At 39.5% G+C, this 115,343-nt stretch carries 105 protein-coding genes and 6 tRNA genes; 97 read left to right on the top strand and 14 right to left on the bottom strand.

The window, feature by feature from the left end:
* Positions 1-256 precede the first annotated feature (256 nt).
* The 6 genes from BM102_RS04120 to BM102_RS04145 are packed head-to-tail and all read left to right on the top strand — an operon-like array spanning position 257 to position 6,840.
* Positions 257-1,408 (top strand): THUMP domain-containing class I SAM-dependent RNA methyltransferase, encoded by a 1,152-nt coding sequence (locus BM102_RS04120; protein WP_242942899.1) that lies wholly within the window; start codon positions 257-259, stop codon positions 1,406-1,408.
* A gap of 4 nt (positions 1,409-1,412) precedes the next feature.
* Positions 1,413-3,152, top strand: a complete 1,740-nt coding sequence (locus BM102_RS04125) for a lectin like domain-containing protein (protein ID WP_090479181.1) — start codon at positions 1,413-1,415, stop codon at positions 3,150-3,152.
* Position 3,153: 1 nt separating this feature from the next.
* Positions 3,154-4,215, top strand: coding sequence for an N-acetylmuramoyl-L-alanine amidase family protein (locus BM102_RS04130; RefSeq protein WP_090479183.1), 1,062 nt, complete (start codon positions 3,154-3,156; stop codon positions 4,213-4,215).
* Positions 4,216-4,237: 22 nt separating this feature from the next.
* Positions 4,238-4,849 (top strand): RdgB/HAM1 family non-canonical purine NTP pyrophosphatase, encoded by a 612-nt coding sequence (gene rdgB / locus BM102_RS04135; RefSeq protein ID WP_033153331.1) that lies wholly within the window; start codon positions 4,238-4,240, stop codon positions 4,847-4,849.
* Positions 4,830-5,333, top strand: coding sequence for a metallophosphoesterase family protein (locus tag BM102_RS04140; RefSeq protein ID WP_044937016.1), 504 nt, complete (start codon positions 4,830-4,832; stop codon positions 5,331-5,333). Before rdgB ends, BM102_RS04140 begins: the two co-directional genes overlap by 20 nt.
* Positions 5,323-6,840 (top strand): ASKHA domain-containing protein, encoded by a 1,518-nt coding sequence (locus tag BM102_RS04145; RefSeq protein ID WP_090479186.1) that lies wholly within the window; start codon positions 5,323-5,325, stop codon positions 6,838-6,840. The genes BM102_RS04140 and BM102_RS04145 overlap by 11 nt, the downstream gene beginning before the upstream one ends.
* On the opposite strand, the gene BM102_RS04150 is transcribed toward BM102_RS04145, so the two are convergent.
* Positions 6,837-8,060: a DUF4317 domain-containing protein gene (locus BM102_RS04150; protein ID WP_044937024.1), complete on the bottom strand. Its 1,224-nt coding sequence runs from the start codon at positions 8,058-8,060 to the stop codon at positions 6,837-6,839. The genes BM102_RS04145 and BM102_RS04150 overlap by 4 nt on opposite strands.
* Positions 8,061-8,418: 358 nt before the next feature.
* Between BM102_RS04150 and asnS the strand changes: the two genes are divergently transcribed.
* The 6 genes from asnS (at position 8,419) to rlmD (ending at position 16,192) form a co-directional block, all read left to right on the top strand.
* Complete coding sequence (asnS, locus tag BM102_RS04155) at positions 8,419-9,819, top strand: asparagine--tRNA ligase (protein ID WP_033153339.1); 1,401 nt, start codon at positions 8,419-8,421, stop codon at positions 9,817-9,819.
* A 24-nt stretch (positions 9,820-9,843) separates the two neighbouring features.
* On the top strand, positions 9,844-10,854 hold the full coding sequence (asnA, locus tag BM102_RS04160) for an aspartate--ammonia ligase (protein WP_090479188.1): 1,011 nt from the start codon (positions 9,844-9,846) through the stop codon (positions 10,852-10,854).
* A gap of 221 nt (positions 10,855-11,075) precedes the next feature.
* Entirely contained in the window at positions 11,076-11,363 is a 288-nt protein-coding gene (locus BM102_RS04165; protein ID WP_033153343.1) for a YerC/YecD family TrpR-related protein, read from the top strand.
* Between the two features lie 117 nt (positions 11,364-11,480).
* Entirely contained in the window at positions 11,481-12,107 is a 627-nt protein-coding gene (locus BM102_RS04170) for a DUF1836 domain-containing protein (protein WP_074788633.1), read from the top strand.
* A gap of 96 nt (positions 12,108-12,203) precedes the next feature.
* Positions 12,204-14,525: an ATP-dependent helicase gene (locus tag BM102_RS04175; RefSeq protein WP_090479191.1), complete on the top strand. Its 2,322-nt coding sequence runs from the start codon at positions 12,204-12,206 to the stop codon at positions 14,523-14,525.
* Positions 14,522-16,192 (top strand): 23S rRNA (uracil(1939)-C(5))-methyltransferase RlmD, encoded by a 1,671-nt coding sequence (gene rlmD, locus BM102_RS04180; protein ID WP_090479194.1) that lies wholly within the window; start codon positions 14,522-14,524, stop codon positions 16,190-16,192. The genes BM102_RS04175 and rlmD overlap by 4 nt, the downstream gene beginning before the upstream one ends.
* Positions 16,193-16,229: 37 nt before the next feature.
* Here rlmD and BM102_RS04185 read toward each other — a convergent pair whose 3' ends face one another.
* On the bottom strand, positions 16,230-16,556 hold the full coding sequence (locus tag BM102_RS04185; protein ID WP_177194898.1) for a helix-turn-helix domain-containing protein: 327 nt from the start codon (positions 16,554-16,556) through the stop codon (positions 16,230-16,232).
* A 135-nt stretch (positions 16,557-16,691) separates the two neighbouring features.
* On the opposite strand from BM102_RS04185, the gene BM102_RS04190 reads away from it, so the two are divergent.
* The 3 genes from BM102_RS04190 to BM102_RS04200 are packed head-to-tail and all read left to right on the top strand — an operon-like array spanning position 16,692 to position 18,629.
* Positions 16,692-17,495, top strand: coding sequence for a hypothetical protein (locus BM102_RS04190; RefSeq protein WP_090479199.1), 804 nt, complete (start codon positions 16,692-16,694; stop codon positions 17,493-17,495).
* Positions 17,495-18,310, top strand: coding sequence for a DUF5780 domain-containing protein (locus tag BM102_RS04195; protein WP_090479200.1), 816 nt, complete (start codon positions 17,495-17,497; stop codon positions 18,308-18,310). The genes BM102_RS04190 and BM102_RS04195 overlap by 1 nt, the downstream gene beginning before the upstream one ends.
* Positions 18,311-18,335: 25 nt before the next feature.
* Complete coding sequence (locus BM102_RS04200) at positions 18,336-18,629, top strand: hypothetical protein (protein ID WP_090479204.1); 294 nt, start codon at positions 18,336-18,338, stop codon at positions 18,627-18,629.
* Positions 18,630-18,671: 42 nt separating this feature from the next.
* Here the strand turns inward: BM102_RS04200 and BM102_RS04205 are convergent, their stop codons facing one another.
* A complete protein-coding gene (locus BM102_RS04205; protein ID WP_090479207.1) occupies positions 18,672-19,538 on the bottom strand; it encodes a helix-turn-helix domain-containing protein in 867 nt (288 codons plus the stop codon).
* A 233-nt stretch (positions 19,539-19,771) separates the two neighbouring features.
* Between BM102_RS04205 and BM102_RS14250 the strand changes: the two genes are divergently transcribed.
* From BM102_RS14250 to BM102_RS04265, 13 genes are all read left to right on the top strand, one after another.
* Positions 19,772-19,948, top strand: coding sequence for a hypothetical protein (locus BM102_RS14250; protein ID WP_177194899.1), 177 nt, complete (start codon positions 19,772-19,774; stop codon positions 19,946-19,948).
* 236 nt (positions 19,949-20,184) lie between these two features.
* A complete protein-coding gene (locus BM102_RS04215; protein WP_090479214.1) occupies positions 20,185-21,477 on the top strand; it encodes a hypothetical protein in 1,293 nt (430 codons plus the stop codon).
* Positions 21,474-22,106, top strand: coding sequence for a CHC2 zinc finger domain-containing protein (locus BM102_RS04220; protein WP_090479217.1), 633 nt, complete (start codon positions 21,474-21,476; stop codon positions 22,104-22,106). Before BM102_RS04215 ends, BM102_RS04220 begins: the two co-directional genes overlap by 4 nt.
* Positions 22,027-23,349, top strand: coding sequence for a virulence-associated E family protein (locus tag BM102_RS04225; RefSeq protein WP_242942900.1), 1,323 nt, complete (start codon positions 22,027-22,029; stop codon positions 23,347-23,349). Before BM102_RS04220 ends, BM102_RS04225 begins: the two co-directional genes overlap by 80 nt.
* 123 nt (positions 23,350-23,472) lie before the next feature.
* Positions 23,473-23,691 (top strand): hypothetical protein, encoded by a 219-nt coding sequence (locus tag BM102_RS04230; protein WP_090479222.1) that lies wholly within the window; start codon positions 23,473-23,475, stop codon positions 23,689-23,691.
* A gap of 53 nt (positions 23,692-23,744) precedes the next feature.
* A complete protein-coding gene (locus tag BM102_RS04235) occupies positions 23,745-24,104 on the top strand; it encodes a helix-turn-helix domain-containing protein (protein WP_090479225.1) in 360 nt (119 codons plus the stop codon).
* Positions 24,092-24,952: a KilA-N domain-containing protein gene (locus BM102_RS04240; RefSeq protein ID WP_090479228.1), complete on the top strand. Its 861-nt coding sequence runs from the start codon at positions 24,092-24,094 to the stop codon at positions 24,950-24,952. The genes BM102_RS04235 and BM102_RS04240 overlap by 13 nt, the downstream gene beginning before the upstream one ends.
* A gap of 13 nt (positions 24,953-24,965) precedes the next feature.
* The gene (locus tag BM102_RS04245; RefSeq protein ID WP_090479643.1) at positions 24,966-26,639 is read left to right on the top strand and encodes a recombinase family protein; all 1,674 of its coding nucleotides are present in this window, start codon (positions 24,966-24,968) and stop codon (positions 26,637-26,639) included.
* Between the two features lie 147 nt (positions 26,640-26,786).
* Entirely contained in the window at positions 26,787-27,863 is a 1,077-nt protein-coding gene (locus BM102_RS04250) for an acyltransferase family protein (RefSeq protein WP_090479231.1), read from the top strand.
* A 38-nt stretch (positions 27,864-27,901) separates the two neighbouring features.
* On the top strand, positions 27,902-28,693 hold the full coding sequence (locus BM102_RS04255; protein ID WP_090479234.1) for a class I SAM-dependent methyltransferase: 792 nt from the start codon (positions 27,902-27,904) through the stop codon (positions 28,691-28,693).
* Between the two features lie 325 nt (positions 28,694-29,018).
* Positions 29,019-29,366, top strand: coding sequence for a helix-turn-helix domain-containing protein (locus tag BM102_RS14475; RefSeq protein WP_242942901.1), 348 nt, complete (start codon positions 29,019-29,021; stop codon positions 29,364-29,366).
* A 57-nt stretch (positions 29,367-29,423) separates the two neighbouring features.
* Entirely contained in the window at positions 29,424-29,954 is a 531-nt protein-coding gene (locus tag BM102_RS14480; protein WP_242942902.1) for a hypothetical protein, read from the top strand.
* A 260-nt stretch (positions 29,955-30,214) separates the two neighbouring features.
* Positions 30,215-31,159, top strand: coding sequence for a hypothetical protein (locus BM102_RS04265; protein WP_090479236.1), 945 nt, complete (start codon positions 30,215-30,217; stop codon positions 31,157-31,159).
* 40 nt (positions 31,160-31,199) lie between these two features.
* Here the strand turns inward: BM102_RS04265 and BM102_RS04270 are convergent, their stop codons facing one another.
* Positions 31,200-31,892, bottom strand: coding sequence for an LrgB family protein (locus tag BM102_RS04270; RefSeq protein WP_090479238.1), 693 nt, complete (start codon positions 31,890-31,892; stop codon positions 31,200-31,202).
* The gene (locus BM102_RS04275) at positions 31,892-32,251 is read right to left on the bottom strand and encodes a CidA/LrgA family protein (RefSeq protein WP_090479241.1); all 360 of its coding nucleotides are present in this window, start codon (positions 32,249-32,251) and stop codon (positions 31,892-31,894) included. Before BM102_RS04275 ends, BM102_RS04270 begins: the two co-directional genes overlap by 1 nt.
* 202 nt (positions 32,252-32,453) lie before the next feature.
* Between BM102_RS04275 and BM102_RS04280 the strand changes: the two genes are divergently transcribed.
* Complete coding sequence (locus tag BM102_RS04280; protein WP_090479244.1) at positions 32,454-34,181, top strand: GGDEF and EAL domain-containing protein; 1,728 nt, start codon at positions 32,454-32,456, stop codon at positions 34,179-34,181.
* 25 nt (positions 34,182-34,206) lie between these two features.
* Here the strand turns inward: BM102_RS04280 and mscL are convergent, their stop codons facing one another.
* Positions 34,207-34,653 carry a large conductance mechanosensitive channel protein MscL gene (gene mscL / locus BM102_RS04285; RefSeq protein WP_090479246.1) on the bottom strand — a complete coding sequence of 149 codons (447 nt, stop codon included), beginning with the start codon at positions 34,651-34,653 and terminating at the stop codon, positions 34,207-34,209.
* A gap of 234 nt (positions 34,654-34,887) precedes the next feature.
* On the opposite strand from mscL, the gene BM102_RS04290 reads away from it, so the two are divergent.
* From BM102_RS04290 to BM102_RS04345, 12 genes are all read left to right on the top strand, one after another.
* Complete coding sequence (locus tag BM102_RS04290) at positions 34,888-36,417, top strand: zinc ribbon domain-containing protein (protein WP_090479248.1); 1,530 nt, start codon at positions 34,888-34,890, stop codon at positions 36,415-36,417.
* A 112-nt stretch (positions 36,418-36,529) separates the two neighbouring features.
* Positions 36,530-37,819: an SseB family protein gene (locus BM102_RS04295; protein ID WP_090394250.1), complete on the top strand. Its 1,290-nt coding sequence runs from the start codon at positions 36,530-36,532 to the stop codon at positions 37,817-37,819.
* A gap of 45 nt (positions 37,820-37,864) precedes the next feature.
* Positions 37,865-39,196 carry an MFS transporter gene (locus BM102_RS04300; RefSeq protein WP_090479250.1) on the top strand — a complete coding sequence of 444 codons (1,332 nt, stop codon included), beginning with the start codon at positions 37,865-37,867 and terminating at the stop codon, positions 39,194-39,196.
* Between the two features lie 34 nt (positions 39,197-39,230).
* Positions 39,231-39,971 carry a glycerophosphodiester phosphodiesterase gene (locus BM102_RS04305; protein WP_090479645.1) on the top strand — a complete coding sequence of 247 codons (741 nt, stop codon included), beginning with the start codon at positions 39,231-39,233 and terminating at the stop codon, positions 39,969-39,971.
* Position 39,972: 1 nt separating this feature from the next.
* A complete protein-coding gene (locus tag BM102_RS04310) occupies positions 39,973-40,944 on the top strand; it encodes an alpha/beta hydrolase (RefSeq protein ID WP_090479253.1) in 972 nt (323 codons plus the stop codon).
* Positions 40,945-40,953: 9 nt separating this feature from the next.
* A complete protein-coding gene (gene clpX, locus BM102_RS04315) occupies positions 40,954-42,456 on the top strand; it encodes an ATP-dependent Clp protease ATP-binding subunit ClpX (protein WP_090479256.1) in 1,503 nt (500 codons plus the stop codon).
* 171 nt (positions 42,457-42,627) lie between these two features.
* Positions 42,628-42,831 (top strand): cold-shock protein, encoded by a 204-nt coding sequence (locus BM102_RS04320; RefSeq protein WP_028235478.1) that lies wholly within the window; start codon positions 42,628-42,630, stop codon positions 42,829-42,831.
* A 138-nt stretch (positions 42,832-42,969) separates the two neighbouring features.
* Entirely contained in the window at positions 42,970-44,175 is a 1,206-nt protein-coding gene (locus tag BM102_RS04325) for a transglutaminase domain-containing protein (protein ID WP_090479259.1), read from the top strand.
* Between the two features lie 99 nt (positions 44,176-44,274).
* Complete coding sequence (locus tag BM102_RS04330; RefSeq protein ID WP_090479261.1) at positions 44,275-45,111, top strand: DegV family protein; 837 nt, start codon at positions 44,275-44,277, stop codon at positions 45,109-45,111.
* Positions 45,112-45,116: 5 nt separating this feature from the next.
* On the top strand, positions 45,117-46,322 hold the full coding sequence (locus tag BM102_RS04335; protein ID WP_090479264.1) for a bifunctional folylpolyglutamate synthase/dihydrofolate synthase: 1,206 nt from the start codon (positions 45,117-45,119) through the stop codon (positions 46,320-46,322).
* Between the two features lie 4 nt (positions 46,323-46,326).
* On the top strand, positions 46,327-46,797 hold the full coding sequence (locus tag BM102_RS04340; protein WP_090479267.1) for a J domain-containing protein: 471 nt from the start codon (positions 46,327-46,329) through the stop codon (positions 46,795-46,797).
* Positions 46,775-48,115 (top strand): MATE family efflux transporter, encoded by a 1,341-nt coding sequence (locus BM102_RS04345; protein ID WP_090479270.1) that lies wholly within the window; start codon positions 46,775-46,777, stop codon positions 48,113-48,115. Before BM102_RS04340 ends, BM102_RS04345 begins: the two co-directional genes overlap by 23 nt.
* On the opposite strand, the gene BM102_RS04350 is transcribed toward BM102_RS04345, so the two are convergent.
* Positions 48,063-49,883, bottom strand: coding sequence for a methyl-accepting chemotaxis protein (locus tag BM102_RS04350; protein WP_090479273.1), 1,821 nt, complete (start codon positions 49,881-49,883; stop codon positions 48,063-48,065). The two genes, BM102_RS04345 and BM102_RS04350, sit on opposite strands and share 53 nt — an antisense overlap.
* A 226-nt stretch (positions 49,884-50,109) precedes the next feature.
* Here BM102_RS04350 and BM102_RS04355 point away from each other — a divergent pair, with 226 nt between their 5' ends.
* Positions 50,110-50,472, top strand: a complete 363-nt coding sequence (locus tag BM102_RS04355; protein ID WP_090479276.1) for a hypothetical protein — start codon at positions 50,110-50,112, stop codon at positions 50,470-50,472.
* Between the two features lie 158 nt (positions 50,473-50,630).
* Here the strand turns inward: BM102_RS04355 and BM102_RS04360 are convergent, their stop codons facing one another.
* From BM102_RS04360 to BM102_RS04375, 4 genes are all read right to left on the bottom strand, one after another.
* Positions 50,631-51,218: an NADH peroxidase gene (locus BM102_RS04360; protein ID WP_033153398.1), complete on the bottom strand. Its 588-nt coding sequence runs from the start codon at positions 51,216-51,218 to the stop codon at positions 50,631-50,633.
* A gap of 18 nt (positions 51,219-51,236) precedes the next feature.
* A complete protein-coding gene (locus tag BM102_RS04365) occupies positions 51,237-51,635 on the bottom strand; it encodes a Fur family transcriptional regulator (protein ID WP_044937094.1) in 399 nt (132 codons plus the stop codon).
* 197 nt (positions 51,636-51,832) lie between these two features.
* The gene (locus BM102_RS04370) at positions 51,833-52,177 is read right to left on the bottom strand and encodes a PqqD family protein (RefSeq protein ID WP_090479281.1); all 345 of its coding nucleotides are present in this window, start codon (positions 52,175-52,177) and stop codon (positions 51,833-51,835) included.
* Positions 52,167-54,044 (bottom strand): OPT family oligopeptide transporter, encoded by a 1,878-nt coding sequence (locus BM102_RS04375; RefSeq protein WP_090479284.1) that lies wholly within the window; start codon positions 54,042-54,044, stop codon positions 52,167-52,169. The genes BM102_RS04370 and BM102_RS04375 overlap by 11 nt, the downstream gene beginning before the upstream one ends.
* Positions 54,045-54,290: 246 nt before the next feature.
* Between BM102_RS04375 and BM102_RS14255 the strand changes: the two genes are divergently transcribed.
* The 12 genes from BM102_RS14255 to BM102_RS04430 all read left to right on the top strand — a co-directional run bounded on the left by BM102_RS14255 (position 54,291) and on the right by BM102_RS04430 (position 69,574).
* A complete protein-coding gene (locus BM102_RS14255; RefSeq protein WP_167541216.1) occupies positions 54,291-54,428 on the top strand; it encodes a hypothetical protein in 138 nt (45 codons plus the stop codon).
* A gap of 134 nt (positions 54,429-54,562) precedes the next feature.
* The gene (locus BM102_RS04380; RefSeq protein WP_090479290.1) at positions 54,563-55,624 is read left to right on the top strand and encodes an ABC transporter substrate-binding protein; all 1,062 of its coding nucleotides are present in this window, start codon (positions 54,563-54,565) and stop codon (positions 55,622-55,624) included.
* Positions 55,624-56,565: an ABC transporter permease gene (locus tag BM102_RS04385; RefSeq protein ID WP_090479294.1), complete on the top strand. Its 942-nt coding sequence runs from the start codon at positions 55,624-55,626 to the stop codon at positions 56,563-56,565. The genes BM102_RS04380 and BM102_RS04385 overlap by 1 nt, the downstream gene beginning before the upstream one ends.
* A gap of 3 nt (positions 56,566-56,568) precedes the next feature.
* Positions 56,569-57,369: an ABC transporter ATP-binding protein gene (locus tag BM102_RS04390; protein WP_090479297.1), complete on the top strand. Its 801-nt coding sequence runs from the start codon at positions 56,569-56,571 to the stop codon at positions 57,367-57,369.
* Positions 57,370-57,452: 83 nt separating this feature from the next.
* Positions 57,453-58,775: an aspartate kinase gene (locus BM102_RS04395; RefSeq protein ID WP_033153416.1), complete on the top strand. Its 1,323-nt coding sequence runs from the start codon at positions 57,453-57,455 to the stop codon at positions 58,773-58,775.
* Between the two features lie 225 nt (positions 58,776-59,000).
* Entirely contained in the window at positions 59,001-62,981 is a 3,981-nt protein-coding gene (locus tag BM102_RS04400) for a starch-binding protein (protein ID WP_177194900.1), read from the top strand.
* A gap of 90 nt (positions 62,982-63,071) precedes the next feature.
* Positions 63,072-64,358 (top strand): dihydroorotase, encoded by a 1,287-nt coding sequence (locus BM102_RS04405; protein ID WP_044937113.1) that lies wholly within the window; start codon positions 63,072-63,074, stop codon positions 64,356-64,358.
* Entirely contained in the window at positions 64,339-65,259 is a 921-nt protein-coding gene (gene pyrF / locus BM102_RS04410; protein ID WP_090479302.1) for an orotidine-5'-phosphate decarboxylase, read from the top strand. Before BM102_RS04405 ends, pyrF begins: the two co-directional genes overlap by 20 nt.
* 24 nt (positions 65,260-65,283) lie before the next feature.
* Entirely contained in the window at positions 65,284-66,048 is a 765-nt protein-coding gene (locus tag BM102_RS04415; RefSeq protein WP_090479303.1) for a dihydroorotate dehydrogenase electron transfer subunit, read from the top strand.
* A complete protein-coding gene (locus BM102_RS04420; protein WP_090479306.1) occupies positions 66,048-66,956 on the top strand; it encodes a dihydroorotate dehydrogenase in 909 nt (302 codons plus the stop codon). The genes BM102_RS04415 and BM102_RS04420 overlap by 1 nt, the downstream gene beginning before the upstream one ends.
* Before the next feature lie 137 nt (positions 66,957-67,093).
* Positions 67,094-67,798: an adaptor protein MecA gene (locus BM102_RS04425; RefSeq protein WP_044937127.1), complete on the top strand. Its 705-nt coding sequence runs from the start codon at positions 67,094-67,096 to the stop codon at positions 67,796-67,798.
* Positions 67,799-67,951: 153 nt separating this feature from the next.
* Positions 67,952-69,574 carry a glycoside hydrolase family 13 protein gene (locus BM102_RS04430; protein WP_090479308.1) on the top strand — a complete coding sequence of 541 codons (1,623 nt, stop codon included), beginning with the start codon at positions 67,952-67,954 and terminating at the stop codon, positions 69,572-69,574.
* A 13-nt stretch (positions 69,575-69,587) separates the two neighbouring features.
* Here the strand turns inward: BM102_RS04430 and pflA are convergent, their stop codons facing one another.
* Together pflA and pflB are read right to left on the bottom strand one after the other, a co-directional pair.
* On the bottom strand, positions 69,588-70,322 hold the full coding sequence (gene pflA, locus BM102_RS04435) for a pyruvate formate-lyase-activating protein (protein ID WP_090479311.1): 735 nt from the start codon (positions 70,320-70,322) through the stop codon (positions 69,588-69,590).
* The gene (gene pflB, locus BM102_RS04440) at positions 70,322-72,580 is read right to left on the bottom strand and encodes a formate C-acetyltransferase (protein WP_090479314.1); all 2,259 of its coding nucleotides are present in this window, start codon (positions 72,578-72,580) and stop codon (positions 70,322-70,324) included. Before pflB ends, pflA begins: the two co-directional genes overlap by 1 nt.
* A 315-nt stretch (positions 72,581-72,895) precedes the next feature.
* Between pflB and BM102_RS04445 the strand changes: the two genes are divergently transcribed.
* From BM102_RS04445 to BM102_RS04470, 6 genes are read left to right on the top strand one after another with little or no spacing between them, the layout of a single operon-like run.
* A complete protein-coding gene (locus BM102_RS04445; protein WP_177194901.1) occupies positions 72,896-73,792 on the top strand; it encodes an exonuclease domain-containing protein in 897 nt (298 codons plus the stop codon).
* Between the two features lies 1 nt (position 73,793).
* The gene (locus tag BM102_RS04450) at positions 73,794-74,372 is read left to right on the top strand and encodes a flavin reductase family protein (RefSeq protein WP_044937144.1); all 579 of its coding nucleotides are present in this window, start codon (positions 73,794-73,796) and stop codon (positions 74,370-74,372) included.
* Complete coding sequence (locus BM102_RS04455; RefSeq protein ID WP_090479319.1) at positions 74,369-75,673, top strand: M18 family aminopeptidase; 1,305 nt, start codon at positions 74,369-74,371, stop codon at positions 75,671-75,673. Before BM102_RS04450 ends, BM102_RS04455 begins: the two co-directional genes overlap by 4 nt.
* Positions 75,674-75,720: 47 nt before the next feature.
* Positions 75,721-76,509, top strand: a complete 789-nt coding sequence (gene hisA, locus BM102_RS04460; protein WP_090394272.1) for a phosphoribosylformimino-5-aminoimidazole carboxamide ribotide isomerase — start codon at positions 75,721-75,723, stop codon at positions 76,507-76,509.
* A gap of 23 nt (positions 76,510-76,532) precedes the next feature.
* Positions 76,533-77,747 (top strand): LL-diaminopimelate aminotransferase, encoded by a 1,215-nt coding sequence (locus BM102_RS04465; protein WP_090394273.1) that lies wholly within the window; start codon positions 76,533-76,535, stop codon positions 77,745-77,747.
* A gap of 2 nt (positions 77,748-77,749) precedes the next feature.
* Positions 77,750-78,817: a GntR family transcriptional regulator gene (locus tag BM102_RS04470; protein WP_090394274.1), complete on the top strand. Its 1,068-nt coding sequence runs from the start codon at positions 77,750-77,752 to the stop codon at positions 78,815-78,817.
* Between the two features lie 291 nt (positions 78,818-79,108).
* On the opposite strand, the gene BM102_RS04475 is transcribed toward BM102_RS04470, so the two are convergent.
* The gene (locus tag BM102_RS04475; RefSeq protein WP_090479322.1) at positions 79,109-79,300 is read right to left on the bottom strand and encodes a YjfB family protein; all 192 of its coding nucleotides are present in this window, start codon (positions 79,298-79,300) and stop codon (positions 79,109-79,111) included.
* 210 nt (positions 79,301-79,510) lie between these two features.
* Here BM102_RS04475 and BM102_RS04480 point away from each other — a divergent pair, with 210 nt between their 5' ends.
* The 37 genes from BM102_RS04480 (at position 79,511) to BM102_RS04660 (ending at position 115,215) form a co-directional block, all read left to right on the top strand.
* Positions 79,511-80,428, top strand: coding sequence for an alpha/beta hydrolase (locus BM102_RS04480; RefSeq protein WP_242942903.1), 918 nt, complete (start codon positions 79,511-79,513; stop codon positions 80,426-80,428).
* 12 nt (positions 80,429-80,440) lie between these two features.
* Entirely contained in the window at positions 80,441-81,688 is a 1,248-nt protein-coding gene (locus tag BM102_RS04485; RefSeq protein ID WP_044937160.1) for a condensation domain-containing protein, read from the top strand.
* Positions 81,688-82,359: a DUF6320 domain-containing protein gene (locus BM102_RS04490; RefSeq protein WP_044937162.1), complete on the top strand. Its 672-nt coding sequence runs from the start codon at positions 81,688-81,690 to the stop codon at positions 82,357-82,359. The genes BM102_RS04485 and BM102_RS04490 overlap by 1 nt, the downstream gene beginning before the upstream one ends.
* The gene (locus BM102_RS04495) at positions 82,359-84,941 is read left to right on the top strand and encodes a bifunctional diguanylate cyclase/phosphodiesterase (RefSeq protein WP_090479325.1); all 2,583 of its coding nucleotides are present in this window, start codon (positions 82,359-82,361) and stop codon (positions 84,939-84,941) included. The genes BM102_RS04490 and BM102_RS04495 overlap by 1 nt, the downstream gene beginning before the upstream one ends.
* A gap of 79 nt (positions 84,942-85,020) precedes the next feature.
* On the top strand, positions 85,021-85,824 hold the full coding sequence (locus tag BM102_RS04500) for an enoyl-CoA hydratase-related protein (RefSeq protein ID WP_044937166.1): 804 nt from the start codon (positions 85,021-85,023) through the stop codon (positions 85,822-85,824).
* A gap of 123 nt (positions 85,825-85,947) precedes the next feature.
* Positions 85,948-86,523, top strand: a complete 576-nt coding sequence (locus BM102_RS04505; protein ID WP_090479328.1) for a DUF4190 domain-containing protein — start codon at positions 85,948-85,950, stop codon at positions 86,521-86,523.
* Between the two features lie 98 nt (positions 86,524-86,621).
* On the top strand, positions 86,622-89,777 hold the full coding sequence (ileS, locus tag BM102_RS04510; RefSeq protein ID WP_090479331.1) for an isoleucine--tRNA ligase: 3,156 nt from the start codon (positions 86,622-86,624) through the stop codon (positions 89,775-89,777).
* Between the two features lie 117 nt (positions 89,778-89,894).
* On the top strand, positions 89,895-92,351 hold the full coding sequence (locus BM102_RS04515; RefSeq protein WP_090479332.1) for a glycogen/starch/alpha-glucan phosphorylase: 2,457 nt from the start codon (positions 89,895-89,897) through the stop codon (positions 92,349-92,351).
* Between the two features lie 26 nt (positions 92,352-92,377).
* Positions 92,378-93,247: a CPBP family intramembrane glutamic endopeptidase gene (locus BM102_RS04520; protein ID WP_049960355.1), complete on the top strand. Its 870-nt coding sequence runs from the start codon at positions 92,378-92,380 to the stop codon at positions 93,245-93,247.
* Positions 93,248-93,377: 130 nt separating this feature from the next.
* Positions 93,378-94,388 (top strand): hypothetical protein, encoded by a 1,011-nt coding sequence (locus BM102_RS04525; protein WP_090479335.1) that lies wholly within the window; start codon positions 93,378-93,380, stop codon positions 94,386-94,388.
* A 42-nt stretch (positions 94,389-94,430) separates the two neighbouring features.
* Entirely contained in the window at positions 94,431-95,477 is a 1,047-nt protein-coding gene (locus BM102_RS04530; protein WP_090479339.1) for a sugar ABC transporter substrate-binding protein, read from the top strand.
* Positions 95,470-96,960, top strand: coding sequence for a sensor histidine kinase (locus BM102_RS04535; protein ID WP_242942904.1), 1,491 nt, complete (start codon positions 95,470-95,472; stop codon positions 96,958-96,960). Before BM102_RS04530 ends, BM102_RS04535 begins: the two co-directional genes overlap by 8 nt.
* A gap of 5 nt (positions 96,961-96,965) precedes the next feature.
* Positions 96,966-98,558, top strand: coding sequence for a response regulator (locus BM102_RS04540; RefSeq protein WP_090479342.1), 1,593 nt, complete (start codon positions 96,966-96,968; stop codon positions 98,556-98,558).
* A gap of 22 nt (positions 98,559-98,580) precedes the next feature.
* Positions 98,581-99,630, top strand: a complete 1,050-nt coding sequence (locus tag BM102_RS04545) for a sugar ABC transporter substrate-binding protein (RefSeq protein WP_090479345.1) — start codon at positions 98,581-98,583, stop codon at positions 99,628-99,630.
* Between the two features lie 171 nt (positions 99,631-99,801).
* A complete protein-coding gene (gene chvE / locus BM102_RS04550) occupies positions 99,802-100,932 on the top strand; it encodes a multiple monosaccharide ABC transporter substrate-binding protein (protein WP_090479347.1) in 1,131 nt (376 codons plus the stop codon).
* 119 nt (positions 100,933-101,051) lie between these two features.
* Positions 101,052-102,557 (top strand): multiple monosaccharide ABC transporter ATP-binding protein, encoded by a 1,506-nt coding sequence (mmsA, locus tag BM102_RS04555; protein ID WP_442960192.1) that lies wholly within the window; start codon positions 101,052-101,054, stop codon positions 102,555-102,557.
* 14 nt (positions 102,558-102,571) lie between these two features.
* The gene (gene mmsB, locus BM102_RS04560) at positions 102,572-103,741 is read left to right on the top strand and encodes a multiple monosaccharide ABC transporter permease (RefSeq protein WP_090394287.1); all 1,170 of its coding nucleotides are present in this window, start codon (positions 102,572-102,574) and stop codon (positions 103,739-103,741) included.
* An 18-nt stretch (positions 103,742-103,759) separates the two neighbouring features.
* Complete coding sequence (locus BM102_RS04565; RefSeq protein ID WP_272867639.1) at positions 103,760-104,941, top strand: ABC transporter permease subunit; 1,182 nt, start codon at positions 103,760-103,762, stop codon at positions 104,939-104,941.
* 157 nt (positions 104,942-105,098) lie between these two features.
* Complete coding sequence (locus BM102_RS04570) at positions 105,099-105,767, top strand: GDSL-type esterase/lipase family protein (protein WP_177194902.1); 669 nt, start codon at positions 105,099-105,101, stop codon at positions 105,765-105,767.
* A gap of 119 nt (positions 105,768-105,886) precedes the next feature.
* Positions 105,887-106,105, top strand: coding sequence for a cation transporter (locus BM102_RS04575; protein ID WP_044937188.1), 219 nt, complete (start codon positions 105,887-105,889; stop codon positions 106,103-106,105).
* A 9-nt stretch (positions 106,106-106,114) separates the two neighbouring features.
* A complete protein-coding gene (locus BM102_RS04580; RefSeq protein ID WP_090479357.1) occupies positions 106,115-107,986 on the top strand; it encodes a heavy metal translocating P-type ATPase in 1,872 nt (623 codons plus the stop codon).
* Positions 107,987-107,997: 11 nt separating this feature from the next.
* Complete coding sequence (locus BM102_RS04585; RefSeq protein WP_074788695.1) at positions 107,998-108,354, top strand: ArsR/SmtB family transcription factor; 357 nt, start codon at positions 107,998-108,000, stop codon at positions 108,352-108,354.
* Between the two features lie 193 nt (positions 108,355-108,547).
* Positions 108,548-109,162: a DUF3793 family protein gene (locus BM102_RS04590; protein ID WP_090479360.1), complete on the top strand. Its 615-nt coding sequence runs from the start codon at positions 108,548-108,550 to the stop codon at positions 109,160-109,162.
* 35 nt (positions 109,163-109,197) lie between these two features.
* Entirely contained in the window at positions 109,198-109,629 is a 432-nt protein-coding gene (locus tag BM102_RS04595; RefSeq protein WP_044937196.1) for a flavodoxin, read from the top strand.
* 302 nt (positions 109,630-109,931) lie between these two features.
* Positions 109,932-110,006, top strand: a tRNA-Pro gene (locus BM102_RS04600).
* A 21-nt stretch (positions 110,007-110,027) separates the two neighbouring features.
* Positions 110,028-110,098 (top strand) — tRNA-Gly (locus BM102_RS04605).
* A 25-nt stretch (positions 110,099-110,123) separates the two neighbouring features.
* Positions 110,124-110,197 (top strand) — tRNA-Arg (locus tag BM102_RS04610).
* 28 nt (positions 110,198-110,225) lie between these two features.
* Positions 110,226-110,299: transfer RNA gene (locus BM102_RS04615), tRNA-His, on the top strand.
* 46 nt (positions 110,300-110,345) lie between these two features.
* Positions 110,346-110,417, top strand: a tRNA-Gln gene (locus BM102_RS04620).
* Positions 110,418-110,469: 52 nt separating this feature from the next.
* A tRNA-Lys gene (locus tag BM102_RS04625) sits at positions 110,470-110,542 on the top strand.
* A 186-nt stretch (positions 110,543-110,728) separates the two neighbouring features.
* Positions 110,729-110,992, top strand: a complete 264-nt coding sequence (locus BM102_RS04630) for a type II toxin-antitoxin system prevent-host-death family antitoxin (protein WP_090394441.1) — start codon at positions 110,729-110,731, stop codon at positions 110,990-110,992.
* A complete protein-coding gene (locus tag BM102_RS04635) occupies positions 110,985-111,287 on the top strand; it encodes a type II toxin-antitoxin system RelE/ParE family toxin (RefSeq protein WP_090479363.1) in 303 nt (100 codons plus the stop codon). The genes BM102_RS04630 and BM102_RS04635 overlap by 8 nt, the downstream gene beginning before the upstream one ends.
* Before the next feature lie 216 nt (positions 111,288-111,503).
* A complete protein-coding gene (locus BM102_RS04640; protein WP_090479366.1) occupies positions 111,504-111,965 on the top strand; it encodes a GNAT family N-acetyltransferase in 462 nt (153 codons plus the stop codon).
* Between the two features lie 179 nt (positions 111,966-112,144).
* Positions 112,145-113,380: a glycerate kinase type-2 family protein gene (locus BM102_RS04645; protein WP_090479369.1), complete on the top strand. Its 1,236-nt coding sequence runs from the start codon at positions 112,145-112,147 to the stop codon at positions 113,378-113,380.
* A gap of 284 nt (positions 113,381-113,664) precedes the next feature.
* The gene (locus BM102_RS04650; RefSeq protein ID WP_090479372.1) at positions 113,665-114,171 is read left to right on the top strand and encodes a nitroreductase family protein; all 507 of its coding nucleotides are present in this window, start codon (positions 113,665-113,667) and stop codon (positions 114,169-114,171) included.
* A gap of 219 nt (positions 114,172-114,390) precedes the next feature.
* Positions 114,391-114,981 carry an HD domain-containing protein gene (locus BM102_RS04655; RefSeq protein ID WP_090479375.1) on the top strand — a complete coding sequence of 197 codons (591 nt, stop codon included), beginning with the start codon at positions 114,391-114,393 and terminating at the stop codon, positions 114,979-114,981.
* A 24-nt stretch (positions 114,982-115,005) separates the two neighbouring features.
* Positions 115,006-115,215, top strand: a complete 210-nt coding sequence (locus tag BM102_RS04660) for a hypothetical protein (protein WP_090479378.1) — start codon at positions 115,006-115,008, stop codon at positions 115,213-115,215.
* Positions 115,216-115,343 lie beyond the last annotated feature (128 nt).

Raw genomic sequence — 115,343 nt, forward strand, 5'->3', positions numbered from 1 at the left:
CTTGATTTTGTTATATAAAATAATGGATAAGTAAAAAGACCGAGAACTCGGTCTTTTTGAGGGGAGTATAAATAATTAATAAGGGTGCAACTAGGAAACTCCTAGTTACGCTTCAGATTATAATATAACAGGTGTACCAATGCAATAGAATATTTAAAAAATTTTTATTGCATTGACTTGTTATGGGCTGTAGCTTAAGATATTTTTATCTAGGTTTTCCTTGAAAAATCAATTAAGAAAGAGTGTTATAAATTATTTGAAAACGAAGATTTTTACAATTAGTTGCCCATGTCATTTTGGACTTGAGACACCACTTAAAAGAGAAATATACGATTTAGGATACGACATCACAGAAGTTACCGACGGAAGAGTGACCTTCACAGGCGATGCGGAGGCTATTTGCCGTGCAAATATTCACTTGCGCTGTGCTGAGCGTGTGCTAGTTGAAGTTGGCCGTTTTCATGCCACCACATTTGAGGAGCTTTTCCAGGGAATTAAATCTCTTCCATGGGAAGAATATATTCCAAAGGACGGCAAATTCTGGGTTACAAAAGCTACTTCAGTTAAAAGTAAGCTTTTCTCTTTGACAGACATTCAGTCCATTGCTAAAAAGGCCATGGTTGAGCGTATGAAATCATATTACGATATCAACTGGTTTGATGAGGATGGCGCTGAATATCCAGTAAGAATCTTCTTATTAAAGGACGATGTTGTAGTTACTTTGGATTCTACTGGTGTTCCTCTTCACAAGAGAGGCTACAGAACATATACTAGCAAGGCTCCACTTTCGGAGACTATGGCGGCAGCTTTAATTGAGCTTACACCATGGCGTGCAGACCGAATCCTTGTGGATCCATTCTGCGGCTCAGGTACATTTTTGATAGAAGCGGCTATGATGGCTGCAAATATTGCACCTGGTCTCAACAGAGACTTCACTTCTATGGACTGGACAAATCTTATTGATTCACAGATTTGGAAGGATTGCTTTGATGAAGCCAGAGCAGAGGTAAATACAGATATCGAATGCGACCTACAAGGTTTTGATATAGATCCTGAAATGGTAAAGATAGCCCGCTTGAATGCAAAGCAAGCAGGAGTTGATCACTTGATTCATTTCCAGGCCAGAGATGTTGCAAATCTTCGCCATCCTAAAAAGTATGGCTTTATTCTTACAAATCCACCATACGGTGAGCGTTTGGAAGACAAAAAGGATTTGCCTGAAATCTACGGCAAGCTTGGAGATGCATTTAAGGCACTTGATAGCTGGTCTATGTACGTTATCACCAGCTATGAGGATGCACCAAAGTCCATTGGCAAGAAGGCAGATAAGAACCGTAAAATCTACAACGGAATGATCAAGACATACTTCTACCAGTTTTTAGGACCTAAGCCAAAGAAGAAGGACTAAATAAATGAAACTTTCCAAGAGATTTTTAGCGTTTGCCTTGATATTGGCAATCACTTTATTTTGGAAATTAAATAATTGGAATGACAGATACGCAGCAGTAGAAACTTTCCGTGGAGCAGCACTGAATGAGGATGTGCTGTATCCTCTTATGTCCAAAAATCTTAACGATTCAAATCAGCTTAAGATTTTCATCAACGGACAGGAATACTCTAACACACAGAGCTATGCCATTTTGGATGACTCTTTGAATCCAGTTGGATCCTTAGAGTTTATTCGTTCTGTGCTGAAAGGCTCAGCCTTCATGGAGGATGAGTCTGCTGCTTTAGTTCAGATAACAGATAATGTATACGAATACATTTTAGACAATACAACCGCCACAGAAAATGGCGATGAAATAGACCTTTCTATTGCTCCTTCCATGCATTTAGGGGAGCTCTATATTGGCATTGAGGACTTGTGCAAGGCATTTGGCTACGCATATGAATACGATAAGGCTACATACACTGTCAGCATTCAGTATGACAAAGTTCCATCATTGCCTAGAGATTACGATCTTAGAGATGTTAATCGCGTCAGCACAATCAGAAATCAAGGCTCGACTTCTACATGTTGGGCATGTGCTTCATTGGAGGCATTGGAGTCTTCATTGCTACCAGTTCATCAGCATCTTTTCTCAGTAGATTCAATGATAAATGAAAACAGTTTTGACCTTGATCAGTCGGCAGGCGGCAAATACACTATGGCCCTTGCATACTTGCTTTCATGGCAGGGACCAGTGGAGGAGCAGACAGAGGAGAGTGATACTACACCTGCAATTATTTCCAGCTTGACTGGTGAGACTCAGGAAAACCAGATTCACCTTCAGGAGGCTCATTTTTATGATGCAGAAAATCTGGACGAGATAAAGTGGGCAGTATATCAGTACGGTGGCGTTTCTACATCCATTTATGCCAGTGTATCTACATCAAATCTGACAGGTTCTAGCAGCTACAATCGCAGAACCAATTCATACTGCTACACAGGAAATGCAAAGCCAAATCACGATGTGGTTATAATTGGCTGGGACGACGATTATCCAGCATCAAATTTCAGTGAGGATGTTCCTGCAAACGGCGCGTTTATTTGCCAAAACAGCTGGGGCACAGGCTTCGGTGATGATGGTGTTTTCTATATTTCTTACTATGATTCAAATATTGGTAACCAGGCGGTATCTTATGTCAAAATAGATACCAACAATACATACAACTATATTTACCAAAGTGATTTGTGTGGTTGGGTTGGACAGATTGGCTATAGCAAGCAGTGGGCTTATGGTGCCAACACATTCGTGGCTGACGCAGATCAGCAGATTGAGGCAGCAGGCTTTTATGCCCTTGGAACTGACACTAGCTATCAGGTTTATTTTGTTACCAACTACGAAAACACAAGCTCGCTTTCGGAGAAGGAGCTGGTTGCATCAGGCACAGTTTCACAGAAGGGATATTATACTATCAAGTTTAATTCCCCAAAGACTGTAGCAGAGGGGGAAAGCTTTGCAGTAGTTTTATATGTGAATACACCTGATACTGTTCGTCCTTTGGCAGTTGAGTACGTAACTGATTCTATGACTCAGGCAGTGGATATTACTGATGGCAAGGGATTTATCAGTAACAATGGTTTAGATTGGGAGAACGTGGAGGACGTGGTGCAGGCAAATCTTTGCATCAAGGCCTACGCAAATAATGTTGTGGAAGTGTTCGAATAATATGGAACAAAAAGTGATGGGAGCCTTTACGGCTGTTATTTTGGCAATCACCATTTTGATGAGTTGCCTGCTGATTTATGTGCCGAACATGCACATAATCGCTTTACAAGTGGAGGATGAGAAGCTTTCAGGGGGAAGAATATCTGTTATGGATATGCTGCGCTCCAGCGAGGAAGCTTTGCAAGAGGAAAGTGCGGCTACAAGAGATTCTGTTTTGAAGGGGCACCAAATCAGATTAACTTTGCCACAAAACGTTACCAGTGCCAGTGTGAGCATTGATAACATCCACGTAGATAAAACTATCGCAATTACGATAGATGGTATTGGAAAAGATTATTTCAGCAATTATCCTATGCGAGGTGCGTCAAATAACATCGTTGATGTAACCTACGACAGTGAAAATCTGGTAGGTGTAATTGAAATAACTATGGATGATGTTTTGGAAGTTCAGATGACTTCCGAGGATGAATATATTTACTTTGATTTTGTAGATCCACATGAGATTTACGATTATGTAGTGGTAGTGGATGCCGGTCATGGTGGAAATGTTCCAGGTGCCACAAAGCAGGGCGTATATGAAAAGGATTTGAATCTGGACATAGTGCTGGAGCTAAAGAAATTATTTGATAGAACTGATAAAAATATAGGCGTTTATTACACACGTACTGACGACTCCAATCCTTCCTTTGAAAACAGAGTTGGATTGGCCAACGATTCAGAGGCAGATTTATTCCTGTCTGTACATAACAATTCAACTGCATCTGGTAGAATGTCTTCTATCAACGGTACAGAAGTTATGTACGAGGGTGGAGATACCACCGGGGAATCAAAATCATTTTCAACACTTTGCCTTGTGCACCTTTTAAATGAGCTGGGCTCAAAGTCAAAGGGCACGGTAGTGGGCGATGAGGTATATATTATTAGAATGTCAGAGCCACCAGTTGCACTTGTAGAGGTAGGCTTTATGACAAATCAAAAGGAGTTGGATTTGCTGCAGGATTCTGAATATCAGGCAAAGGCTGCAAAGGCTTTGTACGATGCAGTAATTGAATATTTATATTAATTAGTAGAAGGGAATAATTGTAGTGAAAAGAAAAGTGATTTTTGCAACTGGCAATGCCAACAAAATGCGAGAGATTCGCGAGATTCTTGGAGAGGAGGATTTCGAGATTCTTTCAATGAAGGAAGCTGGCATTGATATTGATATCGTGGAGGACGGTGCCACATTTGAGGAAAATTCCTTAATCAAATCTAGAGCAATTGCAGCAGTAGCAAAGGATGCAATTGTGCTTGCTGATGATAGCGGGCTGGAAATCGATGCGCTTAACAAGGAGCCAGGTATTTATTCTGCTAGATATATGGGCGAGGATACATCTTACGATATTAAGAATGCAAATCTTATAGAGCGCCTGGACGGAGTTGAAAAACAGGATAGAAGCGCTAGATTCGTGTGCGCAGTTTCAGCAGTTTTCCCTGATGGAGAGGATGCAGTTGTTCGTGGCACAATCGAGGGCTACATCGGTTGGGAGCCAATGGGCACAAACGGCTTTGGCTACGATCCTATTTTTTATCTGTGGGACAAGGATGTTAGTACAGCAAGCCTTTCACCAGAGGATAAAAATGCTATAAGCCACAGAGGCCAGGCTCTTAGAATGATAAAGGAAGTTATTTATAAGCATGAAAATATTAGTTGTTAGTGATACACATGGCAGATCGGAAAATCTTCGTGATGCCATTCACATAGAAAATCCAGACAGAATCTATCACCTGGGTGATGGGCAGGGGGTGGAGGATAATCTTTGGATGATGTCGGAAGCTCCTGCAGAATGTGTCTGTGGAAATTGTGATTGGGGGACAAATCTCCCAAATGAAGTTGTACTTGAGGTAGGAAAGCATGTGATTATGCTTACTCATGGACATTATTACGGTGTAAATTATGGCTACGAAAGAATAGCTGAGGCTGCCAGAAATAAGGGCTGTGATGTAGTACTTTATGGCCATACCCATGTACCAACAATCGACCATTACGAGGATTTGATTATAGCAAATCCTGGCAGTATTGCATTCCCAAGACAAAATAGTCGTGAACACACTTATATGACAATTATGGTGGATAATGATGGTGAGTTTACTATGAACTTACATTCATTAGAGGAATACGATAGAACACATGGAAATTAAGATTATCATTGATGGAGAAACTCCACAAAAAGAGCATATCTTGATGTCAGACGAACCAATCAAGTTCGTAGACGCAATGGAGCAGCTTGGACTGAGCTTTTATCGCCCATGCGGTGGAATAGGCAAATGTCTGAGTTGCAACATTCAATTTCTTTATGGCGCACCACAGATGACCTCTGCAGATGAAAAGGCTCTAGATTTTTCAGATATGAGAGCCGGCTGGAGAGTTGGCTGTAAGTGCGTTATCACAAAGGACTGCAAAATTCAGGTCCCAGCATCATTGGCAGGTGAAATTACATCAGTTCTTGCAGACGAAGTTGCAGAAGATGAAGCTATTGATAAGAACAATATTGGTATTGCAGTGGATGTAGGCACAACTACTCTTGCTACAGCTATCATTGACTTATCCACAGGTAAAATTCTGCGTCAGCGTAACTGTACTAATTCTCAGGCTAAATTTGGTGCTGATGTTATGAGCAGAGTAAAGGCGGCCATGGAAGGTCATGGAGAAGATTTAAAGAATTGTATTCGCAAGGATTTGACCGATTTAGGAAACAAAATCCTTGGCGAAGATTTCCTTATGCACAAGGTTGTTTTCTGTGGAAATACCGTTATGACACATTTGCTCCTGGGATACACTGTTGATGGCCTGGCCCAGTATCCATTTATTCCATACACACTTGATAGTGTTAGTTTTGTGGAAAAAGGTCGCAATATTTTCTTTATGCCGTCGATAAGTGCCTTCGTTGGTGGAGATATTGTTTCAGGATTGTTTTATTTGGCAATGCAAGCAAAGAAGAATAATAAAGCACAGGATAAATTCCTACTTGTAGATTTGGGAACAAATGCTGAGCTTGTATTGTTTGATGGAGAAAACTATTGGTGCTCATCCGCGTCCGCCGGTCCTGCTTTAGAAGGTGCATCCCTTAGCTGTGGAGTGGCTTCTGTTCGAGGAGCAATTAATCATTTGAGTATCAATAAAGGTAAATGCACATACACGACCATAGGCGGAGAGCAGCCTATAGGAATTTGCGGAAGCGGTATTATCGACCTTGTTCACGAGCTTCATCGAAATAAGATAATAGACGATGGTGGTTTACTGTTGGATGAGTACTGCGAAAGCGGATATCCGGTGGCTGATGGTGTGTCAATTACTGGAGAGGATATTCAGCAGGTGCTGCTTGCCAAATCAGCAGTTCATTCAGCTATTCAACTTTTAGTGCAGGAGGCTGGTTTGACCATGGAGGATATCGACCATTTATATGTGGCAGGAGGCCTTGGTGCATCTGCAAGTGTATGGTCGGCTGCAGATATTGGATTGATTCCAAGGGAATTGGCATCCAAATATGAATCTGTGGGAAATACTGCATTGCTTGGTGGAATAGAATATATCCTTAACGGGGATGAAGATATTCTTAACGAGATAAAAGAAAAATCCAAGGTAGTCATATTAAATGACAACCCTGGATTCGAAAAACTTTTTTTAGAAAATCTAATGCTTAATTAAAGCTGTTCGCCATTGAGCATTAAAAGGTCTTCAGGATCAATAGGTACGCAAAGACATTTTTTGCCATCTACATAGGCTGTTGTAACATCAGCAGCCTTTGTTTCTGAAACCTTAACAACGATATCAGCTTCTTTACCATCTGCTGTTACGCCGCTAACTTCTTTAAGCTGCTTTGTAAGATCTACAACTCTTTCCTTAAGAACATTTTTTTCTACACGAAGCTCGTTATTCTTAAGAGCTTTTTCATCAAGGATTTCTTCTGCAAGTGGAAGAGCCTCCTCAAAATAGTTCTCGAAATTAGCCTGAACCTTTTCAACCTTCATATCTGAAAGACCAGAATCTGTGAGGATGTTTGCAACGTCCTGTGCCTCAAGAATGATTGGCTCTTCAGGGCCGAGACGCTCTGTTTCAACAGTGATGAAATCAGAAAGATTCTGCTGAATATCAAGCTTTGTCTCGATTGTATCTTCTGTTTCCTCACCAAGAACCTGGTTAAGCATATTGTCGAATGCGTTCTTCTTCTGAGTAGAAGTTTTTTTGGTGCCACAGCCGATGCAGTTTTCCCAGAACTCTACGTGAGGCTCCTTTGTGTTCTTTGTGTATGCTAAGCATGCATGTAAGTCAGTAGTACGCTCTGTAAAGCATGGGAATGTAAATGCTGTATCAACAGGACCAACAACCCAGTCTCGGTCTCTTGCACCGATGCGGTTTTCCTGCTCACGATATCCAAGGCCTGGCTTAGAAAGCTGAACAGGACAGATAGCGCAGATGATATAGTCATAAACTTCCTCTGATTCATCAAGCTTTAAATCGTCTGATGTCTTTACAGGAATATCGTACGTGTCGTGATATAAAAGGATTAAGAAGTTTCCAACAAAATCGTATGATTCAATGATGCGATTGTAGTATTCAATGAGAAGCTTCTCATCCTGAAGACGTGATTCACGAAGTCTCATAAGTAAATCGTGACCGCTTCCTTCGATTTCTGATTCTGGATCAAATGGAAGCTCTAAAAGATTGTTTCCGATTGTACCAGACATTGCTTTGTTGGCAATTTCAAGGTACTTATGAAACTCCTCATCCTCAAGATTAAGGAATGTCTCCTTGAAGGTAAGAACCATTTCTTTGTTTGCATCTACATAGCAACCAACCATTTTATCGAAGTTACATGCATCCTTCTTAAAACGGCGCTTTATTTCATTTACTTCTTTTTTATTCATTTAACTCTAACTCCTGTCTTTAATGTAACGACTCTATTATATGTTTCAAAAAATTAGATAGCAAGACTTGACGTTTTTGATTTGAAGTACCTTTTGCCATATAGGGGTTGACATTGAATTGTCAAATAACTATACTTTAACACAATAAAGGGGAACAATTATGTCACGTTCATTTGTAATCAACAACAATAATAATAACAATAATAATTCCGTGAATAATAATCAGGGGATTTAATTTTATTGTGTTGATGAGATTTGAAGATTGTTTCAATAAGTAAGAATTAGACAGCCTCATCAAGCGCAAGTTTGATGGGGCTTATTTAATGCCAAAAAGTATTAAGTTTTAAGGAGAAAGAATATGAGCGTTAAAACAACAGACGTAAGAACACTTTCAAGAAATTTTAAAGACTACGATGGCAAGGAAGTTACAGTAGCTGGATGGGTACGCAACATGCGTGACTCAAAGACATTCGGTTTCTTAGTACTTGCTGATGGTACATTCTTCAACCCAGTACAGGTTGTATTTAATCAGGACAAAATCGACAACTTCGATGAGGTTTGTCATTTAAATGTTGGTGCAGCAGTATACGTTACAGGTACTGTAGTTGTTACACCAGAGGCAAAGCAGCCATTTGAGATTCAGGCAACAAAGGTTGATATCGAAGGAAAGTCTACACCAGATTATCCAATTCAGCCAAAGAGACACACAATGGAATACCTTCGTACACAGACACATCTTCGTCCACGTACAAACACATTCCAGGCTGTATTCAGAGTTCGTTCTCTTTGCGCATATGCTATTCACAAGTTCTTCCAGGAGCGTGATTTCGTATATGTACACACACCACTTATCACAGGTTCTGACTGCGAGGGCGCTGGTGAGATGTTCCAGGTTACAACAATGGACCTTAACAACATCCCTAAGACAGAGGATGGCAAGGTAGATTTCTCACAGGATTTCTTTGGCCACGCTACAAACCTTACAGTTTCAGGTCAGTTAAATGGTGAGACATATGCTCAGGCATTCAAGAACATCTACACATTTGGACCTACATTCCGTGCAGAGAACTCAAACACAACTCGTCATGCAGCAGAGTTTTGGATGATTGAGCCAGAGATTTCATTTGCAGATCTTGAGGATGACATGATCCTTGCAGAGGATATGTTAAAGTACGTTATCAACTACGTTCTTGAGCATGCTCCAGAGGAGATGGAGTTCTTCAACAACTTCATCGACAAGGGACTTCTTGATAGACTTCATCACGTTGCCAATTCTGATTTCGGCCGCATCACATACACAGATGCAGTTGCAGAGCTTGAGAAGCACAACGATGAATTCGATTACAAGGTATCTTGGGGCTGTGACTTACAGACAGAGCACGAGAGATACCTCACAGAAAAGATTTTTGGCAAGCCAGTATTCGTTACAGATTATCCAAAGGAAATCAAGGCTTTCTATATGAAGCTCAACGAAGACGGCAAGACAGTTGCAGCTATGGATTGCCTCGTTCCAGGTATCGGAGAAATCATCGGTGGTTCTCAGCGTGAGGACGACTACGATGTACTTCTTAAGAGAATGCAGGAATGTGGCCTCAAGGAAGAAGATTACCAGTTCTACCTTGACCTTCGTAAATACGGTAGCTCTCGCCACGCCGGCTTCGGACTCGGCTTCGAGCGCTGCGTAATGTATCTCACAGGCATGGGTAACATCCGCGACGTTATCCCATTCCCACGTACCGTAGGTAATTGTGACCTTTAATTTTCACTAGACTAGGAGGAGAATATGAGCAAGATTTACATCCCAGATGGGTATGCTTCGGCACTTGATTTAAAAGAGACACAGATAGCTATTAAGAAGGTGAAGGATTTTTTCCAGGCACAGCTTACAGCAGAGCTTAATTTACATCGTGTAACAGCTCCACTTTTTGTTGAGCCTGAGTCAGGACTTAACGATAATCTTAATGGCGTTGAGCGCCCGGTTGCTTTCGGCGTAAAGGAGCAGGGAGACAAAGAAGTTGAAGTTGTTCATTCACTTGCTAAATGGAAGAGAATGGCACTTGGTAGATACGGCTTTAATGTCGGTGAAGGCCTTTACACTGATATGAATGCTATCCGCAGGGATGAAGATACTGACAACATTCACTCTATTTATGTAGACCAGTGGGATTGGGAGTGCATCATAGAGAAATCTGCTCGTACTGAAGAGACTCTTAAGAAATATGTTAAGAGCGTATATGCAGCTCTTCGTGTGACTGAGAAATACATTGCTAATTCTTATGATTATGTTCAGTGCATCTTGCCTGAGGAGATTCATTTTATCACTACTCAGGAGCTAGAGGATAGATGGCCAAATCTTACTCCTAGCCAGCGTGAGTACGAAGCAGCCAAGGAATACGGTGCAATCTTCCTTATGAAGATTGGTGATTTACTTAAGTCGGGGGAGAAGCACGACGGTCGTGCTCCTGATTACGATGATTGGCAGCTTAACGGAGATATTATCGTTTACTATCCAGTTGATGACATTTCACTTGAGCTTTCATCAATGGGAATCAGAGTAGATGAAGATAGTCTTAAGAGTCAGCTTGAAAAGTCTGGTTGCACAGACAGAGCAAGTCTTCCATTCCAGAAGGCAATTTTAGAGAAGAAGCTTCCATATACAATCGGTGGTGGTATCGGCCAGAGCCGTATCTGTATGTTCTTCTTACGCAAGTGTCACATCGGCGAGGTACAGTGTTCATTCTGGCCTGAAGAGGACGTAAAATATGCTAGTGACAAGGGTGTTGTTATTCTGTAGACGGAAATTTTCTCAAGAGTGTCTTTCCGTGGCAAACAAAATCCTTTACATTTACAAAAAAATATCGTAGAATATACTTCGGCTCTCAGGTAATGGGGGCCGATTTTTTGCGAAAATAATATTTTTTATGTAACCCTTTACTTTAAGACTTTAGTGTGCTACAGTAATAGTGTAATAATTTTAGTTTTATAGGCGGGGATTTTACAGGAGTAGTTATAAAAATGAATAAAAAACTTGAAACAGCAGAAATGGATGAGCTTCTTCGTGCTATACTTAGCCTAGAGACAGTTGAAGAAGCATACGAATTTTTTGAAGATTTATGTACTGTAAATGAGATGGTAGCAATGAAGCAGCGCTTCGAGGTTGCTAAGATGCTCAGAGAGGAAAGAACATATCAGGATATCGCTGACGAAACGGGTGCTAGTTCTGCAACTATCAGCCGTGTTAATCGTGCGCTTAATTATGGTAATGACGGATATGATTTAGTACTTAAAAGAATTGGTCAGTAGAGTTATTTATTAGATGAGCTAGGATTTATTCCTAGCTCATTTTTTTTGTGTTGCAACTATGGTATTATATTATGTAGTTTTTGAAACTATGTGATGAAAAATATAGGAGTATTGGAAATGGACAATTCTAGAAAAAGACTTAACGAAATATTACATCAGCTGGCAGAAATCGATTATGTTCATCCAGAGGATATACCTAATATAGATTTATACATGGATCAGGTGCTTACTTTCCTGGATCAGGAGCTTGGTACTGTTCGCGAGGCAACAGAAGACAAGGCTATGACTAAAACCATGATTAACAACTATACCAAGAATCAGATTTTGCCTTCCCCGGAGAAAAAGAAGTATTCAAGGGATCACATGCTGAATCTGATTTTCATTTATTATCTTAAAAACTTTCTATCTATGAAGGAGATTAAGAACATCCTGGACCCTATCAACACTCGCTATTTTGGCTCAAAGGAAGGGCTTGGTTTCTACGATATTTATTCAGCTATGGTAGGCTACGAAAGCAAGGTTGCTTCCGATGTTACAAAGGATATTATCCGCAAATACAACATCAGTAAACAGGCCTTTGCTGATCAGGACGAAGAATCTCGTGCAGAATTACAGGAGTTCACTTTCATTTGTGAGCTTGCTTTCGATGTGTTTGTCAAGAAGATGATGATAGAGCAGTACTTGGCTCAAAGAGAGGACAAGCCACAGACAAAGGAAGAAAGTTCTCAAGAAAATCCAATGTAATCTTTGGGATTTTATAGCTAGAATAGTTCTGATGTGATAGAATAAATCAGAACAAATTTTCGAAAATATATCATGCAATAAAGGATATTTTATGTTATGGATTTAAGTATGTTAAACGACAAGCAGCGTGAGGGCGTTGAGACTATCAATGGTCCCGTTCTTATCTTGGCTGGCGCTGGTTCAGGCAAGACAAGAGTGCTTACACACCGCGTTGCTTATTTAATAGAGCAGGGTGTGATGCCATACAATATCATGGCTATCACCTTCACTAACAAAGCTGCAAGGGAGATGAGGGAGCGTATTGATAATATCGTTGGCTTCGGTTCAGACGGTGTGTGGGTTGCCACTTTCCATGCCAGCTGTGTTCGTATCCTCCGCAGGTTCTGCGAGAATCTTGGCCAGGGATACACTAGCAATTTCACAATTTACGATACAGACGATTGCAAGACTTTGATGAAGGAAGTTTGCAAGTATCTTCAGATTGATACAAAGCAGTTTAAGGAACGCACATTTTTAAATGTAATTTCCGATGCTAAAAACAAGCTTATCACTCCAGAAGAATTCACTAACCGCGCCATGGGAGATTTCAATATGTCCCGTCAGGCCACAGTATATCGTGAGTATCAGGCTCGTCTTCGTCAAAACAATGCATTCGATTTCGACGATTTGATTATGAAGACAGTAGAGCTTCTCCGTTTGGATGGGGATGTTCGTGCATATTATAATGACAAATTCAAATACATCATGGTAGACGAGTATCAGGATACCAACGCAGCCCAATTCGAGTTGGTCCGTCTTCTTATCGGCGGCCAGCAGAATCTTTGTGTAGTTGGTGATGACGACCAGTCTATCTACAAGTTCCGTGGTGCAGATATTTACAATATTTTGAACTTTGAGCAGCACTTCCCAAGCGCTCATGTTATCAAGCTTGAGCAAAACTATCGAAGCACTGGAAATATTCTAAACGCTGCCAATGCCGTCATTGCTAATAATGAAGGCCGAAAGGAAAAGGCCCTTTGGACAGAGGCTGAGGATGGAGACAAAATCCAGTTTCAGCAGTTTGACAGTGCATACGAGGAAGCCAGCTATATCGCTAGCAATATTGGCTCAGTTGTACGCAGAGGTGAGGCTGATTATCGTGATTGTGCCGTGCTTTATCGTACCAATGCCCAGTCACGTCTTATAGAAGAAAAAATGATTTACGAGGGCATCCCATACAAAATCGTTGGTGGTGTAAACTTCTACAGCCGTAAGGAAATCAAGGATGTTCTCGCTTACTTAAAGACAGTTGATAATGGTAATGACGATATTGCAGTTCAGCGTATTATCAATATTCCAAAACGTGGAATCGGCGCTACCACTATTACAAAGGTTTCAGATTATGCTAGGGAGCATGGTTTGAATTTCTACGAAGCACTTTTACATGCAAACGATATTCCATCTATTGGAAAGGCTGCCAGCAAAATAATGGGCTTCACAGACCTTATTGAAAAGCTTAAAAGAATCGCTGTTGAGGAATCAGTATCTGCATTGGTAGAGGAAATCCTTGATCAGACAGACTATGTTGCAGAGCTTAAGGCAGAGGGTACAGACGAGGCAAAGGCTCGTATTGAAAATATCGACGAGTTACTTACAAAGGCAGTTGCTTACGAAAAGGATGCCAGGGATGATGGCGAGGAGCCTTCACTTTCTGGATTCTTGGAGGATGTTGCACTTGTTGCAGATATAGATAGCTACGAGGAGAGCGACAACTACGTTGTACTTATGACTCTTCATGGTGCAAAGGGATTGGAGTTCCCATACGTATACATGGCCGGCATGGAGGATGGTTTATTCCCAGGGCAGGCAGCTATTTTTGACGGTGGCGGAGCCGATTCTGAGCTTGAGGAAGAGCGCCGTTTGGCATACGTAGGTATCACACGTGCTAAGCAGCACCTCACTATGACAAGCGCTCGCATGCGTATGATTCGTGGCGAGACCCAGTTCCATAAGATTTCCAGATTTGTTAAGGAAATCCCTGATGAACTTGTTAAGGGCAATCTGTGGGAGCCAAAGCCAATGGATGACTACTCTAGCACTCCAATCGGAGAGTATTCAGTATATCAGCGTCCTACAGGCAAGGGACCTACTATAGCCACAAGCTACGGCTCTAGAAACGAATCAGTTAGAAATACATACAGTTCTAACGTATATACGGTAGGAAGCTCTACCACAGCTGTTGCCAATAAAAATGGCACTAAAATCGAAAAGACTACATTGGATTATGGCATAGGCGATAGAGTAAGCCATATCAAATTTAAGGAAGGTACAGTAAAGGATATCATCGATGAAGGCCGTGACTACGAGGTTACAGTGGACTTCGATGGCGTAGGCATCAAGAAAATGTTTGCATCCTTTGCAAAATTAAAGAAAGTATGAAACGTGGAGAAATAGTACAGGGAAAAGTTGTAAAAGTATCTTTTCCAAACAAAGGAATAATGGAGACCGCAGAAGGCGACAAGCTCAGAGTGAAGGGCGTGTTGCCTGGCCAGACTGTGTCAGTTCGTGTAAAGAAATCTTCAAAGGAAAAGGCACAGGGAAATCTTCTTTCAGTGGATGCACCATCACCACTTGAAATGGACACACCAGCATGTGTTCACTTTGGAAAGTGTGGCGGCTGTACCTATCAGTCACTTTCATATGAAAATCAGCTTTCAATTAAAGAGGGCATGATTCACGATTTGATGGCACCAGTTATTGGTGAGGATGTTTGGACAGCCACTTACGAAGGCATCAAATCCAGCCCAAAGCAGTTTGAATACCGCAACAAAATGGAGTTCTCATTTGGAGACGAGGTAAAGGATGGTCCACTTACCCTTGGTATGCATAAAAAGGGCAGCTTCTATGATGTTGTCACTGTAGATGGATGTCAGATTATCGATGCTGATATGCGTCGCGTCCTTACAATGACTCTTGAGTATTTTACAAAGGCAGGACAGCCATACTACCGCAAGAATACACATGAGGGTTATCTTCGTCATTTGCTTGTCCGTAAGGCAGCCAAAACAGGCGAAATCCTCATAGACTTAGTTACAAGCACACAGATATCATCTCTCTACGAGATTGCTCTTTTAGCAGGCTGGAAGGACGCTCTTGTAAGTTGCACTGAGTGGGACGGCAAAATTGCTGGAATCCTTCACACAAAGAATGATAGAGAAGCAGATGTAGTTGCAGATGAAGGCACGGAAATCCTTTATGGCCAGAGCTGGTTCAAGGAGGAGTTACTTGGACTTTCATTTACCATCACACCATTTTCATTCTTCCAGACAAATTCACTGGGAGCAGAGGTGCTTTACAGCACAGCTCGTGATTTTATATCTACAGGCGCTGATGGAGCAGAGGTTTATGATCTTTATTCAGGTACAGGCACCATCGCTCAGGTTATCGCACCTGCAGCTAAGCATGTAACTGGTGTAGAAATTATCGCAGAGGCAGTTGAGGCAGCAAAGGAAAACGCCAAGCTCAATGGCCTTGAAAACTGTGATTTCATCGCAGGCGATGTACTTAAGGTCCTTGATGACATCACAGAAAAGCCAGACTACATCATCCTGGATCCACCTCGTGATGGTATCCATCCAAAGGCTCTCGATAAAATCATCGACTACGGTGTAGATTCACTAGTCTACATCTCATGCAAGCCTACAAGCCTTGCCCGTGACCTTGAGGTATTCTTGGCCCGCGGCTACAAAGTAACACGTCTTGCATGTGTAGATATGTTCCCTGGAACTTATCATGTGGAGACGTGCGTACTTTTGTCCAAACTTTCTGGTGCAGAAAACCACGTAGAATTCAACGTTTCAGGTGATGAGTTGGAGACTACAACAGCAGAAAGTAAAGCGACATATCAACAGATAAAAGATTGGGTTCAAAAAGAGTGTGGCTTAACTGTTTCATCTCTGAACATAGCCCAAGTAAAGCGCGCTAATGGAATAATAGAGCGCGAATGCTATAATGAACCAAAATCTGAAGACAGTAGACAGCCAGGCTGCCCAGAAGAAAAGTGGAAGGCCATTGAAGAGGCTCTGAAGTATTTTCAGATGATATAAAAAATAAGAGGAAGTGATATTATTTCATCACTTCCTTTTATTGTGCAAAGATATCTATAATCTGGATTATTTTCTCTTTGTCACTATCATTACATTTACTTAGTTTGTTTATTATTTCTTGACTTATTATAGTAGAGGTTGAGTTTAGTTGGTCAGCAAGTAGATAGTCTACTGATACGTTGAGTGCATTTGCAATAGCTAATAATACATTCAATGAAAGTTTGGTATAGGAATTCTCTATGTTACTGATGTGCGAAGTATTACAGCCTACGTAATCGGCTAGGTTTTCTTGTGTTAAGCCTTTTTCTATGCGCAAGTTCTTTATTTTTTTTCCTAATTCTTCATAGTTTATTTCTGTTAACAATATAACACCTCTTGCCTATATAAGTATTTTATATAGTGATTGTAAAGACATCTTTTTGATGATAGAATCACTTGTATAAGTAAAATATACTTATATAGACAATTATGAGGGGATAAGTAAAGAGAAAATTAACAAATGAAAAAGAAAGTCATAATACCGGTATTAGCAATTCTTGTGTTAATTTTGGTACTTCACAATTTGATACTATATTCTGTGGGAATAATAGCAATTGAAAATGAGAACTATGGCCTAAGTGAAAAGTTATTACAGATTGTATATAACCAAGATTCTTCTTATCGGAATGTAAATGTTTTATTAAAATATAGTTCCGCCAAAATGAAATATGGTGATGGCGATATAAGCAGTTCTGAGTTAGAAAAAGTATATGATATTGTTTCTGCCATTGATGGAAATTATAAGGGCGATAATCATGAAGATGTTGTTTCATTTAGGAATCGTATTATAGATACTCGAACTCAAATCCGAGAAAAAACTCTTAAAGAAGAGGATGAAAAATATAGAACTACGGTTAGAGAAGCAATTAATGATTGCCCTCTAGTAATAAATAAAGTAATTCTTTCAGAAAATATGATTGGAAGAACACAAGTATCATTAAGCTGCTCTAACAAGGCTGCCAAAACTATAGATGAATTTGATGCAGAAATATACTGTTATGATAAGTTTGGGGAACCAGTAAAGAAAAGTATTAATAAAGATAATGTACTTCATGTTAGTTGTCAAAACACAATTTCTGAAAATGGTTTTTTAGATGGTAACGATTATTATTGGGATACTTATGGGTATGAAAATGCAAGTATTTTTATACCGTATATTATAAAAATTCATTATACAGATGGTGAGGAATGGAGGTTAGATGAGGACTTAAAAGACGGGATTCAAGAACATGCAGATTTAAAAGCGAAAGGAGAAAGATATTAATGAAAAAGAATATTTCAATTATTCTAATAATGATGATATGTATATTGTCATTTGTTGCATGTGGTGGGCAGAACACAAAGGTATATAATGCCGTAAAAGAAGAAATTAAGGGAAATTTAAAAGATGAAAAATCTGCTAAATTTGCATCGATTAACGATGTTTTAATTATTGACGAAAATGGTACATATTATGTGCTGGGTTCTGTCGAAGGAAAAAATTCATTTGGAGTTATGGTAAGTAACTATTACGAGGCCTATGTTACCCCAAATGATGGTAAGTATACGGTAGATGAAGTGAATTATTTAGATGATTCTCAATATGAATCATTGTATGAAATGTATTCATCAAAAGCTGAGAGAACCAAAAATGGTGAATCGATGCTGTCTAACGATGAATTGGAGCAAGAACTTAAGAATCAGGATTTATATGTGACAAGTACTTCTATAACTAAAAAAGAAGATTTATATTTAGCTTCAGGCGATATGATATCTGCAGTTATTAAGAATAATTCAAATTTAAATATTTCTGAGGCTGTTATTGCTTTTGCGGCATGGGATAGTAACAATCTTCCATTAAAACTAAAAGGTAGTGTTGATATTAACGATGCTACTTATATAAAAGAAGTTAATTACTCTAACATAAATATGACACCAGGAAGTACATACGGAGAGGATTCCGGATTTGAGTTAGATTCTGACATACATCCAGCTAAAGCTAGAGCTATAGTCGTATCTTACGAAACAACAGATGGTACAAAATGGACAAACCCATATTATCTAGATTTTATTGAGGCAAATAAGGGAAAAGAGTATTAAAAAAAATAGAGGAGGATGTATTGTTATGATAAATCATAATCAAGCTATAGAATTAGAGCAAATAGTTAGAAAGTTATACAAATGTGACCGTGGCGGGGTGTCACGTTTAGTGAATGCTGATATTTTTGAATCTAGCCCAATTGATGCTGCCAAGTTAGTGATTTCGTATATATATGCAAAAGACTTAAATGAAACTGATGATCAATATGCTTCCTTTATTGATCAATATGCAGTTAAATTTGCGGTAGCAGATGAAATAGTTGATGCAGAGCAGTATATTGATGAGTTGTTAGAAATTGTTAATAGGTATTGTAAGTAAAAATACCAATAAGGAATTATAGAAAAAGAATGGCGAGGGCATTTAGCTCTCGCTATTTTTCTCTTTACGCTCCTTTAGTCGCTTAACTTTGCGGTTGTTCTTTTTTGATTTGAGCATATCTTTATATTTCTTTGATCTGTGCATAAGCTTTTTGAAAATGTTGTATTCTTCTGGAGTAACAGCATTTGGATTAATTCCGCTAGTAGAACAGAAGGAGTTGAAGAAAATTTTAGCAACATCCTCGTCAGGGTCTTCCTCTGTGATTTGTGGCACAGGGATATTTCCAAGAATCAAATCTTTCAAAGTAGTGTCGGTGGCAGTTTCAGAATCTTTTTTATGAGCTTCTCTAAGGTCGTCCAAGATAGGAGAAAGCTCAGTGTTGATTCTGTTTATAAAGTAGTTTTTTTCTTCTACATGGTTTGCTTCTAACAATGCAGCAAAAATATCATCTCTGTCAGGTTTTAGCTTTTTAACTATCTTTTCATGATGGGCATTCATTACAGCCTGAATAGCCTGAAAATCCTGTCCAGCTATTCCATCAATATAGATTTCTATGTCAGCAAGCACATCCTTAAACCCAGGATGAGAAATAAGTTCACACAGAAGTCTGTTATTCAATTCCTTATTCTTTAGAATTTCAAGAGTCCTGTCATCTAAGTCTAATTCAGATACATCTTTTGTAGCGTTGGTTCTGGAACTACTTCTATCAAATAAATAATCCAGAGAAACATTGTAGAAATCAGCAAGTTGGACTAAGGCTAAATGTGGAATTCCTTTAGTATCATCATTTTCATATTCACTGAGAGTGGAGTGTGGAATTCCAGTTGCTTTTTCTACGTCAACTAAATATAGATTTCTTTCTTCTCTTAAATCTTTCAATCTTTCTTGAAGAGTCACATGTGTTTTCAATTTGTATTCCCCCTTAAGAACATCTTAATCAAAGTATAGCAGTTTGAAGCCATAGTTAAAACTATAGTAGAAACGTTGAGTCCGAAATCTCGGAATAAATATTAATATGAAAAATAATCCTACATTTCGGATATACGGGAGAGGGCTTTCTAAAATGGCATACTCACATCATGAAAACTGAATGAGCATTCCAAATAGATACTATTTCGGGGAAGTCAAGCGATGAAAAGATGATGAGCGGACCAAGGATAGAATACGACACAGCGCCAGCGGAGGTTGCCTGTCAGGAACTGGTTTGGGGAGATGACGAGAGAAAAGATTTTAAGGTTTTTGCTTTTTGTAATGAGCAAATGATTGGCCGTCAGAATGAACTGGCGGCTTTTGATTTGCCCATTACTTCCAAAATCTGAGCGCGAGATTTTGGAACATAAAGAAATTTCAAAGACTCCATTCAGGGCAAAGATGGAGAATTTGAGATTTCTTTGCGGGGTCTGGGGCGGTTAACCCCAGCCCAGTTATATGTACGCTAGCGACATATAGTACTGGGTATTCTTTGTCGCACATAGCCACTACTGGCTTTGAACGGGATGGACCCTCGCAGCAGCAAATTAAAAAAATGGTTTTTAAACAAAGGAGGAAAAACGTTATGAGAGCTTCAAGGCATAATGGTCGAGCTGGAAAGAATGGTTCTTATAATCCTAAGCATAATGATAGAGAGTTCAATGTAGATTTGTCAGAAGATATCAATGAAGAAATGACTCCTTACAATGTATATTGGAATTGTATTGATAGAATTCCTATTCAGCACAAAGACAGAGATGAGCATTGGCATTCATTTACTGAAGTTGAAAAAGGCTTCTACGCTTTACTTTATAAGGATTACCTGGAAGGTCAAAATGCTAGACATATAGCAAGCCGACATAAGGAAAGATGTAGAATAATGGATGATCTTAGAACAAATAAAATGACATGTCCAGAAGAAACGGTTTATCAAATTGGTAACATCGATGGCACTGTAGAGTATGGAGTTTTATTGGAAGTTGCAGCAGAGTTTTTTAACACTATTCAAGAACGTTACGGAGATCATGTTCATATTTTGAACTGGTCGCTTCATCTTGATGAGTCCACTCCACACATTCATGAGCGTCATGTTTTTGATGTTATAAACAAGTATGGTGAGAGACAGCCTAAGCAGGAACAGGCATTAAAGGAAATGGGATTTGAACTACCCGACCCAAGCAAAAAGCAGGGAAAGTTTAATAATAGAAAGATGTCCTATGATGCAGAATGTCGAAAGCTGTTTCTTGAAATCTGCCATAAACATGGGCTTCAGATAGAGGAAGAACCTATTTATGGTGGTAAGCAGTATCTTGAAAAGAAAGAATTCATTATTGAGAAGCTTAACGCAAATTATAAAGAACTTCAGGAAAAGTTCCAGAAAATGGATGCTATGTACAATGATGTTATTGCAGAGAATGAGAAGCTTACAGCAATCAATGAAAAGCTTGAAATTAAAATTGAAGATATGGAGAGCCTTGTAAAGGAAGTGTCTGATATTGCATACGATAAGGCATGTGAGACTATCGTAGATGAAATTGTAGATAGAGTTCGAACTGAGGAAAATGATGAAATCGAGAAATACAAACGCTGGATATCTTCGGAAAAATGCAAAGTGCCAAGTAAAGCTAAGCCATTAATCATAAAGCATCTTGAGGGAGTAAATAATTTGCTTATAAGGATGAGGGATAAGGTTGTTGATAGGATTAAGACATCTCTTAAATCAATAGAAAAGAAAAAAGAGTTGGCTAATCAGGTTGTTAATGCAGCTCGACCTAGCATAGTTGAGAAGCTCAAAAAGAGACAGGCTGAGATTGATTCTATTGAAAGAAAAACAATTAATCCCAAAGAAAGATCAGTAAAAAGGGAGGAAAGTCGATGAGTGTATTTGAATTAGTAAAAGCAAATGTAACTGTTTATGATGTGGCAGTTGCTGAAGGATTAAATCCATCTAGAAACAAGCTGATTTGTTGTCCTTTCCATAATGATAGGCATCCAAGTATGAAGGTCGATAAAAGGTTTTATTGTTTTTCCTGTGGTGAAAAAGGAGATGTGATTGATTTTGTTGGAAAGCTTTATGGTCTGGGACCTAAGGATGCAGCTGAAAAGATTGCGGCGGATTTTGGATTATCTATGGAAGAGGATTCTTCTAAAGTAAAGGAGTATAGAAGACAGAAATCTGAGCAACAGCTTTATTCAGAAAAAAAGAGAAAGCTTATGCAATCACTTTCGCATTTGATGGAGCAGCTTCAGATTTTAAAAACTTCATATCGTCCCAGAGAGGAACAGGATTCTACATGGAGTCCTGTTTTTTCTTTTGCAGTAAATAAATATGAATACGTTTCTTATCTATATGATTATGCAATGTTCGAGGTTATGGACTCACAACTAAAAGATGAAATAGATAGCTTACTTCAGGAGGTAGAAAAGATTGAACGAGATTATGACAACCAAATTAACGGAAGAGATACAAGAAATGCTGGAAAAAACGGAGAAGGGATGGCCAGTTAGCACTATTGATAATGCAGCAATCATTTTGCGAGAGGATTCACTATTCAAAGACAATATTCGTGAGAATATGTTCCGAGAGAGAATAGAGCTTAAAGGGGATATGCCATGGAACAGAACTGGCATAGATGTAACGGACAAGGATGAGATTCACATCAGATACTACATTGAAATGTTCTATCATTACAATAGTGAGAAAAGGATTAGAGAGGCATTACAGATTGTGGCCACTGAGAATCAGTATCATCCAGTAAGAGATTACTTAAATAATCTGTACTGGGATGGTACGCCAAGAATTCGTTATGCATTGAATCATTTCTTAGGTGCCGAGATTTCTGATTATCATTATGAATGCTTAAAGTTGTTCTTACTTGGTGCTATAAATAGAGTCTTTAGACCAGGCTGCAAGTTCGAATACATGCTTTGTCTTGTTGGAGGACAGGGGGCTGGTAAATCTACTTTTGCTAGATTTCTTGCATCAAAAGATATGTGGTTTTCAGATGATTTAAAGAGGCTAGATGATGAAAAGGTTTATGAGCATTTGGTAGGGCATTGGATTTGTGAGATGGCGGAGATGATTCCTATTTTAAATACTCGTTTTATTGAGTCCACCAAAGCATTCCTAAGTAAGCAGTTTGACAACTATCGTGTGCCTTATGGAGTAAGAGCCGAGGATAGACCAAGGCAGTGTGTGTTTGTAGGAACATCAAATGTAATCAACTTCTTACCATTAGATAGAAGTGGTAACAGACGTTTCCTGCCTGTTATGTGTGATGCAGCGAAAGCTGAGGTTCATATCTTAGAGGATGAGAAAGAATCGCGTCATTACATTGAACAAATGTGGGCTGAGGCGATGGTGCTCTATAGGGAAGGAAAAGATAAGCTGAAGCTTCCTAAGGAAATTGAAAAGGATTTGGCAGAGTACCAGCGCCCATTTATGCAAGAGGACACATGGACAGGCTTGATTCAGGAATGGCTTGAACATACCAATAATGACTTGGTTTGCGTGCAGCAGATATACAACGAGGCCTTGAATGAATTTGGAAAGCCTAGAAATAGTGTGGCACGTGAGATAGGCCTGATAATGAATGGAACAATCACCGGATGGAAGCCTTATCCAAATCCGCGAAACATTCCTAAATATGGAAAACAACGTGGATGGATGCGAGTGGAAACAAACTCTGGAAACAAAGAGGAAACTTTTATTCCAGTGGATGGCACTCAGATGGAAATACCTTTTGATTAGCCTATTTACTGGGCTTTTGAGGGTTTGATTTTTTGTAACTTAATGAGAATAGAAAAGTTTTTAATCTGTTTCCAGACTTTGTTTCCATGGTTTGAAAGCAGTTTTTTTATTGGAGGATTAACGATGGTAACTGAGATTGAAATTAAGGATGATATGCAGATACTTGCAGATTTTATGTATTCAATGATTTTAAAGTATAGCGATAAGGTTGATTTGGACAGCTTGCCTGATCCAGAAGTTCTTTTTCTTATGCAGGACATAAGAAAGTTTATTAAGCTTTCGGCAGAGAAACGTAACGAAGAAAAAGATTTGTTTGATATTGAATACGTTTTGTTTACATGATAATATGTTCGTGTAAACGAAAATGATAGAATTCGGAAAGGCGGACAGTTGTTGTGACAATAACTGAAAGAATTTTTTTTCTTATAAAAGAGCGTGGTTTAAGTCAGAATGCATTTGGCAAAGCTGCGGGAATAGCACCTAGCACAATCAGTGATTGGAAGAGAAAAGGGCATAATCCTTCCGCTGATAAGATTATGGATATATGCAGAGTATTAGAAGTATCACCGGAGGCTCTTCTTACTGGTAAAGGTATAGATGAGACTGAGGTTAAGGAGACTAAGGTGGATTATAAGGAAAAGCAGCTTTTAATGGAATATGAAGGTTTAAATGAGGATGCCCAGAAGAGACTGTTGACCTATGCGAAGAAGCTGGGTGAACTGACGAAAATGGAGGATTTAACATGGGAAAAATGATGAAAGATACAATACATGCAAATGGTAAGGAAATTCGCATGTACACAATGGATTTTGAGAATGATTTTATTTCACTTACTGATATAGCTAAATATAAAAGTGATGATGCAAATGCTACGATATGTAATTGGATGAGAACTCGAGAAACAATTGAATTCTTGGGATTGTGGGAGCGGTTGCATAATACTGATTTTAAACCCCTCGAATTCGAGGGGTTTAGAGGTGAGGCAGGACTGCATGCTTTTACAATGTCACCAACAAAGTGGATACAAGGTGTAAATGCTATAGGTATAGTTTCAAAGGCTGGTCGATATGGTGGAACATACGCACATTCAGACATTGCGCTTGAATTTGCATCATGGATTTCCGCTGAATTTAAACTGTATATTATAAAAGATTACAAACGTATAAAGAAAGATGAAAATAGCAAATTATCTCTTAACTGGAATTTAAATCGTGAAATTGCAAGGATTAACTATCGCATACATACAGACGCAATAAAAGATAACCTAATCCCACCAGAACTTACACCGGAGCAGATTTCATTTAAATATGCTAGTGAAGCAGATCTTCTTAATGTTGCATTATTTGGTATGACAGCGAAACAATGGAGAGATTCCAATAAAGATAAAAAGGGCAACATGCGAGATTTTGCAAGCCTTAATCAATTGCTCGTACTTGCAAATATGGAAAGCTATAACGCTATTTTAATTGAGCAGGGGAAGCCTCAATCAGAAAGACTGGTTCTCCTTAGACAGCTTGTAGTTAAACAAATGCAAACATTGGAATATGTAAATAACGAGGGGCTTAAGCGTTTACCTGGAGCTTCGGTTAATGAAGACAAATAGCTTGGGAGGTATTATGACAAAAGAAAAGACAAAAGTTTATATTTACACTCGTGTTTCAACAGCAATGCAGATAGATGGCTATTCATTAGAGGCACAGAAGACCAGAATGAAAGGCTTCTGTGCTTACAATGAGTACGAGATTGCTGGGGAATATGAGGATGCAGGAAAGTCAGGCAAATCCACTGTGGATCGCCTGGCTTTTAATAAAATGATTGAAGATATAAAAGCAGGAAAGGATGATGTGAGGTTTGTTCTTGTATTTAAACTTTCAAGATTTGGTAGAAATGCTGCGGATGTTCTGTCTACACTTCAAGTAATGCAAGACTTTGGCGTTGACCTTATATGTGTAGAGGATGGAATAGATTCATCAAAAGATGCAGGTAAACTAATGATATCTGTTTTATCAGCTGTAGCTGAAATTGAGCGTGAAAACATTAGAGCTCAAACAATGGAAGGTAGAATGCAAAAGGCTAGAGAAGGAAAATGGAATGGAGGAATGGCTCCATATGGTTACAAGCTAGTGGATGGAAATCTAGTTATTAATGAGGAAGAAGCGGAAGTTATTAGACAGATTTTTGAAGTATATGTCAATACAACACATGGACCTTCAGGTGTAGCAAAGTATCTTTCAAATCATGGAATAAAGAAGGTAAAAAGGCGTGATTGGGAAAACGAATACTTCAGCGAACATACAATTCGTCTTATTCTACAAAATCCTGTTTACATTGGAAAGATTGCATTTGGTAGAAGAAAAACTCAAAAAGTTAAAGGTACTCGTAATGAATATCAGATAGTTAATTCTGATGATTATATTACTGCTGATGGAGCACATGAAGCTATTGTTTCTGAAGATTTGTGGGAGGCTGCCAATGCCAAGATGAAAAAGCGTTCTCATAAATATAGTCGTGTTAATAAGCCAAAAGAAGAAAGAACGCATCTTCTTACAGGAATAGTGAAATGCCCGATATGTGGAACAGGATTGTACGCTAACAAGGCAACTAAGAAAAAAGCCGATGGAACATTCTACAAGGATTTCTATTATTATTCTTGCAAGCACAGAAAAAAGGATAGAGGTCATGTATGCACATATAGAAAGCAGATAAATGAAGAATTACTTGATGCAGCAGTTATTGAGTCTATAATTCGAATGACACAAAGCAGAAAATTCGCCCAGGAAATAAAAAGAAAGATAAAGGCGGAGGTTGATACTACTGAATTGGATAAAGAAATAAAAGAATTAAAAGCCCAGCTCAGAAAGTGTTACAACAGAAAAGAGGCTATCAATAATGATATAGATTCTTTAGATGTTGAGGATAAGCATTATTCAAGACGCAAAAATGATCTCGAGTGTAGTTTGTATAAAATCTATGATAAGATTGATAGGACAGAAGAACTGCTATTAGCTGCTCAGGCAAAACGTCAGGCAATTATAGCAAATAAAGTATCAGCTGATAATGTATACAAGGCATTGGTTTATTTTGATAAGTACGTTGTTGATATGACTGATGCAGAGTGCAGAGAGTTCATCACCCAACTTATAGAGAAGGTTGAGGTTTATGAAGAGAGACAGCCAGATGGAAAGTGGATTAAGGATATTAAGTTTAAGATTCCAATGATCAACAATGAGACACTTTTTGGTTTGGACAATTTAAATCAGCTTGAGACTGTAGCTCTTCTGTCCCAGTAAAAACCAGATGATCATATAAAACTATGCGCTCGCAACCCAATTTAACAAAAAATAGCAAAATATGTAAGCTTCGCTTGGTAGACAAGTGGAGCTTACTTTTTTATGATTGAGAAAAAGTGATAAAATATTTGCAAAGGTGGTGGAAATATGAGGAAGGTATACTTGGATAATATTCGTTGGATAACAGTAGTGCTGGTAGTCATCTATCATGTAATTTACATATTCAACGGTGTAACACAACATGGCATCATCGGACCTTTCAGTAAACATCAGCCTCAGGATACATATCAGTACATTGTATATCCTTGGTTCATGTTACTTCTGTTTGTGGTATCCGGCATGTCAGCCCGCTATGAACTAATTAAACGAACAGAAAAGGAATTCATCAGAGTAAGGACGAGAAAATATCTTGTGCCATCAACAATCGGTCTTCTGGTTTTCGGCTGGGTTCTTGGTTACTACAATATGCTGATTTCCGGTGCATTTGATTCCATGGGCAATGTACCGGGGCCAATCCTTTTCCTGATAATGGCAGTCAGCGGCTCAGGCCCTCTGTGGTACATACAGATGCTATGGCTCTTTAGCCTGATGCTGGTACTGATCAGAAGGATTGAAAAAGACAGATTCTATAATGTCTGCGGTAAAGCCAATCTTTTGATACTTATACTTCTTGTTATACCCGTATTCGGAGCGGCGCAGATACTTAACACACCGATAATAGTGGTGTACAGATTCGGTATCTACGGATTGGGTTTTTTGATCGGCTACTTTGTACTGTCCAATGAGGTCGTGATGGATCGACTTGGCAAAAACTGGCTGTTATTGAGCGTCATTGCCCTCGCATCCTGCATAGCTTTCGTGATTTTATATATAGGTCAGTCTTATCCGGATCATGTGGTTCTGGATACAATCATGTGTAATGTATACGCATGGTTTGGAACTCTGGGTATACTTGCCTTCATGAAAAAATGGGGGAATTTCACGAATGCTTTCTCAAAGTGGATGTGCCGAAAATCATGGGGCCTCTACGTATTCCATTATCTGATGATAGCGGTCAGCGGATGGTATCTGCATACATTATGTCCGTTCCTTGCCCCTGTCATCGTATACCTGTTGGTTGCAATAGCAGCATTCGCAGGCTCCTACTTTCTGTATGAAATCATGAGCCGCATACCTTTCATAAGGTGGTGTGTTCTGGGAATAAAAAAAGAGAAGAAAGAATGATTCGGACAACCTAATAAAATACTATTTGAGGTGTATCAATGGAAATTATTGACGAAAGGATAGACGGCGGAAAAGCTTTTGATTGGGGTAAAACATCAAAAGACTATGCGATGTACAGAGACATTTATCCGGACATTTTTTATCAAAAAATCGTGGACAGAGGACTATGCATAAAAGGTCAAAACGTGCTGGATCTCGGAACAGGAACAGGCGTCCTTCCACGAAATATGTATTATTATGGTGCAACATGGACGGGAACAGATATTTCACCGGAACAGATTGAGCAGGCTGAACAGTTGGCTAAAGCTGCCGGTATGAATATTAGATTTCAAGCAGAAGCTACAGAAAACCTAAATTTTCCGGTTGAAAGCTTTGATGTTATTACAGCCTGTCAGTGCTTCTGGTATTTTGACCATGAGAGAGTAATACCTCATTTGGCGAAGTTGCTCAAGCCCAATGGCAGGCTTCTCATTTTATACATGGCTTGGCTGCCTTATGAGGATGCAATCGCAGGTGCAAGTGAAGAATTGGCATTGAAGTATAATCATGAATGGACAGGAGCTGGTGAGACAAGACATCCGATATGGATACCGGATGTGACCTATCGTTATTTTGAATTAGAAGATCATGAAGAATACGATGTTATGGTTCCTTTTACAAGAGAAAGCTGGCACGGCAGGATGAAGGCTTGCCGTGGTGTAGGTGCTTCACTTTCTGATGAGGAATTGCTTGCATGGGAAAATGAGCATAAAGAATTGCTTATGGAGAAGGCACCGAAAAAATTTGAAGTGCGTCATTACGCCGCTCTTGCTGTGCTGAAGAAAAAATAATAAATCAAGGCTCCTTGGCAAAAATCGATAGGATATAGGAACTAAATATAGTATAAAATCAGCTTCCGAACTTGAAAAAATTTGGGAGCTTTTTTGATTGAAGAAGGGGAGTCTTAATGATAACATATACGTGTTAGCGAAATAATAACATACGGTTTAACGTATTTGATGCAAACTTTAATAATGCATAAAAAAAGAAACGAGCAACTCTCTCGGCCTTAAAGGCTTACCAGACAAAAAACCCATTTCTTGATTCTTATATTAGTGTCGGGATGTGTTTGTGTCAATAGATTTTTAAGTGTTTTAAAAGGAGACCAGCAGAAATATGACTATTACAGAAAGAATCTTTTATTTAATAAAGGCTAGAGGCATGAGCCAAAACTCATTTGGAAAAGCAGCGGGTATAGCCCCTAGCACAATCAGTGATTGGAAGACAAAAGGACATACTCCTTCTGCTGATAAGATAATGGATATATGCAGAGTATTAGAAGTAACACCAGAGATTCTTCTTACTGGTAAAGGTATAGATGAAGCTGAGGTAAAGGAGATTAAGGTAGATTATAAGGAAAAGCAGCTTTTAATGGAATATGAAGGTTTAAATGAGGACGCTCAAAAGAGACTGCTGACCTATGCGAAGAAGTTGGGGGAACTGACAAAGCTGGAGGAGATTTAATTTTTGAGGTCACAATTTGTGACCTCAAAGAAGTAATATGAAAGGTATTTTTAGTAATTGAAGAATAATGTAAATGTGTCTGTAATTCAAGATGCAGATGGAAATAATATTGTAATGATTAATGATATTGCTTTTAAGGGAAAGCGATCGATGAATTGGGATGATGTAAAGGAGTATTTAAAAGGATTTGTTGGAAATAATTACACTATAGCTGGCTCTAATGAAGTTGTTTATATTGGAACTGATTTACCCGATGAATATACTGGTTCAGATTATACCTATAGCTTGAAAGGTGCAGTTGCTAAAGCAAAAGCCAACGCAGCTCAAGGATTAGGAGAATTAATTGAGATAGCAACAAATGGAAAGCATACAGAGAATAAAAAGGAAAAGCATAATATTGATGGAGCTAATGGTTGGTATCGTTATGATTCTTGTTTTGCTCTGCCTGTATATGGAGTTGATAATAAAGTGGAAAGGTATAACGTCTTTAATGTAAATTTGATAATTAGACATGATTTAGATGGCAAGAAGTATTTATACGACATAATAAACATAAAAAAAGAAACGAGCAACCCGCTTGGCTGTTAGTTTCTAACACGTACGGTAAAAAACCCATTTCTTGATTATTATAATAAAGACGAAAATGGCTTGTGTCAATAGTTTCTAGGATTATTTTAGGAAGGGGATATTTATGACAAAGGAGAATATGAGAATGCAGGAAAGTCAGGCAAGTCCACTGTGGATCGCCTGGCTTTTAATAAAATGATTGAAGAAATCAAATATAGTACCTCATAATAAATATAGTGTGGTATAGTAAAGACTATACTAAATTTAATAGGGAGAGGAATATGAAAAGAAAAAAATATATGGCCATAGTCATGATGGTTCTTGTGGCATCAACTATGGTTGGTTGCAATGAAAATGCATCAGAAAATGTTAGCGAGAGCATAGTAGAAAATGCAGCAGAATATACTGGAGAAGATGCCACTGAACAATCAACAGATAGCACAGAGGATAATATCGCTGATTCAGTATACGCGGATGTTGAAAGTGGGAATGCAAAGGTTGAATATACTGGAAAAGGGGATAGCACAGTTTATTTAGAATTATCACAGGTTCTGACCGAAAGTGAAAGCTATACCATAGATGAAATCTGTGAAGCTTTAAATCAGATAGAAGATTTTCAGAACGAGGTAGATATAACATACTCAATAATTGATTGTGGCAGTGATGGTGAGAGCGAGCTTCTTGTTGAGGCACAGCTTAGTGCGATGTATAGCCTGGATATGATAATAAAAAAAGTAGATGATAAATATGTTATTTGTTACGCAAGGGACAATTCAGATAGAGCAACGGAAAAAATCAATGAAGATGGAACAATCGAACGTTATTTTAGTTCTGCTTATAATATTCATGATACGGAATATTCTTTTGTGGATGCAGCAGGAGAATATAAGTTTTACTATGGTGTTACAGAAACGCTTTCGTTATTTGACACTTATGATATTTACGAAGGTGACTCAAAGATATCAATTTCAACCGAAGGCCTTGATGCTGAGCATATAGCTGTCCAGGAGTACTATTTTGAAGAGAATTATGATGATAGAGAATACTTCTATTCGTTCTATACCTTTGATGATAACTATGGAAAAGTGGAGACTGAAGAAGGAAAGGCTGATTTGGCGGAGCTTGGAGTTCGATTCAAAGACGAAGGATATTTAGTATATGATCAAGACGGCATAGATGCAGTCCTTCGGGATAGAGAAGATGAAATAGGATATACAAAGCTATAAAAAAGTGGTCGATTTCGACCACTTTTTTAGTATTCAAGTATTAAATTAATCCAGCAAATACAGTGGCAAACACAACTGTTAGGATGCCGGCAACAGCGATTGAAAGAGAACTCATAGCGCCTTCGATTTCACCGATTTCCATAGCTTTTGCAGTACCGATTGCATGGGCTGCAGTACCAAGTGCTAATCCTTTAGAGATTGGCTCGTGGATTCTAAACAGCTTGCAAATGAATTCTCCAAGAATATTTCCGATTACTCCTGTGATAACAATTACTGCAACAGTGATTGTTACATATCCGCCAAGCTCTTCTGAAACACCCATGCCGATAGCTGTGGTGATTGACTTTGGAAGAAGTGTAACGTAGTTTTCATGGGAAAGTCCCATAAGCTTTGCTAATACAAATACGGTGGCAAGGCTAGTAAGAACACCGGCTGTTATACCAAGAATTACGGCCTTGGCATTCTTCTTGAGAAGCTCAAATTCCTCATATAGTGGAATAGCAAGGCATACTGTTGAAGGTGTTAAAAGCCAGCTTAAATACTTGGCTCCTTCATTGTATGTTTCGTAGTTGATGCCACATGTACATAAGAAAATGATTGTAAATATGATAGATATCAGAAGAGGATTAAAGAATCCAAATCCAAATTTCTTCTTTAACCATGCACCCAAACCATAGGAAACAAGGCTGATTGTTACTCCAGCGTAAGCGCTGGTCGCCATAAATTCTGTCATTATGCTTCCTCCTTCTTTCCCATACGAATAATTCCCTGTGAAACTAATCCTGTAGCAGCCATTACTGTAAAGATTGTGATAACAGTAATTACTGAAACTGGTACGAGAACAGGCTTAAGTACATTCCAAGATGACATAAGACCAACTCCTGCTGGGATAAACATTACAGGCATAATTTCAATCAGGAATTTTCCAGATTCTCTAACCTGGTCAAGCTTGAGAATTCCTGTGAGAAGAAAAATAAACATAAAGACCATGCCATAAATGCTTGCAGGTATAGGAAGTGGGAGAACTGCTTTGCAAATCTCTCCAAGAAGTGAAACTGCAAGAATGATTAAGAATTGTTTTAAATATTTCATTGGTATACCTCAATATAACTTAAAAGTTCTTACACATTATACTCTATGTTTTGAAAGAAACAAGGGGGTGTATATTAATTCACATAAAGAACATAATAGTCGGAAATCTCCATTCTTTAGACACAATTGTATAGTAGAATCAAAAAAGAATATGTAAGTAAATTGGTAAACTATCTTTATTTTGCATACTTTGGGGGTAAGAATGAGAGAAGAATACTACGACACCATAACGACTGGAAAAATTCCAAAGGGGTTACCAGGTGGCTTTTTTGTCTACGAAGCAGGTGGCGATGAGCATATAGTATTTGCTGAGCCAAACGTAGTAAGACTATTTGGTTGTGATAGCTTTGATGATTTTATGGAATTGGTTGGTGGCAATTTTAAAGGCATGGTTCACCCGGATGATTTGTATAAAATCGAGAATCAAATCGAGGCCCAGACCATCTATGCGGAAAAAAGACATGATTATGTGCGATATAGAATAATTACCAAACAGGGTGACTTACGTTATATAGAAGACTTTGGGCATCTTCTTCACAGTGGTGATGGAAAGAGCTACTATTCTGTATTCATAGTTGATGTTGATCAAAATGAATACTTGAACACCACAAGTAATTCATATGCTGAGGCTGAGGTTCTGTCATCAAATCGAGAGACCGATGAACTGACAGGACTATTAAACATGGCTTATTTCTATAATAAGGTTCAGTTGCTGTTATCTGCTCCAGAATCACGTCGGCAGCTGGCATCCTTTGTCCATTTTGATATTCCTAATTTTAAACTGTACAATGAGCGCCATGGTTTCAAAATGGGCGACGAGCTTTTGTGCGATTTTGGTAGAACGATAAGTGATGTTTTTTATGGCGGAACTGTTGCAAGATTTTCCGATGATCACTTTGTAGTATACTGTACAGCACCAAAGGAAGAAGTTATCGAATGCGTAGAAGAAGTATATCGCAAGATGCTTCTCACAGATGATGTAAATAAAAAAGTAAAAATAAAAGCAGGTATATATTTCATGGAAGACCGCCGTGCAGAAGTTGGATTAGCATGCGACCATGCAAGACTTGCCTGCAATAGTATAAAAAGTCGACATGATATAAACTATTGTGTTTATGATGATATTATTCGTGATGGCCTGCGCCGTCAGCAGTTTGTTGTTGACCATATTGATGAGGCCATTGCAAAGGATTATATAAAGGTATTCTATCAGCCAATTATAAGAGTTAGCACAGGAAAGATATGTGGATATGAAGCCCTTGTAAGATGGGTGGATCCTGAAAATGGAATGCTTCCTCCAGGATACTTTATTGAAACATTGGAGCATTTTCATTTAATTCATCTTGTAGATGAATTCGTAGTAAAAAAAGTTTGTCAGGATTATAGGAAGCTTGCTGATGAGGGAGAATCATTGGTTCCAATATCAGTAAATATTTCAAGGCTGGATTTTGAGATTTGTAATGTATATAAGCTTCTTTCAGATTTCTGTGAAATATACGAAGTTCCAAGAAACATGATAGATGTGGAAATCACAGAAAGTGCTTTTTCAGATAATACTGGACTAATCAAAGAAGAGGCAGGCAGAATTCGCGAGGCAGGCTACGAGATATGGATTGATGATTTTGGCAGTGGCTATTCCTCACTGACCACATTGGCGGATTATCAATTTGATGTACTTAAGCTTGATATGGTATTCCTGCGAAGCGCAGATAAAAATCCAAAGACTAAAACTTTAATGAGTTATATTATAAAGACCGCAAATCAGTTGGGAGCATCTCCTCTATGTGAAGGCGTTGAGACTAAGGAACATTATGATTTCCTTAAGGAAGTTGGTTGTGAAAGGGCTCAAGGCTTTTACTTCGGAAAACCTATGCCTCTTAATGAGTTGTTGGATAGAATGTATGAAAAAGGAATGCAGTGGGAAGAATAATTCCCACTGCATTTTTTGATCAATATTAAAGCTGAGCTGTACAATGTGGGCAACGAGTTGCCTTGATGTGAATTTTGCTGTAGCAGTATGGACAATCCTTTTCTGTAGGTTCAGCTGCCTCAGCTTCTTCTTTATTTTTCTTTAAAAGAGCAGCAGCTCTTTCAGTTCCTCTGTTGATACCCTTGATAATTAAGAAAATAACAAGTGCTGTAATAAGGAAATTGATAATTGCTGTAATGAAATTACCATATGTAAGAACTGGTGCGGCCTCTCCAGTTCCAAGGGTAACCTTTAACTCAGAAAAATCTGTTCCTCCAAAGATTCCAAGGATTGGAGTGAGGATATCTTCGTTAAGGGAAGTTACGATAGCTGTGAAAGCACCACCTACGATAACACCGACAGCCATGTCCATTACATTTCCACGAAGAATAAATTCTTTAAATTCAGAAATAAAACCATTCTTTTTGCTCATAGATTACCTCCCTATTAATAAAAAGTGTGAAATATATTTTTATCACATTTATTTTACCGATTTAAAAGAATATTAGCAATAATCTTAACCAATAATATCTAGATAAACCAATAAAAATTAGTTCAAATTGTAAAAATATAAAAAATTGAAAAATAAGTATTGATTTTATACTTAATATTTGGCAAAATCATAATATACTAATTGCGAACAGATTTAGAGGGAGGATTAATCTAAATGTTTTGTGTAAAATGCGGTAAAGAAATTATGCCTGGTGCAAAGTTCTGTACAGGTTGCGGTGCACCAGCGCCAGAAGCTGAGCAGCCAGCACCACAGCCAATTCCACCAGTACAACAGGCTCCAGTAGAACAGCCAGTTCCACCAGTACAACCACAGCCAACTCCACAGCCTGCTCCACAGCCACAGCCTATGCCTCAACCAGCTCCACAGCCTATGCCTCAGCAGGTGGATGTGAAAGCTGCAAAAAAGGCTGCCAAGGAAGCAAAGAAGGCTGAAAAGAGAGCAGCTAAGGCTGCCAAGAAAGCTGCCAAGGCAAATAATGAAGGCGGAAGTAAAAAGCCACCAGTTTTTGTTTGGATTATCATTGCAGTACTAGTGGTTGCAGCAGCGGTAGCAGCAGTATTTGTTTTGCATCGTTCAAAGACAATCAATGTAAATGATTACATGACTGTAGAATTCACAGGATATGATTCTATGGGTAAAGCAACAGTTACAATTGATGAGACATTCTGGGAAGATTTATATAGCAAATCTAGATTTGATGACAAATCAAAAGTAAAGAAATCATTCACTTCGCACTATGGTCCAGCAGACTATATGGAAGAGGCTATTGGAAATAAAATCAGCTATGATGTTGATCCAGAGAAAAAGCTTTCAAACGGAGATGAGGTAACAGTCTCTTGGAAGGTTAAGGCTGATTCAATCGAAAAGAAATATGGCGTAAAGGTTGAGTACGAGGACGCAACATACACAGTAGAAAAGCTTGAAGAACTTAAAGAGTTCGATCCATTCGATGGAATCGAAATTTCTTATACAGGTATCGAGGGCGATGGTAAGGCATCTATCAAGGTAGTTAAGGAAGATGCAGTTTATAACGACTTCTCATATTCATCAAGCCAGAGCTACTACTTATCAGAGGGAGATATCATTACCGTAACATACGCACCATCATACAGCGAGGATGAGCTTGCTGAAATGTGTGCAGAGAAATATGGAATGGTTCCTACTGCAGTTACAAAGGATTACAAGGTAGAGGGCCTTGGTCATCTTCTTAAGGATTCTACAGAGATTACTGAGGAGAGCATGAGTTCTGTAATCGAAGATTGCGAAAAGAAGATTACTGATGTTTCTCGTCTCAGTTCAATGGAGGAAATGCAGAGCATAAAGTACTTAGGTTCATACCTTCTCCAGGAAGCGGATTACTCTGAAGGAAATGAAGTAATTGCTGTCTTTGAGTGCTCAGTGATGCTTTCTGATTCAGATTCATTAGATACTGATTCATTTACATTCTATACATATGTTGAAATCAACAATGTAAGCATAAATGAAAAGGGTGAATGTGGTTACGAAAAGATTCTTGGTACAACAACCACAACAGTACAATACGAAACAAAGTTTGACAAAAAGTTTAATTACTATGGATATGAAAAAGAAGCCGATTGTAAAGCTGAAATTGAGGAAGCAATTGACTGGTATGTAAAGTACTATGGATTGGTTACTTCAAACACATTCGGTGAGGCTTTATAAGCCAGTTTAACTAACAAAGAAAGACTTCTCACACAGGCGTGTGAGAGGTTTTTTTTTATGCTAGTTTCGATTATAATAGAATAATCGAATTATTAAATCAGGAGAATTTGTTATGGGTTTATTTGACAAAAAGAAAAAAGAACAAGAGGTTAACACAAAGGCAGCTGAAAACCTCAATATCGAAGATACTGACGTGACTGACAAGGTAGATACTAGCAATAGATTCTTCGTATTGGTTGAGGGTGTCACATCAATGCTTGATGGAAATGGAAGCATCATTTCAGGACAGCTTTACGGCCAGCTCCACAAGGGCGACCAGGTATATTTATATCAGGCCAATGCACAGGTTGCAGAATGCGAAATTCAGGCTGTTGAAGCTCTTGTTGAAGAAAAGACTTCAATCGTAGATGAGGCAGAGAACACATCAGTTTCTCTACAGCTCAATCTTCCAGACGAGGTGGCAGTTCGTAAGTATGCTGTCATCACAAATCTTAAGCCACAGGAAAAGGTGGACCCAAGGGTTTCTATCGAAAATCCAGCATTAGCAGGAATTATTAATGGTATGGTTAAGTTTGGCAAGGATAATGGCTTCCATGCAACACTTGCTTACTGGCTTAGTCATGGTCATTTCATTACACCAATCAAAATGGATATTGAGCCTGAGCTCAATGAAAATGGTGTTGCAAAAATCAGCAAGGATACAAAAATCGGATTCTATATGCTTAAGTCTCAGATTAAGCTTACTGGTACACCAGAGGATAAAGATAGCTTAGTACTTCCACTATTTACAGACTGGGCATCACTTCGCAGATGGAAGAATCTTGCAAAGGATGGACAGAGAGTACATACTCAAATCCTTTCATTCCAGGATGTATACGGAATGCTTAAGCGTGGAAATGTTTATTCAGGAATTGCTGTTAATCCATTTAACGAAGTTCCATGTACACTTCCAATTCCTTATTTGGATACTATCACAAACACACCGGGCTACAAAAACGATTTCGGAATCAAGGAAAATGGAGCAGGCGCTGTTCAGGAGCAGAAGATTCCAGCAGGAAAGAGAATCCTTCTTGGTGTTCCAAAGGAGACAGAAGAGGTTGTTGCTATTCGTAGCAAGCTTGAGGAATATGGACAGAATCACGATGATATTAAATCTATCAGCTTCCTTACAAAGGTTGAAGAGGATACAAAGGTTGTTCGCCATCTAGTAGTATTGGAGTTTCCAGAGGGGTACGAAACAGAAAATATGAAGCAGCATATGGAAGCAATCTACAAAGAACTCAATCCGCTTGCACAGGAGATCAAGCAGATTGAATATGCAATAAAGGGGCGCATAAAGGCTATCGATGATGTAGTCGAGCAGCATGAGCAGCAGATGCTGATTTATAGAGCGGAGAAATAGTAGGCTTGTTATCGTAATCAGCGTATTATAGGGGGGAATTAAATAATGAAATTAGATGTTAAGAAGACGGTGCAAATGGGGTTTGCATTTCTTTCGATTTGCGCATTTTGGCAGATGTATAATGCACTGATTCCACTTGTGCTTACAGGCACATTTCATCTTAATGAGACCATATCAGGGGTGATTATGGCTATGGATAATGTGCTTGCACTTTTCTTACTACCAATGTTTGGTGCTATATCAGATAAGTGCAAAAGTAAGATGGGCAAGCGTAAGCCATTCATTCTTTTTGGAACTATTGCAGCAGTTATTCTTATGATGCTGCTTCCAATTGTTGATAACAGCTACTTTGCTAATCCAACAATTGAAAAAGAGATTTTGTTCATTGGAATACTTGGTGCACTTCTTGTGGCAATGGGCACATATCGTAGCCCAGCTGTTGCTCTTATGGCAGATTGCACTATCAAGCCATTTCGTTCAAGGGCCAATGCTATCATTAATCTGATGGGGGCCATCGGAGGAATCATCTATCTTGGTGTTGCAGCAGTGCTATATCCTGCTTCAAAGATAAAGGATTTGGAGCACGTAAATTACATGTTGGTTTTTGCAGTAGTAGCAGGAATCATGCTTGTGTCTCTTTGCATCGTAATGATCACTGTAGATGAGGTGGCACTTAACAAACAGGTAGAAAACTATGAGCTTCTTCATCCAGAGGAAGTGTTCACTATAGAGGATGAATCTGGAAATGAAGTGCTTCCTACAGAGGTAAAGCGTTCATTAGTATTTTTACTTATTTCAGTAGCGTTATGGTTCATCGCATACAATGGCATGGAGACATGGTTTACAACATACGCTGTCAGAATGTGGGATATGGCTCTTGGAGATGCTTCGTTATGTCTTCTTGTAGCTACAGCAGGTGCTATTGTTTTCTTTATACCATCAGGTATTGTGGCATCTAAAATAGGCAGAAAGAAAACAATTCTTCTTGGAATCGTAATCCTGGGAGGAAGTTTTTTTGCAGGTTTCATGTTTACACTGATTCACCCAAGCTTTTCGCCACTGCTTTATGTTCTTTTTGCATGTGTAGGTATAGGTTGGGCGTTTATCAATGTAAATTCACTTCCAATGGTTGTAGAAATGTGTAAGGGTTCAGATATCGGAAAATTTACAGGATACTACTACACATTCTCAATGGCAGCCCAAATCGTAACACCTATTGTTGCAGGATGGCTGCTCTTACATGTGGGATATATCACACTTTTCCCATATGCTACCGTATTTGCAATATTGGCATTTATCACAATGATGTTTGTAAAACATGGAGATGGAAATGTGGAGGCTAAACGCGGCTTGGAAGCTTTTGAAGATATGGATTGATGTTACAAAAGCAAGGAAAAGAGGTAATAAACCAATGAATAAACCATTAGTATTTGCTCACAGGGGAGCCAGTGGCTATTTCCCTGAGAACACTATTCCTGCCTTCAAAGAGGCGGTTAGAATGGGGGCAGATGGAATAGAGCTTGATATACACAAAACAAAGGATGGACAGCTTGTTGTCATTCATGATGAAAAAATAGATAGAACTTCTAATGGTAAGGGAGACGTTAAGGATTTCACTTTGGAGGAGCTTAGAAAATTTAATTACAATGCTACTCATCCAGAGTGCAAGGAAGCTCCTATTCCTACCATGAGAGAAGTGTTCGAGCTCATTAAGCCAACTAATCTAATCATCAATATTGAGCTTAAAACCGGAATCGTTTTTTATGAGGGGATAGAGGCAGATATTCTTGCCATGACTAAGGAATTTGGCATGGAAGACAGAGTAATCTATTCATCCTTCAATCACTATAGTGTTATGAAAATAAAGGAGCTTGATCCTACTGCCAGGACAGGATTCCTCTATATGGATGGTACTTTAAACATGCCAGAATATGGTAAGGAACATGGTGTGGAAGCATTGCACCCAGCTCTTTATAATGTACAGTATCCTAATTACGTACAGAGATGTCATGAGCTTGGATTGAAAATCAACACATGGACTGTAAATTCTAAGCAGTATATGCACATGGCATGCGAAATGGGATTGGATGGAATCATCACAAACTATCCAGACAAGGCATTAGAAATAGTAAACAGCTACAATTGGGGCTAAAATGAAATTTGAAGATATATTTATTAAGGAACAGGATTTTGCCAACACTATGAAGGGCAAAGTCCTTCCTTTTCTAAAGGATAAAACAAAAGAAGGGTACTTTGAGAATAAAGATGGTTTGAAGTTGCACTATGCAATGCTGGTGCGCCCAGATGAAAAGGCATCAATCGTTATTTCACATGGCTACTGCGAATTCACAACCAAGTACTCTGAGATGCTATATTACTTCTATCAGATGGGGTATTCTGTGTTCATTTTGGACCATAGAGGACATGGTCTTTCTGATAGAGAAGTGGATGGATACTACAAAATCCACGTAAATAGTTTTCAGGATTACATTTCAGATTTTAATGAATTCATTGAAAAGATAGTTAGGCCGGAAAGTGTTACTGAGCGTCTTATTCTATTGGCCCATTCAATGGGCGGAGGAATAGGTGCATTATACTTAGAGCAATACCCAGATGTTTTTAAAAAGGCTATTCTTTCATCACCTATGATAGAGCTTTCTACTGGTGATACCAGCAAGGTAATTGTTAAGATGTTAGCTCTGCTATCGTACATACCTTTCTTAAAAAAGAGATATTTGCCGGGGTATCATGATTATGATCACACCTTCAAATATCCGAGATGTTCAGCTTTATCAAAGGCGAGATATACATTCCAATACGAGGAGAGAGAAAGAGAGAAGCATTATCGTACAAACGGATGCACCTTTGGTTGGTCCAGAGAAGCATTTAATGTTTCTAAAAAAATTCTAAAAAACGCAAGCCTAGTAAAAATTCCTGTTATAATAATGCAAGCAGCGATGGATACCTTGGTAATGCCAGAGGCTCAAAACGAATTTGCAAAGCGGGCACAGAACTGTCAGCTTAAAAGATTCGAAGGTAGCAAACATGAAATATTTAATGCAACAGATGACATTATCCTTGAGTATTACAACGAAGTATTTAGTTTTATGCAGGGTTTAGAATAGGAGTTAGCAATGTCAGATAAAGATTTTAGAGAATTTGACCCAGATGAGAATTCTACAACGGATATCTCAGACGAGGTTATAGAGGAAGTTACAGGTCAGGAAATAAAAAGGGATAAGGCAGACCACGAGGATAAGCCTACCGAGTTCTGCTATATCTGCCACAGACCTGACAATATTGCAGGCCCATTAATCAAAATGGCACCAGGAATGAGCGTATGCCGCGATTGTATGCAGCACACATTCGATTCTATGGGTGGATTTGGTTTCGGCGGAGGAGACAATTCAAAGAGCAATGTTGATATGAACAAGATTCCCAATATCAGCTTTTTGAATCTTGGAAGCCTCTTTGGCGAGGGACCAAAGGTCAAGAACGCACACGGCGCTGCAGGCCAAAAGGCAGAGGATAGACCAGCACCAGCAATCGACATCAACAACATCATCCCACCTCACAAAATCAAGGCTATGCTTGATGAGTATGTGGTCGGTCAGGATTATGCAAAAAAGGTTATGTCTGTTGCTGTTTATAACCATTACAAGCGTGTGGCTACAGGCACAATGGATGATATTGAAATCGAGAAGTCAAATATGCTTATGCTTGGACCTACAGGTTCAGGAAAGACATATCTTGTTCGTACATTAGCAAGACTTTTGGATGTGCCTCTTGCTATTACAGATGCCACATCTCTTACAGAAGCAGGTTATATTGGCGATGATATCGAATCAGTAGTTAGCAAGCTTCTTGCAGCAGCCGGAAACGATGTTGAGCGTTGTCAGCAGGGAATCATTTTCATCGATGAGATTGATAAGCTTGCAAAAAAGAAAAATACAAATCAGCGTGATGTAAGTGGCGAGTCTGTACAGCAGGGAATGCTCAAGCTTCTTGAAGGTGCAGATGTTGAAGTACCTATCGGAGCTTCAAGCAAGAATGCTATGGTGCCTACCACTACAATCAACACACGTAACATTCTATTTATTTGCGGTGGCGCTTTCCCAGCTATGGATGAAATTATCAAGGCCCGTCTTAATAAGCATTCATCTATGGGATTTATGGCAGATCTTAAGGATAAATATGACGATGACAAAAATATCCTTCAAAAGGTTACAGTGGAGGATTTAAGAGAGTTCGGTATGATTCCAGAATTTATCGGACGTCTTCCAATCGTATTTGCTACAGAGATGCTCGATGAGGATATGCTTGTTCGCATCCTTAAGGAGCCAAAGAACGCAATTATCAAGCAGTACCAGAAGCTTCTTGAGCTTGATGAGGTTAAGCTTGATTTCGAAGATGAGGCTCTTCATGCCATTGCAAGAAAAGCTCTTGATAAAAAGCTTGGAGCGAGAGGTCTTCGCTCTATCATAGAGGAATTCATGCTGGATATCATGTATGAGATTCCAAAGGATGATAATATCGGTCAGGTAATCATTACTGAGGATTATATCGAGAAAAAAGGCGGTCCTAGAATCCTGGTTAGGACAACAGGAATGATACCTGAAAAAGCAGCTGCTAATTAAGAACTTACTGTTATGTAACTCCGGTATTATTTGGTGTTAACAGGCATTAAGTAACGAAAATAAAAATTTGTTCAAAATATTCGGACATTTTCTTTACTTTGAATAAGTGTTCTGTTAAACTAAGTTTAGTCGAGCAAAGCTCGGCAAGTAATATATTGGAGGTACTTTAGCATGAGCAAAGGTACAGTTAAGTGGTTCAACAATTCAAAGGGCTACGGATTTATCTCAGACGAAGCTGGAAACGATGTATTCGTTCACTTCAGCGGCATCAACTCAGAGGGATTCAAGACTCTCGAAGAAGGTGCTACAGTTGAGTATGAAGTAACTGATGGGGCAAAGGGACCACAGGCTGTTAACGTAACAGTTGTACGTTAATCAATTTTTTAATCATTAATCTATTTTTCGGATACCTTTGGTTATGTTATGAAAAACAAGCTTTAAGGCAATACAAAAAAGATTAAGGGGAGAGGCAGTGTAAGAAATTACGCTGCCTTGTTTTTTTAAGGAGAAAGTTTGAAAAGGTTTATACACACTATTGTTAATTTAATAGCTGCGTTGTTGATAATGACAGGTCTGTTTATTGCAGTTTGTTTATTTCTCAGCTTTACCAAAGAGGACTTTGATTTAGAGGGACTTACCAGCGTTAGAAGTGTTTCGGATTTAGTTGAATGGTATAACGGAGAATCAATGGAAGCAATGATTGGAGAGCCAGTCATTGTGGAATCTGTATCATATGACAGATATGTATACCAGACTTTGTCAGAAGAGGAGCAAGAAACCTACGATCAGATATATGATTGCATCATAAACTACAAGGACAAGGTCACTCTTTCTACAAAGGATAAAGATGTGCTAGCCAAGGCCTATGAGGGAGTGATGGCGGACTACGGTAATCTGTTTTGGATAAGTGGCTATCAGTACAACACTTATGCATCTGGTAGCAATATCTTAGGGCTGGAATTTGAGCCTAAGTACACCATGAATCAGGAGCAGAGGGACATCTATCAGGTGAAGATAGATTCTGTTGTGGCTGATTGGCTGTATGGAATTAATCCAGAAGCTAGCGATTTTGATAAGGCTCTTTATGTATTTGAAACATTGATAGAAAAAGTAGATTATGACGCTGATAGTCAGGAAAATCAGAATATCCTAAGCGTATTTATATATCAATCCACTGTGTGCCAGGGATATGCAGATGCAGCTTGGTATCTGTTGGATCAGCTTGACATTAAGAGCACCATAGTCACAGGAACAGCCAATAATGAAAGCCATGCATGGAATTTGGTTTATTTAGATGATGCATATTACTATATGGACGTTACATGGGGAAATAGCAAGTACCTTGACGACAACAATGACACATCAAAAAGAATAAACTATGCTTACCTTGCTATGACTACCGAGGAAATAAGCCAAAATCATGTTATTACATCCTCATTTGAGGTCCCAGAATGTTTATCTAATGTTGATAATTATTTCGTGAAAAAAGGCCTTTATTATGATTGGTTTGGCGTTGATTCTATAGGTAATCGTCTGGCAGCGTCATATAGTGCCGGAGATGAAGAGATATCATTAAAGTTTAGCAATTCCGATTTATATACTAGAGTGCAGAGCTATTTCTTTGATGAGAAGCATATTTCCGACTATATACAGGAGCTTGAGTCCGTATATTATTTGTTGGATGAAAACTCAAATGTAATAACAATAAAATGGAGATAATACACATGTGGTTTTAAAAACTACATGTTGAATTAATAAAAACTATTTACGTGGAACAATAGGGGTGCTATAATAAGTACCACGGAGGAATTGTATACCATGTATAGAGTTATTATTGATAGTTGTGGAGAGTTAACAAAAGAAATGCAGGAGGATGGACATTTTGTTAACGTCCCTCTCACTCTGGAGGTAGGAGACCAGCAAATCATCGATGACGAGAGTTTTAATCAGGCATCATTTCTTAAAGCAGTTGCAGAATGCAGCACATCTCCTAAATCAGCCTGCCCTTCACCAAATGCCTATATGGTAGAGATGGAGTGCGACGCAGAGCGAATCTACGTAGTTACACTTTCAGCACAATTATCTGGTTCATATAATAGTGCATGCTTAGCAAAGGACTTATACGAAGAAGATGATGAGTCAAAGCAGATATACGTATTTGATTCAAAGTCAGCTTCTATCGGTGAAACACTTATCGGTCTTAAGATCGCTGAGTGTGAAAACAAAGGAATGTCCTTTGAAGAGGTAGTAAAAACAGTTGAAGAATACATTGCAGGGCAGCATACATTCTTCGTTCTTGAGACACTTGAAACTCTTAGAAAGGCAGGTCGTCTTTCTAATCTTAAGGCAGCTATTGCCGGCACATTAAATATCAAGCCTGTTATGGGTTCTACTGACGAGGGCAGCATTCAGCAGCTTGGTCAGGCCAGAGGCATGGTAAAGGCCTTGGATAAAATGGGCCAGTGTCTTGTAGACGTTACAGAAAATTGCGAGGAAAAGATTCTTGCAATATCTCATTGCAACTGTTTAGAGCGTGCTTTATCATTAAAGGAAAAAATGGAGTCTATGGCTAAGTTCAAGGAAATCTTCATTGTTGATACACGCGGCGTCAGCAGCATGTATGCCAATGACGGAGGCTTGATAATGGTCATTTAATTGCAATGACATACGAAGAAATAGTTTATACAATTGATAATAAACGCCGATTTGGCAAAGCATGTGGAAGAGATGTAACAAAGGAGCTAATGAAAGTTCTGGATTATCCTGAAAAGGATTTACATATCATTCACATTGCTGGAACCAATGGCAAAGGTTCAGTAGCAGCTTTTGTGAGTAGTATCTTACAGGCTGCTTCTTTTGCATCTAAGGATCATTTTAAGGTAGGTTTGTTCACATCACCTCATCTTATTGAGTACACAGAGCGAATTCAGATTGATGGAAAGCAGATTTCTAGAGAAGATGTTGCAAGACTGGGTGAACGCCTGTTATCACTGGAGTTGAATCTAGAACCAACTATGTTTGACTACTGGTTAGCCATGGCAATGCTTTATTTTAAAGAGCAAAATGTCAAATATGTGGTGCTAGAAACGGGACTTGGTGGAGCAAAAGATTCGACTAATGGATTGAGTGTAAAGCCAGAGGTTTGTGCAATCACTTCTATTGGTTTGGAACATACTCAGTACCTGGGGAATACACTTGGAGAAATTGCAGGTGAGAAGGCGGGTATCATTAAAACAGGGGTGCCTGTTGTTATCGGTGAGATGCCTGATGAAGCCAGTGAAGTTATAATAAATAAGTGTAAAGAACTGGGATGCCAATACACTTTGGCAGGAGAAGTTTCGAAGGATAAAAAGCTAGGACTATTTGGAAATTATCAGAGAAAAAACGCTGCGGTAGCAATAGAGACTGTAAAAAGCCTTGGGTTGGCTATTAATAATCAGAACATTGATTCAGGACTTGCAAAAGCAGTTTGGCCTGGAAGGATGCAAATCATATCTGAACAGCCTTTTATAATGGTGGATGGAGCTCATAACCCATCTGGAGTTCAGGCTTTATATGAAAGCTTGCGTACAGAATTTCCAAAGGAAAAAATATCATTTATAATGGCAGTAATGGCAGACAAGGATTATTTGTCTATGGCAAAAATCATGGCTCCTATTGCCCAAAGGATTTATACAGTTACGGTTGAGTCAGATAGGGCTTTACAGGCCAAGGAATTGGCTGATGCAATAGGAGAGCTTGGTATAGATGCAAAATCCTGTGATTCCTATCAGGATGCCTTAAATCAGGCCCTGTCGCAGGATGAAAAGGTTGTTGCATTTGGTTCGTTGTATTTTATAGGTGAAGTGCTTGGCATGAAAGGATGAGAATATGTTTCGAACTAGACAAGAGGCGTTACAGCAGCTTGGATTGGCTCCAAACGCTACAGAGGCTCAGATAAAAAATGCATATAAGGATTTGGTCAAGAGATTCCATCCTGATGCCACTGGAAGTGCAGATACTACTGCCTACAACAAAATCGTAGAGGCGTACAAGTACCTTCAGGCAGACAATGATGGCAAGGCTCTTGTTCACAGCAAAGTCCTTGGTAAGACAAGCAAACGCTCAACAGCTAGCAATGCAGATTATGCAGCATTCCAAAAGAAAGCTGCTAGGCAAAAGCAGCGCAAGGCAGAGGAATTCGAGCAAAAGCAGAAGGAATTCTCTACAAAGGTAAAGAAACAGGATGAAGATTATAAACGTGCAATGGATGCCATAGATGCTATCCGCGTTGCACGAGCAATACAGTCCATGGTATGGGCTAATGGTTTAGGAAAAGATGAAGGAAGTAATAAAGAATAAAAAAGAAAGTATATTTTGGTCGGTAGTGGTGGTAGCTTTACCAACTATGCTAGAGCAGATTCTATCTGTACTTATGCAATATGTTGATACTGCCGTGGTAGGCCGTCTCGGCGCCAATGCTACAGCAGCTGTGTCTACCTCTACCACAATCACATGGTTAGTAGGCAGTATGCCATATGCTTTTGGTGTTGCTGCAATGACACTTATTGCACAGGCGATTGGAGCAGGTGAAGAGCATAAGATAAAGCTTGTGGCCAAGCGAAGCTTAGTATTTGCTCTTGGAGTAGGTGCTGTGTTAGAGGTTATCTGCCTTGCGCTATCTCCATTTGTTGCCACCTGGATGGGGGCAGAAGAGGCAATTAGGCCTGCAGCTACACGATACTTTTTCTGGATATCAGTACCAGTAATTTTAAAGTCGGTACAGTACATTTTGGCATCTGCAATCAGAGCCACAAAAGACACAAAGACACCAATGGTTATCAGCATTTCTATTAATGCTGTAAACCTTGTGTTGGATTATATATTCATATACATGCTAGGACTTGGAGTAGATGGAGCTGCCTATGCTACCTGTATATCAGCAGCCTTAGGCGGAATCCTCACATTAATCGTGTTCTTCAAGAATCCGTTGTTGTCATTTAAGGGAAATCTTTTCGAGGAAGACAAAGAGACTACTCAGAAGATGTGGAAGCTATCTCTTCCAATTTTGCTAATAAATGTTGCATCAACATCAGGCTATGTTGTTTTTGCAGGATTAGTATCACACATGGGTACAATCATCTTTGCGGCACACAGTATTGCAGTTGGTGCAGAGGAGCTGTTCTATATAGGTGGATATGGCTTCAAATCCGCAGCAAATACTATGGTTGGAATTGCCTATGGCGAGCAGAACCACGAAAAGTATCATGCTGTGTGCGTCAGCAGTATAGTTTGTACCCTTGCAGTTATGACGCTCAGCGGTGTTTTGCTATTCATTTTTGCAGAAACATTGATGGGATTTTTCACTACAGATGCCAGCGTTATTGCACTGGGCTCTACAGTTCTCAAGATGGTCGCATTCAGCGAACCTTTCTACGGAATGTATGTAATCTCAGAAGGTATTTATTATGGACTTGGCAAAACCAAGTATCCATTCGTAATAGAATTTGGAGGTATGTGGCTTGTTAGAATACTTGCCACATACCTCGGAATTCATTTCTTCAACCAGGGACTGGTTTATGTTTGGACTTGTATGATTGCTGACAATGTAATCAAGGCAACCTTGCTTACACTGCCGCTTCCTCGCCTTTGGAAACAGGTCGATCATTTCTCTGAATAGTTGTAACTTTGATTTCTTCTGCTGGTAATTCCACCTGGAAGAATCGTACGTTTTCAGTAAGAGCTTCAGCAATTGCCTGGAGCTCATTTGCTTGTTCTACAACAGCTGTCATTGATTCATCAAGCTGTGATAGTGATGCACTGGTTTCTTCGGTAGATGCTGCATTCTCCTGTGAAATAGAAGATAGAGAATCTACAGACTGAAGAATATTATTCTTACCATCATCCACATTCTTTACAAGCTCAACAATCTGATTATTGCCAACTTCGGTTTCCTGAAGCAGGTTAAGCATTTCATCAAATGATACGCTCATTTCTTCAAGAGCAGCGGCCTCAGTAGTGGTTGCTGCTTTTATTTCTTCAGCAAGCTGTTTATTGTTCTCAGAATAGTGTGTAATTGTTGATAACATGCCTGTAATTTCACCTGCAAGTGTATTTGTTTCCTCTGCCAGGTTCTTGATGTTATCTGCAACAACTGCAAATCCACGACCGGCTTCTCCTGCGCGTGCTGCTTCGATAGAAGCATTAAGGGCTAGAAGGTTTGTCTGGCTTGAAATGTTGATGATACCCTCTGCAGCAGCAGAAATCTGGGATACAACGTTTGCAGTCTCACCAACAGAATCTGAAACCTCGCTAGCAACTGTATCTGTATTTTGATCCTGAATCTTTATCTGCTCAAGCATCTCTTTTAACTTAGAAGACTTGTCATATACCATCTGGCCGTTTTCAAGGTTGCTATTTGCTGATTCAAGAACTTTATCAACAGCTTCGCCAATTTCCATTGTGATAGCAGAAGCATTGCTAACATCCTGTGCCATAGCTGTAGCACTTTCTGCAATATCATAAACAGCAGAATTGATGTTGTTTGTTGTCTGCTGAGAAGCGGAAAGGTTGTCTTTTGCAATTTCAGCTTTTGAATTAACATCCTGAGCATGGTTAATAACTCTTACAAGAGCATTTCTCAAATCGTGGCGCATTGACTCAAGTGAGTTGCCGATGGCGTTGAAATCACGAATAAATGAGTTTGGACGTATCTTTGTGACAAAATCACCGCCAGAGATTATATCAACAGAAGCTCTAATGTTCTTAAGGTTTTTATTAATAGTCATGATTATGAAAATTGAGAAGAGTAAAAGTATGAGTGAAATCACGACAAATACACCAAGTGTTATAAGGATTGCTATAGTAGCATTTGTATGGTTATATTCTCTTTCCTGCTCAGCCCAAAGCTCAACAATATCGCTCATTTCAGATAGAGCATTGCGGGCTGCTGAAAAGTGATTAATCCAAGTAATGAAATCGCCCTGGCCTGTAACAAAGTCATAGTCCTTTTCCCATAGAGCGTAGTTAGTGTTGAAATCATCGTAGAGAGTAGACATTGTGTTGCCGTTTTCAGATGTTACCTGATTCCACAGATAGTCATTTGTCTTGGCAAGCTCTACAGCCTCATTTACACGCTCTAAAACTTCCGCATTGTTTTCCTCTACCTCATCAAGGTAGCGCTGCGCAGTAGCGTTATCTACGTAGCGTTCATAAGCGTTGTATTGAGTTCCTGCTAACTGTGCCTGGTAAAAATCACGATCCGCATTTGTAAGAAGGTTGCTTATTGAATATAAGGTGTCAAAATAAACCTTTTCATCTTGAAGCATGATTTCTGACTGGCGGTATCCGCTTACAAGATTACTGATTAATAAAGCAACAATAAGGGGAAGCACCATTGTGAGCAATAGTGCATTTAGGCTGAATCCAGCCCTAGACTTTTTTTCCATAATACATTAATCTCCTTCTCATAATTATGTATACAATAATCTAGTGAGTAGCTCCATTTTACTATGTTTTTCGATATTTTTGTTGCATTTTATAACCTTTTTTAGAAAATAGGTTATATTCACAAAAATTATGTGAAAAAATTGTTGACATATAACAATAATCATGATAAAGTGCTCTAGGTTTAGTAATGATATATTTTGACTAGGTTTTATTGTGAGGTGAAATATGGAACTTACAACACTTAATAAAGAGTACAAATTACTTCGTGAAGAGAGTAATGAAAAATTTATAAAGATGACTCAGGTTGAGCCAGAGATTAATTTGGTTGAGGAGTACTGGATTACATCAGATCATACATTAGGAAATGCTAGATGCTATTTTGATTCATACGAAATGAGCATTGAGTATGCATTAGACAGAGTTGATTACAGAATGACTCTTAACTCAGATGGTCAGAAGCCATTTATCATTTTAGTAAATGGCAAGGCAATCAACACTAAGGGACAGCTCGAATCTTTCCTTAACGGAGATTTTACAATCAAAGCTGACAACATTGTGGAAAGCAACGTACGTCGTCTTTATTCATAACCGTGTGAACGGTAGGTAAGGTACACACAGTGTAAAATAAAACAGCCTGTAGGCAACAAGCTCTACTATTTCTCAAGCGAGATATTCCATCGAGCGGAGAAATCAGTAGGCTTGTAGCCGTAACAGGCTGTTTTTTGTATTCTATCGGCTAGCCGATATTATCCAAAGTAGCGCTTGAGTAAGCCTTCGAGTGCCTTACCGTGGCGAGCTTCGTCGCGAGCCATCTCGTGTACTGTGTCATGGATTGCATCAAGGTTGTTCTTCTTTGCACATTTTGCAAGATCAAACTTACCAGATGTAGCGCCGTATTCACAATCTACACGCCAAGCAAGATTCTTCTTTGTAGAATCTGTCATATTAACTTCTAAGTCAGAACCAAGCAATTCTGCAAACTTAGCTGCATGTTCAGCTTCTTCAAAAGCAGCCTTTTCCCAATATAAACCAATTTCAGGATAACCTTCTCTATGAGCTACACGAGCCATGCAAAGGTACATACCAACCTCTGAGCACTCGCCCTCGAAGTTAGACTTGAGCTGCTCGAAAATATATTTCTTATCTTCATCAGAAATCTCTGGATTATTTTTTACTGTAGACGCATATACGCCAAATTCGTGCTCAGCAGCAAGTGTAAGCTCGCCTTCAACCTTCTTAAACTTATCGCTCTTTGCATGGCAGATAGGGCACTCCTCTGGTGGATTCTCACCTTCATAAACATAACCGCATACAGAACAAACATACTTTGCCATAATTAGACTCCTTTCACATTAACCATTGTTATTTGTTTCATTATTAATTACACAGTCCTTGCAAATGCCTGTAAATAAAAGTGAGGCCTGCTCAACTGTGCCAATTCCGGCGCTAGATGCTGCAAGAATTTGGTCTACACTAGGAGTAACATCCACATCCATCAGTCTGTGACAGCATCTACAGAAGTAGTGGCTGTGAGCTGAAGTGTCAGCATCGAAGTGGTCGGTTCCATCGCCAGTTGAAATCTTTCTTACTTCTCCTAAATCCACGAGAAGAGTGAGATTTCTATAAACCGTTCCAAGACTGATTTTTGGATTTTCCTCCCTAACGTGCTGATAAATAACATCTGCTGTAGGGTGTTCCTTGGTAGACATTAAATATTCTTTTATGGATTCTCGTTGTCTACTATAATTCATAAAATGCACCTGCCTTTTAAAACTACATTGGCAAAATCAATAATGATTATCTATATAATATCATTTACAAACTGAAAGTCAATATTAAAATAGTAATAATTACTATTTTACAAAACTAATTTTAGTTAGTCTAAAATTCCTTGAGCTCTCAATAGAATAAAAAAATAATCCCGAATCCAAATGGATTCGGGATTTCTTTATGCTTTAAGTGTAATATATCCTACATTTTTTAGATTGTTCATGTATACGCTAAGGCGCTCATAAAGTGGCTCAGCTTCTTCACCGTACTTTTCTTTGACAAGCTGTCCAATTTCGTAAACAGATTTCTTGCCATCAATACAAGTGAAAATGTAGCTACCCATTCCTTCGAGATGAATATGGGAGATAGCTGGCTTATGTAAAAACTTTTGAGCAATACGATTTGTAATGCCTGTGTTTTCCATATCAACTATAACCTCACCAGATTCATCTGTAGTCCAGGTAAGTCCATTTTTTATTTCGAATACATAATCTAAAAAGTTGTCTGATTTATTATTTTTCATTTTTCTTTCCCTTAGCAGCATACCAAACTGCAGCAACTACAAGAGCTAAAAGGATGAAGGCCTGAACGTTTCCTGATGGAATAACAGATGAAAGGTTCATCTTATCAAGAAGGCCTGTTACAGCGAATATTGCAAGTAATACACCGACGATACCTTCACCAGCAATAAGACCTGAGCAGAAGAGGATACCCTTTCCGTTTTCGTTCTTTGCTGCGCGCTTCTTGTCTGTGAAAAGTCTTACAAGACCACCAAGCATGATTGTAGCTGAAAGCTCAAGTGGAAGGTAAAGACCGATAGCAACTGGAAGTGCACCGATACCAAGAATCTCAACAGCGATTGAGATAAATGCACCGATAAAGATAAGTGCCCATGGAAGGTTTCCATTCATAACACCTTCGATAATCATCTTCATCATTGTAGCCTGTGGAGCTGCAAGAGCGTCTGTACCGAAACCGTAAGCAGAGTTAAGAAGAATCATAACACCACCGATTGCAAGAGCAGCTGCGATAGTACCCATGATTTCACCGTACTGCTGCTTCTTAGGTGTAGCACCAAGAATGTAACCTGTCTTAAGATCCTGTGATGTATCACCAGCCATACAAGCTGCGATACAAATGATAGAACCGATTGCGATAGCACCCTGCATACCGTGAGCGCCTGTATCACCAGCAACCTTTAAGCAGATTGTAGCGATAAGGATAGTAGCAATTGTCATACCTGAAACAGGGTTGTTTGAGCTACCTACAAGACCAACCATACGTGAAGAAACGGCACTGAAGAAGAAACCGAATACTACGATGATGATAGCACCAAGCAATGAAACTGGTACAGCAGGTACAAGCCAGATAGCAATGATGAGTACTACGATAGCACCAAGTACAAATCTGATATCCATATCAAGAGCTGTTCTTTCGTTTGTTGTAGCACCAGCATTTTTAATGCTCTTGATTGAATCCATAAATGTCTTAACGATAAGTGGAAGTGTCTTGATAAGGCTGATAATACCAGCAGAAGCAACGGCACCTGCACCGATATACTTAATGTAGCTTGCCCAGATAGCTGAAGCACCGCCAGTAGCATAAAGCTCTGCAACAGAAACGCTAGCTGGATACATAACGATGTCGCCACCAAATGTAACGATTGCTGGGATGAGAACGAACCATCCGATTACACCACCGGCGAACATGTAAGCTGAAATACGAGCACCGCAGATATAACCAACAGAAACAAGAGCTGGATAAACTTCTGCAGAAAGTTCTGTCTTTAAAGCGTCAAGCTTGAGTGTAACTACACCCTGGATAGCATAAAAACCATCTACAAGAAGCTTTACTACAGCACCAATTCCCATACCAATGAAAACTGATTTAGCTGAAGAACCACCCTCTTCACCAGCAAGAAGAACCTCTGCACAAGCAGTTCCTTCTGGATAAGGGAGAACACCGTGCTCCTGAACGATAAGTGCGCTACGAAGTGGAACCATGAAGAATACTCCAAGTAAACCACCAAATAAAGCGATTACAGTAATTGTAACAAGTGAAGGTGTTTCCATAACGCCTTCCTTTGCCCAAAGGAAAAGTGCAGGCATTGTAAAGATTGCACCTGCAGCAAGTGACTCACCGGCTGAACCGATAGTCTGAACCATGTTACTTTCAAGGATTGAATCCTTCTTTAATATAACACGGATTACAGCCATAGAAATAACAGCTGCTGGGATAGAAGCTGAAACTGTCATACCAACTCTAAGTCCCAAGTAAGCGTTCGCTGCACCGAAGATTACAGCAAGAAGAAGACCCATAATAATAGATGTAGGAGTCATCTCTGGAGTTACCTTGTCAGCAGGAACGTAAGGTTTAAATTCCTGATTCATAATATTTTGTCTCCTTTAATAACAACAGTTTTTACATTATATATTCACTTTAAAGTGGATGCAAATTGATGTATTAAAGTATTAAAGCACTAAAGTGCAACCGGTAAACCTTGAAACTTAAACGTTTTAGGCTAAAAAGTTCATCAATTGTTCACAAAATGCCTATAGACAAAACTGAGTTGTGAGACTATTATATAGAAGTTCGCTGTATAGACGATAAATTTATAGATGGGGAGGCATGAAAAAATGGCTATTGGTGAAATTATTACTTGCACAAGTCCTGAAGATTTGTACAGAAGAGCAGAGGACTTACTTCAAAAAGGAGTAAAAACAGTATTCGTTGCACGTAACACATTAAAGGTTGTCAGCGTTACTACAAAATAAATCCGAAATGCATGGGCCGATGGAATTATCCATCGGTCTTTTTATATTGTTGATTTAATTTTACACTTTAACTTACTAAAGTAATATGATAGAATGAATCACATGATAAGTTTTGGGTAAAGGAGAAGAGATATATGAAAAAGAATGTCTTATCGATGGTTTTAAGTATGGCTATGGCAACTGCAATGTTAGTTGGTTGTGGTGCATCTTCAGATAATAATGAGACTATCAAAGAAGAGGAAACTGCGGCTAACGCTGAGGGAAAGGTTTATAAGGTTGGTATTGTTCAGTATGTAGACGATGCTTCTTTAAATCAGATTGTAGCCAATATTGAGTCACAGCTTGATTTACTTGCAAAGGAAAACGGATGCACATTTGAGTACGAAGATTACTATTATAATGGCAATGCGGATTCAACAACAATCAACCAGATTGTTACTGAGCTTATCAATGATGAAGTGGATGTGCTTGTTCCAATTGCAACACCTACAGCAATGATTTGCCAGGCAGCAACAGAGGACAATCAGATTCCTGTTGTATTTGCAGCTGTATCAGATCCAGAGGCAGCAGGCCTTGTAGAGAGCAATGATGCACCTGGTTCAAATGTTACAGGAACATCAGATGCGTTAAATACAGAAGCAGTTCTCGATTTAATGCTTGAGCAGAATAGAGACTTAGATAAGGTAGGTTTACTTTACGACAAGGGGCAGGATGCATCAGCAGGACCAATCAAGGATGCAAAGAAGTACCTTGAGGCTGCTGGTATTGAATATGTTGAGAAGACAGGAAACACAAATGATGAGGTTATGCTTGCTGCAGATGCACTTGTTGCGGAAGGGGTAGAAGCAGTATTCACACCAACTGACAACACTATCATGACAGCGGAGCTTGGAATCTATGAGAAGTTTATTGAAGCTGGAATCCCACATTACTGTGGTGCTGATTCATTCGCTCTTAATGGTGCTTACCTTGGCTATGGTGTAAACTATGCGACACTTGGCAAGGAGACTGCAAACATGGTTGCAGAAATCCTTGTAGAAGGCAAAGACCCAGCAACACTTCCTGTTAAGACTCTTGATAATGGAACAGCTACTGTTAACACTGAAACAGCAGCGGCTCTCAATCTAGATTATGATAAGCTTCGCGATATGTGCGATGGATTAGTTGAAGTGCAGACAGCGGAGGAATTTGATTAATGTCTAGTATTTTTACAGTGTCGATTTTTCAAAGTGCTTTAGAGCTAGGGTGTATATACGCCCTAGTTGCTTTGGCACTTTTTATTTCTTTTACAATACTTAATATTGCAGATTTAACAACGGATGGCTGTTTTACATTAGGTTGCGCCGTTGGTGCTATGGTTACTTTAGCTGGCCATCCATTTCTTGCGCTAATTGCTGCCATGGTGGCAGGTGCAATGGCTGGATTTGTCACAGCCTTTTTGCAGACAAAGCTTGGTGTAGAATCAATTCTTGCAGGTATCATTGTTAATACCGGACTATATACAATAAACATTGCTGTTATGGGATTTTCTTCTATAGCAAACCTCTTTGGATGTGACACTTTATTTTCTATAGGAAAGGATACTCTCGGCGGCACATTCCTTGGAGATTGGTATAAGGTTATTTTGGTAGCTCTCATTGTTGCGGTGATATCTTCTATTTTATGGTGGTTTTTAGGCACCACTTTAGGTATGTCTATTCGTGCTACAGGTGACAATGCAGATATGGTCAGATCATCATCTATCAATCCTACATTCACCATCACAGTAGGACTTTGCTTAGCAAACTCACTTACAGGACTTTCTGGTGCATTGATTGCCCAGTATCAAAAGTCAGCAGATATTAATATAGGAACAGGAATGGTTACAATTGCCCTTGCTTCCTTAATCATTGGTCAAACCTTGATTGGAAATAAGGGAAGCATGCTGCGCAGGATTTTAGGAACAATTCTTGGATCGGTGCTTTATCGTTTTATAGTTGCAATAGCTCTTAGACTTTCTGTACCAGCAGAGGCTTTAAAGCTTGTATCGGCACTTATCGTTGCTATTGCAATTGCGGCTCCTTATGTAAAGAAAAAGGTTGCCCTTAAAAAGAGAGAGTTTGCCAACTATAGAGGCAGTGTAAAGGGGGAGGTATAGTAAATGCTGAAAATCGATAATATTTCTAAAACCTTCAACCCTGGTACAGTTAATGAAAAAGCTGCGCTAACAAATCTTTCTTTAGAGTTAAAGAATGGAGATTTTGCCACAATCGTTGGTTCAAACGGAGCTGGAAAATCTACAATGTTTAATGCAATTGCAGGTACGTTCATTGTTGATGAAGGCAATATCTATTTGGATGATGAGGATATCACCTTCAAAAAAGAATATATGCGAAGCAGAGTCATTGGACATCTTTTCCAGGACCCATTAAAAGGCACAGCCCCTAATATGACCATAGAAGAAAATATGGCTTTAGCATATCTTCGCGCATCTCATTCTTCTGGAAAACTCTTTTCACGAATCAGTGCAAAGGATAAATCTCGATTTAGAGAACAATTATCCTTGCTTGGAATGGGACTAGAGGATAGAATGAAACAGCCGGTTGGTTTGCTTTCAGGTGGACAAAGACAAGCTCTTACACTTTTAATGGCTACATTTGTTACTCCAAAGCTTTTACTTTTAGATGAGCATACTGCAGCTCTTGATCCAGCCACAGCAGAAAAGGTTTTGGACCTTACAAAATCAATTGTTAAAGAGCAGGGCATTACTTGCCTTATGGTTACACACAATATGCATCAGGCATTGGAGGTTGGAAATCGTACACTTATGATGAATGCTGGTCACATTGTGTTTGACACCTCTGGAGAGGAACGTTCAAAGCTTACAGTTGCAGATTTGTTAGAGAAGTTTAAAACTGGCGCTGGGGAAGAATTAGACAATGATAGGGTTTTACTTTCATAACTTTTATGCAAGTTACCACTTTAAATCGTTAAAGTGTTCTAGTATTATATAAGCTATATAAAATTTAGGAAGAGGAAATAATAATGAAAAAGGTAGTTAAATTTGGCGGAAGTTCACTAGCTGATGCGGGTCAGTTTAAAAAAGTTGGGGACATCATCCGTGCAGACGAAAACAGAGTATTCGTAGTTCCATCTGCACCAGGCAAGAGAAACAGCAAGGATACAAAGGTTACAGATATGCTTATTGCCACATATGAGGCAGCAAAGGCAGGCAAGGATGTTACTGAGAATCTTGCAGCTATAAAGGCTAGATACGATGAGATTATTACAGGTCTTGATTTAAAAGGCTTTTCTCTTGATGAAGATTTTAAGAAGATTGCCGCCGATATTAAAGAAGACCTTTCATTAGATTATTTAGCAAGCCGTGGTGAGTTCCTTAACGGTAAGATTATGGCTGAGTATTTAGGCTATGATTTCATCGATGCAAAGGATGTGATTTTCTTTAACGAAGAAGGTCAGCTCAACGCATATAAAACAGAAAAGACAATGTCAAAGGCACTTGAGGAGCATCCACATGCTGTTATTCCAGGATTCTATGGATGTGGCAAGGATGGCAAGGTAAAGACATTCTCACGTGGTGGTTCCGATGTTACAGGTTCAATCGTAGCTGGCGCAGCAAAGGTAGATGTATACGAGAACTGGACAGACGTATCAGGCTTCTTGATTTGTGATCCACGTATTGTAAAGAATCCTGTTGCTATGCAGACAATCACATATAGAGAGCTTCGCGAGCTTTCATATATGGGCGCTTCAGTTCTTCACGAAGATGCAATTTTCCCTGTTCGTTCAGCAGGTATTCCAATCAACATCAAGAATACTAACAAGCCAGATGATGAAGGTACATGGATTGTTGAAAGCACAGGCCAGCGCAATGAATACGTTATCACAGGTATTGCTGGAAAGAAGGGCTTCTGTACAGTCCTTATTACAAAGTCTCTTATGAACTCTGAGGTAGGTTTCTGTAGAAAGGCACTTCAGGCATTTGAGGATAATGGAATCTGTATCGAGCACATGCCATCAGGTATTGATACTATGACTGTTGTTGTTCATGAGGATGAGTTCATTAACAAGGAACAGGCTGTAGTTTCAGCTATTCACAGAAACTGCTCACCAGATTCTATAGAAATCGAATCAGACCTTGCACTTATCGCAGTTGTAGGCCGTGGTATGAAAAACACTCGTGGTACTGCCGGCAGAATCTTTGCTGCACTTAGCCATGCTCATGTAAATGTTCGCATGATTGATCAGGGTTCTTCAGAGCTTAATATCATAATTGGTGTAGAAAATGCTGATTTTGAAGCAGCAGTAAAAGCTATCTATGATATTTTTGTAACTACCAAGCTATAATCTGACATATTTTACAAATTCTTATTAATATCAAAAAACTCTATTTTCATTATTGACTAAACAATTAAATTGTCTTATATTCTTGTTATTGGGGATGGTAAGAATCCCCAATAATCAAGATGCGCAACTGATTGCGCAACAACTTAATAATGTTTCAATTTTGAAGCTTTAGTTATTAGGCCGACTAAGGATTCAAAGCATGTAATGGAAAGGGAGGTTCTATTCATGAAAAGAATGGGGAAGGTGACAAAACGAATTGTCACAGTCTGCATTGCTTTTGCTATGTTACTAGGATTACCTGGTGCAAATCTAGCAATGCTATCAGAAAATGGCCTAAACACAGTTCAGGCCGCATCAAAGGTCAGCAGAGAGTCGGTTCACGACGGAGCTATTCTTCACGCATTTTGTTGGAATTTTAATACTATCAAGGAGAATATGGCAGATATTGCAGCTGCAGGATATACAGCTGTGCAGACATCGCCTATTAACGATTGCCTGTCTACAGAGCCAGGTCTTACTTTGTATAGTGATACGGGTAAATGGTATTACCATTATCAGCCAACTGACTGGGTTATTGGAAACTATCAGCTTGGCACAAGAGACGAGTTCAAGGCTATGTGCGAAACAGCAGATGAATATGGAATCGCTGTAATAGTTGATATTGATCCAAATCATACAACACCATTATTCGATGAAATCAGTCAGGATTTCCTTGATGCTGTAAACGCAAGCTACGATGATGTAACTAATCTTTATCACATCAATGGCTCAGATGTATCAAGAAATATTGATTACAGTGATAGAGTGTCAGTTGTCTATGATCCAATGGGTGGCTTGCCAGATGTTGATACAGAAAGTGATGCTTTCCAGGCATATTTCTATCAGTTCTTAGCAGATTGTATTGATTGCGGTGCTGATGGATTCAGAATTGATACTGCAAAGCATATTGCACTTCCAGATGATGGAGTTCCAGCAGCTTATGCAGGTCAGGAAGATAGAAATGATTTCTATCCAAATATGAAATCATATATAGATGATTTAGATAATGTAGATTATGAGGATTTGTTTGTATATGGAGAAGTTCTTCAGGGCGATACAGACAGACTTGCAGCATATCAGGATATGCTTGGTGGAACTACAGCAAGCAACTACGGTGCGAAAATCAGAAGTGCTGTTTCATCTGGTTCGCTTTCTGCAAGCAAGCTTGAAAGCTATGGCATTAGCGATGATACAACTACAGGAACAACCTATACAGCTGATTCCGACAAGCTTGTTACTTGGGTTGAATCACATGATAACTATATAAATGACAAGTCATACAACACAGTTGATGACACAGAGGTAATCCTTGGTTGGGCAATAATTGCATCTAGAGAAGCAGGAACACCACTGTTTTTCAGTAGACCAAATAATAGCTCTGCTGAAAATCCTTGGGGAGATAATGTGTTAGGCGCAGCAGGTTCAGATTTATATAAAAATCCTCAGGTTGTTGCAGTTAATAAGTTTAGAACTGCCATGACAGGTGAGGATGAATACCTTAGAAATCCAAACGGAAATAATTCTGTTCTTATGGTTGAGAGAGGAACAAAGGGAGCTGTTATAATCAATGGCTCTGATGAATCATTTGATTTAGAGTCAGAGACAAATCTTGCAGATGGCACATACATCAATTCTGTGGAAGGTGAAGATGGTATCTTTACAGTTCAGGATGGCGTAATCTCAGGAAAAATTTCAGCAAAGTCAGTTGTTGTTCTTGATGAAGCAACTGATGGGGAGTATTCCACGCTGTTCTTCTTTAACTCAAAACAGTGGTCTACTGTTAGTGCCATTGTTGATGATAATACTTATGATTGTGATAGCACTGGTGATGGTTGGTGGAAAGTTACCATTCCATCAGAAGAATTTGAAGTAGTATTTACAGATGGAACAAACAAATCAGATAAGTTTTCAATTACAAGTACTTCAGGAAAGTATTTAACCGGAGAAAACAGCACTTGCTACATGACAAAGGCTGAGGCAGAAAAGGCAATTGGCGTTGTAACCACATCAGTGTATTTCTATAACACAGAGGAATGGTCAACAGTTAAAGCCTATGCTTGGCTGGATGGTGGTGCACAGGTTTTTGGAGGATGGCCAGGAGCTACAGCTAAAAATGAGGGAGACTATTGGTGGAGAGCTGATGTCAAGCTTATGAGTGATGATGATTTTTCTATTATCTTTAACAACGGTTCTGGCGCACAGACTGTAGATATAAAGATTTCCGATAAGACAAAGACATATATTGCTTTAGATGGCGGTAGCAGTAATGGAAATCTTACAGTAGGTCTTTACAGCTCAAAGGATGAGGCTATGGATGCTACAGGTATTTACCCTGATAAGACCACTGTTTACTTCTACAACACAAAGGGCTGGGAGACAGTTGGAGTTTATACATGGGGTGCTGTAAGCCTTGGAGATTGGCCAGGCAAAGAGGCAACCTATGATGGCGATGATTGGTGGAAGATGACCATCAACGCTGCACCAGGTGATGACTTCAACATCATTTTCAATGACATGGGAAATGGTGGTCAGACTGGTGATTTAAAGGTTACAAGTATTAAAAATGTTTACTTCTGGGGTAGCAATGCTTACAGCTCTAAGAAAGAGGCTGAGGCTGCTGCAAAGGCAGCATCAGAGCGAGAGGCAGAAGAGGTTGAAGAAAAGGACGGATACACCCTAGTATATTTCTACGATGAAAATCAGTGGGATAATGTATACGTATATGCTTGGGGCGGAAATTATAACAATTGTATTGGTGAATGGCCAGGTACCCAGATGACTTTCATTGGAGATAATTGGTACGCTGCAAATGTATTAACAGAAGCAATTGAAAATACTGATTTACACTTAATCTTCAATAATGGAAATGGAACACAGCTAGCCGACAATGTAATGACAGACAAGACAAAGCTTTACTTTGTATCTAGAAGCACTGAAGCATTTTCTTCTAAAGATGAGGTTATGGAGCTAGTTGGAAAGACCACAGAAGAAGATAATGACGATGATGATGTTACATATAAAGATGTAGAGGAAGAGACAGAAGTAGCTGATGGCATGGTTCGTGTGTACTATCAGCTGGATGCAGACTGGGATAGCGATGTATATATGTATGCATGGCTGAAACAGGCGGATGGAACTAGTGCTGGCTTACCACTTGGTGATTGGCCAGGAACCAAGATGACTCACATCGGAAAAGGTTGGCACTATGTAGATATTCCAGAGGAATACTGGAATATGCGCGGGGAGAGCGAAGAGTTGTCTGAAGATGAAGAAGATGTAGAAGAGGAAGAACCAATAGAGGTAGATGAAGACAACGAAGATATTGAAGAAGAGTTGCCAGAAGAGAGTGATGAAGAATTTGATGAAGAAGTAGATAAGGATGCTGATGCTCAAGAGGAAGAAGCAGAGGATGAGGATGCTGATACTCAAGAGGATGAAGCAGAGGATGAGGGGTTAACTATAGCAAGTAATAATGTGTATGTAGTAGGTGCAACAGGCTACACATTAAAGCTAATTATTAACGATAATGGAATTCATCAGCAGATTGAGGACGCGGAGACTGTAGTAACAACTAGTCGTCCATCAGATGAAGAGCTTGGAAAGACAACAGAGTCCACAGATGACAATAAGGAAGAGAATAACACTTCTAATAATGAGAGCTCTACAAGCGCAGGCCAGACAAGTTCATCATCAAGCTCAAGCCAGGCAAGCACAAGTACATCAAGTAGCGCAACTTCATCAACAAGCACAAGTACATCAAGCTCATCAACAAGTGTAAGTGCTTCTACAAGCACAGATGAAACAGCTGCTACAGATGTTACAACAACTACAGACAATACAGCTACTGCAGACACTGAGTCAGAAACTTCTAATGAGAAGACTACAGTTACAAAGACTGCATCAAATGCTACTAAGGAATCAACAAAGGATACAACCTCAGATGATTCTAATACTACAGCTTCAACTGCAACTACAGAGGACACTGATAGCAACACAGATTCTCAGAGCATTCAGGATGCAGAAACACCAGCAGCAGCTACTGAAACAGAAAGCGGAAATACTGCACTTGTTATAGTACTAATAGTAGTGATGATAGCATTTGCCGGCGGTGGAGCTTTTGTTGTATCACAGGGAGGATTGGCAAGATTCTTAACTAAGAAAAAATAAATCATAATAGTGCATTAATGGGTGAATTTTTTGTTTCCTCAAAAGGCTACATATGGTATACTACCTACAGTTTAGGAAGGAAGGTACAATATGAGCCTTATAATAAAAAACGGAAGGGTTTTGAATCCACCTACAAACACAGACGAAATATTAGATATTAAGATAGACGGGAACAGTATTTCAGCTATTGAGGCTGAAATTGTTCCCGTTTTTTCTGATACGGTAATCGATGCTAAGGGCTGCTATGTGTTCCCTGGTCTTATCGATATGCATGTTCATTTCAGAGATCCAGGGCAGACTGCCAAGGAAGACATTGAGACCGGTTCAAAGGCTGCTGCAAGAGGCGGTGTTACTACTGTTCTTGCCATGCCAAATACAAAGCCGGTGGTTGATAATCCAGAGCTTGTAAACTATGTCCATGATAAGGGCAAGTCAGTTGGCCTATGCAGAGTGCTTCAGGTTGGCTCGGTTACAAAGGGAATGGAAGGCAAGGAGCTTTCTGATTTGGAAGGCATGATAAATGCCGGCATCCCAGCTATTTCAGAGGATGGCAAATCGGTAATGGATTCCGGTTTGTACCGAGAAGCTATGAAAATCGTAGCGAAGAAAAATGTTCCAGTTCTCGCTCACTGTGAGGATATTAATCTTGTTCAGGGCGGCGTTATGAACATGGGAACAAAATCTGATTCTATGGGAGAAAAGGGAATCAGCAACGCAGTAGAAAACATCATTGAAGCCCGTGACATTATGCTTGCAGAAGAGACGGGGGCTACACTTCATCTTTGTCATTGCTCCACAAAGGAAAGCTATGACATTCTTAAAGAGGCAAAGGCTAGAGGAATCAAGGTATCTGGCGAAGTTTGTCCTCATCATTTTACACTTACAGAAGACGATATCGTCCCAGGGGACGGTAACTATAAAATGAATCCACCAGTTCGTACAGCTGAAGATAGAGAGGCACTGAGACGTGGCCTTGCGGAGGGCGTATTTGAGGTAATATCTACAGACCACGCTCCACACACAGCAGAAGAAAAGGCCAAGGGCTTTGCATCACCATTTGGAATAGTTGGTCTTGAAACATCGGCAAGTCTTGCTTATACAGAGCTTGTATTATCAGGTCTTATTACACCGCTTACAATGGCTGCATATATGAGTAGCAATCCAGCTAGGATCCTTGGCAGACAGGATTTGGGTGATATATCTGTTGGTAAAGCAGCAGACATCACAATCTTTGATCCAACTATCGAATATGAAATTCATGCTGCCGACTTTGTTGGCAAGTCAAAGAATATGCCTTATGAGAATCGTAAGGTACAGGGAAAAGTTGTAAAAACTATATTTGGAGGTAATGTTGTATATGATTCAGAAGCTAATTAACCAGATTCAGGAGAAGAACGCACCAATAGTTGTAGGTTTAGACCCTACTATGAAGCTTATGCCAAAGTCACTTGTTGATAAGTGGATAGGCGAATGCGGCCAGACACTTGAGGCAGTAGGCGAGGCTATGTTCGACTACAACAGACAGATTATGGATGCTACTGCAGATTTGATTCCAGCAGTAAAGCCACAGATTGCTATGTATGAAAGCTATGGCATCCCAGGTATGATTGCCTACAAAAAGACAGTTGATTATGCGAAGGAACTTGGTCTTATCGTTATTGCAGATATCAAGCGTGGTGACATTGGCTCAACATCTACAGCATACGCTCTTGGACACCTTGGTTCAGTTCAGGTGGGCGAGTACAAATATCAGGGCTTTGATGCAGATATGGCTACAGTAAACCCATATCTTGGAACAGATGGCGTAAAGCCTTTCGTTGATGTTTGCAAGGAAGAGGACAAGGGAATCTTTGTACTCTGCAAGACTTCAAATCCATCATCAGGAGAATTCCAGGATAGACTTATTGACGGCAGACCACTTTACGAGCACATGGCTGAGAAAATCGAAGAGTGGGGTGCAGACACTCGCGAGGGCAACTACTCAAATGTTGGTGCAGTAGTTGGTGCAACTTATCCAGAGATGGGCGCAAAGCTCCGCAAGCTTATGCCTCACACATATATCCTTGTGCCAGGTTACGGTGCACAGGGAGGCAAGGGTGCTGACCTTGTAAACTTCTTCAATGAGGATGGCCTTGGCGCTATTGTAAATTCAAGCCGTGGCATCATTGCAGCATACCAGCAGGAGAAATATGCGAAGTATGGCGAAGAGAACTTTGCAGGAGCAAGTAGAGCAGCTGTAGAGGATATGCTCGCAGATATTCGCGGAGCACTTAAGTAAGTTAAGTAAGGAGTTTAATAAAATATGAAAATAAAAGAAAGAGCTACAGTAGTAGCCCAGAAAAAACTGGCAGAAGGTGTATATAGCCTTGAACTTGAGACAAATGCAAGTAAATATGCCGTCCCAGGTCAGTTCATAAATATATTTTCAAATGACAAAAGCAAGCTGTTACCTCGTCCTATCAGCATCTGCGAAATCAATGAGTTAAAAAATACTCTTCGAGTGGTATTTCGAGTTGTAGGCGAAGGCACAACAGAGTTTTCTGAGCTTCAAGCTGGCGACACTGTAGAGATTCTTGGTCCTCTTGGAAATGGTTTTCCACTTGAGGGAGAAAAGGCTATTGTAGTTGGTGGCGGAATTGGTGTGCCTCCAATGCTAGAGCTTGCAAAGCAGTTGAAGGGCTCTGTTACAGCAGTAATGGGATATCGCAACGATGATTTATTCCTTGCTGATGAATTTATTGATGCAGCAGCTGATGTAATTATCGCTACAGATGATGGCTCAGTGGGAGTTCACGGCACTGTTGTTGATGCAATGAAGGAAAACGAATTGACTGCTGATGTTATCTATGCTTGCGGCCCAAAGCCAATGCTTAGAGGCGTTGCACAGTATGCCCTTGAAAAAGGCATCAAGTGCTATGTTTCAATGGAAGAGAGAATGGCATGTGGTGTTGGTGCATGCTTGGGATGCGTATGCCAGTCTAAAGAAGTAGATGATCACAGCCACGTTAAAAATAAAAGAGTCTGCAAAGACGGTCCAGTTTTCTTATCTACGGAGGTGGAATTGTAATGAATACAAAGGTTACTATCGCAGGAGTAGAATTTCAGAATCCTATTATGGAAGCTTCAGGAACCTTTGGTTCAGGCATGGAGTATTCAGAATTTGTAGACTTAAATAAGCTTGGTGCTGTTGTTACAAAAGGCGTTGCAAATGTGCCTTGGCCAGGTAATCCAACACCAAGAATTGCCGAAGTAAAATCAGGCATGCTTAACGCCATCGGCCTGCAGAATCCAGGGGTTGAGGTGTTCTGCGAAAGAGATTTAAAATTCCTTGAACAGTACAAAGATACAAAGGTAGTGGTTAATGTTTGCGGTCATTCAGCCGAAGAATATATTGAAGTGGTAGATAGATTGGCAGATGAAAAGCGAGTTGATATGCTAGAAATCAACATCTCTTGTCCTAACGTTAAAGAGGGCGGAATCGCTTTTGGTCAGGATCCTAAGGCAGTAGAAGAAATCACAAGACTTGTGAAATCTCATGCAAAGCAGCCAATCGTCATGAAGCTTTCTCCAAACGTTACAGACATCAAGGTTATGGCAAAAGCTGCGGAAGCTGGGGGAGCGGATGCCATTTCCCTTATTAATACTCTTACAGGGATGAAAATCGATGTTGAACGTCAAAGCTTTGTACTGGCAAACAAGACCGGTGGTATGTCAGGTCCTGCTGTTCATCCTATAGCTGTTCGTATGGTCTATGAGTGTGCTTCTACAGTTTCAATTCCAATTATAGGAATGGGTGGAATTTCAACATGGGAAGATGCAATTGAAATGATGCTTGCGGGGGCAACTGCCGTTTCAATTGGTACAGCTAATTTCTACAATCCTACAGCAACACTGGATATACTTAACGGAATGAAGGAATATATGGAGAGGAAGGGTATTGAGGATATCAACAATATAATAGGCATAGTGAAATAAGGTTTTGCTACACATAATAATTGAATGGTTACATTGTTCACGGAAATTTCTCACAATATACTCAGATTTTTCCGTGACACTTTCAAATTCATTTGCTAAACTTTATTTACGTCCACAATTTGAAAGGAGGGGAGCTGATGAAGTTCAAGAAGATAGGTGAGGACAAGATTAGATGTGTCATCACAAAAGAAGAAATGGAACAGAACGGCATGGAGCTTGGTGATTTCGTCAGTGACCAGGAAAAGACCCAGAGCTTTATTAGGGATATTCTTGCTGAAGCCTGTGAGACCCTCGGAATTGAGACTCATGCAAAGGCGTACAGCGTTCAAATGACAGTGATGCCACAGGGTGATGTTGCATTACTTATATCTCCAGATTCAAGCACAGGACTGGCTACAGCAATTGAAGAATTAAAAAAGCATCTCACAGGTTTACAGGAGACGCTTTCAACTACGAAAACACCTCAGAGTGCAGCAATTTCAGCTAGTACATCTGATGTTCCAGTACAGCCTGCAAAGGCTATTACAGACGAAAGTGATGAGGTGACAGATCAGTATCTGGATACTCCACTTTGGGCAATACTTGATGATTTAGATTCAGCAATTTTACTTTGCAAGCATCTTCCAAAGTACGATGGAATGAAGAGTACGTTGTACCGTTACGGAGATGACTACTACATCAAGCTGAATTTTGAGCTTACACGCAGACAGATTTCAGCTGTGATTTTAGTAATAGCAGAGTTTGCAAATCAGATGTTTACAGAAAGCTTTGATGGGGCATTCTTGTTAGAGCACGGCGATTTGATTTGCGAAGATTGTGCAAATGTTTTATCACAAATTTAATACAAAAATACCAATAGTCAGGAGATTATCTCCTGACTATTTTTTATTGAAAAATAAAAGTTTAGTTAACAGCATAACCAGTTGATAAATCGCCATTTATCGATAAACTATTAGAAGGAGTTTATTGAAATTATATTACGTAAAGGGAGTTTTATGAACAGACACGCATTATTACACATACCAGAATCAAGATATTGTTTTCCATTATCGACGGATGAAATAGTTCTTAGACTTAGAACTGCCAGAGAAGATGCAGAAAGTGGACTTAAGGTAAGCTTAATCTACGGTGTTAAGTATGATTATAAAGAAGAGAGATACACTGTGGATGTTCCACTTAAATATAAAGATGAGCTATTCGCTTATTATGAAATCCAGCTGAAAATAAACGACGTTCGATTTGTTTATATTTTCCAGCTGGAGAAGAATAACAAAATATATTTTTACAGCGAAGATGGCCTTACTGAAAGCTATAATTACGAGGATTGTTATTATAATTTCTTCCAGTTGCCATACATCAATGAAAATGATGTTATGCCACTTGTAAAGTGGATGCCAGGTTCTGTTTTCTATCAGATTTTTGTTGATAGATTCTGCGTTGGTGATGAAAACAAGGATATGTCCTATATCGACATGAGATGGGGCGATAAACCTACCCCTAAAAGCCATGCTGGTGGCGATCTTCGAGGAATTATAAAGAGACTTGATTATCTTAAGGATTTGGGCATTTCAGGAATATATTTAACGCCTATATTTTTATCGGAATCAAATCACAAGTACGATATTATTGACTATAAAACTATAGATCCACAGTTTGGTACGACGGAGGATTTGATAGAACTGGTAAAGGAAGCTCATGCCAGAGGTATTAGACTTGTGCTGGATGCAGTTTTTAATCATTGCAGCACAAAGATGGAGCAGTTTCAGGATGTAGTAAAAAATGGACGTAAATCAAAGTATCACGATTGGTTCATTATTGATGGAGATAAGGCAGACGTAGAAAATCGTAATTACGAATGCTTTGCATATTCAAAGTCCATGCCAAAACTTAACACAGCGAATCCTGATGTGCAAAAATATTTGCTGGATATTGCGACTTATTGGATTGATGTAGCTGATATTGACGGCTGGCGACTCGATGTTGCAGATGAGGTATCTCACGATTTCTGGAGAATGTTCAGAAAGGCTGTAAAGGCGAAAAAGAGTGATGCCGTAATCATCGGAGAAAACTGGCATGATGCATACCCAGCTTTGCAAGGTGACCAGCAGGATAGCATTATGAATTATGCATATACGAAGATATGTCTTGATTATTTTGCAAAAGGAATATGTGATGAGGCAAAAACTGTCCAGCATCTAAATGGAATTTTGATGCGTAACATGAAGCAAGTAAACTATATGATGCTGAATTTGCTTGATTCTCATGATACAGAGCGCTTCTTTACAGCTATAGGCAAGGATAAAAAGAAGTTGGAAACAGCAATAGCATTAACAATGTTTATGCCGGGTACACCTTGTTTGTACTATGGAACAGAGCAGGCTATGGAAGGTAATCATGACCCTGATTGCAGACGCTGTTTTAATTGGAACAAAGAAGAGTGGGATTTGGACTTCTTAGAGAAGGTAAAGAGCTTAATAGCTTTAAAAAAGAATCCAATACTACAGTTAGGAGATACTTCTATTGTAGAGGATGATAATGCTATTAATATCATAAGAAGCTACGAAGGAAAAACAATGACCATTAAAATTACAAGTCCTACCGTATATACGATATGTTAAAAAATCCTAGGTGCTAGTTTGCACCTAGGATTTCTTTTGCATTTTTTATTCTTTCCGCAGTTGGTGATTCTACGCCTTCAAGGCGATATGGTATGCCTAGCTCAGCATACTTTGGAACCCCTAGACTGTGGTATGGAAGAACCTCCACTCGCTCTACGGTCTTTAAAGTATCTATAAACTCTCGTGTACGATGGAGTAGTTCATCATTATCACTTCCACCAGGAACAAGCACGTGTCTAATCCAAATTCTTACACCCATATCAGAGATTTCTTTTGCCATCTGAAGGATATTGTCATTAGGCACCCCTGTGAGCTTCTTATGCTCCTCAGGATCGATGTTTTTGATATCAAGCATAACAGTGTCGGTGACGCTCATTAATTCCTTCCATTTGCTGTAAAATGGCTCTTCATGAGTGAATGGCTGGCCGGCAGTATCAAGGCAAGTGGTGATACCTTTAGCTTTGGCTTTCTTAAATAAATCCAACACAAAATCAATCTGAAGAAGTGGCTCGCCACCGCTGACAGTGATTCCGCCATCTTTCTTCCAGTAAGGCTTGTAGCGAAGAGCTTTCTCAAGGACCTGATCTGCAGTATACTGCTCGCCCTGATGCTCAGCCCATGTCTCTGGGTTGTGGCAAAAAGCGCAGCGCATCTTGCATCCATTTAAGAATATTATATAACGAACTCCAGGGCCATCAACGGCCCCGAAGCTCTCAAATTTATTTATATAACCAAGAATTTCACGCATTATAATGCCTCGTGGCAAGTACGTGCAATAACGTCAAGCTGCTGCTCTTTTGTTAAGTCGATGAACTTAACAGCGTATCCAGATACACGGATTGTGAAGTTAGCGTACTCTGGCTTCTCTGGATGCTCCATAGCATCGATAAGCTTTTCTTTACCGAATACGTTAACGTTGAGGTGATGAGCACCCTGATCGAAGTATCCGTCAAGTACGTTAACAAGGTTGTTAACACGCTCTTCCTCTGAGTGTCCAAGGGCACCTGGGTTGATTGTCTGTGTATTAGAGATTCCGTCAAGTGCTTCTTCATATGGAAGCTTAGCTACTGAGTTAAGTGAAGCAACAAGACCGTTCTTCTCTGCACCGTATGCTGGGTTAGCACCTGGTGAAAGTGGCTCGCCTGCTGGTCTTCCGTCTGGAAGAGCACCTGTTGCCTTACCGTATACAACGTTTGATGTAATTGTAAGGATAGATGTTGTAGGCTCTGAATCTCTGTATGTGTGGATATGACGAAGCTTTGTCATGAATGTTCTAAGAAGCCATACAGCAATCTCATCAGCTCTGTCATCATCGTTACCATAACGTGGGAAGTCACCTTCGATTTCGAAATCCTTTGTGATTCCGTTCTCATCACGGATAGCCTTAACCTTTGCATACTTGATAGCTGAAAGTGAATCTACACAGTGTGAGAATCCAGCGATACCTGTAGCAAATGAACGACGTACGTGTGTATCAATAAGTGCCATCTGGCAAACTTCATAGTAATACTTATCATGCATGTAGTGAATCATGTTGAGTGCTCCAACATACATGTGAGCTAACCAATCCATCATCTGATCAAACTTGTGCATAACCTCGTCGTAATCAAGGTACTCAGATGTGATAGGTGTGTACTCAGGACCAACCTGATCATGTGACTTCTCATCAACACCACCGTTGATAGCGTAAAGAAGACACTTAGCAAGGTTTGCACGAGCACCGAAGAACTGAAGCTCCTTACCTGTTTCTGTAGCAGATACACAGCAGCAGATTGAGTAATCATCGCCCCATGTAACTCTCATAACATCATCGTTCTCGTACTGGATAGAAGATGTGTTTACAGAAATCTTTGCAGCGTACTTCTTGAAGCTTTCAGGAAGACGGCTAGAGTACATAACTGTAAGGTTTGGCTCTGGTGAAGGACCCATGTTTTCAAGTGTGTGAAGGAATCTGTAGCAAGTCTTTGTAACCTGGTGACGTCCATCAAGACCAATACCACCAACTTCAAGTGTAGCCCATACTGGATCACCTGAGAATAACTGGTTGTAAGACTCGATACGAGCAAATTTAACCATACGGCACTTCATTGTGAAGTGATCGATGATTTCCTGTGCCTCAGACTCTGTGATAACACCGTTTGCAAGGTCACGTGTCATGTAGATATCAAGGAATGTAGAAACACGTCCTACTGACATAGCAGCACCGTTCTGAGTCTTGATAGCTGCAAGGTAACCGAAGTATAACCACTGAGCAGCTTCCTTAGCGTTTGCGGCTGGCTTAGAAATATCAAAGCCGTAAGAAGCAGCCATTTCCTTCATGCCCTTAAGAGCGTTGATCTGGTCTGTGATTTCCTCGCGAAGCTGGAAGTCATAACGTCTCATACCCTGACGATTTGTGTTAGCGAAGTCAATCTGCTTCTTTTCGATAAGGTAATCGATACCGTAAAGAGCAACTCTTCTGTAATCGCCAACGATACGACCACGGCCGTATGTATCAGGAAGACCTGTAAGAATTTTATTGTGACGAGCTTTCATAATCTCTGGTGTGTAGATATCGAAAACTCCCTGATTGTGTGTCTTGTGATAAACAGTAAAGATTTCGTGAAGCTTCTCGCTTGGCTCATAACCGTACATTCTGCAAGACTGCTCAGCCATTTTAATACCACCGTATGGCATGAAAGCTCTCTTAAGAGGCTTGTCTGTCTGAAGACCAACGATTTGTTCAAGATCCTTTGTGTCCTCTGAAATGTAACCTGGGCCATAAGAAGTAAGAGATGAAACAATTTCTGTTTCCATGTCTAAAACGCCGCCCTTAGCACGCTCAGCTGCCTGAAGTTCCTGAAGCTTACCCCAAAGTGTGTTAGTAGCATCTGTAGGACCTGCTAAGAAAGACTCATCTCCATCATAAGGAGTGTAGTTGTTCTGGATGAAGTCACGTACGTCAACGTTATCTTTCCAAACGCGACCGACGAAACCATTCCATTGTGCGAAATCATGATTTGCCATTGATTTGTTTCCCTTTCTGTTTATAAAAATATAAAAATTTATAGTTCTGTTTGTAAGCTAGGTGGAAGCCTTACAAACGCCGGCTAGTGGGGTTATATTAGCCACAATTTGGACAGTTAGTTGCGTCTAACAATCTAGCCTCTAATAATATACCATAGGAGTGACAAAAAATTCACAATGTATTAAAATAAAAACATTTTTGGATGTATTTCTGCAAAAACAAATTGCGTGTGATTTATTATTTATGGCTTTTGTATAGTAGAGATTTTTTTGGTACAATGAATTCACATTAATTTACAAAGTTTGGAGATAAATTTGGCTACAAATAATACAAGTACAAAAAACAAAGTAAAAGGGCCTAGTCAGACTGCTCCTGCAGGATACAAAGGCAAGAATCAAGCATTCCTTGATGCGGAATATCTTAGTGCGAGATATAAAAAGAGTTCCATCGAGGATGTTATTTCTGTGGGCGTAATTATTACAAACCCAGCCCATGAGGAGCTTGATAGATTCTACTCAACAGTTCAGCTAAGACCTGGCCATAAGTTACCGCCGCTTATTACTGAGCTCACTGGTCTTACCAATGAAGATTTAGAGGATGCTCCAGCTTACGAGGATGTTATGACTGAGCTTATCACTCGCATTCGTAAGTTTCAGGTTGGAAAAATCTGCGTTTGGGGCGGAGATAAAAACAGCTTTCAAAGAGACTACGAATCCAGAAATCTGGAAAAGCCACTTAAGCGAAGCGTTGCAAAGTTTATTAGCACTTTTGACAATATTCAAAAAGAAGTCAGCTTGGATGTTACTGGAGGCTTAGATGCAAATCTTTCCCTTGCAGATATGAAAACAATCTGTGGCCTTGGCGGTCATGTGGAGCATAACGCTCTTGCAGATGCTGAAGACATGCTTAACTGCATCAGAATAATCGAACAGGATCAGATGAAGTACGATGGGGTACGAGCAGCTGAATATAAAAAGTTCAGAGGCGAATACGTTAAGAATAGAAGCTTTGGTGATGTGGAAGAGGATGATGAGCTAATCATCGATTCTAAGATAGGTGCTGATTTCTTGGAAGAATTAAAGCGTAAAGGCTTCCACGAGAATCCAAAGACAAAAGCTTTTATGGATGATTTGGGATTCTTACTCGGTCAGGGAAATGTATATATGGGTACTTTCTCTGAGATGATGGAAGAAAAGTCTAAGGAGATATAAAATGGGAAAACAAAAGTGGAAAGCAGGTAATATGATTTATCCACTTCCAGCTGTAATGATTACATGCCGAGATAAGGAAGGAAATGATAATGTGTTTACTGTTGCATGGACAGGAACAGTATGTACCAATCCGCCTATGGCATACATTTCAGTTAGGCCTAGCAGATACTCATACAATATGATAAAAGAGACAGGTGAATTTGTAATCAACTTGACTACAGAGGAGCTTGCCTTCGCTACAGATTTTTGTGGCGTCAAAAGCGGTAGGGATGTAGATAAGTTCGAAGCTTGCGGCCTTCACAAGGAAATGGCTGATGAAGTCAATGTTCCTATGCTAGTTGAATCGCCAGTCAACATCGAGTGTAGGGTGAGAGAAGCACATGAATATGGTAGCCATACCATGTTTGTTGCAGATGTACTTGCAGTGCACGCAGATGAGAAATATATGAATGAAACAGGAAAGTTTCAATTGGAAGAATCAGAGCCATTGGCATATTGCCATGGCACTTATTTTGGCCTTACAAAACCAAAGGGTACCTTTGGTTACTCTATAAAAAAGAAAGAAGGAAAGAAAAAATGAACAAGACAGTAAAAGGACTATTTGAATTTATAGAGGAGAGCCCATCTCAGTTTCACGTAGTGGCAAACGAGAGACAGAGATTTTTAGATGCAGGTTTCGTAGAGTTAAACGAAGCTAAAGAGTGGAAAATCGAGCTTGGTAAGAACTATTTCGTTACAAGAAACGGTTCATCAATTCTTGCATTTAGAATGCCTAAGGATTCACTTAAGAGCTTCATGATTATGGCTTCACACAGCGATTCACCAACATTCAGAATCAAAGAACAGCCAGAAATGAAAGAGGGCCACTATGTAAAGCTTAACACAGAAAAGTACGGCGGAATGCTTATGGCTCCTTGGTTTGACAGACCACTTTCAATCGCTGGTCGTGTAATTGTCAGAAGCAAAAATGGTATCGAGACAAAGCTTATAGATTTCGACAGAGATCTTTGCATGCTTCCTTCACTTGCAATCCACATGAACAGAGAAGCAAACGATGGTTATAAATACAATCCACAGAAGGATTTACTTCCACTTGTATCTATGGATGAAAACTTTAATCTTAAGAAGCTTGTTGCAGCAGAGCTTTCAGTTAAGGAAGAGGAAATCCTAGGTTCTGATTTATTCCTATACAACAGAGAGCCAGGTAAGGTTTGGGGTGCAGACGAAGAATTTATTTCTATCAGAAGACTTGATGACCTTCAGTGCTCATACAGCTCAATGATGGGACTTCTTGGAGCTAAGAATTCAAACACAGCAGCTCAGATTCACGTAACATTTGATAATGAAGAAGTAGGAAGTGGTACAAAGCAGGGTGCTGATTCTACATTCTTATATGATACTTTGGTTCGCATTAACGAAGCTATGGGTGGCAATAACTCAAGCCTTCTCACAGCAATTGCAAATTCATTTATGGTTTCTGCAGACAATGCTCATGCGCTACATCCAAACTATGCAGAAAAGAGCGACCCAACAAACAAGGTTTATATGAATGAAGGCGTTGTAATCAAGTTCAATGCAAATCAGAAATACATGACAGATGGTTTGGCATTTGGAATTTTCACAGAAATGTGCAATAAGGCAAAGGTTCCATATCAGACATTTGTAAACCGTTCGGATGTAGCTGGTGGTTCTACACTTGGTAACATTTCAAACGCTCATGTTTCAATCAATGGTGTTGATATCGGATTAGCTCAGCTTGCTATGCATTCTCCATATGAGACAGCAGGTGTGAAAGATACCGAATATTTGCTTAAAATTGCTACGAAATTTTACGAAACTGTCATTGAAAATGTTTCGGGCTCAGATTATAATTTTGATTAATTTTGAAGGCTTTGACACACTTATATTGACACTTGGGGGAAAATGAGATGAAATTCAGACCATGCATTGACATTCACAACGGTAAGGTAAAGCAAATTGTTGGTTCAACTATTTCAGATTTGGGGAAAGCAGATGGTCAGCCGAAGGAGAATTTTGTAGCGGATAAAGGAGCAGCTTATTTTGCGAACCTTTACAAGTCAGATGATCTTAGAGGCGGACACATCATCAATCTGAATATGAAAGGCACACCAGAGTATGAGGCTTCAAAGGAAGAAGCTATGGAAGCTCTTAGAGCATATCCTGGTGGAATGCAGTATGGTGGCGGAGTAGATGATAAAAACGCTAGAGATTTTATATCTGCTGGTGCCAGCCATGTTATTGTTACTTCTTTTGTTTTTAACGATGGAAGAGTCGATTACGATGCTTTGAAGCGCATATCAGAGGTCGTTGGAAGAGAGCATTTGGTTCTGGATTTATCTTGTACCAGAATAGATGATAAATATGTCATTGTTACAGACAGATGGCAGAAGGTTTCCAAGGAGATTATCACATACAATTTCCTTGATAGACTTGCATACTATTGCGATGAGTTTTTGATTCATGCAGCAGATGTGGAGGGAAGACAGAGCGGTATTGATAGGGATTTAGTTGGTTTTTTATCAGGTTACAAGCGTGTTCCAATTACATATGCAGGCGGAGTATCAGATTACGGAGATATAGAACTCATTAGCTATCTATCTGATAATAATATGGATTTCACTGTAGGCTCATGCCTGGATTTATTTGGCGGAGATTTATCCTACGAAAGAATAGTGAAACGAATTGTAACTAGGTAATAAGGCAACAAAGGAAGGTACACATGTTTAAAGTAAACACAAATTTCCAAAAACTCCCAGGCAGCTATCTATTCTCTACAATCGCAAAAAAAGTAGCTGCATATCAAGAAGCTAATCCAAATGCAGATATAATCAGACTTGGTATTGGCGATGTAACACAACCAATTGCACCAGCTATGATTAACGCACTTCACAGTGCAGTTGATGAAATGGGAGACGCTAAAACCTTCCATGGTTATGCTCCAGATTTAGGATATTCATTCCTACGTGAGGCTATTGCAAAGAATGATTATCAAAGCAGAGGCTGTGATATTTCAGCAGATGAAGTTTTTGTTTCGGATGGAGCAAAATCAGATTCAGCTGATATTCAGGAATTATTTGCAGCAGATGTTAAAATCGCTGTTTGTGATCCGGTTTATCCAGTTTACGTAGATTCAAATGTTATGGCAGGAAGATGTGGCACATATGATGCTACTCTTGGCAAGTGGTCAGATCTTATCTACATGCCAACAACAGCTGAGAACAATTTCGTTCCAGAATTTCCAAAGGAGACACCAGATGTAATCTATCTATGTCTTCCAAACAACCCTACAGGAACTACTCTTACAAAGAGCCAGCTTCAGCTTTGGGTTGACTATGCAAACAAAAACAAATGTCTCATCATTTTTGATGCAGCATACGAAGCATATATTTCAGAGGAAGATGTTCCTCATTCTATTTATGAATGTACTGGTGCAAAGACTTGCGCTATCGAAATTCATTCATTCTCAAAGAATGCAGGCTTTACTGGCGTTCGTTTGGGATACACAGTAGTGCCAAAGGATCTTGTTTATGATGGTGTGTCACTTCACGGTATGTGGGCTCGTCGTCACGGTACAAAGTTCAACGGGGCACCTTACATCATCCAAAGAGCAGGAGAGGCAGTTTACTCTGCAGAAGGTCAGGCTCAGATTAAGCAGCAGGTCGGCTTCTACATGAACAATGCCAAGACAATCTACACTGGTCTTAAGGATGCTGGATATCAGGTATATGGTGGAGTTAATGCTCCTTATATTTGGTTAAAGACACCTGACAACATGACATCATGGGATTTCTTTGATTATCTTCTTGAGAATGTTCAAATCGTTGGAACACCAGGTGCTGGCTTTGGACCATCAGGTGAGGGCTACTTTAGACTTACTGCTTTTGGTTCAGCTGAAAATACAGTTAGAGCTATTGAGCGAATCAAAAACTTATAAATATGGTTAATACTAAGTATGAACTAATAATTAAAGACATAAAAAAGGCAATCAATTCCGGCAAATATGGAGTGGATGAAAAGATTGCTTCGGAAAATGAGCTGGCCGCAAAGTATGGTGTTAGTAGACAAACGGTACGAAAAGCCATAGGACAGCTTATTTCTGAAGGCTATCTTTATGCACGTCATGGAAGCGGAACCTTTGTTGCACGTCCCAAAACAAAAAGAGGCCACAGCAAAAATATTGCTGTGGTTTCGACTTACATGTCGGATTATATTTTCCCGAGAGTTATTCAGGGTATCAATCAGGTCCTGGATGAAAACGGATATAGTATCCTTCTTAAAACCACCAACAATTCCCGTAAGGGTGAGGCTTGGTGTATGGAAGAGCTTTTGTCTAAAAACATTGACGGCATGATTATTGAACCTAGCCAAAGCGCCATTAGCTGCCAACACCAGGTGCTTTATGAGCAAATGGATGCAATGGGAATCCCTTATGTATTTATTCAGGGATGCTATGAGGCTATGATGGACAGGCCTTATGTAATGCTTGATGATGTGGAAGGCGGCAAGCTTATCACAGAGCATTTGCTTGGTTTAGGACATCGACAGATTGCAGGCATTTTCAAGGCAGATGATACACAGGGGATTCTTCGACACAAGGGGTATGTAAAAGCATTGGCTTCTGCAGGCGTTGCCTATGATCCTGATTTAGTTGTGTGGTATCACACAAAGGATAAATCTACAAAGCCTATGGAAGGGCTTCTCAGGATTTTTGAAAATGGAATTCCTTGTCATGGAGTAGTTTGCTATAACGATGAAATAGCAGCAGATGTAATAAAGGGCTTGACCAATATAGGCAGAAATGTTCCTCATGATATTTCGGTGACAGGGTTTGACAACTCTCTGCTTGCACACAGCAAAGGTATCACCACAATTGCTCATCCACAGGAGGAATTAGGCAAGAAAGCTGCCCAGACCTTGCTTGGACTCATTGACGGAAGCATTTCGAAAAAAGAAGCTCACATATTATTGGAGCCAAAAGTAATAGAAAGAAAATCATGTTTTTAAGCAGTAAAAAAGACGCCGGCGGGGCGTCTTTTTTAAAAAGGGAGAATAATGTTATGAAAAAAATGGTTCATCGCTTCTGTCTTGCGATGTAATTATAATACAATCAATTTCTGAAGGAACAATGGAAAATATGTGAATAAAGAATGCAAAATAAAAATAGTATTTGTGAATTGCTGACCGATGGTGTGAAATAATAGAAATATGTTAATGCATGTAACTAAATACGCTACAAACAAATAGCTGGTACCATCGTACCAGCTTTAATAAAAACACCAAATACATTAAATTAACTCATACGCGCACATCTATCATGGTGCCGGAAGTGGGATAGACCAAGCTCTCTAGTGAAGGAGTATTCATACTCTCTGCTAGCGCCTGACCCTGTCCTTCTACAAGATCTAATGTCTTACCGAGCATAGCAGTCCCCACTGCTGACATTAACTGATTTTGACTTAGGCTCATAGAAATTTCGGCTATATCCATATGGCGCCTCCCCTAAAAAAGACTGAATCTTTTTCATTTCTATTTAAGTGTATCATTTGCTATATTTTATTTGGTGCCAAATTGTGACTAATATGTGAACAAACTGTGAATTATGCAGAAGTGTGAGAAATAAGTGTAGTTTTTATGTGCACTGTAGAAAAATGAAAAAAGAATAATTATAATAAACATAGTTATAATTAGAGGGGAAACATGGCTATACTAAAAATTAATTTGAACGATCCTTTGATGAAAGCAATCAAAGCTGTTAACTCTATTGGCGGTAAATCACTTACCCAGGAGGACCTTAAAAAGCAAAGATCTTCCATGGAATTGGCAAGTAAGCTTGCTACTCCAAACGATGGGTTTACTGTAGAAAGCTTCATTGCAGAGGGCGTTTCTTGTGAATGGGTTAAACCGGATTTGGCCCATAATCCAAATTACATAATTTTATATGCTCATGGCGGTGGATATACTTGCGGCGGTTTAGGTTATGCAAGGATTCTTGCAGCAAAATTAGCTATATCCACAGGCTTTTCTGTAGTCTCGTTCGAGTATAGACTCGCCCCTGAAAACAAATATCCAGCTGCTTTGGATGATGGAATGGTTGTATGGAATCATCTTGTGCAGCAGGGCTATGGAGCAAAACAGATTCTTCTTTCAGGAGATTCAGCAGGAGGAAATCTTGTATTGTGTATGACACAAAAGCTTATAGAAGAAGGTCGAATTGGGCCTAAGGCAATGTTGTTGTTTAGCCCATGGACAGATATGACAGCTACATCTTCATCCTACGAATCCTGCAAAGATAGGGATCCAATCCTTACAAAGGATTATGTGGAGGGAGTGAGAGATGCTTACATAGGTGCGAAGGCAGATAAGGCTGATGCAAAATACAGCCCTTTATATGGAGATTTCAAGGATTTTCCACCAACTCTTATTATGGTTGGTAAAAATGAAATCCTTTATGAGGATAGCGCACAGCTGTCAAAAAAGATTCATAAGGCTGGCGCACAGGTGACTTTAGATACCGAAAAAGACGGATGGCATGTGTATCAGCAAATGCCATTGCCAATGGCTGGGCGAGCTATGAAACGTCTGTCACGGTTCGTCACGAGTGTAATATATGAGTAAGGACAAGAGAGAATGAGTAGAGATAATTGGTATAAGGTTGACAATGTCGCAAAGGTTTTTTTGGCGACTGCAGCTAAGAGAGATACGCGAACTCTTAGGGTCAGCTGTACATTATGGGAGGATATTGATCCAGATTTACTTCAGGAAGCAGTGCTTTCTGCAATTCAAATAAGACCACAGTTCCAGGTGAGAATTCGCCGAGGCATTTTCTGGCACTATATGGAGGACACAGATATTCAGCCAGTTGTTACAGAAGAACACGGAAGAGTTTGTCCGATTCTTTATGTTCCTGGCAGGCCAATGCTTCATTACAGAGTTACTTATTACGGCAAGAGAATTAATCTAGATTTGTTCCATGCAATTTCTGATGGAACAGGTGCATTAGAGTTTTTAAATATCATAGTTTTGGATTATTTAAAGCTAAAATATCCAGGAAGATACGAGGAGACAACTATCCACTCTGGAGCGTCAGAGGATGACTTGAATCAGGATAGTTACAAGCAGTTCTTTGGTAGTATGGGACTTAAAGGTTCATCCCTTAAGTACGCATATCATCCAAGTGGATTAAAGCTTCCATACGATCAGCTTCAGTTTTTCGAGGTTCACATGCCTACAGAGCAGTTGCTACCAAAGGCAAAGGAACTTGGAGTATCCCTCACAAGCTACATCGGCGCCAGATTCATGCTGGCAATCATGGAGGATATGCCACCTAGAAAGCGCAAGACTCCTATAAATGTGTCGATGCCTGTAAACCTTAGAAATTACTATCCAAGTCAGACATCCAGAAACTTCTTCAATAATGTTAATGTTTCGCATGTTTTTGATGAGGATATTTCATTTGAAGATTTGGTTAAAGAATTCGATGAAAAGCTTAAGGCAAATCTTACTGAGGAAAACATTAAAAAACAGATGGATAACTTTGAGACCATGGAGTATGTAGCTCCAGTTCGAGCAGTTCCACTTTTTATAAAGCAGTGGGTTGTTCGCTATGGCTCAAAGATTACAGATAAAAAGGTTTCAATGGTTCTTTCTAATTTGGGAGTTCAGAAACCACCAAAGGAAGTGGCAGAGCAGGTTCAGAACTACAGTGCATTCTGTAGCTCAGGAAATCTTTTCTCTACAATGTCTAGCTACAATGGGGATTTGTCACTTGGAATATCATCACCTTATTCCAACACCAGAGTTGTTAAGAACCTGGTACGCGGACTGACGGACGAGGGAATTAACATTAGAGTTTATGCTACGGAGGTGATTCGATAATGAAGAACTGTCCTTATTGTAAGATAGAGGTAGGTGGCAACCTTAAAAAATGTCCACTATGCCAAAGTAAGTTAAATGGAGAAGCAGAGGCTCCTTATTTTCCAAAGCAGACTACACTTCAGTTACAATCATTTTTTTACAAGGTTCAATTGTTTATCATTTGGGCCATTGTAATTGCAAGCTTAGGGGTAGATTTTCTCTTTGGTGTAAAGCTTTGGCCAGCACTTGCTCACATACATTGGAGCTTGATTGTGGCCATGTGGCTCATTGTTTTTGAATTTGGCATCATGCGATTATTCAAAAAAGGTATTAGTTCATCAAGAATAATGACGCTGTTTGTATTTATTGTCTTAGGTATGTTGGGAATTACATCATACTATATAGGCCAGTTATGGGTTATAGCTGAATGGGTAGCGCCTATTGTAATCATGGGTACTCTGATTGCAAATTTTGTTTTGGCGATGCTTGATAAAAATGGAAATTCAATGGTATATCTTCTAACCAATTTAGTGGTTGGAATTTTACCTTACATTGTATTTTATTTTGCTGAAAGAGATTGTCCTCTAGTATGGATTATATGCTTGCTGGTGAGCGTTATTCTCTTTGTAGGCGCAATAATATTCAAAGGACGTGAAGTGGTTGGCGAAATCCAAAGGAGACTAAACGTTTAATGGGAGTATTCGGGGAAGAGTTTAACAAAAATAAATACATTGTTGACAATATCGACAGAGCGCTTTCTGAGGGCTGGATTGAGGTGTACTATCAACCAATAATTCGTACATCTAATGGTCGAGTCTGCGGTGAGGAAGCGCTTGTTAGATGGGAAGACCCTGTCTTTGGTATGCTCAATCCAATCGATTTTGTTCCTACTATGGAGGCAGTAAATAAAGTCCATTTGCTGGACTTATTTGTGCTGGAACGAACACTGGAAAAAATGGAAGAGCAGCTAAAGCGAGGTCTTTTTGTTGTTCCTACATCAGTTAATCTTTCACAAGTGGACTTTTATACTTGTGATGTTGTAGATGAAATAGCAACAAGAGTGGAAAAATCTAAAATATCAAAGCATATGATAGCTATTTCTGTCTCTGAAGATGCTATTAATCCAAGGGATAACTTTATCCTTTCTCAATTGGAACAGCTGCAGGAGCTGGGATTCCAGATTTGGCTTGATGATTATGGCAGTGGAGATGCTGCGCCAGCTGTGCTTCAGTTGATGCATTTTGATCTTTTAAAAATAAACATATTCTTCGTAAGACAAATTGCTAATAGTGAAAGCGCTAGAATTATTTTGACTGAATTTGTCAGAATGGCTATGTCACTAGGTATGGAGACTGCAGTAGAGGGCGTTGAGTCAGCAGAACAGGTTGACTTTTTAAATGAAATTGGATGTAGTCGTATGCAGGGATTCTATTACTGCAAGCCTATTTCAGTTAGCCAAGTTCTTGAACGTTATGAAAAAGGAACGGCAATTGGTTTTGAGAATCCGAAGGAAACTGAGTATTATGCAGCCATAGGAAAGATTAATCTCTATGACATTTCTTTCGCAAGATTGAATGGAGACTTGGATAATTATTTTGACACATTTCCAGTTGCGATTGTTGAATCCAATGATGATGTTATAAAAATTATTAGAGAAAACCAGGCCTTTAGAGATTTCTTATATTCAAATTCCGGAATTGAAGGAAGAGATTTTATCTACAAAGTCAAAGAAAATGCAAAAGAAAGTGCTGGAGAATATACCGTAAATGCGATACGTAAATGTGCTAAAGATGGGAAAAGGGTAATCTTTGATGATAGAACAAGACATGAAAAAACGATTCAAATACTGTTGCAGAGAGTAGCGGTGAATCCGGTTACTAAGGTGGCAGCAGTTGCTATTGTAATTCTTCAAATTGGAGAAAAGATAAATCAGGCAGACACTCTTACATACAACTATATAGCGCGAGCTTTATCTGAGGATTATATTAATCTTTTCTATGTAAATATGGATACTGATGAGTTTGTGGAATACAATCCGGATGGCCTCAATAGAGATGTATCTGTTGAAAAGAAAGGAACGGATTTCTTTAATAAATCTTTGAACAACTTCTTTAGCAGAATCTGTTCTGAAGATATAGATATGATGAATAAATCCTTTACCAAGGATAAAATCATAAAGAGCCTAGAGAAGAATGGTACGTTTTCAATAACCTATAGACGTTTATTGAACGGTGAACCTACATATGTCAACTTGAAGGCAGTAAAGGTTAGAGAAGACGATAATTATATTCTGATTGGTGTCAATAATGTTGATGATCAGATGAAACAGCGTGAAGCTTATGAAAAGATTAAGGAAGAGAGAAAAGCTTATTCTCGTATCATGGCGTTGTCTGGTGATTTTATAAACATCTACTCTGTTGATCCTGTCACTAATAATTATGTCAGCTATAATTCCTCAGAAGAATATGGAAGGCTTAATCTGGCGATGAAGGGTGAAGATTTCTTTGAGGAGACTGCACGAAATGTTTGGCACACTTTCCATCCAGATGACATTAAGGACTTTTTAAAGGTCTTTGATAAAAAAACTGTTCTTAAAAGAATAGAAGAGGATGGAATCTTTGTATACAAATATAGAGTGATAGTTGAAAACCAGGTTGTTCACTGGTGCTTGAAAGCAACCCTCATACAAGAAGACAACCAAGCACGCCTTATTGTAGGTGTTATGAACATCGAAAAGCAGGTGGTTCAAGAAAGAGAATATGCAACTTCGCTTATTGAAGCAGAGGAAAGAGCTACAAAAGACCAGCTTACAGGTGTTAAAAATAAAAGAGCATACGTTGATGAGGAGGATCATTTAAACACACAAATACAGGCAGGAGTTGAGGTAAAATTTGCCATTATTGTTTGCGATTTAAACGGATTAAAACAGGTTAACGACAACCTGGGACATCAGGCTGGTGATGATTATATAAAAGAAGGCTGTATGATTTTGTGCGACGCCTTTTCTAGAAGCCCTGTATATCGAGTTGGCGGTGATGAATTTGTTGCTATAGCACAGGGCAAAGACTATGAAATGATTGAAAACAGACTTGGCAAAATTGATAGGGCCAATAAAAGAAACGATAAGGCTAATAGCGTGACAATGGCTGTTGGCTGGGCGAAATTTAGCAAGGAAGACAGATTTGTTTCCGACGTTTTTGACAGGGCAGATTCTGCTATGTACGAGAACAAAAAGAAGATGAAAGAAATAATTAAAAATAGGAAACAAAAATGATTGACAAAACTTTAACAATGCTCTAATATAGTAATCATGAAAAATCGAAGGGGAATGCCCCACAAAGAGGAGGATTACTATGAGCGAATTTAACAATTTAAAGCTTGAAGTTGCTGATGAGATTGCGGTACTTACTATCTCTCGTCCAGCAGCACTTAATGCACTTAACAGCGAGACTCTCGATGAGCTTGATGTTGCATTAACAGAAATCGAAGCAAGAGACGATGTAAAGGTTCTTATCCTTACAGGCGGTCCTGATAAGAAGGATAACCCATACAAGTCATTTGTTGCTGGAGCAGACATCTCTGAGATGGTTAATTTCACAGCAGCTGAGGCACGTGCATTTGGTATGAAGGCTTCAGTTCCATTCTTTAAGCTTATGAATATGAGACAGGTTACAATCGCTGCTGTTAACGGCTTTGCACTTGGCGGTGGTTGCGAAATCTCTATGGCTTGCGATATCCGTATCGCTGCTGACAATGCTACATTTGGTCAGCCAGAGACAGGCCTTGGAATTATCCCAGGTTTCGGTGGCACACAGAGACTTGCTCGTCTTGTTGGTATGGGACGCGCTAAGGAGCTTATCTTCACTTGCGATTCAATCGATGCAAACGAGGCATACAGAATTGGTCTTGTAAACAAGGTTGTTGCTAAGGAAGAGCTTATGAACACAGCTAAGGAAATGGCTAAGAAGATTGCTTCAAAGGGAAGCTACGCTGTTTCTATTGCAAAGGCTGCAATCAACAATGGTTACGACATGGACATCAAGAATGCAGTTGAGATGGAGGCTAACCTCTTCGGTATTACATGCTCTACACACGACAAGGCAGAGGGCATGGGTGCATTCCTTGAGAGACGTGCTGCAAATCTTACAGATTTTTAATAAAATTAATTGATTTTTTACCACCCTTGCAAAAAGGGTGGTTTTTTTGGTTTTGCTTGTAAAATAGGGCATAAACAGTTATCATAATTAAGATTAGGTTAATTATATAATTTAGGAGATATTATGGGTAACGATTACATGTTTGAAGATGAAAATGAACAGTCATCACAGCAGAATACAAACAACCAAAATAACAATCAGTACAATAATAGTCAGTACAATAACCAGTACAACAATCAGTACAATAATCAATTTAATAATCAATACAACAATCCAAACTACGGATATAATCAGCAAGCATACTATTATCAGCAGCCTCCTAAAAAGGCAGATAATGGCTTAGCTATAGCATCATTGGTGTTAGGCATCATTGCTTTGCTGTTATTCTTATCATTCTTTAATATTTTATTAGCTTTGGTTTCAATAGTTCTTGGTTGCATTTATTTATCACAGGCAAAAGGACAAAAGGGGAACCAAGGCCTCGCTATTGCAGGTATTGTCACATCAATTATAAGCATTGTTCTTTGCTGTGTTTGCTACGTAGTTATTATTGCAAATATTGCAAACATTTATGACGCAAGTGAAGATATTCTTCAGTATTACGAAGAGTACGATGAAGATTACTTAGACAATTATCTAGATGACAATCAGATATTAGAGGACGAGCTTCATTCATTGGATGAGGATGATACATTATAATTTTGGTTAGAGGTGCTTTTAGCACTTTTTGGCATATTTAAATAAGAGAAGGGATATCTGACGAGAAAGGATATCCTCTAGAAAGGAATTACTTTTATATGTACAACAAGGTAGACGCAAGCCTGAACTTCGTTGAAAGGGAGAAGCAGGTAGAAAAGTTCTGGAAGGAAAATGATATCTTCCAGAAATCAATGGATTCAAGAAAAGAAGGAGAGACATACACATTCTATGATGGCCCTCCAACAGCAAACGGTAAGCCTCACATTGGGCATGTTGAGACTCGTGCAATCAAGGACATGATTCCTAGATATCAGACTATGAAGGGCAAGTTCGTTCCTCGTAAGGCTGGTTGGGATACACATGGTCTTCCAGTTGAGCTTGAAGTTGAAAAGCTTCTTGGCCTCAATGGAAAAGAACAGATCGAAGAATACGGTATGGAGCCTTTCATTAAGAAATGTAAGGAATCTGTATGGAAATATAAAGGAATGTGGGAGGATTTCTCTGGCACAGTAGGTTTCTGGGCAGATATGGACAATCCTTATATCACATATGATGACAATTTCATCGAGTCAGAGTGGTGGGCTCTCAAGACTATCTGGGACAAGAAGCTCCTTTACAAGGGCTTTAAAATCGTTCCATATTGCCCACGTTGTGGTACTCCACTTTCTGCGCAGGAAGTTGCACAGGGATACAAGACAGTTAAGGAACGTTCAGCAATCGTTCGTTTCAAAATCGTAGGTGAGGATGCTTACTTCCTTGCTTGGACAACAACACCTTGGACACTTCCATCAAACCTTGCACTTTGCGTTAACCCAGATGAGACATACATCCGCGTAAAGGCAGCTGATGGATATACATATATTCTTGCTGAAGCACTTGCAGACAAAGTATTAGGCAAGCTTGCTGAAGAAGGCGAAAAGGCATACGAAGTACTTGAGACATATAAGGGTACAGACCTTGAGTACAAAGAGTATGAGCCACTTTTCGAGTGCGCTGGCGTTGCAGCTACAAAGCAGCATAAAAAGGCACACTTCGTTACATGTGATACATACGTTACTATGTCAGATGGTACTGGTATCGTACATATCGCTCCTGCATTTGGTGAGGACGATGCAAAGGTTGGACGTAAATACGACCTTCCATTCGTTCAGTTCGTAGATGGTAAGGGTGAGCTTACAGCTGAGACACCATATGCTGGTCAGTTCGTTAAGGATGCAGATCCTAACGTACTTAAGGATCTTGATGCTGAAGGCAAGCTTTTTGAAGCACCAAAGTTTGAGCATGAGTATCCACACTGCTGGAGATGCGACACTCCACTTATTTACTATGCTAGAGAGTCATGGTTCATCAAGATGACAGAAGTTAAGGATGACCTGATTAAGAATAATAACACTGTAAACTGGATTCCAGAATCAATCGGTAAGGGACGTTTCGGCGATTGGCTTGAGAACGTTCAGGATTGGGGTATCTCTCGTAACCGTTACTGGGGAACTCCACTCAACATCTGGGAGTGTCCAGACTGTGGGAAGCAGATTTCAATCGGTAGCCGCAAGGAATTAGCAGAGCTTTCAGGACGTGCTGACGCAGAGACAATCGAGCTTCACCGTCCATACATCGACGAGGTTACATGCACATGTCCTGAGTGTAAGGGCACAATGAAGCGTGTACCAGAAGTTATCGACTGCTGGTTCGATTCAGGTGCTATGCCATTTGCTCAGCACCATTATCCATTCGAGAATAAAGAGGTATTTGAGCAGCAGTTCCCAGCTAAGTTTATTTCTGAGGCTGTTGACCAGACCCGTGGATGGTTCTACTCACTTATGGCAGAATCAACACTCCTCTTCAATAAGGCACCATATGAGAACGTTATCGTACTTGGTCACGTTCAGGATGAAAACGGACAGAAGATGTCTAAGTCTAAGGGCAATGCTGTTGATCCATTTGACGCACTTGAGAAAATGGGAGCAGATGCAATCAGATGGTACTTCTACACATCTTCAGCACCATGGATTCCAAAGAGATTTGGTGAGAATGCAGTTATGGAAGGCCAGAGAAAGTTCCTTGGAACACTTTGGAATACATACGCTTTCTATATCTTATATGCAAACATTGATGAGTTTGATCCTACAAAGTACGAGCTTGATTTCAGCAAGCTTGCAGTTATGGATAAGTGGATTCTTTCTCGTCTCAACTCAGCAATCAAGGCTGTTGATGACAACCTTGGTTCATACAAGATTCCAGAGGCAGCTAGAGCTCTTGATGAGTTCGTAGATGACTTATCTAACTGGTATGTTCGTCGTTGCCGTGATAGATTCTGGGCAAAGGGCATGGAGCAGGACAAAATCAATGCTTACATGACACTTTACACATGCTTAAAGGATATCTCACTTGCAGCAGCACCTATGATTCCTTTCATGACAGAAGAAATCTATCAGAACATGGTTCGCTCAGTAGACAAGACTGCACCAGAGTCAATCCACCTTTGCGACTTCCCAACTGTTAATGAATCATTCATTGACAAGAAGCTTGAGGAGGATATGGATGAGCTCTTAAAGATCGTAGTTCACGGTCGTGCATGTAGAAATACAGCCAACATCAAGAACCGTCAGCCAATCGGTCAGATGTACATCAAGGCTGAGCATGAGCTTGATGAAATGTACGTTAGCATCATCGAGGATGAGCTTAATGTCAAGAAGGCTACATTCACAGAGGATGTTTCAGCATTCACATCATACTCATTCAAGCCACAGCTTCGTACAGTAGGACCTAAGTATGGTAAGTTCTTGGGTGGCATCCAGAAGGCACTTTCATCACTTGATGGAAACGCAGCATATGCAGAGCTTAAGGCAAATGGGGTTATTAAATTGCCTGAGGTTGATGCATCTATCGAGCTTGCAGAGGAAGACTTACTTATCTCTATGGCTCAGACAGAAGGCTTCGTAGCAGATGGAGACAACTATGTAACAGTAGTTCTTGATACAAACCTTACAGAAGAGCTTCTTGAGGAAGGCTTTGTTCGTGAAATCGTTTCAAAGATTCAGACAATGCGTAAGGAAGCTGATTTCGAAGTTATGGACCGCATCACAGTAGCGTATGCCGGAACACCAAAGGCTAACGAAATCTTCGCTAAGAACAAAGAGCTTATTGCAGGTGAGGTTCTCGCTGATGAAATCGCAGAGGGTTCAGAAGGCTCCCTCGTTAAAGAGTGGAACATCAACGGTGAAGCCGTTAAGTTATCTGTAACTCGTAAGTAATGTATAAGTAGCTGGTAGACCACAAGCTCTTTATATACTCAAGCGAGACATGTGTCGAGCGGAGTATATGAAGGCTTGTGGGCGTAACCAGCGGGTGTATAGGAGGGGTTTTGAGATATGAAGAGACAGATGCCAAGCACAAGAGAGATTGAGCAGGAGATAGTAGGCCGCGTCAAGACTATGTTCCGTAAGGACTTTGAGATGGCAACTAAGGAGGAGATTTATAGAGCTTGCGCCGAAGTTGTCAACGACGTGGTAATTGATAACTGGCTCACTACTCAAAAATCATTTGTGCAGCAGGATCCAAAGTGCGTATATTACATGTCTATGGAGTTTCTGATTGGTCGACTTCTTGGAAACAACATGATTAATATGCGTGGATATACAGAGGTTATGGATGCCCTGGATGAATTAGGGGTTGATATAAATGAAGTAGAAGACCAGGAGCCAGATCCAGCACTTGGAAATGGTGGTCTTGGTCGACTTGCTGCGTGCTTCCTTGACTCTCTTGCAACTTTACAGTACCCAGCTTATGGCTGCGGTATTAGATATCACTATGGTATGTTCAAGCAGAAGATTGAGGATGGCTATCAGCAGGAAGTTCCTGATAATTGGCTTCAGACTAGATACCCATTTGAGCTTCAGCGTACCGAGTATGAATTTGAAGTTAGATTTGGCGGATGGGTTCGCTATGATAGTCAGCCAGATGGCACAACAAAGTATATTCATGAGGGATATAATGCTGTAATAGCTACACCTTATGATTTACCTGTCACTGGTTTTGATAATGGTATGGTTAACACTCTTATGATTTGGGATGCCAAACCAAAGGAAGTGTTCAGACTTGACTCATTTGAAAAGGGTGACTACAGCAGAGCGGTTGAGGATATGAACCTTGCAAGAAACCTTACTGAGGTTCTTTATCCAAACGACAATCATATTCAGGGTAAAGAGCTTCGATTAAAGCAGCAATACTTTTTTGTATCTGCATCTATTCAGAGAGCTCTTGCAAAGTATTTGCGTTATCACAAGGATATCAAGAAGCTTCCTGAAAAGGTTGTATTCCAGATGAATGATACTCACCCAACCCTGACAGTTGCTGAGCTTATGCGTATCCTTATGGATGTACATGGCTTAGGCTGGGATGAGGCGTGGGAGATTACAACACACTGTGTTGCCTACACAAACCACACCATCATGTCAGAGGCTCTTGAAAAATGGCCACAGGATATCTTCAAGAGATTGCTTCCACGTGTCTTTATGATCGTTGAGGAAATCAACCGCAGATTCTGTGATGAAATCAGAGCCAAGTTCCCTGGTGACGAGGAGCGAGTACATCGTATGGCAATCCTTGCAGACGACCAGGTCAAGATGGCACACATGGCAATCGCCGCAAGCTACAGTGTTAACGGTGTTGCAGCTCTTCATACAGAGATTTTGAAGAACGTATCTCTTCATGATTTCTACGAAATGTATCCTGAGAAATTCAATAACAAGACCAATGGTATTACTCAGCGTCGTTTCTTGATGCATGGCAATTATAAGCTTTCAGATTGGGTAATCAAAAAGATTGGCCGTGGTTGGATTACAGACTTATCTCAGATGAAGAAGTTAGAGAGCTTTGTTGATGACAAGAAATCTCTTGATGAGTTTATGGATATCAAGCTCGATAACAAAAAGCGTCTGGCTAAGTATATATTAGAGCATAATGGAATCGAAGTTGATCCTAATTCGATTTTCGATGTTCAGGTTAAGAGATTACATGAATACAAGCGTCAGCTTTTAAATATTCTTCATGTAATGTATCTCTACAATCAGATTAAGGAAAATCCAGAGATGGACTTCTATCCAACTACATTTATCTTTGGTGCTAAGGCTTCTGCAGGTTATGAAAATGCAAAGCTTATCATCAAGCTGATAAACAATGTAGCAGCGGTAATCAACAACGATAAGTCAATCGACGACAAAATCAAGGTTGTCTTTATTGAAGATTATCGTGTATCAAATGCTGAATGGATATTTGCAGCAGCAGATGTTTCAGAACAGATTTCTACAGCTTCAAAGGAAGCATCTGGTACTGGAAACATGAAGTTCATGCTTAATGGTGCCGTTACAATCGGTACAATGGATGGTGCAAATGTAGAGATGTACCAGGAGCTTGGCGGAGAGAATATTTATATCTTCGGTATGAGCTCAGATGAGGTAATTGCTCACGAAAAGAATAACGACTACAATCCAGTAGATGTTATGAATGGAAATCATCACATTCAAAAGGTATTGCAGCAGCTTGTAAATGGCAATTACAGTATTGATAATCCGGAATTGTTCCGCCCACTTTACAATTCTCTTTTAAATACACAGTGTACAGCAAAGGCTGATACATACTTTGTTTTAGAGGATTTCGCATCTTATTGTGAGACTCATGAAAAGATTCAGGAGGCTTACAAGGATAAATATAAATGGGCAAAGATGGCACTTGAAAACGTAGCTCATGTTGGCAAGTTCTCATCAGATAGAACAATCCAGGAGTATGTAGATGATATTTGGCACTTGGATAAGCTTGATTTGAAATAAGTGCCTAGAAGGAATGTTTACAGACTATGAATGACAAAAGAAAATATATACCTTGGATATTTATTCCATGTATTCTTGCATTTGTTTTGCAGGTTGGAGCCAGCTTATTCGTAATTCAAGCAATCGTTACTTATGTACTTGCTACATTTAATGGCAGTACCTACGAAGATCTTGTTAATGCGCTTGTAGATGCAATGCTATCGGATGGAGCAAATGTTCTTTATATCATATATGCTGTTGCTGGAATCATCATTTTTACATTCGTGCAGAAGAAGATATTTAGTGATGATAAGCAGACTAAGCTATCAGAGGTATCAAAGAATGTTCCAGCTACAATAGCAGGCGTGTTGCTCTTTTGCTTAGGAATGCAATACGTTAGCAACTACCTTACAGCTGCATTAGCTAGTGCATTTCCATCATGGCTTGAGGAATACGAAGAGCTTATGGAGACTGCAGGCCTGGATGACAGCCTTACACTTATCATGGGCATATATGCAGTTATTCTTGCACCAATATGCGAGGAGCTTATTTTCAGAGGTGTTACATTTAGCGCAGCTAAAAAGGTTATGCCATATTACCTTGCAATCATTGTGCAGGCAATCCTCTTTGGTGCCTTCCATATGAATGCAATCCAAGGCTGCTACGCATTTGTCCTTGGACTTGGAATGGGCTATGTAATGCACTTATACAACAATATATTTGTTACAATTATTATCCATATGATATTCAACTTGATTGGCACCTATGGCTCAGATTTCTTGCCATACGGTGGTGATACGGTTATCGGATTTTTCTTATGGATGCTGGGTTCCCTTGTTGTTACTTATGTTTCAATAATTCTTCTCAGAAAAGGGGCTTCATCTGTTAAGGAAAAGGAATTTACAGCCGATATATAATTACACGGACGATAATAATCACAGGACCAGGAAGGCACGCCTTCCTGGTTTTTCTTTTTACTAGAAAACTGTGATAAGGAAAACGGACTTTCCCTTTATAAATTAAATTTCATTTATAGGAGGAAAGAGCATGGTAATTCAAAATTCTGAGGTCAAAATGGCCGCAAAAAGTACTTTCACTGCATCAACGAAAGTGGAGTATGAGGACACTATCCGGCCAGCAATCAAGCTGGGCAATGTGGTGATGGCAGATGATGGAGAAGGATTCCTTTCATCTCTGAACTATGAATTAAATCAGAACGGGGAGGTGCAGGAAGCAGGAGAAAAAGCTCCTGTAGAGTCAGTGGTTGCAAATATGCAAACCAGAATGCAGACAATGCATTATTTGCTCAGAGCCATACTGATGAGCAAGATATTTGGCGATAATTCTGAGTTTAAAAACATTCTGCAGGAAATCTTTAAAAGCAATGAGGGATATTATCAAACAACCACAATCAACTACGAATACAGTGAAAGCCAGGAGCTTGCATACTCGGCTGTGGGTACAGCGGTTACTGCAGATGGAAGACATCTGAATTTTAATTATGGTTTTGCAATGTCAGAATCATTTAAGGAGGAGTTTAAATCTGTTGAGGAAAACTTTGTAAGATATATTGATCCATTGGTGGTTAATCTCAATGACCGTCCAACAAAAGTTGCAGATCAGCCTTTCTATTTTGACTTGGATGGAGACGGGGAAAAGGATAATCTTCATCAGTTGGAAGCTGGCTCAGGTTTCCTGGCACTTGATAGAAATGAAGACGGCGAAATCAATGATGGAAAGGAGCTGTTTGGAGCAACGACAGGAGATGGCTTTAAAGAGCTTGAAATCTTTGATGAGGATTGTAACGGATGGATTGATGAAAATGATAGTATCTTCGAAAAGCTTAGAGTTTGGACTATGAATGAAAAAGGAGATATGGAGCTTTACACATTAAAACAGTCTGATGTGGGAGCAATCTATCTTGGCCGTGTAGGAACAGATTTTGTGCAGCATGATGATGAACACAAAGCAATGGCTGCTATGCGTGAGACAGGTATCTTTTTACATGAGTCAGACGGACATGCCGGAAGTGTTCAGCACGTTGATTTTGCCACCTAATCTGCTATAATTGACCTAAGTATTTTAGGTGGGTTTAATGATATGAAAATATTCGGGGGCAAAAGAAGATTAAAGAGCAACAGTGCACTTGCTATTGCAGCAGGTTGTGCTGTTGCTTTTATGTTTATAGCTACGGTTATCAGTATAGGAATCTATCAGCAACGCATGGATGAAGCCAAGGAATTATTGGCTGAGGCGGAGTATGAGCAGTACGATTCCTATGTAATTATGATTTCTTCAAATGATTCATCGGACTTTTGGCAAGAGGTTTATAAATCTGCCAAGGAATATGGCGCTGAACAGGGCGTGTATGTAGATATGCTCTCTACCAGTATCGACAAATCATATACCAAGGCGGAGTATATGGAGATGGCCATCGAATCCAATTGTGATGCCATTTTACTAGAGGGAGACGATTCACCAGAGACAGCTGAAATGGTGGCAAAGGCAAAGCATGCAGATATTCCTGTATTCACACTGGAGTCAGATATCGATATGGCAAATCGTGTCAGCTATATCGGGGCTAATAGCTATACTATCGCCAGTCTATATGGAGAGACTTTAGCTGCAAATCTTGTAAAGCAAAAGAAAGTAATGGTTTTAGCTGGAAATACAGTCAATCCTACGGAGGCTAGTGCTTTTGTTAATAATATGCAGTCAGCCTTGGACGGCCGCGAACTGCCAAATGGAAACCTGGATTTTGAAGTACGTACAGTTGAAAGCAAGGATGCTTTTGCAAATGAGGAGTATATCCAAAATCTCTTTAAGGAAAATGATTTGGCGCCAGTTGTAATCTGTCTTGACCAGGAATCCACCGAAAGCTTTTATCAGGCCATGATTGACTACAACAAAGTTGGTCAGATAATGCTTTTAGGAAGTGATGTTTCACCTACAATTCTTACTGGAATTAAACAGGGGGTAATTCTTAGCACAGTATATGTGGATGCACAGAGCATTGGTGTATCTGCAGCAGAAGCATATATCGAATATAGAGATGCAGGATATGTATCTGATTACATCAGTGTTGACGCAAATGTAATCGATGCCACCAACATCGATGAAGCGATGGAGGAGGTAGAAAATGAGTAGGATCAAGCGAAAATCTATCTCCCTCAGACAAAAGATGATTATGTCATTTTGTATTCCTACGGTACTGCTGTTCCTTGTAAACATGATGCTGTACTTGGGAACTGCCCAGATGCTCAACTCTCTGGATGTTATCTACGCCAGCAATAATACGCTGAACGATTTAAGTGAGAGCCTGGACCGTTTGCAGAATGCCACAGCAGGCTATCTAAATACCAAAACCAGTGATGCTTTGGAACAGTACTATATTTACGAAGAAGAGTATTCTGATTTAGTAGATAATCTGGATGACAACAAGGATGATAATGAAAACAGAGTCCTTGAGAGAAATATCAAAAATATGTCGGAAAACTACCTGGAGCTTACCAATCAGGCAGTTGAAAGTAAACGTGGTGGTAATGTAGAAAAATATAAGAGTATCTATGAGGAGGCTGCCAGAACATATGGCTACATAGATACCAGCATTACAAACCTCAACAATCAGCAGTTCATCAACAACTCTAAATCATACGGAGCTATGATGACCGCCCTTCAAACTCTTGAAGAGCTGAATATTTTAACACTTGTCGTTATCGGTATTGCCAATTTGTTTTTCGTAGTACTTATCGCATCAACTATTGCAGACCCACTTATAAAGCTGGCTGCCACAGCCAACAGCGTGTCGCAGGGAGACTTCAATGTAGAGCTTCTACCTGTTAAAAGCAATGATGAGGTTGGCGTAGTAACAAAAGCATTCAACAAAATGGTGGTATCTATAAAGAACTATATCGAAAAGCTTCGTGAATCTATGGAAGTGGAACGTCGCCTCAAGGAAAACGAGCTTATAATGGAAAACCATATTAAGGATGCAGAGCTTCGATACTTGCAGGCACAGATTAATCCACATTTCTTGTTTAATACTTTGAATGCTGGCGCCCAGCTTGCCATGATGGAGGGGGCAGACCGGACCAGCAATTACATTCAAAGAGTGGCCGATTTCTTTAGATACAACATCAAAAAGAACAAGGACGTTGTATCATTACGTGAGGAAATTGAGCTGGTAGACATCTACATTTACATCATAAATGTAAGATTCGCAGGGGAAATCCAGTTCACCAAGGAGATTGATGAGTCGCTTCTCGGGGTAAAGATACCTAGTATGATACTTCAGCCTATTGTTGAAAACAGCATCAACTATGGACTTAGAAACATTGATTGGACCAAGAAAATCAAGCTTTCTGTGTACGAGCTGGGGGACTATATATGTGTCAGCATCAAAGACAATGGCATTGGAATGACACAGGAAAAGATTGAGCAGGTTTTGGATGGCACATACAAGAGCAATCCAGCTAAATCAACATCCAACGGAGTTGGATTAAATAACTGTATTGAGCGTCTTAACATCTTCTACGAAAGCGAAGATGTATTAGATATTATATCTGAGGGAGAAAAGATGGGAACGGAGACAATTCTTTATCTTCCAAAGAAGGATTATGAGAAGGAATAAATGTAATGTATAAAATAATGTTGGCGGATGACGAGGGAATAGTCATCGATTCATTGAAATTCATAATAGAAAAGGAATTCGGAAGCAAGTGCGATATTCGAACAGCCAAAACCGGTAGACAGGTCATTGAGCTTGCAGAAGAGTATCAGCCGGATATAGCCTTTATGGATATTCAGATGCCTGGCATCAACGGCATCGAAGCTATGCGAGAAATTCGAAAGACCAACAATCATATCGTATTTATAGTAATGACTGCGTACGACAAATTCGATTATGCCAAGGAAGCTATTTCCCTGGGGGTTTTGGACTACCTAAACAAACCGGTTAGTAGAGATGGAATCATCAATATTCTAAATAAAGCCATGGGGCAAATTGATGGTGAACGAGCAAAGCGAAGCAACGACCTTCGAGTTAGAGAAAAGCTGGAGACTGTAGTGCCAATTATTGAAAATGGTTTGATTCAGGATTTGCTTTTTAAGGAATACTTTAAAGAGGATATTGATAATTACAAAACTCTGCTTGGAATTGATTCGGAATATGGATACATGGCTTGCATGGTATTTGGTAGAGAGATGGTTGGAAACTACATGACCAGTGCTGTAGCGGTTTCCATTCAAGCTCAGAAATCATATCGAGAGATTCATACCATAACAGAGGACTATATAAAAGGAATTATGGGTGCGGTAATGTCTAATAAAATACCAATCCTTATTCCAACAGATAGCAATACATTGCCATATAATGAAAGAAATAATGTGGTGGAAAGTGCTAGAGCCCTTTGCAGGAAGCTTTCAGATAGATTCGATATGGATTTCCGAATTGGATTTGGCTCTGTAAAGCCGCTGGATAGAATGGCGGAATCCTATGAGGAAGCAAACTCAGTGTTGATAGCAACCACAAGCCACGTAGCTCACGTGGATGATATGCCTGTTGCATGTCAGTACGAGGAAAGCTATCCAATGGATTTGGAAAAGCGTTTGTTTAATGAAATATCCCTTGGAAATGTTAATGAGACGGTGGCATTATCACAGGCGTTCTTTGAGTGGATGGAAGAAAACTACGCAAATGATAATGACAGTGTTCGATTGAAATGCTTGGAGTTCGTTCTTTGGGCGGAGCATCTATCATATGAAAAGACAGCTCGTGTATACGAGTTTAAAAGCAGGGCAAATTATTTGTCAGAGCTATTGAATCTTGGGGGATTAAACGAAGTAAAGCATTGGTTTATTGAAAAGATGAAGGCTGCTGCTGTTTGGGTGGCAAACAAGCAGGAAGAGCAGTCCATGAGTGTTGTCAATAAAGCAAGGCAATACATAGATGAAAACTATATGAAGGAATTAACTCTCGATGATATATCTCGAATGGTTAATATCAGTTCATATTATTTTTCAAAGGTATTTAAAGAGGAGACAGGTGAGAACTTCATCGACTATCTTACAAAGCTACGTATCGAGGCGGCCAAAAAGCTGCTTAAGACAACTAGCAAGTCCATGAAGGAGATATCAGCGGAGGTAGGATATCCGGATCCAAACTACTTTTCACGTAACTTTAAAAAGTATACTGGAAAGACACCTACAGACTACGCGAAATGTAACTAATAATTTATTGGGGTGAATAATAATGAAAGGATATATGAAAAAGATAGTGGTGATGACACTATCCCTTGCGATGCTTTCAGGATGCGCTAGTAGTTCTGCAGATAGCGCAAATACTTCTTCTAATAAAGAAGATGGTATTGAAATTGGTTTATGTTTTGATTCATTTGTAATCGAGCGCTGGGAGAAGGATAGAGATGTGTTCGTGGATACAGCATCATCTTTAGGGGCGACGGTTAATGTTCAAAATGCAAACGGTGATGTGGATAAACAAATCGAGCAGATTACATATCTGATAGATAAGGGCGTGGATTGTCTAGTAATAATTCCAGTAGATGGTGAAGCCCTAACAGATGTAATCAAAAACGCCAAAGAAAAAGATATTGCTGTGGTTAGTTACGATAGAATTATCCCAAATGCAGATACAGACCTTTACATATCATTCGACAACAACATGGTAGGTCAAATGCTTGGGGAATCCTTGGCAAATTCAGGGGCTAAGAGTGTGGTAATGATTTGCGGGCCACTTACTGATGGCAATGTGCCTATGGTAAACGATGGCTTCTATTCAGTCATGAATGAGAACAATATCGAAATTCTGGACACATACTATTGCGAGGGCTGGAAGGCCGAGTTAGGTGGCGCCTATGTTTATGACAATTTGGACACTATCAAGCAGGCGGATGCCATAATGTGTGGCAATGATGATGTGGCTACATCTGTAATCAGAGCTTTGGCTGTATGCCAGCTGGCAGGTGAAAAGCCGGTGGTTGGCCAGGATGCAGATTTACCTGCGTGTCAGCACATTGTTGAGGGAACACAGCTGATGACAGTGTTTAAGCCAGTGAGCAAGCTTGCAGAGCAGGCGGCGCAGCTTTCAGTACAGCTTGCCAGTGGAGATGATATTGATGTGGATTCCACAATAAGTGACGGGCAGTACGACATCCCTTATGTGGCTACGGAGCCAGTGGCAGTGACCAGAGACAATATCGATGAAGTGATTATAGACAGCGGATTCCATTCTAAAGAGGACGTTTATATGAATGTTTCTGAGGAATCCGGTGAAAATGAATAGCAAATTTTTGCATGACAAAAAATGACTAGCACAAAAATGTGCTAGTCATTTTTCATTGTGTGAATTAATTTAGACAAAAATGTGAAGAAAGTGACAACCATTTTCAGACATCTTCATGGTATCGTATCTATAGTAACAAACAAACCTAAATGAAAGGGAGGTTTTCAAAGAATGAAGAGAAAGTTATTAAGTGTACTTTTGACAGGTGCTCTTGCAGCTTCAATGTTTGTAGGTTGCGGAACTAGCACAGAGACAACAGACACAGGTGCAGCTGGTGGGGATACAGCTACAGAGACAACAGATGATGGTGGTTCTACAGCAGCAACAGGAACAAAGGTTGGTGTTGCAATGCCTACAAAGGATCTCCAGAGATGGAATCAGGATGGTGCTAACATGCAGTCAGAGCTTGAAGCAGCTGGCTACGAAGTAGACCTTCAGTACGCTTCAAACGATGTTCAGACTCAGGTTTCACAGATTGAAAACATGATCAACTCAGGATGTAACGTTCTTGTAGTTGCAGCTATCGAAGGTTCATCACTTGGTGAAGCTATGGATATGGCAGCTGAGAATAACATCCCAGTTATCGCATATGACCGTTTGATTATGAACTCAGATGCAGTTTCATACTATGCAACATTCGATAACTACAAGGTAGGTCAGGTTCAGGGTCAGTACATCATTGATCAGCTTGATCTTGAGAACACATCAGAGACATTCACAATGGAAATCACAGCTGGTGACCCAGGTGATAACAACGCTGGTTTCTTCTATGATGGTGCTATGGATCTTCTTAAGCCATACATCGAGGCTGGCACACTTGTTGTTAAGTCTGGTCAGATTGATTTCGCAGAAGTTGCTACTCCATCATGGGCTACAGAAACAGCTCAGTCACGTATGGAGACAATTCTTTCATCTAACTACGCTAATGAAGACCTTGACGTTTGCCTCTGCTCTAACGATTCTACAGCACTTGGTGTTGAGAACGCACTTGCAGCAAACTACAAGGGTGAATATCCAATCATCACAGGTCAGGATTGCGATATTGAGAACACAAAGAACATGATCGCTGGAAAGCAGTCTATGTCAGTATTCAAGGATACACGTACACTTGCTTCACAGGTTGTTAAGATGGTAGGTCAGATCCTCAGCGGCGAGACAGTTGATGTTAACGATACTGAGACATATGACAATGGTACAGGAGTTATTCCTTCATACCTTTGCGAGCCAGTATTCGCTGATAAGGACAACTACAAAGAGCTTCTTATCGATTCTGGTTACTACACAGAAGATCAGCTTCAGTAATTAAAAAAGTAATGCTTTTAGGGCAGGGAAACCTGCCCTATTTTAGAGAAGAGAATGTTTTTAAGAAAATAAAAGTTATTTTAAGGAGGGAGACTTAAGTGGGAAAAACAATACTTGAGATGAAATCAATCACCAAAGAGTTCCCAGGAGTAAAAGCCCTTGATAACGTAAACTTAAAGGTAGAGGAAGGCGAAATTCATGCTCTTGTAGGCGAGAATGGTGCTGGTAAATCTACTCTTATGAACGTTTTAAGTGGTATTTATCCATTTGGATCTTACACTGGAGACATCGTATACAATGGTGAAGTTTGTCAGTTCCAGAAAATCAAGGATTCTGAGGAAAAAGGAATCGTTATCATTCATCAGGAATTGGCGTTAATCCCTTATATGTCTATAGGTGAGAACATGTTCCTTGGAAATGAACAGGGAAGCAAGGCAGCTATTGATTGGGACAAAACATACGCAGAAGCAGACAAATATTTAAAGATGGTTGGTTTATCAGAAAGCAGCCGTACTTTAATCAAAGATATAGGTGTTGGTAAACAGCAGCTTGTTGAAATTGCAAAGGCATTAGCAAAGAATGCTAAGCTCCTCATCCTTGATGAGCCAACATCATCACTTAACGAAACAGATTCGAGAGCACTTCTTGATTTACTTCTTAAATTCAAGCAGGAAGGAATGACATCTATTATCATTTCTCACAAGCTTAATGAAGTTTCTTATGTAGCAGATAAGATTACTGTTATCCGTGATGGTTCCACAATCGAAACTCTTGATAAGAGTGTAGATGATATTTCAGAAGATAGAATCATTAAAGGCATGGTTGGTCGTGAAATGACAGACCGTTTCCCTAAGCGCCACGGTGTAGAAATCGGTGACATCGCTATGGAAGTAAAGGATTGGACAGTTTACCATCCACAGTTCTCAGAGCGTAAGGTTGTTGATGGAGTATCAATGAATATCCGTAAAGGCGAAGTAGTTGGTATCGCTGGACTCATGGGTGCTGGACGTACAGAGCTTGCAATGAGTATCTTTGGAAAGGCTTATGGAACTAACATTTCAGGTCAGCTTTTCTTAAATGGTGAAGAAGTTCACTTAAAGAATATCAAGGATGCAATCAAGCACAAGATTGCATACGTAACAGAAGATAGAAAGGGCAACGGACTTGTTCTTACAAATCCAATCAAGATTAATACAACTCTTTCAAATCTTTCAGCACTTTGTTCTAAGCGAGTTATCGATCAGGATAAAGAGTATCAGGTAGCAGAGGAGTATAGAGATAAGCTCAAGACAAAATGTCCTACAGTTGAGCAGAACGTTGGAAACCTTTCAGGTGGTAACCAGCAGAAGGTTCTTCTTGCTAAGTGGATGTTTGCAGATCCAGATGTACTTATCCTTGATGAGCCTACACGTGGTATTGACGTTGGTGCTAAGTACGAAATCTACTGCATCATCAATGATTTGGTTGCAGCAGGAAAATCAGTAATAATGATTTCATCAGAGCTTCCAGAAGTACTTGGTATGTCAGACCGTATATACGTTATGAACGAAGGTAAAATGGTTGGCGAAATGGCAGGGGCAGAAGCTTCACAGGAAAGCATTATGTCTTGCATCTTGAAGTCATAGAAGGGAGAGAAAACATGGTCTCAGTTAATATTAAAGACACGTTAAAAAAATACACCATGGTTATCGCCCTGGTGATTATTATCGGAATATTCTACGTTGGAACAGGCGGAACAATTCTTCTGTCTCAGAACGTAAACAACTTGCTTTCACAGAACGCATACGTATTTGTGCTAGCAACTGGTATGTTACTTTGTATCTTAACTGGTGGTAACATCGATCTTTCTGTTGGTTCAGTTGTCTGCTTCGTAGGTGGTATTGGAGCAGTAATGATGAGCAAGGGAATGAACGTATGGTTCGCAGTTCTTGTAATGCTCTTTGTGGGTGTTTTAGTTGGTGCATGGCAGGCATTCTGGGTAGCATACATAAACGTACCACCATTCATTGCAACACTTGCTGGTATGTACGCATTCAGAGGTTTATCAAATGTAGTATTAAATGGTTATGCAGTTTCTATTTCAAATACAACTTTCCTTAATGTATTTGGTGGTGGTGCTGATTGCTACATTCCTGATTTCTTCCACGGAGAAAGCCTCAACATTACATGTTTACTTGCAGGCCTTATTGCAGTTGCAGTTTATGTATTAATCTCAATTAAAAACAGAGTATCGGCTTCTAGAAAAGGCTACGTTACAACAAGCGCAGCTAGCTTCTACGCAAAGCTTGTTATTCTTTCACTTGTAATTTTATTCTTAGCATATAAGCTTGCTGGTTACAAAGGAATTCCTACATCATTGTTATGGATTATCCTTATTGTCCTTGTTTACAACTACATCACAACAAAGACAACAATCGGACGTTACTTATATGCAGTAGGTGGTAACGAAAAAGCTACACAGCTTTCAGGTATCAACACAAAGAAGGTTTACTTCTTCGCTTATACAAACATGGGATTCTTAGCAGCTTTCGCTGGTATCCTTACAGTAGCACGTGCAGCTTCTGCACAGCCAACATACGGTCAGTTCTATGAAATGGATGCAATCGGTGCTTGCTTCATCGGTGGTGCATCTGCATACGGTGGAACAGGTTCAGTATTCGGCGCAATCATTGGTGCTCTTTTGATGGGTGTTATCAACCAGGGTATGTTGATCATGGGTGTTGATGCAAACTATCAGAAGGTAGTTAAAGGTTTAGTACTTCTTGCAGCGGTTATCTTTGATGTTATGTCTAAGAGAGAGAAAAAGTAGGAAGGGAGGAGCGAAAAAGTGAAAGACAAGATTTTTAAAATATTAAAAGAAAACACAATGCTCATTGTTCTGGTCCTGGTTGTTCTCTTCTTTAACTTTACAACTAATGGCACAATGCTTATGCCAAGCCAGTTCAACGCATTGATTACACAGAACGCATATGTATATGTTCTTGCAACAGGTATGTTGATGTGTATGTTAACAGGTGGTAACATCGACCTTTCCTGCGGTTCATTTGTTTGCTTAGTAGGTATCATCGGAGCAAAAGTAATGGTAAACATGGGTGCTTCAACACCTGTTGGAATCCTTGTAATGCTCCTCATAGGTATCATCTATGGATGCTTACTTGGCTATGTAATTGCTTACATCAATATTCCACCATGGATTGCTACACTTGCAGGTTTCCTTGCACTTCGTGGATGGGGCGTTGCATTACTTAACGGTTCATCAAACATCAGCCCACTTCCACCAGAATTTTGTGCATTATTCTCAGGCAAGATGAATGACCTTTTCGGTGGTCCAAGAATCGGTGGTGTTCAGTACAACATGACAAGTATTGTAATTGGACTTATCGCTTCAATCATCGTAGTAGTTCTTCTTTTCAGATCACGTGCAAACAAGCTTAAGAAGGGCTATGTTGCAGACAGCCTTGTAGCAGTAATCGTTAAGTGTGTACTTATCGACTTTGTAATCATGCTCTTTGCATACAAGTTCTCACTTGCAGGTGGTGTACCATACTCACTCATCTGGGTAGCAGTAATCGTACTTATCTACAGCTTCATTACATCAAAGACAGATATCGGACGTTACTTCTACACAATCGGTGGTAACTCAGAGGCAACAAGACTTTCAGGTATCGATACAAAGAGAATCATGTTTATCGCATACTTGAACATGGCTGTACTTACAGTTATTTCTGCATTCCTTACAATGGCTCGTTTCCAGGCTGCAAACTCTACAGCTGGTACAAACTACGAGATGGATGCCATCTCAGCCTGCGTAGTAGGTGGTGTATCTGCATACGGTGGATCAGGTACAGTATTCGGAATGATTGTTGGTGCTACCCTCATCGGTGTAATCAACCTTGGTATGTCCCTCATGGGTATCGATGCCAACTGGCAGAAGGTTGTTAAAGGCGTAGTACTTCTCGGAGCCGTAGTCTTCGAAATCCTCAACAACAAGAAAAGCGCAACAAAGTAATACATAAGATTTTATTTTCTTCATTATATTCTCTTAATGTTATTATAACTAAAAGCTCGCGACCTCCCATTGGCCGCGAGCTTTTGTTTTGAATATCGCGGCCAAGAGTGCTAATATTTTAGGTATGGAAATAATAAAAGGATTCTTACAGAGGAAAATGGTTATATTACTGGCGGCGGTTGTACTGGTGTTTTTTGTGCTGTTTAATTCGGGATTCTTTGGGGGCAAGGATGAGCGAATTAGGATTTCATGCGTGGGCGATAGTCTTACCTATGGAAGTGGAGTGCTGAAGACCAGGGATACGGATGCGTATCCAGCACAGCTGCAGATAAAGATGGGGACAGATCATCTTGTTTCAAATTTTGGATTGCGCAATGCTACGGCATCTGCATCTGGGGATTTGCCTTATGTGGAGTCGGAGGAGTATCAGCAGTCTCTGAAGTCTAAGCCTGATATCGTTGTGCTTATGCTTGGAACAAATGATACAAAGACTTATAACTGGAATGCATCAGACTATGAGGCAGGACTGAAGGAGCTTGTGGAATCATATCAGCAGCTGGATACTAAGCCTACAGTGTACTTGATGCGTAGTCCTTATTGCTATTCATTGGATGGAAGTGATGTGGCTGAGTATGATATTCAGCCGGTTGTTGTAGCTGATGAGCTGGGTGGAATCGTCGATAAGGTTGCGGCTGAGACTGGCGTAGAGGTGATTGATTTGTACGGTGTTACTGAGGGTCAGGATGAGCTTTATACTGACGGAATTCACTTTAATGCTAAGGGATATGAGCTTATAGCTGATGAAGTATATTCTAATTTAAAATAATTTTCAATAAAACCTGTTGACATTTTATGCCGGCAGGTTTATATTTTAATCAAACATATGAACAATCATTCATATATTCAAATTTAAAGAAGACCCAATGGGGGACGGAGGAAAATATCATGAAGAAAACATACAAAATCGATGTAGATTGTGCAAATTGTGCAAACAAGATGGAGCAGGCTGCTAAGGAGACAGCAGGTGTTGCTGATGCTACAGTTAATTTTATGGCACTTAAAATGAACGTTGAGTTCGAAGATGGAGCAGATGTTAAGGCTGTTATGGAAGAAGTTCTTAAGAACTGCAAGAAGGTAGAGGACGATTGCGAGATTTTTTTATAGGAGTTTGATATGAACAAAAAGCAGAAGAAGGTACTAATCAGAATAATTGCAGCGGCTTTGATGATGGCTGTTCTGTTGTTGCTTCCTTTGGAAGAGGGCAGTTGGATTCGCTTTGTGTTGTTTTTGATTCCATATTTTACTATTGGATATGACATTTTAAAGAAGGCATTTAAGGGAATTAAAAATAAGCAGGTCTTTGATGAGAATTTCCTTATGGCTGTTGCCACTATTGGTGCAATGGCACTTGGGGAATACACTGAGGGCGTAGCGGTTATGCTTTTCTACCAGGTTGGTGAATTATTTCAGTCATATGCTGTTGGAAAGAGCAGACGTAACATTTCCCAGCTTATGGACATTAGGCCTGATTTTGCAAACATAATGGTGGATGGTCAGCTTACACAGGTTGATCCGGATGAAGTGGAAATTGGAAGCGAAATCATCGTTCAGCCTGGTGAAAAGATACCTATCGATGGTGTGGTTATCGACGGTACAGCTACTCTTGATACTGCAGCCCTTACAGGTGAAAGCGTTCCTAGAAGCGCAAAGCCAGGGGACGAGGTTATTTCCGGATGTATCAATATGTCAGGTGTTCTCACTATCCGCACTACAAAGGAGTTCGGCGAATCTACAGCATCAAAGATTCTCGACTTGGTGGAGAATGCATCTTCAAAGAAATCAAAGCCAGAGAACTTTATTTCAAGATTTGCCAGAGTGTACACACCAGCTGTTTGTTATTCAGCGGTAGCACTTGCAGTACTTCCACCAGTGATTTCACTTATTATTGGTGTGAATCCTAACTGGGGCCAGTGGATTTACAGAGCCCTTACATTCCTTGTTATCAGTTGTCCATGTGCACTTGTTATCAGCATTCCACTTACATTTTTTGCAGGTATTGGTGGTGCCAGCAAGGAAGGTGTCCTTGTAAAAGGTTCAAACTACCTTGATATGCTTTCAAAGGCTAAAATCGCTGTTATGGACAAAACAGGTACACTTACTGAGGGCGTATTCAAGGTTACAAAGATTGTTCCAAAGGATATTTCTGAGGATGAGCTTTTGATGTATGCTGCTATGGCTGAGGTATACTCAAATCATCCAATTTCACGTAGCTTGAAGGAGGCTTACAGCAAGCCTATCGATACAAACGACGTTACTGATGTGGAGGAAATCTCTGGACATGGAATCAGAGCTACAGTTCTTGGAAAGACTGTAAATGCAGGAAATGAGAAGCTTATGGCTTCTGTTGGTACAGCTTTCAACCAGGCAAATGAGCCAGGTACAGTTATCTATATCGCAATTGATGGACAGTACAAAGGCTACATCCTTATATCTGATCAGATAAAGGCCACATCAAAGGCTGCTATCGAAAATATGAAGCGAGTTGGTGTGAGACAGACAGTTATGCTTACTGGAGATAGCAAGAGCGTAGCAGATATTGTTGCAAAGGATTTAGGGCTTGATAGTGTTTGCTCAGAGCTTTTACCAGGAGATAAGGTTCAGAAGGTAGAGGAGTTATTAGCATCCAAATCAGAGAATGAACAGTTGATTTTCGTTGGCGATGGTATAAATGATGCTCCTGTTCTTTCAAGAGCAGATATCGGTATTGCCATGGGAGCTCTTGGTAGTGATGCAGCCATAGAGGCAGCAGATGTTGTTCTTATGGATGACGACCCTATGAAGATTTCAAAAGCCATCGGTATTGCAAAAAAGTGCATGCGTATAGTATATGAAAATATTTACTTTGCCATCGGAGTTAAGGTATTATGTTTGATACTTGGTGCGCTTGGTATTGCAAATATGTGGTATGCTATTTTTGCAGACGTTGGAGTTATGGTTATTGCAGTTCTCAACGCAATCCGCGCATTACGTGTGAAGAACATTTAGGAGGTTTGACAATGGTTAAACATGCAGAATGCTGTGAAGAGCAGTGTGTACATAAAGAATTGGTAGCAAATGTACTTAACGATTTGCCTGATGAGGATGTCTTATACGATTTGGCAGAGCTGTTCAAGGTTTTTGGTGATAGTACCAGGGTACGAATCCTGATTGCTTTATTCGAGGCAGAGCTTTGCGTATGTGATATATCAGAAGCTCTTGGTATGACACAGTCAGCTGTATCACATCAGCTTCAGATTCTTCGTACAAACAAGCTTGTAAAGAGCCGTCGCGAGGGCAAGCAGATTTATTATAGTTTGGCAGATGAGCATGTGGTTACCATTATGGCACAAGGCTTAAATCACATCTTAGAATAATATATAGAATGTTGTTGGCTTCCTGTTCTTTGATTGAGGAACAGGAAGCTTTTTTATTGAATTTTTTGGCTGTAACGAAACAATTTATCAATAAGAAAAAAATGTGAAAAAAGTATTGACTTCGAACTTCTATTAGTATAAGATAACCACAGTTAGCAATGGCTAACTAAAATATGAACAGGAAGCTAACATTATGTGCGAAGAAGTATTTGAAATGATATGTGCCATGGACAGGCGATGTGTAGAGTTGCAAGTTGTATTGCAGTGTGCTCCCACATTAGCTGGCCTTAAAACTTCAAATCTTCTTATAGTTCCGAAAGATCAGGAAGATAAGGTTAGATTTGTTCTTAGGCATTCAGGCTTGTTGGGGTATCGCCTCGTGTACGATAGACATCGAGTTATCTTTTTGGTTTTTAATAGGGATAAGCTCATAAGCTACCTTGCAAAGCCAGAGATAAAGGAATTTCTTTCCTCTTATGGATATCGTACAGATGCCTTTGGGTATTCACTTCGAAATTTCCAGAATCGATATGATTCTTATGTTCATAAAAGGGATAATTTCCCTCATGAGATGGGAGTGTTCCTCGGATATCCGCTTTGTGATGTAGTAGGCTTCATTCAAAACGGAGGAGACGGATTTGTGCTGTCGGGGTATTGGAAGGTTTATAAAAATGCGACTGAGGCACAGAAGTTATTTGAAAAATTTGACATTGTAAAAGATGATATGGTTCGCATGGTATTTAAAGGATATTCATTAAAAGATATCGTAAATACGTATGCAAAGCCTGTCGTATCCTTGGCAGTTTAACGTCAAAATATCTTATTTTAAAGGAGATTAAAGTCATGAGTAAGGTTAATGTTGTATTTTGGTCACAGTCTGGTAATACAGAGAGTATGGCAAACGCTGTAGGTGCTGGTGTTACAGCAGCAGGCGGCGAGGCTAACGTAGTATACGTTGGTGATGCTTCTATAGATGAGCTCAAGAATGCAAAGGCATTTGCACTTGGATGTCCAGCTATGGGCGCTGAGGTTCTTGAGGAAGGCGAGATGGAGCCATTCGTTACAGATTTAGAGGGCTTTGTTTCAGGTAAGACAATTGGTCTTTTCGGCTCATATGGCTGGGGAGATGGTCAGTGGATGCGCGACTGGGTTGATCGCATGACAGCAGCAGGCGCAACAGTAGTAAACGGCGAAGGCGTTATTTGCCAGGACGCTCCAGATGGAGCAGCAGAAGCTGCATGCCAGGAGCTTGGTAAAGCTTTAGCAGCAGTTTAATTTCATATTTTAGCTTATTTCCTTTCCCTGAGTTTCTAACCGGGTTTCTTGGGGAAGTTATTAGACTCCTTTTACAGCCTCCAGGTATGCCAGTGCCTGGAGGTAAATTATTCTAGATTAGCCTTTGATGGAGGCAAATATCGATGGTATATGCCACAGGTAAAAGTTGTCGGAATATCTGATATTTCGTGATAAAATCTAACAATTTAATTTTGAAAAAGTTGTTGACAAAGCCTTGATTCTCATATATACTCTCTATTGTTCGCGAGAGAGATACGCAACAAACGCAGAACGAATTATTTCGGGGTGTGGCTCAGTTTGGCTAGAGCACCTGGTTTGGGACCAGGGGGTCGCAGGTTCGAATCCTGTCACCCCGACTTGGAAATTAATTATTTTATGCGGGTGTGGTTCAATGGTAGAACATCAGCCTTCCAAGCTGAATACGTGGGTTCGATTCCCATCACCCGCTTTTTAATTTCTAATATGTTGCATATGTGTCAGTAGCTCAGCTGGATAGAGCAACGGCCTTCTAAGCCGTGGGTCGGGGGTTCGAATCCCTTCTGGCACATTTATACGGTTTATATTTTATCAGTATGGTGGGTGTGGCACAGCTGGTTAGCGCGTCGGATTGTGGTTCCGAAGGTCGAGGGTTCGAACCCCTCTACCCACCCTGTTGCGATAGCAACAAATTGAATAAGGGCAATTAAGTCCTTTGTTGGGCTATCGCCAAGCGGTAAGGCACCAGATTTTGATTCTGGCATTCGCTGGTTCGAATCCAGCTAGCCCAGTTTCTAGTCTATGCCTTTTTCTTTTGGAAATAGTCGCATACCAATTTAATATGGGGTTGTAGCTCAGTTGGTAGAGCACCTGACTTTTAATCAGGTTGTCGGGAGTTCGAGCCTCCTCAGCCTCAGCAAAGAAAAGCACGTAAGATTGTCTTACGTGCTTTTGTTTTATGAACTATCCGCAAAATCCGGATAGTTCAAAACGTGACAATTTGTCACGAGTTGGTTACAGGTTGTAACCAACTAAGAAATTAAAAACATATACAGTGTAGCATAATTATGCTACAATAAAGATAAATAAGGAGGTGTTTATTATGCCAACAATTATGCCTATTAGAGATTTAAGAAATACAAGTGAAATATCAGAAATTGCACATAGAAAAAAAGAACCTATTTTTATTACAAAAAATGGATATAGTGATCTTGTGGTTATGAGTGCAGAATTATACGAGAAGTTTGCAAGAGAAAATCGCATAGATCAGGCTATTTTTGAGGCAGAGCAGGAGTTTGCTGAAACTGGTAAGACAATAGATGCAAAGGATGCTTTTGCAGAATTGGAGAAAAAGTATTTTGAATAAATACATTGTAGAATTAATGCCAAGAGCATATAGGGATATTGAAGAAATTTATGCTTATATTGCTTATGAAAAGCTGTCTCCTGAAAATGCAAAGGGACAGATTGATAGAATAAAAGAAGCTATACTAGGGCTCGATACATTGCCTGAATCTCATCAAGATAGAATAACTGGTAGATATGCAGGTAAAGGATATAAACAATTAATTATTGGTAACTATATTGCTATATTTAGAATTGATGAAGGTAATGGTAGAGTTTTGGTTGTTACTGTGCAGTATCAGGGAAGAGATATATAGTGATAGTAGGTTTAACCTGTGGTTTAACCAGAGCCTATGAAATTTTTTCTGTAAATATGGAACTTCTATGATAATTTAGATTTATGAAGGGTGTAGTCAGATTGGGCTACATCCTTTTTTAGACTATACAGTTCATTGGAAGACAAGGCAAGAAAGATTTGTTTTATTCAACTTCTTAGTGTATGCTTTTGAAAACATAAACAATCATAGGAGGACATAAAAGTGGAATTTAGAGTTGCAACATTGAATGATCTTGATTTATTGACTACATCTCGTATTGAAGTCTTAAGAGCAGCAAATAAGCTAGATGCTTCTACGGATATGGCAAATGTAGAAAAGGAATCCTATAACTATTACAAAAATGCATTGGAGGATAATACCCATTATGCAATTCTCGTCATGGAGGACGATAGATTCATAGGAGCTGGAGGCGTTAGTTTTTATAGTGTTATGCCTACATATCATAACCCTAGCGGTAAGAAGGCTTATATCATGAATATGTATACGGCTCCAGATTATAGACGTCAAGGTATCGCATATAAAACACTAGATATGCTTGTTAAAGTGTCAAAAGAACGTGGGATTAACCAAATTTCATTAGAGGCAACTGAAATGGGACGTCCTTTGTATGAAAAATATGGTTTTGTAAAAATGGAATCTGAAATGGAACTAGTTTAAGGAGACAACAATGAATATCAAATATACAGATAAGCATAACTTTAACAAAAATGAACTTTTACAATAACTGTGGCTTTGAAAAAAGTAAGGATACATCGCTTGTTATGGGTATTGCAGCTATAATTGAAATAGCTATACTTAGCCTATTTATACATTAAAAATGTAATCGAGGAAGTTTTATGAATCAGAAATTAAGGAATGATATTGATTATATTGTTGAAAACACAATAAAAGAAGTTCTGCCTGATGAGGCGGTTACTAGAGCGCTTAACAATTTCTCTTATGGAAAAGGTAAAGTGATTCTAGTAGCCGCTGGAAAGGCGGCTTGGCAAATGGCCGCAGCAGCAAAAAAGGTTCTCAAAAGATTAGATGGCGGCATTGTAATAACAAAATATGATCATGTAAAAAGCAATATTGAGGGGATACAATGCTTTGAAGCAGGACATCCAGTACCTGATCAAAATAGCTTTGATGCGACAAAAAAAGCTATTGAATTAGTGGAAGGTTTAACAGAAGATGACACGGTTATCTTTTTACTTTCCGGTGGTGGAAGCGCCTTGTTTGAATTGCCATTAATTTCTGGTGAAGAACTGCAAGACATTACAAAACAGCTACTTGCTAGTGGTGCTGATATAGTAGAGATAAATACTATTCGCAAGCGTCTTAGCAAAGTAAAGGGCGGCAGATTTGCTTTAGCCTGTGCTCCAGCCAAAGTATTTAGTATTGTGCTTAGTGATATAGTTGGAGATCCACTTGATATGATAGCAAGTGGTCCAGCATATCCTGATTTTTCTACATGTGATGAAGCAAAAGAAATAGTTCGTAAATACAATATTAAGCTTTCTAAGGAAGCTGAAGAGCTATTGAATAAAGAAACTCCTAAAGAATTAAATAATGTTGAAACTCACATAACTGGGTCAGTGAGAGAGCTTTGTAGAGCTGCTGCTAGTAACAGTGGAAAGTTAGGTTATAAGCCTATTATATTGACCGATGAGCTTTGTTGCGAGGCAAGAGAAGCAGGAAGTTTTGTTGCAAGCATCGCAAAGACAAAAGCAAAAGACAATGAAAGACTTGCCATTATTGCTGGTGGAGAGACAGTGGTTCATCTTACTGGTACCGGTAAAGGTGGAAGAAATCAGGAACTTGCACTCAGCGCTGCTATAGGAATAGCTGGAAATAGGGGCATTGCAGTAGCATCAGTTGGAAGTGATGGAACAGATGGCCCAACAGATGCCGCTGGAGGCTATGTTGATAACGAGACTCATCAAGAATTACTGGCTAAAGGAATCAACATACATGATGTTTTAAAAGATAATGATGCATACAATGCATTAAAAGCAGTTGATGGTTTGATAATAACTGGTGCAACAGGAACGAACGTGAATGATGTTGCCATAGCACTGATTGATATCTAAGGAATATTATATGATTACAGTGCATTATCTAGGTCTTACGAAAAATTAAATATTGTCCAATAAAATAGATATAACAATTAGACTGGCTTCGGCTGGTCTTTTTGTGTTATGAAAAAGTTTTACTGACATTTTAAAAAATTAGCCCGTATAATGAATTATGATTCAAATGAAGGAGGAAACCATTTATGAAATTTGCTATGTTATGTTGGACCTTTGGGTTCTTTGGGGAATTTCTATATCTGTTATAGGAGTTGTATTAACAAAGCAAAAAAGGAGATTTATAGATGGAATTTAAGACAGTTATAGAATCAAGAGAGTCTGTTCGTAAGTACAGTAATCAGAAACCAAATGAAGAACAGGTTAAATATATTTTAGAAGCGGGACGTATGGCGCCAACTGCTTTCAATAAACAGCCACAACGCATATATATATTAAAAAGTGAAGAAGCACTTAAAAAAATGGATAGTGTTCATCCTTGCCGTTATGGAGCACCTATGGTTATATTGGTATGTGCTGACGAGGATGCTGCTAGTAATTTTCAGGGTGGAAACAGTTATTTAATGGATGGAACAATTGTTGCAACACATATGATGCTTGCTGCTACTGATATTGGATTAGATACTTGTTGGGCTGGAGTCAATGATGTTGAGCAAACACAAAAAGTCTTTAATTTGCAGGAAAATATCTATCCTATCTGTTTTTTGGATTTAGGATATCGCTCTGATGATTTTAAAAGTCTTTTAGGCAATAAGAAAAGAAATTCCTTAGATTCAATGATTAATATTTTATAGGTACGGAATAATACGTAATCAATTCAATCATATAACTTAATTATATAACTTTGTCCAATAACTTACCCTTCTGTGATATACTTAGCTTAGTTTAGTTCGTATATACGGAGGGGTTATTTTATGCCAAAGGGGTCTAATCAAAAATTAAAGTTAAGCTTTTAATAGAGGCTATTCAGTCTTCTAAGTTTATCACTAAGAATAATTGCGGAGAATAGATATATGTATCCAACTAGAAATGAGGCAATGAGACTTCTTGAAGAAGCAGAAAAAATGAATCCAGGTCCTTGGGGAGATCATAGTAGAACTGTAGCCCACTGCGCTGAATGTATTGCTGCAAAAAGTGGGCTTGATGCAGAAAAAGCATATGTAGTAGGTTTGTTACATGACATTGGCAGAAGATTTGGAAAACGTCATCTTGGACATGTTTCTGATGGATATTCTTATATGATGTCACTTGGTTATGATGAACCAGCCAGAGTGTGTCTTACACATTCATTCAATGGCAAAAGCATTGATGGTTATGTTGGCAACTTTGATACAACGGCTGAAGAGACCGAATTAATAAAAACAGAATTAGCCAAGATAGAACTTGATGAATATGATAAGTTAATTCAACTTTGTGATTCTATCGGTGGTGCCGATGGGGTTATGGATATCATAGATAGAATGTCTGATGTCAAAAGAAGATACGGTTACTATGATCCTGAAAAATGGGATACTAATTTGGCGCTAAAAGATTATTTTGAGAATAAGATGGGTGAAGATATATATATTGTGGTTGATAAAGATAACTACAAACCTAGTAAATAATGTGAATAGTAGGGGGATTTTGCTATGGAAAGAGAATTTCTAGAGGAAAGACAATTCACAAAGCTCTTAGCAGGAAAGACATATAAGATTTTCTTTGAAGGAAAAGACTGTGTCATTGCTGAAACAGAGCTTGGGGATGTTGTCATATCTTTTAGTGAATATGAGTATTACTCTTTGTCTAATGATGAGATAGAGCAGAAAATCTATGATGGTATTAAAAGTAGAGAAAACTAAGTATGATTGATCCAACAGTTGTTGTATATGTTGAAGGGCAAGTGGCTATCCGTGAATCTGGTTATTTTAGTTTGGATGAAATCTTTGCAAAGTTAGAACGGTTGATTGAATTAATGTCGTAGGATTGA

It is taken from the genome of Pseudobutyrivibrio sp. JW11 (genome assembly GCF_900115355.1).
GTDB lineage: Bacteria > Bacillota > Clostridia > Lachnospirales > Lachnospiraceae > Pseudobutyrivibrio > Pseudobutyrivibrio ruminis.

What these genes read in the sequence shown, in the direction of transcription:
- BM102_RS04230 (WP_090479222.1), top strand. Translation starts at nt 23,473, where the DNA reads ATGGTAACTGAGATTGAAATTAAGGATGATATGCAGATACTTGCAGAT.
- BM102_RS04485 (WP_044937160.1), top strand. Translation starts at nt 80,441, where the DNA reads ATGAGTAGAGATAATTGGTATAAGGTTGACAATGTCGCAAAGGTTTTT.
- BM102_RS04500 (WP_044937166.1), top strand. Translation starts at nt 85,021, where the DNA reads ATGAGCGAATTTAACAATTTAAAGCTTGAAGTTGCTGATGAGATTGCG.
- pflB (WP_090479314.1), bottom strand. Translation starts at nt 72,580, where the DNA reads ATGGCAAATCATGATTTCGCACAATGGAATGGTTTCGTCGGTCGCGTT.
- BM102_RS04450 (WP_044937144.1), top strand. Translation starts at nt 73,794, where the DNA reads ATGGGAAAACAAAAGTGGAAAGCAGGTAATATGATTTATCCACTTCCA.
- BM102_RS04270 (WP_090479238.1), bottom strand. Translation starts at nt 31,892, where the DNA reads ATGACAGAATTTATGGCGACCAGCGCTTACGCTGGAGTAACAATCAGC.
- BM102_RS04525 (WP_090479335.1), top strand. Translation starts at nt 93,378, where the DNA reads ATGGTAATTCAAAATTCTGAGGTCAAAATGGCCGCAAAAAGTACTTTC.
- rlmD (WP_090479194.1), top strand. Translation starts at nt 14,522, where the DNA reads ATGAAACGTGGAGAAATAGTACAGGGAAAAGTTGTAAAAGTATCTTTT.
- BM102_RS04405 (WP_044937113.1), top strand. Translation starts at nt 63,072, where the DNA reads ATGAGCCTTATAATAAAAAACGGAAGGGTTTTGAATCCACCTACAAAC.
- BM102_RS04130 (WP_090479183.1), top strand. Translation starts at nt 3,154, where the DNA reads ATGGAACAAAAAGTGATGGGAGCCTTTACGGCTGTTATTTTGGCAATC.
- BM102_RS04310 (WP_090479253.1), top strand. Translation starts at nt 39,973, where the DNA reads ATGAAATTTGAAGATATATTTATTAAGGAACAGGATTTTGCCAACACT.
- BM102_RS14255 (WP_167541216.1), top strand. Translation starts at nt 54,291, where the DNA reads ATGGCTATTGGTGAAATTATTACTTGCACAAGTCCTGAAGATTTGTAC.
- BM102_RS04530 (WP_090479339.1), top strand. Translation starts at nt 94,431, where the DNA reads ATGAAAATATTCGGGGGCAAAAGAAGATTAAAGAGCAACAGTGCACTT.
- BM102_RS04360 (WP_033153398.1), bottom strand. Translation starts at nt 51,218, where the DNA reads ATGGCAAAGTATGTTTGTTCTGTATGCGGTTATGTTTATGAAGGTGAG.
- BM102_RS04515 (WP_090479332.1), top strand. Translation starts at nt 89,895, where the DNA reads ATGAAGAGACAGATGCCAAGCACAAGAGAGATTGAGCAGGAGATAGTA.
- BM102_RS04220 (WP_090479217.1), top strand. Translation starts at nt 21,474, where the DNA reads ATGAGTGTATTTGAATTAGTAAAAGCAAATGTAACTGTTTATGATGTG.
- BM102_RS04645 (WP_090479369.1), top strand. Translation starts at nt 112,145, where the DNA reads ATGAATCAGAAATTAAGGAATGATATTGATTATATTGTTGAAAACACA.
- BM102_RS04455 (WP_090479319.1), top strand. Translation starts at nt 74,369, where the DNA reads ATGAACAAGACAGTAAAAGGACTATTTGAATTTATAGAGGAGAGCCCA.
- BM102_RS04470 (WP_090394274.1), top strand. Translation starts at nt 77,750, where the DNA reads ATGGTTAATACTAAGTATGAACTAATAATTAAAGACATAAAAAAGGCA.
- asnS (WP_033153339.1), top strand. Translation starts at nt 8,419, where the DNA reads ATGAGCGTTAAAACAACAGACGTAAGAACACTTTCAAGAAATTTTAAA.
- BM102_RS04490 (WP_044937162.1), top strand. Translation starts at nt 81,688, where the DNA reads ATGAAGAACTGTCCTTATTGTAAGATAGAGGTAGGTGGCAACCTTAAA.
- BM102_RS04425 (WP_044937127.1), top strand. Translation starts at nt 67,094, where the DNA reads ATGAAGTTCAAGAAGATAGGTGAGGACAAGATTAGATGTGTCATCACA.
- BM102_RS04330 (WP_090479261.1), top strand. Translation starts at nt 44,275, where the DNA reads ATGTATAGAGTTATTATTGATAGTTGTGGAGAGTTAACAAAAGAAATG.
- BM102_RS04595 (WP_044937196.1), top strand. Translation starts at nt 109,198, where the DNA reads ATGAGTAAGGTTAATGTTGTATTTTGGTCACAGTCTGGTAATACAGAG.
- BM102_RS04370 (WP_090479281.1), bottom strand. Translation starts at nt 52,177, where the DNA reads ATGAAAAATAATAAATCAGACAACTTTTTAGATTATGTATTCGAAATA.
- BM102_RS04650 (WP_090479372.1), top strand. Translation starts at nt 113,665, where the DNA reads ATGGAATTTAAGACAGTTATAGAATCAAGAGAGTCTGTTCGTAAGTAC.
- asnA (WP_090479188.1), top strand. Translation starts at nt 9,844, where the DNA reads ATGAGCAAGATTTACATCCCAGATGGGTATGCTTCGGCACTTGATTTA.
- BM102_RS04170 (WP_074788633.1), top strand. Translation starts at nt 11,481, where the DNA reads ATGGACAATTCTAGAAAAAGACTTAACGAAATATTACATCAGCTGGCA.
- BM102_RS04195 (WP_090479200.1), top strand. Translation starts at nt 17,495, where the DNA reads ATGAAAAAGAATATTTCAATTATTCTAATAATGATGATATGTATATTG.
- BM102_RS04375 (WP_090479284.1), bottom strand. Translation starts at nt 54,044, where the DNA reads ATGAATCAGGAATTTAAACCTTACGTTCCTGCTGACAAGGTAACTCCA.
- BM102_RS14250 (WP_177194899.1), top strand. Translation starts at nt 19,772, where the DNA reads ATGAGCGGACCAAGGATAGAATACGACACAGCGCCAGCGGAGGTTGCC.
- BM102_RS04300 (WP_090479250.1), top strand. Translation starts at nt 37,865, where the DNA reads ATGAAATTAGATGTTAAGAAGACGGTGCAAATGGGGTTTGCATTTCTT.
- BM102_RS04365 (WP_044937094.1), bottom strand. Translation starts at nt 51,635, where the DNA reads ATGAATTATAGTAGACAACGAGAATCCATAAAAGAATATTTAATGTCT.
- BM102_RS04655 (WP_090479375.1), top strand. Translation starts at nt 114,391, where the DNA reads ATGTATCCAACTAGAAATGAGGCAATGAGACTTCTTGAAGAAGCAGAA.
- BM102_RS04575 (WP_044937188.1), top strand. Translation starts at nt 105,887, where the DNA reads ATGAAGAAAACATACAAAATCGATGTAGATTGTGCAAATTGTGCAAAC.
- BM102_RS04240 (WP_090479228.1), top strand. Translation starts at nt 24,092, where the DNA reads ATGGGAAAAATGATGAAAGATACAATACATGCAAATGGTAAGGAAATT.
- BM102_RS04175 (WP_090479191.1), top strand. Translation starts at nt 12,204, where the DNA reads ATGGATTTAAGTATGTTAAACGACAAGCAGCGTGAGGGCGTTGAGACT.
- BM102_RS04545 (WP_090479345.1), top strand. Translation starts at nt 98,581, where the DNA reads ATGAAAGGATATATGAAAAAGATAGTGGTGATGACACTATCCCTTGCG.
- BM102_RS04290 (WP_090479248.1), top strand. Translation starts at nt 34,888, where the DNA reads ATGTTTTGTGTAAAATGCGGTAAAGAAATTATGCCTGGTGCAAAGTTC.
- BM102_RS04475 (WP_090479322.1), bottom strand. Translation starts at nt 79,300, where the DNA reads ATGGATATAGCCGAAATTTCTATGAGCCTAAGTCAAAATCAGTTAATG.
- BM102_RS04150 (WP_044937024.1), bottom strand. Translation starts at nt 8,060, where the DNA reads ATGAATAAAAAAGAAGTAAATGAAATAAAGCGCCGTTTTAAGAAGGAT.
- BM102_RS04125 (WP_090479181.1), top strand. Translation starts at nt 1,413, where the DNA reads ATGAAACTTTCCAAGAGATTTTTAGCGTTTGCCTTGATATTGGCAATC.
- ileS (WP_090479331.1), top strand. Translation starts at nt 86,622, where the DNA reads ATGTACAACAAGGTAGACGCAAGCCTGAACTTCGTTGAAAGGGAGAAG.
- BM102_RS14475 (WP_242942901.1), top strand. Translation starts at nt 29,019, where the DNA reads ATGACTATTACAGAAAGAATCTTTTATTTAATAAAGGCTAGAGGCATG.
- hisA (WP_090394272.1), top strand. Translation starts at nt 75,721, where the DNA reads ATGAAATTCAGACCATGCATTGACATTCACAACGGTAAGGTAAAGCAA.
- BM102_RS04505 (WP_090479328.1), top strand. Translation starts at nt 85,948, where the DNA reads ATGGGTAACGATTACATGTTTGAAGATGAAAATGAACAGTCATCACAG.
- BM102_RS04215 (WP_090479214.1), top strand. Translation starts at nt 20,185, where the DNA reads ATGAGAGCTTCAAGGCATAATGGTCGAGCTGGAAAGAATGGTTCTTAT.
- BM102_RS04320 (WP_028235478.1), top strand. Translation starts at nt 42,628, where the DNA reads ATGAGCAAAGGTACAGTTAAGTGGTTCAACAATTCAAAGGGCTACGGA.
- BM102_RS04415 (WP_090479303.1), top strand. Translation starts at nt 65,284, where the DNA reads ATGAAAATAAAAGAAAGAGCTACAGTAGTAGCCCAGAAAAAACTGGCA.
- BM102_RS04420 (WP_090479306.1), top strand. Translation starts at nt 66,048, where the DNA reads ATGAATACAAAGGTTACTATCGCAGGAGTAGAATTTCAGAATCCTATT.
- mmsB (WP_090394287.1), top strand. Translation starts at nt 102,572, where the DNA reads ATGGTCTCAGTTAATATTAAAGACACGTTAAAAAAATACACCATGGTT.
- BM102_RS04520 (WP_049960355.1), top strand. Translation starts at nt 92,378, where the DNA reads ATGAATGACAAAAGAAAATATATACCTTGGATATTTATTCCATGTATT.
- pflA (WP_090479311.1), bottom strand. Translation starts at nt 70,322, where the DNA reads ATGCGTGAAATTCTTGGTTATATAAATAAATTTGAGAGCTTCGGGGCC.
- BM102_RS04535 (WP_242942904.1), top strand. Translation starts at nt 95,470, where the DNA reads ATGAGTAGGATCAAGCGAAAATCTATCTCCCTCAGACAAAAGATGATT.
- BM102_RS04340 (WP_090479267.1), top strand. Translation starts at nt 46,327, where the DNA reads ATGTTTCGAACTAGACAAGAGGCGTTACAGCAGCTTGGATTGGCTCCA.
- BM102_RS04400 (WP_177194900.1), top strand. Translation starts at nt 59,001, where the DNA reads ATGAAAAGAATGGGGAAGGTGACAAAACGAATTGTCACAGTCTGCATT.
- BM102_RS04245 (WP_090479643.1), top strand. Translation starts at nt 24,966, where the DNA reads ATGACAAAAGAAAAGACAAAAGTTTATATTTACACTCGTGTTTCAACA.
- BM102_RS04590 (WP_090479360.1), top strand. Translation starts at nt 108,548, where the DNA reads ATGTGCGAAGAAGTATTTGAAATGATATGTGCCATGGACAGGCGATGT.
- chvE (WP_090479347.1), top strand. Translation starts at nt 99,802, where the DNA reads ATGAAGAGAAAGTTATTAAGTGTACTTTTGACAGGTGCTCTTGCAGCT.
- BM102_RS04385 (WP_090479294.1), top strand. Translation starts at nt 55,624, where the DNA reads ATGTCTAGTATTTTTACAGTGTCGATTTTTCAAAGTGCTTTAGAGCTA.
- BM102_RS04660 (WP_090479378.1), top strand. Translation starts at nt 115,006, where the DNA reads ATGGAAAGAGAATTTCTAGAGGAAAGACAATTCACAAAGCTCTTAGCA.
- BM102_RS04465 (WP_090394273.1), top strand. Translation starts at nt 76,533, where the DNA reads ATGTTTAAAGTAAACACAAATTTCCAAAAACTCCCAGGCAGCTATCTA.
- BM102_RS04265 (WP_090479236.1), top strand. Translation starts at nt 30,215, where the DNA reads ATGAAAAGAAAAAAATATATGGCCATAGTCATGATGGTTCTTGTGGCA.
- BM102_RS04355 (WP_090479276.1), top strand. Translation starts at nt 50,110, where the DNA reads ATGGAACTTACAACACTTAATAAAGAGTACAAATTACTTCGTGAAGAG.
- BM102_RS04570 (WP_177194902.1), top strand. Translation starts at nt 105,099, where the DNA reads ATGGTTATATTACTGGCGGCGGTTGTACTGGTGTTTTTTGTGCTGTTT.
- BM102_RS04495 (WP_090479325.1), top strand. Translation starts at nt 82,359, where the DNA reads ATGGGAGTATTCGGGGAAGAGTTTAACAAAAATAAATACATTGTTGAC.
- BM102_RS04580 (WP_090479357.1), top strand. Translation starts at nt 106,115, where the DNA reads ATGAACAAAAAGCAGAAGAAGGTACTAATCAGAATAATTGCAGCGGCT.
- BM102_RS04585 (WP_074788695.1), top strand. Translation starts at nt 107,998, where the DNA reads ATGGTTAAACATGCAGAATGCTGTGAAGAGCAGTGTGTACATAAAGAA.
- BM102_RS04380 (WP_090479290.1), top strand. Translation starts at nt 54,563, where the DNA reads ATGAAAAAGAATGTCTTATCGATGGTTTTAAGTATGGCTATGGCAACT.
- BM102_RS04190 (WP_090479199.1), top strand. Translation starts at nt 16,692, where the DNA reads ATGAAAAAGAAAGTCATAATACCGGTATTAGCAATTCTTGTGTTAATT.
- BM102_RS04280 (WP_090479244.1), top strand. Translation starts at nt 32,454, where the DNA reads ATGAGAGAAGAATACTACGACACCATAACGACTGGAAAAATTCCAAAG.
- clpX (WP_090479256.1), top strand. Translation starts at nt 40,954, where the DNA reads ATGTCAGATAAAGATTTTAGAGAATTTGACCCAGATGAGAATTCTACA.
- BM102_RS04430 (WP_090479308.1), top strand. Translation starts at nt 67,952, where the DNA reads ATGAACAGACACGCATTATTACACATACCAGAATCAAGATATTGTTTT.
- BM102_RS04390 (WP_090479297.1), top strand. Translation starts at nt 56,569, where the DNA reads ATGCTGAAAATCGATAATATTTCTAAAACCTTCAACCCTGGTACAGTT.
- BM102_RS04140 (WP_044937016.1), top strand. Translation starts at nt 4,830, where the DNA reads ATGAAAATATTAGTTGTTAGTGATACACATGGCAGATCGGAAAATCTT.
- mscL (WP_090479246.1), bottom strand. Translation starts at nt 34,653, where the DNA reads ATGAGCAAAAAGAATGGTTTTATTTCTGAATTTAAAGAATTTATTCTT.
- BM102_RS04335 (WP_090479264.1), top strand. Translation starts at nt 45,117, where the DNA reads ATGACATACGAAGAAATAGTTTATACAATTGATAATAAACGCCGATTT.
- BM102_RS04345 (WP_090479270.1), top strand. Translation starts at nt 46,775, where the DNA reads ATGAAGGAAGTAATAAAGAATAAAAAAGAAAGTATATTTTGGTCGGTA.
- BM102_RS04275 (WP_090479241.1), bottom strand. Translation starts at nt 32,251, where the DNA reads ATGAAATATTTAAAACAATTCTTAATCATTCTTGCAGTTTCACTTCTT.
- BM102_RS04480 (WP_242942903.1), top strand. Translation starts at nt 79,511, where the DNA reads ATGGCTATACTAAAAATTAATTTGAACGATCCTTTGATGAAAGCAATC.
- BM102_RS04250 (WP_090479231.1), top strand. Translation starts at nt 26,787, where the DNA reads ATGAGGAAGGTATACTTGGATAATATTCGTTGGATAACAGTAGTGCTG.
- BM102_RS04200 (WP_090479204.1), top strand. Translation starts at nt 18,336, where the DNA reads ATGATAAATCATAATCAAGCTATAGAATTAGAGCAAATAGTTAGAAAG.
- BM102_RS04165 (WP_033153343.1), top strand. Translation starts at nt 11,076, where the DNA reads ATGAATAAAAAACTTGAAACAGCAGAAATGGATGAGCTTCTTCGTGCT.
- BM102_RS04395 (WP_033153416.1), top strand. Translation starts at nt 57,453, where the DNA reads ATGAAAAAGGTAGTTAAATTTGGCGGAAGTTCACTAGCTGATGCGGGT.
- BM102_RS04305 (WP_090479645.1), top strand. Translation starts at nt 39,231, where the DNA reads ATGAATAAACCATTAGTATTTGCTCACAGGGGAGCCAGTGGCTATTTC.
- BM102_RS04295 (WP_090394250.1), top strand. Translation starts at nt 36,530, where the DNA reads ATGGGTTTATTTGACAAAAAGAAAAAAGAACAAGAGGTTAACACAAAG.
- BM102_RS04145 (WP_090479186.1), top strand. Translation starts at nt 5,323, where the DNA reads ATGGAAATTAAGATTATCATTGATGGAGAAACTCCACAAAAAGAGCAT.
- BM102_RS04540 (WP_090479342.1), top strand. Translation starts at nt 96,966, where the DNA reads ATGTATAAAATAATGTTGGCGGATGACGAGGGAATAGTCATCGATTCA.
- BM102_RS04630 (WP_090394441.1), top strand. Translation starts at nt 110,729, where the DNA reads ATGCCAACAATTATGCCTATTAGAGATTTAAGAAATACAAGTGAAATA.
- BM102_RS04350 (WP_090479273.1), bottom strand. Translation starts at nt 49,883, where the DNA reads ATGGAAAAAAAGTCTAGGGCTGGATTCAGCCTAAATGCACTATTGCTC.
- mmsA (WP_442960192.1), top strand. Translation starts at nt 101,052, where the DNA reads ATGAAATCAATCACCAAAGAGTTCCCAGGAGTAAAAGCCCTTGATAAC.
- pyrF (WP_090479302.1), top strand. Translation starts at nt 64,339, where the DNA reads ATGATTCAGAAGCTAATTAACCAGATTCAGGAGAAGAACGCACCAATA.
- BM102_RS04255 (WP_090479234.1), top strand. Translation starts at nt 27,902, where the DNA reads ATGGAAATTATTGACGAAAGGATAGACGGCGGAAAAGCTTTTGATTGG.